At 71.5% G+C, this 113,762-nt stretch carries 99 protein-coding genes, 1 rRNA gene and 1 pseudogene (1 of these 101 running past the window's edge); 39 read left to right on the top strand and 62 right to left on the bottom strand.

The features are described from left to right. Positions 1–806: the 3' end of a serine/threonine-protein kinase gene (locus ACIBI4_RS10750; protein ID WP_399203345.1), read on the top strand. It extends 892 nt beyond the left edge of the window; the window shows 806 of its 1,698 coding nt (coding positions 893–1,698); the start codon falls outside the window, past its left edge; it ends in the stop codon at positions 804–806. Here the strand turns inward: ACIBI4_RS10750 and ACIBI4_RS10745 are convergent. Beyond that, positions 790–1,596, bottom strand: a complete 807-nt coding sequence (locus tag ACIBI4_RS10745) for an SGNH/GDSL hydrolase family protein (RefSeq protein WP_399203344.1) — start codon at positions 1,594–1,596, stop codon at positions 790–792. The two genes, ACIBI4_RS10750 and ACIBI4_RS10745, sit on opposite strands and share 17 nt — an antisense overlap. Before the next feature lie 201 nt (positions 1,597–1,797). Here ACIBI4_RS10745 and ACIBI4_RS10740 point away from each other — a divergent pair, with 201 nt between their 5' ends. From ACIBI4_RS10740 to ACIBI4_RS10715, 6 genes are all read left to right on the top strand, one after another. Then, positions 1,798–2,238 carry a hypothetical protein gene (locus tag ACIBI4_RS10740; RefSeq protein ID WP_399203343.1) on the top strand — a complete coding sequence of 147 codons (441 nt, stop codon included), beginning with the start codon at positions 1,798–1,800 and terminating at the stop codon, positions 2,236–2,238. Positions 2,239–2,245: 7 nt separating this feature from the next. Further along, positions 2,246–3,379, top strand: coding sequence for a GNAT family N-acetyltransferase (locus ACIBI4_RS10735; RefSeq protein ID WP_399203342.1), 1,134 nt, complete (start codon positions 2,246–2,248; stop codon positions 3,377–3,379). 377 nt (positions 3,380–3,756) lie between these two features. Beyond that, a complete protein-coding gene (locus ACIBI4_RS10730; RefSeq protein ID WP_399203340.1) occupies positions 3,757–4,641 on the top strand; it encodes a glycosyltransferase family 2 protein in 885 nt (294 codons plus the stop codon). Beyond that, positions 4,638–5,660 (top strand): glycosyltransferase family 2 protein, encoded by a 1,023-nt coding sequence (locus tag ACIBI4_RS10725; protein ID WP_399203338.1) that lies wholly within the window; start codon positions 4,638–4,640, stop codon positions 5,658–5,660. The genes ACIBI4_RS10730 and ACIBI4_RS10725 overlap by 4 nt, the downstream gene beginning before the upstream one ends. Then, on the top strand, positions 5,657–6,457 hold the full coding sequence (locus tag ACIBI4_RS10720; protein ID WP_399203337.1) for a polysaccharide deacetylase family protein: 801 nt from the start codon (positions 5,657–5,659) through the stop codon (positions 6,455–6,457). Before ACIBI4_RS10725 ends, ACIBI4_RS10720 begins: the two co-directional genes overlap by 4 nt. Further along, positions 6,450–11,117 carry a polysaccharide biosynthesis C-terminal domain-containing protein gene (locus ACIBI4_RS10715; RefSeq protein WP_399203336.1) on the top strand — a complete coding sequence of 1,556 codons (4,668 nt, stop codon included), beginning with the start codon at positions 6,450–6,452 and terminating at the stop codon, positions 11,115–11,117. The genes ACIBI4_RS10720 and ACIBI4_RS10715 overlap by 8 nt, the downstream gene beginning before the upstream one ends. Positions 11,118–11,160: 43 nt before the next feature. On the opposite strand, the gene ACIBI4_RS10710 is transcribed toward ACIBI4_RS10715, so the two are convergent. Next, positions 11,161–12,567 (bottom strand): xylan 1,4-beta-xylosidase, encoded by a 1,407-nt coding sequence (locus ACIBI4_RS10710; RefSeq protein ID WP_399203335.1) that lies wholly within the window; start codon positions 12,565–12,567, stop codon positions 11,161–11,163. A gap of 143 nt (positions 12,568–12,710) precedes the next feature. On the opposite strand from ACIBI4_RS10710, the gene ACIBI4_RS10705 reads away from it, so the two are divergent. Further along, entirely contained in the window at positions 12,711–13,823 is a 1,113-nt protein-coding gene (locus ACIBI4_RS10705) for a DUF5925 domain-containing protein (protein ID WP_399203334.1), read from the top strand. Positions 13,824–13,872: 49 nt separating this feature from the next. On the opposite strand, the gene ACIBI4_RS10700 is transcribed toward ACIBI4_RS10705, so the two are convergent. Continuing rightward, entirely contained in the window at positions 13,873–14,244 is a 372-nt protein-coding gene (locus tag ACIBI4_RS10700) for a GntR family transcriptional regulator (protein WP_399203333.1), read from the bottom strand. Positions 14,245–14,429: 185 nt separating this feature from the next. Here ACIBI4_RS10700 and ACIBI4_RS10695 point away from each other — a divergent pair, with 185 nt between their 5' ends. After that, a complete protein-coding gene (locus tag ACIBI4_RS10695) occupies positions 14,430–15,350 on the top strand; it encodes a GNAT family N-acetyltransferase (RefSeq protein WP_399203332.1) in 921 nt (306 codons plus the stop codon). 76 nt (positions 15,351–15,426) lie between these two features. Further along, positions 15,427–15,897 carry a DUF402 domain-containing protein gene (locus ACIBI4_RS10690; RefSeq protein WP_399203770.1) on the top strand — a complete coding sequence of 157 codons (471 nt, stop codon included), beginning with the start codon at positions 15,427–15,429 and terminating at the stop codon, positions 15,895–15,897. Here ACIBI4_RS10690 and ACIBI4_RS10685 read toward each other — a convergent pair. Further along, on the bottom strand, positions 15,894–17,408 hold the full coding sequence (locus tag ACIBI4_RS10685; RefSeq protein ID WP_399203331.1) for a trifunctional class I SAM-dependent methyltransferase/NUDIX hydrolase/VOC family protein: 1,515 nt from the start codon (positions 17,406–17,408) through the stop codon (positions 15,894–15,896). The two genes, ACIBI4_RS10690 and ACIBI4_RS10685, sit on opposite strands and share 4 nt — an antisense overlap. Positions 17,409–17,685: 277 nt before the next feature. Between ACIBI4_RS10685 and ACIBI4_RS10680 the strand changes: the two genes are divergently transcribed. Beyond that, positions 17,686–17,829: a hypothetical protein gene (locus ACIBI4_RS10680; protein WP_399203330.1), complete on the top strand. Its 144-nt coding sequence runs from the start codon at positions 17,686–17,688 to the stop codon at positions 17,827–17,829. A gap of 66 nt (positions 17,830–17,895) precedes the next feature. Here the strand turns inward: ACIBI4_RS10680 and ACIBI4_RS10675 are convergent, their stop codons facing one another. From ACIBI4_RS10675 to ACIBI4_RS10665, 3 genes are read right to left on the bottom strand one after another with little or no spacing between them, the layout of a single operon-like run. Next, a complete protein-coding gene (locus ACIBI4_RS10675) occupies positions 17,896–19,407 on the bottom strand; it encodes a tripartite tricarboxylate transporter permease (protein ID WP_399203329.1) in 1,512 nt (503 codons plus the stop codon). A gap of 1 nt (position 19,408) precedes the next feature. Beyond that, the gene (locus ACIBI4_RS10670) at positions 19,409–19,942 is read right to left on the bottom strand and encodes a tripartite tricarboxylate transporter TctB family protein (protein ID WP_399203328.1); all 534 of its coding nucleotides are present in this window, start codon (positions 19,940–19,942) and stop codon (positions 19,409–19,411) included. Beyond that, on the bottom strand, positions 19,939–20,919 hold the full coding sequence (locus ACIBI4_RS10665) for a Bug family tripartite tricarboxylate transporter substrate binding protein (RefSeq protein WP_399203327.1): 981 nt from the start codon (positions 20,917–20,919) through the stop codon (positions 19,939–19,941). The genes ACIBI4_RS10670 and ACIBI4_RS10665 overlap by 4 nt, the downstream gene beginning before the upstream one ends. A gap of 135 nt (positions 20,920–21,054) precedes the next feature. Between ACIBI4_RS10665 and ACIBI4_RS10660 the strand changes: the two genes are divergently transcribed. The 3 genes from ACIBI4_RS10660 to ACIBI4_RS10650 all read left to right on the top strand — a co-directional run bounded on the left by ACIBI4_RS10660 (position 21,055) and on the right by ACIBI4_RS10650 (position 24,010). After that, positions 21,055–21,759 carry a response regulator gene (locus ACIBI4_RS10660; protein WP_399203326.1) on the top strand — a complete coding sequence of 235 codons (705 nt, stop codon included), beginning with the start codon at positions 21,055–21,057 and terminating at the stop codon, positions 21,757–21,759. 124 nt (positions 21,760–21,883) lie between these two features. Continuing rightward, positions 21,884–22,705, top strand: a complete 822-nt coding sequence (locus tag ACIBI4_RS10655) for an NAD(P)H-binding protein (protein WP_399203325.1) — start codon at positions 21,884–21,886, stop codon at positions 22,703–22,705. Between the two features lie 318 nt (positions 22,706–23,023). Beyond that, a complete protein-coding gene (locus tag ACIBI4_RS10650; RefSeq protein WP_399203324.1) occupies positions 23,024–24,010 on the top strand; it encodes a lytic polysaccharide monooxygenase in 987 nt (328 codons plus the stop codon). Between the two features lie 141 nt (positions 24,011–24,151). On the opposite strand, the gene ACIBI4_RS10645 is transcribed toward ACIBI4_RS10650, so the two are convergent. Next, a complete protein-coding gene (locus tag ACIBI4_RS10645; RefSeq protein ID WP_399203322.1) occupies positions 24,152–24,637 on the bottom strand; it encodes a hypothetical protein in 486 nt (161 codons plus the stop codon). Between the two features lie 188 nt (positions 24,638–24,825). Here ACIBI4_RS10645 and ACIBI4_RS10640 point away from each other — a divergent pair, with 188 nt between their 5' ends. Next, positions 24,826–25,257 carry an SRPBCC family protein gene (locus tag ACIBI4_RS10640; RefSeq protein ID WP_399203321.1) on the top strand — a complete coding sequence of 144 codons (432 nt, stop codon included), beginning with the start codon at positions 24,826–24,828 and terminating at the stop codon, positions 25,255–25,257. A gap of 23 nt (positions 25,258–25,280) precedes the next feature. On the opposite strand, the gene ACIBI4_RS10635 is transcribed toward ACIBI4_RS10640, so the two are convergent. The 3 genes from ACIBI4_RS10635 to ACIBI4_RS10625 form a co-directional block, all read right to left on the bottom strand. Beyond that, entirely contained in the window at positions 25,281–28,376 is a 3,096-nt protein-coding gene (locus ACIBI4_RS10635; protein WP_399203320.1) for an error-prone DNA polymerase, read from the bottom strand. 302 nt (positions 28,377–28,678) lie between these two features. Beyond that, entirely contained in the window at positions 28,679–30,232 is a 1,554-nt protein-coding gene (locus ACIBI4_RS10630) for a DNA polymerase Y family protein (RefSeq protein ID WP_399203319.1), read from the bottom strand. Then, complete coding sequence (locus ACIBI4_RS10625; protein ID WP_399203318.1) at positions 30,229–30,930, bottom strand: hypothetical protein; 702 nt, start codon at positions 30,928–30,930, stop codon at positions 30,229–30,231. The genes ACIBI4_RS10630 and ACIBI4_RS10625 overlap by 4 nt, the downstream gene beginning before the upstream one ends. A 356-nt stretch (positions 30,931–31,286) precedes the next feature. Between ACIBI4_RS10625 and ACIBI4_RS10620 the strand changes: the two genes are divergently transcribed. Together ACIBI4_RS10620 and ACIBI4_RS10615 are read left to right on the top strand one after the other, a co-directional pair. After that, on the top strand, positions 31,287–32,426 hold the full coding sequence (locus tag ACIBI4_RS10620) for a DUF3533 domain-containing protein (RefSeq protein WP_399203317.1): 1,140 nt from the start codon (positions 31,287–31,289) through the stop codon (positions 32,424–32,426). Continuing rightward, positions 32,423–33,085, top strand: coding sequence for an acetate uptake transporter (locus ACIBI4_RS10615; RefSeq protein ID WP_399203316.1), 663 nt, complete (start codon positions 32,423–32,425; stop codon positions 33,083–33,085). Before ACIBI4_RS10620 ends, ACIBI4_RS10615 begins: the two co-directional genes overlap by 4 nt. A gap of 51 nt (positions 33,086–33,136) precedes the next feature. Here the strand turns inward: ACIBI4_RS10615 and adhE are convergent, their stop codons facing one another. The 6 genes from adhE to ACIBI4_RS10585 form a co-directional block, all read right to left on the bottom strand. Further along, on the bottom strand, positions 33,137–35,752 hold the full coding sequence (gene adhE / locus ACIBI4_RS10610) for a bifunctional acetaldehyde-CoA/alcohol dehydrogenase (RefSeq protein ID WP_399203315.1): 2,616 nt from the start codon (positions 35,750–35,752) through the stop codon (positions 33,137–33,139). Positions 35,753–36,032: 280 nt separating this feature from the next. Further along, positions 36,033–37,115: a S1 family peptidase gene (locus ACIBI4_RS10605; protein WP_399203769.1), complete on the bottom strand. Its 1,083-nt coding sequence runs from the start codon at positions 37,113–37,115 to the stop codon at positions 36,033–36,035. A 323-nt stretch (positions 37,116–37,438) separates the two neighbouring features. Next, positions 37,439–38,332, bottom strand: a complete 894-nt coding sequence (locus tag ACIBI4_RS10600; RefSeq protein ID WP_399203314.1) for a slipin family protein — start codon at positions 38,330–38,332, stop codon at positions 37,439–37,441. A 187-nt stretch (positions 38,333–38,519) separates the two neighbouring features. Continuing rightward, complete coding sequence (locus ACIBI4_RS10595) at positions 38,520–39,425, bottom strand: S1 family peptidase (protein ID WP_399203313.1); 906 nt, start codon at positions 39,423–39,425, stop codon at positions 38,520–38,522. A 254-nt stretch (positions 39,426–39,679) separates the two neighbouring features. Beyond that, entirely contained in the window at positions 39,680–40,465 is a 786-nt protein-coding gene (locus ACIBI4_RS10590; RefSeq protein ID WP_399203312.1) for a DUF1684 domain-containing protein, read from the bottom strand. A 152-nt stretch (positions 40,466–40,617) separates the two neighbouring features. Continuing rightward, positions 40,618–41,877, bottom strand: coding sequence for a DUF5685 family protein (locus tag ACIBI4_RS10585; RefSeq protein ID WP_399203311.1), 1,260 nt, complete (start codon positions 41,875–41,877; stop codon positions 40,618–40,620). A 289-nt stretch (positions 41,878–42,166) separates the two neighbouring features. Here ACIBI4_RS10585 and ACIBI4_RS10580 point away from each other — a divergent pair, with 289 nt between their 5' ends. Continuing rightward, complete coding sequence (locus tag ACIBI4_RS10580) at positions 42,167–42,628, top strand: cell division protein SepF (RefSeq protein ID WP_399203310.1); 462 nt, start codon at positions 42,167–42,169, stop codon at positions 42,626–42,628. A gap of 56 nt (positions 42,629–42,684) precedes the next feature. Here ACIBI4_RS10580 and ACIBI4_RS10575 read toward each other — a convergent pair whose 3' ends face one another. Both ACIBI4_RS10575 and ACIBI4_RS10570 read right to left on the bottom strand, forming a co-directional pair. Further along, positions 42,685–43,872 carry an acyl-CoA dehydrogenase family protein gene (locus ACIBI4_RS10575; protein ID WP_399203309.1) on the bottom strand — a complete coding sequence of 396 codons (1,188 nt, stop codon included), beginning with the start codon at positions 43,870–43,872 and terminating at the stop codon, positions 42,685–42,687. 82 nt (positions 43,873–43,954) lie between these two features. Beyond that, on the bottom strand, positions 43,955–45,622 hold the full coding sequence (locus ACIBI4_RS10570) for an MFS transporter (protein ID WP_399203308.1): 1,668 nt from the start codon (positions 45,620–45,622) through the stop codon (positions 43,955–43,957). A gap of 227 nt (positions 45,623–45,849) precedes the next feature. Here ACIBI4_RS10570 and ACIBI4_RS10565 point away from each other — a divergent pair, with 227 nt between their 5' ends. Further along, entirely contained in the window at positions 45,850–47,004 is a 1,155-nt protein-coding gene (locus ACIBI4_RS10565) for a glycosyltransferase family 39 protein (RefSeq protein WP_399203307.1), read from the top strand. Positions 47,005–47,221: 217 nt separating this feature from the next. Then, entirely contained in the window at positions 47,222–48,226 is a 1,005-nt protein-coding gene (locus tag ACIBI4_RS10560; protein WP_399203305.1) for a phosphatase PAP2 family protein, read from the top strand. Positions 48,227–48,265: 39 nt separating this feature from the next. On the opposite strand, the gene ACIBI4_RS10555 is transcribed toward ACIBI4_RS10560, so the two are convergent. After that, positions 48,266–48,481 carry an I78 family peptidase inhibitor gene (locus ACIBI4_RS10555; RefSeq protein ID WP_399203304.1) on the bottom strand — a complete coding sequence of 72 codons (216 nt, stop codon included), beginning with the start codon at positions 48,479–48,481 and terminating at the stop codon, positions 48,266–48,268. Positions 48,482–48,906: 425 nt separating this feature from the next. On the opposite strand from ACIBI4_RS10555, the pseudogene ctaD reads away from it, so the two are divergent. Next, a pseudogene (gene ctaD / locus ACIBI4_RS10550) lies at positions 48,907–50,551 on the top strand (cytochrome c oxidase subunit I); the annotation flags it as partial. Here ctaD and ACIBI4_RS10545 read toward each other — a convergent pair. Next, positions 50,480–51,574 (bottom strand): helix-turn-helix transcriptional regulator, encoded by a 1,095-nt coding sequence (locus ACIBI4_RS10545; RefSeq protein WP_399203303.1) that lies wholly within the window; start codon positions 51,572–51,574, stop codon positions 50,480–50,482. The pseudogene ctaD and the gene ACIBI4_RS10545 sit on opposite strands and share 72 nt — an antisense overlap. Before the next feature lie 85 nt (positions 51,575–51,659). Here ACIBI4_RS10545 and ACIBI4_RS10540 point away from each other — a divergent pair, with 85 nt between their 5' ends. Further along, positions 51,660–52,835 (top strand): epoxide hydrolase family protein, encoded by a 1,176-nt coding sequence (locus tag ACIBI4_RS10540; protein WP_399203302.1) that lies wholly within the window; start codon positions 51,660–51,662, stop codon positions 52,833–52,835. 21 nt (positions 52,836–52,856) lie between these two features. Here the strand turns inward: ACIBI4_RS10540 and ACIBI4_RS10535 are convergent, their stop codons facing one another. Both ACIBI4_RS10535 and ACIBI4_RS10530 read right to left on the bottom strand, forming a co-directional pair. Then, positions 52,857–53,759, bottom strand: a complete 903-nt coding sequence (locus ACIBI4_RS10535) for a hypothetical protein (protein WP_399203301.1) — start codon at positions 53,757–53,759, stop codon at positions 52,857–52,859. Beyond that, a complete protein-coding gene (locus ACIBI4_RS10530) occupies positions 53,756–55,054 on the bottom strand; it encodes a glycosyltransferase family 4 protein (RefSeq protein ID WP_399203300.1) in 1,299 nt (432 codons plus the stop codon). Before ACIBI4_RS10530 ends, ACIBI4_RS10535 begins: the two co-directional genes overlap by 4 nt. A 234-nt stretch (positions 55,055–55,288) precedes the next feature. Between ACIBI4_RS10530 and ACIBI4_RS10525 the strand changes: the two genes are divergently transcribed. Beyond that, positions 55,289–56,272, top strand: coding sequence for an FkbM family methyltransferase (locus tag ACIBI4_RS10525; protein ID WP_399203299.1), 984 nt, complete (start codon positions 55,289–55,291; stop codon positions 56,270–56,272). A 66-nt stretch (positions 56,273–56,338) separates the two neighbouring features. Here the strand turns inward: ACIBI4_RS10525 and ACIBI4_RS10520 are convergent, their stop codons facing one another. Then, the gene (locus tag ACIBI4_RS10520; protein ID WP_399203298.1) at positions 56,339–57,616 is read right to left on the bottom strand and encodes an ABC transporter substrate-binding protein; all 1,278 of its coding nucleotides are present in this window, start codon (positions 57,614–57,616) and stop codon (positions 56,339–56,341) included. Between the two features lie 25 nt (positions 57,617–57,641). Continuing rightward, positions 57,642–58,205 (bottom strand): hypothetical protein, encoded by a 564-nt coding sequence (locus tag ACIBI4_RS10515; RefSeq protein ID WP_399203297.1) that lies wholly within the window; start codon positions 58,203–58,205, stop codon positions 57,642–57,644. A 200-nt stretch (positions 58,206–58,405) separates the two neighbouring features. Here ACIBI4_RS10515 and ACIBI4_RS10510 point away from each other — a divergent pair, with 200 nt between their 5' ends. The 3 genes from ACIBI4_RS10510 to ACIBI4_RS10500 all read left to right on the top strand — a co-directional run bounded on the left by ACIBI4_RS10510 (position 58,406) and on the right by ACIBI4_RS10500 (position 62,611). Beyond that, positions 58,406–58,885, top strand: a complete 480-nt coding sequence (locus ACIBI4_RS10510; RefSeq protein ID WP_399203296.1) for a hypothetical protein — start codon at positions 58,406–58,408, stop codon at positions 58,883–58,885. Positions 58,886–58,887: 2 nt separating this feature from the next. Further along, positions 58,888–61,749, top strand: a complete 2,862-nt coding sequence (locus ACIBI4_RS10505; RefSeq protein ID WP_399203295.1) for an ATP-binding cassette domain-containing protein — start codon at positions 58,888–58,890, stop codon at positions 61,747–61,749. Between the two features lie 187 nt (positions 61,750–61,936). Then, entirely contained in the window at positions 61,937–62,611 is a 675-nt protein-coding gene (locus ACIBI4_RS10500; RefSeq protein ID WP_399203294.1) for an ATP-binding cassette domain-containing protein, read from the top strand. On the opposite strand, the gene ACIBI4_RS10495 is transcribed toward ACIBI4_RS10500, so the two are convergent. Together ACIBI4_RS10495 and ACIBI4_RS10490 are read right to left on the bottom strand one after the other, a co-directional pair. Beyond that, positions 62,608–63,219, bottom strand: a complete 612-nt coding sequence (locus ACIBI4_RS10495) for a transglycosylase family protein (RefSeq protein WP_399203293.1) — start codon at positions 63,217–63,219, stop codon at positions 62,608–62,610. The two genes, ACIBI4_RS10500 and ACIBI4_RS10495, sit on opposite strands and share 4 nt — an antisense overlap. Positions 63,220–63,326: 107 nt before the next feature. Continuing rightward, complete coding sequence (locus ACIBI4_RS10490) at positions 63,327–63,932, bottom strand: transglycosylase family protein (protein ID WP_399203292.1); 606 nt, start codon at positions 63,930–63,932, stop codon at positions 63,327–63,329. A 573-nt stretch (positions 63,933–64,505) separates the two neighbouring features. On the opposite strand from ACIBI4_RS10490, the gene ACIBI4_RS10485 reads away from it, so the two are divergent. Beyond that, the gene (locus ACIBI4_RS10485; protein ID WP_399203291.1) at positions 64,506–65,276 is read left to right on the top strand and encodes a hypothetical protein; all 771 of its coding nucleotides are present in this window, start codon (positions 64,506–64,508) and stop codon (positions 65,274–65,276) included. Positions 65,277–65,410: 134 nt separating this feature from the next. Then, positions 65,411–65,677, top strand: coding sequence for a hypothetical protein (locus ACIBI4_RS10480; RefSeq protein WP_399203290.1), 267 nt, complete (start codon positions 65,411–65,413; stop codon positions 65,675–65,677). A gap of 78 nt (positions 65,678–65,755) precedes the next feature. On the opposite strand, the gene der is transcribed toward ACIBI4_RS10480, so the two are convergent. From der to ACIBI4_RS10450, 6 genes are all read right to left on the bottom strand, one after another. After that, entirely contained in the window at positions 65,756–67,234 is a 1,479-nt protein-coding gene (gene der / locus ACIBI4_RS10475; RefSeq protein ID WP_399203768.1) for a ribosome biogenesis GTPase Der, read from the bottom strand. Positions 67,235–67,343: 109 nt separating this feature from the next. Then, on the bottom strand, positions 67,344–67,994 hold the full coding sequence (locus tag ACIBI4_RS10470; protein ID WP_399203289.1) for a lysophospholipid acyltransferase family protein: 651 nt from the start codon (positions 67,992–67,994) through the stop codon (positions 67,344–67,346). Beyond that, complete coding sequence (gene cmk, locus ACIBI4_RS10465; protein ID WP_399203288.1) at positions 67,991–68,674, bottom strand: (d)CMP kinase; 684 nt, start codon at positions 68,672–68,674, stop codon at positions 67,991–67,993. The genes ACIBI4_RS10470 and cmk overlap by 4 nt, the downstream gene beginning before the upstream one ends. Before the next feature lie 129 nt (positions 68,675–68,803). Then, the gene (locus ACIBI4_RS10460; RefSeq protein ID WP_399203287.1) at positions 68,804–69,889 is read right to left on the bottom strand and encodes a prephenate dehydrogenase; all 1,086 of its coding nucleotides are present in this window, start codon (positions 69,887–69,889) and stop codon (positions 68,804–68,806) included. Continuing rightward, positions 69,886–70,248, bottom strand: coding sequence for a chorismate mutase (gene aroH / locus ACIBI4_RS10455; protein ID WP_399203286.1), 363 nt, complete (start codon positions 70,246–70,248; stop codon positions 69,886–69,888). The genes ACIBI4_RS10460 and aroH overlap by 4 nt, the downstream gene beginning before the upstream one ends. A gap of 149 nt (positions 70,249–70,397) precedes the next feature. Next, a complete protein-coding gene (locus ACIBI4_RS10450) occupies positions 70,398–70,844 on the bottom strand; it encodes a YidB family protein (RefSeq protein WP_399203285.1) in 447 nt (148 codons plus the stop codon). A gap of 216 nt (positions 70,845–71,060) precedes the next feature. Here ACIBI4_RS10450 and ACIBI4_RS10445 point away from each other — a divergent pair, with 216 nt between their 5' ends. The 3 genes from ACIBI4_RS10445 to ACIBI4_RS10435 are packed head-to-tail and all read left to right on the top strand — an operon-like array spanning position 71,061 to position 72,791. Continuing rightward, positions 71,061–71,720 (top strand): hypothetical protein, encoded by a 660-nt coding sequence (locus ACIBI4_RS10445; protein ID WP_399203283.1) that lies wholly within the window; start codon positions 71,061–71,063, stop codon positions 71,718–71,720. 19 nt (positions 71,721–71,739) lie between these two features. Further along, on the top strand, positions 71,740–72,327 hold the full coding sequence (locus ACIBI4_RS10440) for a DUF6529 family protein (RefSeq protein ID WP_399203282.1): 588 nt from the start codon (positions 71,740–71,742) through the stop codon (positions 72,325–72,327). Beyond that, a complete protein-coding gene (locus tag ACIBI4_RS10435; RefSeq protein ID WP_399203281.1) occupies positions 72,324–72,791 on the top strand; it encodes a Rieske (2Fe-2S) protein in 468 nt (155 codons plus the stop codon). Before ACIBI4_RS10440 ends, ACIBI4_RS10435 begins: the two co-directional genes overlap by 4 nt. Here ACIBI4_RS10435 and ACIBI4_RS10430 read toward each other — a convergent pair. Next, positions 72,784–73,077: a hypothetical protein gene (locus ACIBI4_RS10430; RefSeq protein WP_399203280.1), complete on the bottom strand. Its 294-nt coding sequence runs from the start codon at positions 73,075–73,077 to the stop codon at positions 72,784–72,786. The two genes, ACIBI4_RS10435 and ACIBI4_RS10430, sit on opposite strands and share 8 nt — an antisense overlap. Positions 73,078–73,095: 18 nt before the next feature. Between ACIBI4_RS10430 and ACIBI4_RS10425 the strand changes: the two genes are divergently transcribed. Beyond that, positions 73,096–73,779, top strand: coding sequence for a DNA polymerase beta superfamily protein (locus tag ACIBI4_RS10425; protein WP_399203279.1), 684 nt, complete (start codon positions 73,096–73,098; stop codon positions 73,777–73,779). A gap of 1 nt (position 73,780) precedes the next feature. Here the strand turns inward: ACIBI4_RS10425 and ACIBI4_RS10420 are convergent, their stop codons facing one another. The 14 genes from ACIBI4_RS10420 to ACIBI4_RS10355 all read right to left on the bottom strand — a co-directional run bounded on the left by ACIBI4_RS10420 (position 73,781) and on the right by ACIBI4_RS10355 (position 89,122). After that, positions 73,781–74,572: a DNA polymerase beta superfamily protein gene (locus ACIBI4_RS10420; RefSeq protein WP_399203767.1), complete on the bottom strand. Its 792-nt coding sequence runs from the start codon at positions 74,570–74,572 to the stop codon at positions 73,781–73,783. Between the two features lie 4 nt (positions 74,573–74,576). Next, positions 74,577–75,590, bottom strand: coding sequence for an ADP-ribosylglycohydrolase family protein (locus ACIBI4_RS10415; protein ID WP_399203278.1), 1,014 nt, complete (start codon positions 75,588–75,590; stop codon positions 74,577–74,579). Continuing rightward, a complete protein-coding gene (locus tag ACIBI4_RS10410; RefSeq protein WP_399203277.1) occupies positions 75,587–76,348 on the bottom strand; it encodes an NUDIX hydrolase in 762 nt (253 codons plus the stop codon). The genes ACIBI4_RS10415 and ACIBI4_RS10410 overlap by 4 nt, the downstream gene beginning before the upstream one ends. Next, positions 76,345–77,412, bottom strand: coding sequence for an AAA family ATPase (locus tag ACIBI4_RS10405; protein ID WP_399203276.1), 1,068 nt, complete (start codon positions 77,410–77,412; stop codon positions 76,345–76,347). The genes ACIBI4_RS10410 and ACIBI4_RS10405 overlap by 4 nt, the downstream gene beginning before the upstream one ends. Further along, complete coding sequence (gene pnuC / locus ACIBI4_RS10400; protein ID WP_399203275.1) at positions 77,409–78,056, bottom strand: nicotinamide riboside transporter PnuC; 648 nt, start codon at positions 78,054–78,056, stop codon at positions 77,409–77,411. Before pnuC ends, ACIBI4_RS10405 begins: the two co-directional genes overlap by 4 nt. 105 nt (positions 78,057–78,161) lie before the next feature. Then, entirely contained in the window at positions 78,162–79,310 is a 1,149-nt protein-coding gene (locus tag ACIBI4_RS10395) for a pseudouridine synthase (RefSeq protein WP_399203274.1), read from the bottom strand. After that, the gene (gene scpB, locus ACIBI4_RS10390; protein ID WP_399203766.1) at positions 79,307–79,873 is read right to left on the bottom strand and encodes an SMC-Scp complex subunit ScpB; all 567 of its coding nucleotides are present in this window, start codon (positions 79,871–79,873) and stop codon (positions 79,307–79,309) included. Before scpB ends, ACIBI4_RS10395 begins: the two co-directional genes overlap by 4 nt. 77 nt (positions 79,874–79,950) lie before the next feature. Then, a complete protein-coding gene (locus ACIBI4_RS10385; RefSeq protein WP_399203273.1) occupies positions 79,951–81,006 on the bottom strand; it encodes a segregation and condensation protein A in 1,056 nt (351 codons plus the stop codon). Between the two features lie 93 nt (positions 81,007–81,099). Then, complete coding sequence (locus tag ACIBI4_RS10380; RefSeq protein ID WP_399203272.1) at positions 81,100–81,669, bottom strand: hypothetical protein; 570 nt, start codon at positions 81,667–81,669, stop codon at positions 81,100–81,102. Next, positions 81,654–82,646, bottom strand: coding sequence for a ParA family protein (locus ACIBI4_RS10375; RefSeq protein WP_399203765.1), 993 nt, complete (start codon positions 82,644–82,646; stop codon positions 81,654–81,656). The genes ACIBI4_RS10380 and ACIBI4_RS10375 overlap by 16 nt, the downstream gene beginning before the upstream one ends. A 570-nt stretch (positions 82,647–83,216) precedes the next feature. Then, positions 83,217–84,332, bottom strand: coding sequence for an alanine dehydrogenase (gene ald / locus ACIBI4_RS10370; protein WP_399203271.1), 1,116 nt, complete (start codon positions 84,330–84,332; stop codon positions 83,217–83,219). Positions 84,333–84,544: 212 nt separating this feature from the next. Beyond that, on the bottom strand, positions 84,545–86,560 hold the full coding sequence (locus tag ACIBI4_RS10365) for a tetratricopeptide repeat protein (RefSeq protein ID WP_399203270.1): 2,016 nt from the start codon (positions 86,558–86,560) through the stop codon (positions 84,545–84,547). A gap of 183 nt (positions 86,561–86,743) precedes the next feature. Then, on the bottom strand, positions 86,744–87,370 hold the full coding sequence (locus ACIBI4_RS10360; RefSeq protein ID WP_399203269.1) for an NUDIX domain-containing protein: 627 nt from the start codon (positions 87,368–87,370) through the stop codon (positions 86,744–86,746). Positions 87,371–87,463: 93 nt separating this feature from the next. Then, positions 87,464–89,122, bottom strand: a complete 1,659-nt coding sequence (locus ACIBI4_RS10355; RefSeq protein WP_399203267.1) for a CTP synthase — start codon at positions 89,120–89,122, stop codon at positions 87,464–87,466. A gap of 462 nt (positions 89,123–89,584) precedes the next feature. Between ACIBI4_RS10355 and ACIBI4_RS10350 the strand changes: the two genes are divergently transcribed. Further along, entirely contained in the window at positions 89,585–91,384 is a 1,800-nt protein-coding gene (locus tag ACIBI4_RS10350) for a glycoside hydrolase family 15 protein (RefSeq protein ID WP_399203266.1), read from the top strand. A gap of 3 nt (positions 91,385–91,387) precedes the next feature. On the opposite strand, the gene ACIBI4_RS10345 is transcribed toward ACIBI4_RS10350, so the two are convergent. Next, the gene (locus ACIBI4_RS10345; protein WP_399203265.1) at positions 91,388–93,001 is read right to left on the bottom strand and encodes a flavin monoamine oxidase family protein; all 1,614 of its coding nucleotides are present in this window, start codon (positions 92,999–93,001) and stop codon (positions 91,388–91,390) included. Positions 93,002–93,020: 19 nt separating this feature from the next. Further along, entirely contained in the window at positions 93,021–94,553 is a 1,533-nt protein-coding gene (locus tag ACIBI4_RS10340; protein ID WP_399203264.1) for an APC family permease, read from the bottom strand. 160 nt (positions 94,554–94,713) lie between these two features. Here ACIBI4_RS10340 and ACIBI4_RS10335 point away from each other — a divergent pair, with 160 nt between their 5' ends. Then, complete coding sequence (locus ACIBI4_RS10335; protein WP_399203263.1) at positions 94,714–96,348, top strand: PucR family transcriptional regulator; 1,635 nt, start codon at positions 94,714–94,716, stop codon at positions 96,346–96,348. Positions 96,349–96,790: 442 nt separating this feature from the next. On the opposite strand, the gene ACIBI4_RS10330 is transcribed toward ACIBI4_RS10335, so the two are convergent. The 5 genes from ACIBI4_RS10330 to ACIBI4_RS10310 all read right to left on the bottom strand — a co-directional run bounded on the left by ACIBI4_RS10330 (position 96,791) and on the right by ACIBI4_RS10310 (position 102,131). Further along, positions 96,791–97,927 (bottom strand): glycosyltransferase family 4 protein, encoded by a 1,137-nt coding sequence (locus ACIBI4_RS10330; RefSeq protein WP_399203262.1) that lies wholly within the window; start codon positions 97,925–97,927, stop codon positions 96,791–96,793. Between the two features lie 237 nt (positions 97,928–98,164). Next, positions 98,165–99,880: a DNA repair protein RecN gene (gene recN, locus ACIBI4_RS10325; protein WP_399203764.1), complete on the bottom strand. Its 1,716-nt coding sequence runs from the start codon at positions 99,878–99,880 to the stop codon at positions 98,165–98,167. Between the two features lie 145 nt (positions 99,881–100,025). Next, positions 100,026–100,964, bottom strand: coding sequence for an NAD kinase (locus ACIBI4_RS10320; protein WP_399203261.1), 939 nt, complete (start codon positions 100,962–100,964; stop codon positions 100,026–100,028). After that, positions 100,961–101,776: a TlyA family RNA methyltransferase gene (locus tag ACIBI4_RS10315; protein ID WP_399203260.1), complete on the bottom strand. Its 816-nt coding sequence runs from the start codon at positions 101,774–101,776 to the stop codon at positions 100,961–100,963. Before ACIBI4_RS10315 ends, ACIBI4_RS10320 begins: the two co-directional genes overlap by 4 nt. Before the next feature lie 7 nt (positions 101,777–101,783). Further along, a complete protein-coding gene (locus ACIBI4_RS10310) occupies positions 101,784–102,131 on the bottom strand; it encodes a hypothetical protein (protein WP_399203259.1) in 348 nt (115 codons plus the stop codon). Between the two features lie 67 nt (positions 102,132–102,198). Between ACIBI4_RS10310 and ACIBI4_RS10305 the strand changes: the two genes are divergently transcribed. After that, entirely contained in the window at positions 102,199–102,546 is a 348-nt protein-coding gene (locus ACIBI4_RS10305) for an SCP2 sterol-binding domain-containing protein (protein WP_399203258.1), read from the top strand. Positions 102,547–102,625: 79 nt separating this feature from the next. Here the strand turns inward: ACIBI4_RS10305 and ACIBI4_RS10300 are convergent, their stop codons facing one another. The 3 genes from ACIBI4_RS10300 to ACIBI4_RS10290 all read right to left on the bottom strand — a co-directional run bounded on the left by ACIBI4_RS10300 (position 102,626) and on the right by ACIBI4_RS10290 (position 105,704). Next, positions 102,626–103,459, bottom strand: a complete 834-nt coding sequence (locus ACIBI4_RS10300; RefSeq protein WP_399203762.1) for an ABC transporter ATP-binding protein — start codon at positions 103,457–103,459, stop codon at positions 102,626–102,628. Positions 103,460–103,554: 95 nt separating this feature from the next. After that, positions 103,555–104,583 carry a FecCD family ABC transporter permease gene (locus tag ACIBI4_RS10295; RefSeq protein WP_399203761.1) on the bottom strand — a complete coding sequence of 343 codons (1,029 nt, stop codon included), beginning with the start codon at positions 104,581–104,583 and terminating at the stop codon, positions 103,555–103,557. 68 nt (positions 104,584–104,651) lie between these two features. Further along, positions 104,652–105,704: a FecCD family ABC transporter permease gene (locus ACIBI4_RS10290; RefSeq protein ID WP_399203759.1), complete on the bottom strand. Its 1,053-nt coding sequence runs from the start codon at positions 105,702–105,704 to the stop codon at positions 104,652–104,654. A gap of 55 nt (positions 105,705–105,759) precedes the next feature. On the opposite strand from ACIBI4_RS10290, the gene ACIBI4_RS10285 reads away from it, so the two are divergent. From ACIBI4_RS10285 to ACIBI4_RS10275, 3 genes are all read left to right on the top strand, one after another. After that, positions 105,760–106,812, top strand: coding sequence for an ABC transporter substrate-binding protein (locus tag ACIBI4_RS10285; RefSeq protein WP_399203257.1), 1,053 nt, complete (start codon positions 105,760–105,762; stop codon positions 106,810–106,812). Then, positions 106,809–107,834: an ABC transporter substrate-binding protein gene (locus ACIBI4_RS10280; protein WP_399203256.1), complete on the top strand. Its 1,026-nt coding sequence runs from the start codon at positions 106,809–106,811 to the stop codon at positions 107,832–107,834. The genes ACIBI4_RS10285 and ACIBI4_RS10280 overlap by 4 nt, the downstream gene beginning before the upstream one ends. 86 nt (positions 107,835–107,920) lie before the next feature. Beyond that, positions 107,921–108,718: a siderophore-interacting protein gene (locus ACIBI4_RS10275; protein ID WP_399203255.1), complete on the top strand. Its 798-nt coding sequence runs from the start codon at positions 107,921–107,923 to the stop codon at positions 108,716–108,718. An 80-nt stretch (positions 108,719–108,798) separates the two neighbouring features. Here the strand turns inward: ACIBI4_RS10275 and ACIBI4_RS10270 are convergent, their stop codons facing one another. Further along, a complete protein-coding gene (locus tag ACIBI4_RS10270) occupies positions 108,799–109,827 on the bottom strand; it encodes an HAD hydrolase-like protein (protein ID WP_399203254.1) in 1,029 nt (342 codons plus the stop codon). Positions 109,828–109,900: 73 nt separating this feature from the next. On the opposite strand from ACIBI4_RS10270, the gene ACIBI4_RS10265 reads away from it, so the two are divergent. Beyond that, positions 109,901–111,175 (top strand): DUF1015 family protein, encoded by a 1,275-nt coding sequence (locus ACIBI4_RS10265; RefSeq protein ID WP_399203253.1) that lies wholly within the window; start codon positions 109,901–109,903, stop codon positions 111,173–111,175. Positions 111,176–111,240: 65 nt separating this feature from the next. Here ACIBI4_RS10265 and ACIBI4_RS10260 read toward each other — a convergent pair whose 3' ends face one another. From ACIBI4_RS10260 to rrf, 3 genes are all read right to left on the bottom strand, one after another. Then, entirely contained in the window at positions 111,241–112,191 is a 951-nt protein-coding gene (locus ACIBI4_RS10260) for a hypothetical protein (RefSeq protein WP_399203252.1), read from the bottom strand. Beyond that, a complete protein-coding gene (locus ACIBI4_RS10255; protein WP_399203251.1) occupies positions 112,128–113,456 on the bottom strand; it encodes a hypothetical protein in 1,329 nt (442 codons plus the stop codon). The genes ACIBI4_RS10260 and ACIBI4_RS10255 overlap by 64 nt, the downstream gene beginning before the upstream one ends. A gap of 211 nt (positions 113,457–113,667) precedes the next feature. Beyond that, a 5S ribosomal RNA gene (rrf, locus tag ACIBI4_RS10250) occupies positions 113,668–113,762 on the bottom strand; the annotation flags it as partial.

The raw sequence follows: 113,762 nt of genomic DNA, 5'->3' as shown, positions 1-113,762 counted from the left end.
CGCCACCGCCGCCGCTGCGCGAGCCCACCACCCCCGCATCCTCCGTGCCGCACGCCGCACCCGCGGCCCCGACCGCGACGACCACGACCACGCAGTCCGGTGACCGCCCGCGCCGCGCGGCCCTCGCCCTGATCGCGGGGATCGCCGTCCTGGCGCTCGCGCTCGGCGGGCTCGCGTACGCGCTCCTGAACCGGGACGACGACAAGAACCCGTCGGGAGGTTCGCAGGGCGGCTCCGGCCAGGGCGGCAGCGGAGGCTCGACCGGCGACGGCCAGAACGCGGGGAGCGACGGCGGCACCGACGGCGGGGACGACTCGGGCGGCAGCGGCGACGACTCCGGTGGCGGCGGTGCGGACGGCGGCACGGACGGCGGGACGACGACCACCCCGCCGCCCGACCACTCGGTCACGGTGACGCTGAAGCGCACCACTGAGGACTACACCGGCCCGTGCCCGCCGGCCGACGCCGACTTCCCCCGGTTCACCGCGACGTTCACGGTCGGCAGCGTTCCCGTGACCGTCGAGTACCGGTGGGTGGCCACGCCGGGCGGCACCACGGATCCCGGCTGGAAGAGCCTCGCGTTCGACGGGGCCAAGACCCAGGAGGTCAACCACGTCGAGGCGGGCTATCCCGCCGAGGGCACGTACGAGGGCAGCCTCAAGGTGGAGGTGCGCAAGCCCGTGACGGCGCAGTCCGGCACCGTCACGTACAAGGTCACCTGCGAGGACGTGCCCCCGACCGATGACGGCGGAGGCACGTACACGCCGAACGCCCGGCAGGAGGCCGGGTTTACGCGGCGGCGCTGAACGTGGGGTAGTAGCCGCCCGACTGGCCGGCGGCCGTCGGGTGGTAGGACTCGCCGATGTTGGTCCACTTCACGCTGTGCAGCCACGAGCTGTCGGAGCAGATCTCGTGGCCGGTGAAGCGGGGCACCACGGAGGCGAAGGTGAAGCCGTGGTCGGCGGCTCGCTTCGCGATGGCGGCGTTCAGATGGTCGGATGCGCCATTGATCGCGGACCGCTCCCGTTCGGTCAGTCCGGCCAGGCAGGAGCCGTTGAGCTTGTAGAAGCGGGGATAGCCGAGCACCACGACATGGGCTGCCGAGGCACGGGACTCGATGGCGCCGTACGCGTTGTCGAGCCGCCCGGGCAGGGTGGTGTCGACATAGGACTTGGCCTGGTTGACGCGGTTGACGCAGGAGCTCTCGGACTGCAGTACGCAGGTGGTCATGACATCGGCGAACCCTGCGTCATTGCCGCCGATGGAGATCGACACGAGTGTCGTCGCCGAACTCAGGTGCCCTAACTGGGAGCTGACGACGTTGGCCGTGGTGGCGCCCGAACATGCGTCGAAGTGGAAGGAAGCGGGTGCGTTGGCGTTGGCCCACAGCCGCGGATAGGCACGGGTGCTGCGCTTGCAGTTGCCGCTCGAACTGTCGTAGCTGCCGGCGCCGACTCCGGAGGAGTACGAGTCGCCGAGCGCCACATAGTTCTCCGCCGCCGCCTGAGCGCCGGCCGCGGAACCCGCGCCGGTGAGCGCAAGTCCCAGAGCGAGGAGGAGTGAAGTGACATAGGCCGTGATACGGGCTGGTCTCAAAGGAACCTCCCTCAGCAGGATCGCTGCCACAACTGTGGTACCAGTCCTCATCTGTGACGGGGAGTGTGCATGCCATGAATTTTCCGCACAGAGGGGTTCACACACAGGCTGGTCACAGCCTCCCGCGCCGTCTTGACGGGCCGCTGCGGGCCGGTCCAGAGTGAAGCCCGGCATCCGGCGCGTCGGGGGGCAAAGTCGCCAATGCAGACGATCAGGAACGACAGCGACAACTCAGTGGACGGCAGAGCGGCCGAAGGGCGCCCGCGCACGGGCGACTTGGGGCTGTTCCTCGGCGGCGCGGCCGCCTCCGTCGTGGCGGTCGGCGCGGTGCTCGCGTTCGGCGATCTCGAGTCGCCCCTGCGCGGGCCGCTCACTCTCCTTCTCCTGCTCGGCGCCCCTGCGGGCGCCATCGCCATCGCCTTGTCGGGGCTGCAACCGTGGGGGCGCGTCGTGGCGTCTCTAGCGGGTGGAGCAGCACTCAACCTCCTTGTGGCACAAGCGATGCTGGCCATGCACATGTGGTCGGTGCGCGGCGGCATGGTCGCGGTGTGCGGACTGTCGCTGGCGATCGGGGCCATGGCCCTGCTGACCCGGCGCCATCCCACACCGGGGCGTGGCAGCACGAAGAGCTCCCAGGAGTAGGGCCGACATGGACATCAGCGTGTACCGCCCCGGCGAGCTGACCGCCGCCGACCGGGCGGCGTGGAGCGCTCTGCAGTCCAAGGCGCACCTGCACGGCCTGCCGGGCCTCGCGAACCCTTTCCTCGCACCGGAGTTCGCGCTCGCGGTGGGCCGGGTGCGGCGCGGGGTGCGGATCGCCGTGGTCCGCGAGGCCGGCGAGCCCGCCGCGTTCTTCCCGTACGAGCGGACGCTCGCGGGCGTCGGCCGGGCCGTCGGGCTCGGGCTCTCCGACTGCCAGGGCATCGTGCACCGGCCCGGGTTCACCTGGCGTGCCGAGGAGTTGCTGAAGGCCTGCTCGCTCGCCGTATTCGAGTACGACCATCTGGTGGAGCGGCAGCCCGCGTTCGAGGCCACGCGGACCGGTGCGTTCGACTCTCCGGTGATGGACATCGACCAGGGGTACGCGGCGTATCTGCGTGAACTGCGGGTCCGCTCCCCCAAGTTCACCAGCCGTACGCTCGCGAAGGACCGCAGGCTCGGGCGCGACCATCCGGAGCTCCGGTACGTGCACGACGAGCGGGATCCGGCGGCGCTGCGCACGCTCAAGGAGTGGAAGTCGGCGCAGTACCGCAGGACGGGCCGCAGCGACCGCTTCGCGAAGCCGTGGATCAACGCGCTGCTCGACCGGCTGTTCCACACCCGTACGGACACGTTCGCCGGCCGGCTCTCCGTGCTCTACGCGGCGGACCGCCCGGTCGCCGCCCACTTCGGGCTCCAGTCGGAGCGGGTGCTCGCGTGCTGGTTCCCGGCGTACGACCCGGACTTCGCGAAGTACTCGCCGGGACTGCTGCTCCATCTGCGGATGGCACAGGCCGCGGCCGCGGAAGGGATCGCGTATCTCGATCTCGGACGCGGCACCAAGGAATACAAGGACTCCCTCAAGACACGGGATCTCACCGTGTCCGAGGGCTGGGTGACACGCCGTCATCCGGTGGCGATCGGACACCGGGCGCGCCGCGCCCCCGTCCGCGCCCTGCGCAACACCGTGCAGAACCGGCCGGAGCTTTTCGCGCCCGCCGACAAATTGCTGAAGACCGCGGGACGGCTGCGATCACGAAAGACGCGGACGTCCGTTTCAGGGACACATACAAGGAACGGATAACTCCGTATGTGTCGGCCGAAGTTCCAGGAAACCGAGGCATTGGTGCCAAAAACGTAAGACCTCGTTCCAGGTCTTGCCATACAGTCCCAAACATCAATACCGTCTTACATCCACCCGCATCGGACCATCACGTATTTCGGACCCAGGGGAGGGCCAGGGGCCGCGATGGATCCCGGTACGGGGCGCGGTAGGGGGGTGCCGTGCTCGGTGATCGCACCACTGCCGAAGCGCGCGCCGCGCGGCAGCACAAGCCAGCTCATCCGGTGTGCCGGGAGTTCATGCCGTCATGCCTTCGGGTGAGAACCCCCCTTTCGAACCGGAAACTCATCCGGACTGCCCGGGGGCGGGCGGTCCACCGGACGAGAGGGACCTGACTCATGAGTTCTTTTCTGCGCCCGGCGGTCCCGGGCAAAGATCCATTAATCACGCCGTCCGAGAACGGCCATTCCGCAAAGGCCGGACGAATACCCGACCAGTACCGTCCGGTCTCCACTCACCTGGCCATAGCGCCACCGGTGAGTGTGGTGATCCCCGCCATGAATGAGGCGGAGAATCTCCCCTACGTCTTCGAGACCCTGCCGGACTGGATCCATGAAGTGGTCCTGGTCGACGGCAATTCCACGGATGACACCGTCGCCGTCGCCAGGAAGCTCTGGCCGGACGTCAAGGTCGTCACGCAGCGCGGCAAGGGCAAGGGGGATGCCCTCATCACCGGCTTCGCGGCCTGCACCGGCGACATCATCGTGATGGTCGACGCGGACGGCTCGGCCGACGGCCACGAGATCCTCTCCTATGTCTCCGCGCTCGTCTCCGGCGCCGACTTCGCCAAGGGCTCCCGCTTCGCCAACGGCGGTGGCACCGACGACATGACGCCGGTCCGCAAGCTCGGCAACTGGGCGCTGTGCGCGGCGGTCAACCGCAAGTTCGGCGCCCGCTACACCGATCTCTGCTACGGCTACAACGCGTTCTGGCGCTACTGCCTCGACAAGATCGACCTCGACTGCACGGGCTTCGAGGTCGAGACCCTGATGAACATCCGGGTCGTCAAGGCGGGTCTGAAGGTCCAGGAGATCCCCAGCCACGAGTACGTCCGCATCCACGGCGCGAGCAATCTGCGGGCCGTGCGCGACGGGTTCCGGGTGCTCAAGGTGATCCTCAAGGAGCGCGCCGACCGCCAGCAGCGGCGCCGGCGCGGGCAGTTCGTCGCCCTGAAGCCGGTGCGCGAGCTCGGCGAGAGGGGCGAGAGGGGCGAGCGGCCTTGAGAGACCCGCGCATCTCCGTGGTGATCTGCGTGTACACCGAGGAGCGCTGGGAGGACATCCTCGCGGCGGTCTCCTCGGTGCGGGCGCAGTCGTGGACCGCGCTGGAGACGCTTCTCGTGGTGGATCACAACGAGGCTCTTCTGGAGCGGCTCACCAAGGAGTTCAAGGACGCCGGCGACCAGGTGCGGGTGCTCGCGAACGCGGGCCCCCGCGGCCTGTCCGCCGGACGCAACACCGGGATCGCCGCCTCGCACGGCGAGGTGATCGCCTTCCTCGACGACGACGCGGTGGCCGAGCGCGACTGGCTGCTGCACTTCGCGCAGGCCTACGACGATCCCGACGTGATGGCGGTCGGCGGCCGCACGATGCCCATCTGGGCGTCGGGCCGCCGCCCCGCGTGGTTCCCGGCCGAGTTCGACTGGGTCGTGGGCTGTACGTACAAGGGACTGCCCGAGGGTCTGGTCCGGGTGCGCAACGTGCTGGGCGGCAATGCCTCGTTCCGGCGCACGGCCTTCGCGGTCGCGGGCGGTTTCGCGACCGGGATCGGGCGTGACGGCGACAAGCGGCCGCTCGGCTGCGAGGAGACGGAGCTCTGCATCCGTCTGTCGCGCGCGATGCCCGAGGCGGTGCTCCTGATCGACGACCGCGCGGTGATCCACCACCGCGTGCCCTCGGTCCGCGAGCGCTTCGGCTACTTCCGTACAAGGACGTACGCGGAGGGCCTGTCCAAGGCGCTCGTGGCCCGAAGTGTCGGCAGCGACAAGGGGCTCGAGTCCGAGCGCCGCTACACCACGCGGGTCCTGCCGGCGGGCGTGGCCCGCGGGCTGCGCGACGCGGCGCTCGGCCGGCGCGGGGGCGCCGGGCGGGCCGGGGCGATCGTGGCCGGAGTGGCCGCGGCTGCCGGTGGGTACGTAATCGGGAGCGTCCGGGCCCGTAGGGGGGGCTTCCGCATTGCCGAGGTGTCCGGCACCGGCCTGCGGGATGGTGAGGACGCCGGGGGCGAGGGGGCCGCGGCATGAGCAGTCAGCCGGTACCGATCCTGATGTACCACGCGGTCGCGCACGCGCCCGCGGCCGCGACGCGCGAGCTGTCGGTGGCACCGGACAGCTTCGCGGAGCAGATGGAAGTCCTGGCCGCGGGCGGGTTCACGCCCGTCACCACGGCGCGGCTCGCCGCGTCGTGGCGGTCGGGGCGCCCGCTGCCGTCCCGGCCCGTCCTCATCACGTTCGACGACGGGTACGAAGGGGTGCACGGGCACGCGTTGCCGGCGCTTGCCCGCCATGACTTCACGGCGACGGTGTTCATCACGACCGGCTGGCTGCGCGGCGCGTACGACACCGGGGGCGCGCTCGACACGATGCTGGACTGGCCGCAGGTCAAGGAGCTCGCGCACGCGGGTCTGGAGATCGGCGGGCACAGCCATACGCATCCGCAGCTCGACCAGCTCTCCGAGGACGCGCTGCGGTTCGAGCTGCTCCGCTGCCGCGAGATCCTCGCCGACGAGACGGGCGGTGCCCCGCACTCGTTCGCCTATCCCTACGGCTACTCGGACGCGGCAGTGCGCCGCCTCGTCCGCGCGACCGGTTACGGCCAGGCCCTCGCGGTCGGCAACCGTCTGGCCCGCCGCCGTCAGGGACCGTACGCGCTGCAGCGGCTCACCGTGCGCCGGACCACCGGCATCGAGGAATTCGCGCGCTGCGTGGAGGGCTCGGGTGTGGCCCGAACCTTCGCGAAGGACCGTGCGTTGACCAAGGGGTACGCCCTCGTCCGAAGAACCCGCAAGCTCCGCCGAAAGGCCGGCCTCACCCGTGTCTGACACGACCACCGCCCAGGCAGCGTCCGAGGTGAACGAAGCCGCCGGACGACGGTCGGCGACTGCCGGACGCAAGCTCAGGCTGCCCTCGGGCGGCGGCAGTCCGCTGTTCCGCAACGCGTATGCGCTGATGCTGAACACCGGCATCTCCGCCGTCCTCGGCCTCGGCTTCTGGCTGGCCGCCGCCCGGTACTACTCGGACGCGGCGGTCGGCCAGGGGTCGGCGGCCATCGCGGCGATGAAGCTGATCGCCGGGCTCGCGGCGCTCACACTCACGGGGGCGCTCGCCCGGTTCATCCCGGTCGCGGGACGCACCACGGGCAAGCTCATCCTCCGTACGTATGCGGGCAGTTCGCTGGCCGTGGCGTTCGCCGCGGGGATCTTCGTCCTGACGCTCGGCCTGTGGGGGCCGTCGTTCGCGTTCCTCGACGGGCCGCTGCCCGGGCTCGGCTTCGTGCTCGCCGTGGTCGCCTGGTCCCTGCTGACGCTGCAGGACGGGGTGCTCACGGGGCTGCGCAACGCGCTGTGGGTGCCGGTGGGCAACACCGTGTTCTCGCTGGTGAAGCTGGTGCTGCTGCTCGCGTTCGCGGCGGCGATCCCGACGGCCGGGGTGTTCGTCTCGTGGGTCGCGGCCATCGCCGTCTCCGTGCTGCCGCTGGGCTGGCTGGTGTTCCGGCGGCTCGTGCCGCGGCATGTGCAGGCCACGAAGGACACCTCCCAGCCGCCGTCGGTACGGGAGATGGGGCGATTCCTCGCCGGGGACTACACCGGCTCACTGTTCTCGTTGGCTGTCGTGTACCTGATCCCCGTGATCGTGGCGGCGCAGGTCAGCTCGGCGGACAACGCGTACTTCTACATCACCGCGACCATCGGCGGCACCGTCAACCTGCTCGCGATCAACATGGGTGCCTCGCTGACGGTCGAGGGCGCCCACGACCCGGGGCGGCTCGCGGCCAACTGCCGTGCCGCACTGAAGCGGATGGCGCGGATCATGCTGCCGGTCTGCGCGGTGCTGTTCTTCGGGGCGCCGTACATCCTCGGCGTCTTCGGTGCGGGGTACGCCGAGACGGCCACACCCTTGTTGCGCTGGTTCGCGGTCGGCGCACTGCTGCGCGTGATCATCGAGACGTATTTCGCGGTGCTGCGCGCACAGAGCCGTACGTCCGGACTCGCTTATCTGCAGGGCGCGTTGTGCGTCCTGGTGCTCGGTCTCACGCTGGTGCTGCTGCCGCGGATGGGGCTGACCGGCGCCGGTGTCGCGGAGGTCTCCAGCCTCACGGTGATCGCCGCGATCTCGGCCGTGAAGCTGTACGGGGTCGTCCGCTCGGCCCCCACCGCGCCCGCGCCGGCGACGGCGCCCGAGCCCGTCGCGGCGCCCAGCAGCGAGACCACCATGACGCTGGGGCCGCTGGTGCGGCGGCCCACGTGGGCGCTGCGCGCGGCACTCGACTCGGAGACGCTGCAGCTCGCGCTGCCCGTGGACATCGACCACTTGGAGCGCCGCCCGGACGTCCGCCCCGGCCCCGGCACCCCGGCGGGCGGTATCCCGGTGGTCGAGTCGCCCCGCGCCCCGCACCAACGCACGCGCCCGCGCCCGGCCGAGGGCCCGGCCTGGGCGGCACATGGCACCACAGCAGCCTCTTCGCCCGGCCCCTCACAGGTCAGGTCGGTGGTACCGGACGCCTCGGGCGACGGTCCGTCATGGTCGGCGAAGAGGACCGACGGGGGGTCGGACGAGGAGCCTTTGCGGCGGCGGGAGGAGGAACGCGTGCAGGGGGAGAAGGAGCGGGTACGGGGGGAGCAGGAGCGCGTACGGGGCGAGGAGAGAGCGTCCGTACGGGGCGAGGTGAGTGACTCCGTACCGGAGGATGTGGCACGCACCGGAGGCGACGAGCCCGGTGACGCCGTTCAGGACGCCGTTCAGGACGCCGTTCAGGACGCCGTTCAGGGCGATGTGCGGGGCGAGGTGCGGGGTGACCCGCAGGGCACGCGAAACTCCGCGGACGCGCCCCGCGACCACACCGAGGACGCTGCGCGCACCGACGACTCCGTACCGGAGGCGCAGGCAGTCGCCGATTCCGTACGGAAGGCGCAGACCACCACCGCCGAGGAGGAGGCACACGAGGCCGACTCCGGTGGGGAGCAGGCCGACGGCACCACCGCCACCGGCCACGAGGCCGACGCCACCGCCACCGCCACCGCCACACACGACGAGGCCGACGTCACCGTCCCGTCCGACGAGACCGACGCCACCGTCCCGGCCCACGACGATGACGCGCCCCCCGGCGACGCCATCGACGACGCCGGACCCTCCGATGCAAACGGCGGCCCGAGCCGCGAGCCGTCCGCGGCGGCCGAGGACGCTCCCGGCGATCACCGGCCCACCTGGGCCCTCCGGCTGAACTCCGCGCTGCCGCCCGCGCCGCCTGCGCCATCCGCGTCCGCGCCATCCGCGCCGTCCGAGGCCTCCGCCGCCGCCTCCGGGCCCTCGCACGAGGCGAGTGAGGAGCCGCAGCAGGCGCCTGTCGTACGGGAGCAGCGGTCCAAGGTGCCGTCGGGGATGGCGAGTTCGCCGCCTCGCGCGCAGGCCTCCACTCCCCCGCAGCGCGGCGCCGTGCCTGAGCAGCCGCGCCGTGCCGTCGCCGAGCCGAAGCACCCGGGGCGGTCGGCCGCGCTCGGGCTGCTGCTCGCCGTCGCCCTCGGCCTGTACTGGATCCCCGTCCTGCGCATGGACGACTCGGATCTCGACGCGATGAACGGGCTCGGCCTGATCTCCGTCCTGCCGCCCGCGACCCTGCTTGGCGCCGCCCTGCTCGTCGTCACCTTCGCCTCGCTGCTGTGGCACGAACGTCCGCACCGGCTGCTCCTGACGCTCGCACTGCTCGGCACGCTCGTGTCGCTGCACGCGCTGCCCGCCGTGATCGAGGCCGAGCCGCGCTTCGCGACGGCCTGGCAGCACCTCGGCTTCATGGAGTACATCGACCGCACCGGCTCCGCGGTGCCCGACCTGGATGCGCGCTGGAGCTGGCCGGGCTTCTTCGCCGTGGCCACGTTCATCGCGGAGGCCTGCGGCGTCAGCGACCTGCGCGAGGTCATCCGCTGGTGGCCGCTCGCACTCCAACTCGCCTACCTCGCCCCGATGTTCCTCCTCGTCCGCTCGATGCGGGCGAGCTGGCGCGCGAAGTGGGCGGGTATCTGGATCTTCGTGCTCAGCGGCTGGGTGGGCCAGGACTACTTCTCGCCGCAGGGCTTCACGTATCTGCTCTACATCGCCTTCGTGGCGGTCCTCCTCGTGTGGTTCCGCGCGCCCGGCATGCTCTGGGCCAAGCGGCGTCCGGGCGAGGCCGAGGTCCTGCCGACCACGCGCGGCCAGCGGGCCACGCTCGTCCTCGTACTGATAGCGCTGTTCGCGGCCACCGTGCCGGCGCACCAGCTCACGCCTTTCGTGATGCTCGGTGTGATGGCGGTCCTGGTCCTGGTCGGCCGCTCCGAGCTGCGTGGACTGCCGATCCTGTTCGGCATCCTGGTCACGGTCTGGGTCGGCTTCCTCGCCGAGCCGTACTGGCAGGGGCACCTGGACGAGCTGTTCGGCGGCGTCGGCGGCGTCGGCGGCAATGTCACCTCCTCCGTCTCCGGCCGGATCGTGGGCGGCAGTTCGACCCACCAGCTGGTCCTGTACTCGCGGGTCGCGCTGGCCGGCCTCGTCATAGGGCTCGCCTGCTGGGGCTGGTGGCGCCGCCGCAACTACCTGTACGCGGAGCGCTCGCTGCTCGTGCTGACCTTCGTGCCGTTCCTCGCGTTCGGCATGCAGTCGTACGGCGGCGAGATGGCGCTGCGTGTCTTCATGTTCGCGCTCCCCGGCGCCGCGCTCCTGGCCGGCCTCGCGCTCTTCCCGCGCACCGGGATCACCGCGCAGGAACGCGACCGCGACCGTGTGACGCTCGCGCCGCTCGCGGCCCTGCTCGCAGGCCTGCTCCTGATCGGCGGCTTCCTCATCGCCCGCTGGGGCAACGAGCCGTTCGAGCGGGTCAGGCCCGGTGAGGTCGCGGCCATGGAGTACGTCTACGACCACTCGGACCCGACCGTACGGCTGCTCTGGCTGACCGACGACGAGGTCAACAACGTGACTCCGGCGGCCCCTTGGGGCAAGCAGGACATGGAGAAGGTCGAGTACCGCCCGACGCTCGCGCCCCTCGACCCGGTCCTCGTGGGCAGCCTGGTCAAGGCACTCAGGGACGCGGGCCCCAACTCGTATCTGATGGTGAACCGCGGCCAGACGATCACGCTCAACCTCGACGGCGGCTATCCGCGCAGCTGGGACAAGCGGCTGATGAACAACCTCGACGACCGGCCCGAGCTGAAACGGGCGTACAGCAACGGGGACGCCACGCTGTACACGCTGCGGCAGCAGCCGGACGACGAGGTGCGGAAGGCCGATCCGGGACCGATCGGACCGCAGGTCACCTGGACCCCGTGGTCGGTGATAGGCGCGCTCGCGGCCATTGCCCTGATCGCCCTGCTCGCGGTGCGCGAGGTGGTCCGGGTCGCGGCGCCGCCGAGCGTACGGCAGCTGCAGTGGCTGCAGTCGACGTACTGGTTCGCCCTGCCGCTGCTCGCGGTGCTGCTCGCCTCACTGGTGCAGCGGTTCCTGACCCTGGCCTAGCGAGGTGGACCGGGCGCGCCTCAGCGGCGCGCCCGGTGCTCCGTCAGCGGCGCGCCCAGTGCACCTCGTACGGGCCGAGCGTGAGCTTCTCGCCGTCGACCGTCACCTTCGTGGTGCGGTCGGCGGTGTTCACCACGAGCAGCGCCTTGTCGTCGGCAAGGACACTCACCGGTGCGCCTTCGGTGGCGGGCGTGATGTCCTCGTACCGCGTACCGGGCGGGAACTCCTTCGCGAACCGCTCGATGAGGTCGAGCATCGGCAACGGCCTGCCGCCGTCGTCGAGTTCGGTGGAGGTCCACAGGCAGCCGGAGCAGCTCTTGCCTCGCTTCTGCGGGTTCCAGTAGAAGGCGGTGCTGGTGCCGCCGCGGGCCATCGCCATCATCCCGGCGGCCTGGACGGCGACGCGGCGTGTCTCGGGCCAGTCGTCGCGGTTGTCGTTGTGGTCGCCGGGCTCGACGTAGTACTCGGCCCACCACAACGGCAGCCCGCCGGAGCGCTCGCGCACCCAGCGGCTGACGTCGGTGAACTTCCGCGTGGCGGCGAACTCGTCGGGGATCAGCTCGTCGTCGGCGGTGTAGCTGGAGCCGTCGACGACCACGAAGTCGGCGCCCGCCTTGTTCTTGTTCCAGTAGTCGAAGGCGTCGAGGACACGCTGGTCGGCGCTGCCCCAGGGGCCCTTCAGCTCGTCGGAGGCGTTCTCGCTCTGGCGCGGGTCGAGGCTGTCCATCACGAGATACGGGCCGCCGACGAGGATGTCCTCGTCGACCTTCTTCAGCTCGCGGTAGACCAGGTTGTAGAGCTTGGTGTAGCCCTCGTAGTCCCAGCGCTCCTCCGCGTCGTTCCAGAAGCCCTTGAACTCGTTCCAGACGATGAAGTGCCGCACGTCCGGGTAGCGCTTGGCGACGGTGGCGGCGAGCTTCGCGAAATCCTTGAAGTGCTCCGGTTCGGGCGGCACTTCGAGCTTGTCCCAGTCGACGTTCTCGACGCCGGGCTCACCGCCTTTCATCCAGTCCGGCGCGCAGCACAGCGTGACGACGGGCGTGGACTTGGTGGCGCGGATGAAGTCCATCCGGGCGTCCATCTCGCCGAACTGGTAGCGGCCCGGCGAGGGTTCGGGATTGTCCGAGCCCCAGCCCATGAGGTGCTGGACCTGCGGCAGCCGCGGCCCCGCCAGGGCCTTGCGGGCCCGCTCGACGGAGGCGTCCACGCCTTCGTCCGCGCTGTGCTCGGTGTGTGTGAAGCCCCAGCCGAGCTCGGCCGCCGGCTCACCGGTGGGGATCGTCGGCGAGCCCCACACCTTGTCGCCGTCCGCGGTCGTGCCGGCGGTCGAGCCGCTGCTGTCCGGCATGGCACTGAGCGTGAGAACCAGCGCCAACGCGGCCAGGCCCACGCCGAGCAGCGCGGTGAACCGCCACCGCCTCGCCCCCGTTTTCCACCCATGACGTCCCATCAACGGGCAAGCGTAATCGGGGCAGTTGACGGAATCACACACTCCGGTGCGACGGGTCTGTAACACACCCGTTCAGACCAGCCTCGCCCGCCCCCATGGGAAATCCCGTGCACCCGGAGCGCCCGTGCCGGATCATGGAGCGCATGTCCGACAACGATCCGCGGCAGTCTCTGCCGATCCGGCTGACCATGGACGACAACGACTCGCCCTCGGATGTCGTGGACGCCCTGTTCCTCGCCCGCTTCGCCACCGGCGAGCAGCCCTACTCGCACGGTGTGTCGATCGACCGCGTCAAGCCCGGCCTCGATCTGGTGCCGTCCGGGGCGAAGGTGCTGCGCGCGGTCCGTGACGACGACCGGACCGCGACCCTCGTCGACGGCGAGGGCTGGACACTGCTCATCTCGCGCTGGACGCGGGGCGCCGACGTGACGGTCATCGCCACCTCGGCGGAGCTCGCGGAGCGGATCGTCAAGCAGGTCACGGACGATGCCGCGGACGAGCCCGAACCGCAGCCGGAGAACGTGACGATGGGCTTCTGGTACGTCTCGCCGCGCCGCGGTCCGTACCGTACGACGCGGCAGATCGCGGCCGGCACCTGGGACGAGGTGCGGCCCAACTACACGGCGCCCGTGGCCGATGCGATGGACCGGCTGATGAAGACGACGCCCGAGGACATCGCGGGCCGGCTGCTGCTCCTGCACGGGCCGCCGGGCACCGGCAAGACCTCGGCGCTGCGCACCCTGGCCCGTTCCTGGCGCGACTGGTGCCAGGTGGACTGTGTGCTCGACCCCGAGCGGCTGTTCACGGACGTCGGCTATCTGATGGACATCGCGATCGGCGAGGAGGACGGCACCGGCAAGGGGCGCTGGCGGCTGCTGCTGCTCGAGGACTGCGACGAACTGATCCGCGGCGAGGCCAAGCACACAGCGGGCCAGGCCCTTTCACGGCTGCTCAACCTGACGGACGGGCTGCTCGGGCAGGGGCGCAACGTCCTCGTCGGCGTCACCACCAACGAGGATCTGGAGCGGCTGCACCCCGCGGTCGTCCGCCCGGGCCGCTGTCTCGCCCGGATCGAGGTGGGCGGCCTGAACCGCCAGGAGTCCCTGGACTGGCTGGGCCCCGACTTCCCCGACGCGGCCTCGTCGGTGGGCCGCGACGGCGCGACCCTCGCCGAGCTGTACGCGCTGCGACGCGGCGTGTCCCCGACGTCGGTACCGGATCCCCGGGACGGGGCGGATGCGGGGCTGTATCTCTAGGGGTGCCGCTTCGGCATCTCCTGGGCAGCCGCTCCGGGCGCACCGCTCCCTAGGAGTACGCCGCCCGCACCGCATCCTCGACCGCCGCCAGCGCGGCCGCCCGGTCGAGACCGAGCCGCTTGGCCTGGGCGGCATACGCGGCGGCCGCATCCGCGGCCTTCTGCTCGGCCGCCCCACCCGCCGCCGCGACGAACGTCCCGTTGCGCCCACGCGTCTCGATCACGCCGTCGGCCTCAAGCGCCTTGTACGCCTTGGCGACCGTGTTGGCCGCGAGCGAGAGCGTCTCGGCGAGACCGCGCACGGTCGGCAGCTTGTAGCCCACCGGCAGCACACCCGAGCGCGCCTGCTCGGAGATCTGGGCGCGCACCTGCTCGTACGGCGCCTCGGCTGCGCCCTGGTCGATACGGAGCTTCAAAGTCACGCGCCCGATTGTGACAGCCCCCGGCGCGCACGGTCCGTACGCCCGCCCGTACCCGGGTGCCGCCCGCCCCGTGTCCCCGTCCTCCGCGGCCGTGTACCGCACGTATACCTACGGCGAAGTCCCGTATACCTACCGCACGTAAATGGGGAGGCGGCCCTCCGGCTCGGCACGTAACGTCCGTACTCATGACCGTCATCGTCCGCGCCTTCCGCCCCGAGGACGCCCCTGCCGCCACCGAAGTGGTGCGGGCCGCCCTGCCGTTCATGGTGACCACACCCGAGGCCATGCTGTGGCACAGCGCCCATGCGGCACCGGCGAGCCACTACCGGCTGTTCGTCGCGGAGCGCGGCGGTGAGATCGTGGCGCGCGGCGAGGCCGGTATCGCGCACGACAGCACCACGCCCGGTCAGGGCTTCGCGAATGTCTACGTCCATCCGGAGCACCGGCGGCGCGGGGTGGGCACGGTGGTGCTGCGGACGGCGGAGGAGCATGTCGCGGACGCCGGGGCCGACACGGTCCATTCATGGGTGCTCGAAGGAGAGGCGAACCGTTCCTTCGCGGAGCGCCGCGGCTATCGCTCCAGCCGTTCGGCGCACTTCCTGCGCCTGGACCTGGCCGACGGCACACTGCCGCCGCAGGCTCCCGTGCCCGACGGGGTCGAGCTCGTGCCGGTGTCCCGGTGGGCGGACGATCCGCGGCCGCTGTTCGCTCTCGACGCGGAGTGCACGGCCGACGAGCCGGGTGATATCGACGCGGTGCTCGACGACTACGACGAGTGGCTGGACTCGACCTGGCGCGATCCGCTGCTCGACCACGACCTGAGCGTGGTGGCCGTGGCCGACGGTGTGCCGGCCGCCTTCACCGCGGCGCGCACGGACGGCGCCACGCGCTACGGCTCGGGGATGACGGGCACGGCGCGCGCCCACCGCGGCCGCGGCCTGGCGAAGCTGGCCAAGAACCGCTCACTGCACCTGGCCCGCGCGGCCGGCTACACCGAGGCGTTCACGGGCAACGACGCGGACAACGGTCCGATGCTGGCGATCAACAAGTGGTTCGGCTACGAGGTATGTGCGACGGAGGTACGCCATGTCCGTGACCTCGGATGATCCGGCGGGAAGCGATATGCCCATGGGCGGTGCGCCCGTAAGTGGTGCGCCCGTAAGCGGTGCGCCCGCCGACGACATGCTGAAGGTGCATCTGCGCAAGGCGGGCCGCACCAAGATCCGCTATCCCGCGCTGCTGCTCGCGGACGACGGCACGCAGGTGACGGTCCGCGCGCCCTGGGCGGCCGACGGCGTACGGGACTTCGGCTTCGTACGCTTCGAGCCGGGCGATGTCTTCACCGAGCACTTCTGGCGCAACCGCTGGTACGCGGTGAAGGAAGTCCGTACCGCACAGGGCGCGTTGAAGGGCTGGTACTGCGACATCACCCGGCCCGCGGTCCTCGATGACGGTGAGCTTGTCGTCGAGGACCTGGACCTGGACCTGTGGGTCTCGGCGGACGGGGCGACCGTGCTGCGGCTCGACGAGGACGAGTTCGCCGCGAGCGGTCTCGCCGAGCACGACCCGCGGGCCGCCGAGGAGGCCCTCCGCGCGCTCGACGAGCTCGAAGTGGTCGCCCAGCTCACGGGGTTGGCGACGCTGCTCGACTAGGAGGCGCCCCCGTCCGGCCCGGGCACGACCAGCTCGACCTCATGGCCGAGCGTGTCCTGGAGATACGCGGCGCAGTGCTGCCGTCCGCCCGCGTACGGATGGTCCTCGGCGTACATCAGGGACCAGCCGTGCGCCGAGGCGCCCGCCACCAGGGCGTCGAGCGCTGCCCGGTCGCGTACGTGGAACGCGAGGTGGTTGAGGCCCGGGGCGGTGCGTTCGTGGCGGTCGCCCGTCAGGTCACCGGACTGTTCGAGCACCACATAGGTGCTGCCGAGGCGCCAGCTGCGGCCCGACTTCCAGCTGCGGTACGGGAGATGGCCGAGCTCGCCGAGCAGCCAGCCCCAGGAGCGCTCGGCCTCGGCGAGGTCCGCCGTCCACAGCTCGATGTGATGGATCTGTCCGGCTTCCGTGGGCGGCAGCGCCTCGGAGCGGTCGCGGTCCGCCGAGTGCTCGACCGGGTCCCCGTCCTCCTGCCAGTGCAGCACGAAGCGCTCGCCCGTCCGGTACGCCTCGATGCCCGCCCGGTTGTAGGCCACCATCCCGTCCGGCAGGGCGGACAGCGGGAACCACCGGAGGGCGTCGCACTTGTCCGGCTCGCGGTTGACCGGGGTGGCCCCGGTCGTCGTCTCGAAGAACCAGCCGGTGCGGGTCCTGCCGCCCGGGCCGCGGTGCTGCATCACCGCGGCCACCCGTACGTCGGCCGGGGCGAGCTCCAGGCCCACCTCCTCGTGGGCCTCGCGCAGGACGGCCGCCCGGACGTCCTCGCCCTCCTCGACGTGACCGGAGGGCAGATTCCACAGCCCGTCCGCGTATCCCGTGTCCGCGCGCCGCGCGAGCAGCACCTCGGCGCCGCGGCGGACGATGAGGTGGACGTCGACGATCTCCCGGTGGCGCGGCGGGGTGTGCCGGGCCACCACCGCGTACCGCAGGTCGTCGACCGTCTTGCCCCACAGGCGGGCGTCCGCCGACAGGTCCTCGGCCGCCACCCTGAGCGCGAGCGGCGCGAGCGCCTCGGTGATCCGCTCGACGGGCAGGCCCGCCCCGCCCCAGACCCCTTCGACGAGCACGAGGCGCCCGCCGGGCCGCAGCAGCGAGCTCCAGTGCCGCAGCACCGCCTCGGGATCGGGGAAGGTCCACAGCACATGCCGGGCGAGGACGACGTCGAACCGCCGCTCCCCCACGGGAGGTTGGGCCGCATCCCCGACAAGGACCTCCGCCGCCCCGCCGAGCTTCGCCCGCGCCAGCTCGGCCATGGGTGCGGACAGATCCACCCCGGTCACCCGGTGCCCCTGCTCCGCCGCGAGCAGCGACAGACTTCCCGTACCGCAGCCGAGATCGAGCACATCGGACGGCCTGCGCGGCAGCCAGGCCGCCAGGCGGGACGCCCAGGCGGCGCGGACCGCGGGGTCGCGCAGCCCGTGGTCCGCCTCCTCGTCGAAGGAGGCGGCGGCCGCGTCCCAGTCGACGCCGTGGCCCCACCCGGCGACTGTTTCCCGCTGTGTTTCGCTCATACGGCGATCGTCGCAGCCGCCACTGACAATCGAGCCGGACCGCTCCCGCGGCCCCAACCCCCGCACGCTGCAAGGACATCGCTCCCCGCGGGCGCCGTCCCACATCGTGATACGGAAGCGTCAACCCGGGACGTGTAAGGGAAGAACCCAGGCAGGGAGCGTGACACGGACCACAGACAAACCGGGCGGCGATGAGTAAGGCTCCTCGCCCGGGTCGTAACCGAGTGAACCAACGACGCACGGCAGACCGCACCCGGGCGACTCGAGGAGGCCACCCATGCGCCGCCAGACGATCCGCAAGCCCATCACCAAGCCCGCGCTCCGCCGCGAGCGGGAGCGCTTCGAGGAAGACCGCCGCAGGGTGGGTCCGCGCCCGGAAGTGCGCGAGGACATCCACAAGACCTGGTGGCCGGAGACCTAGGGATGCGGACGGGGTGCGAGCGCCATCCGGCCCCCGCACCCCGTCTCGTACCGAAGAGTCACTGCCTCACTGCGAGGCGTCACCTTCCGCTGTGCTCCGGCGCCGCAGCACCAGCTTCTTCAGGAGCGGCCAGGCGAGCAGCAGCAGGATGACGACGTACACCGTGACCGAGAACGGTGTGTTCACCAGGCCGCTGACGCTGCCGTCGCTGATCTGCAGCGCGCGCCGCAGCTGCTGTTCGGCGGCCGGGCCGAGGATCACACCGATGACGGCCGGCAGGATCGGCAGGCCGTAGCGGCGCATACCGAAGCCGAGCAGGCCGATGATCAGCAGGATCACCAGGTCGATGGCCTCACCGGCCACCGCGTACGCGCCGACGCCCGCGAAGAACAGGATCCCCGCGTACAGGTACGGGCGCGGGATGCGCAGCAGCTTGGCCCACAGGGGCGCGAGCGGCAGGTTCAGGCAGAGCAGCAGGACCATGCCGACGAACAGCGAGGCGATCAGGCCCCACACCAGCTCCGGCTCGCGGTCGAACAGGAGCGGGCCCGGCTGGATGCCGTACTGCTGGAACGCGGCGAGCATCACGGCCGCGACGGCGGTCGTGGGCAGGCCCAGGGTGAGCATCGAGACGAGCGTGCCCGCGGCGGAGGCGGAGGCGGCGGACTCGGGGCCCGCGACGCCCTCGATGGCGCCCTTGCCGAACTCGTTCTTGTGCTTGGACAGGCGCTTCTCGGTGACGTACGACAGGAACGTCGGGATCTCCGCGCCGCCCGCCGGGATCGCGCCGAACGGGAAGCCGATCACCGGGCCGCGCAGCCAGGACTTCCAGGACCGCTTCACGTCCGCCTTGCCGAGCCAGGGCCGCCCGACCGGGATGGCCTCACCACTGGTGCGGCGCAGATGGGCCGCGACCCACAGGGCCTCGCCGATCGCGAAAAGGCCGACTGCGACGATCACCACGTCCACGCCGTCGGCGAGCTGGAGCGAGCCGAAGGTGAGGCGCTGCTGGCCGGTCATCTGGTCGAGGCCGACCAGGCCGATGGTGAGACCGATGAGCAGCGAGGCGAGGCCGCGGATGCGGGAGGAGCCGAGCACGGAGGTCACCGCGATGAACGCGAGGACCATGATGGCGAAGTAGTCCGGGGCGCCGATGTCCACGGCGAGGTCGGCGATCTTCGGGGCGAGCGCGACGAGCAGGATCGTGCCGACCATGCCGCCCGCGAAGTGCCCGATCGCGGCGGCCGCGAGCGCCTGCGCGCCGCGTCCCGCCTTGGCCATCGGGTTGCCCTCGATGGCGGCCACCACGGCGGCTGATTCGCCTGGGGTGTTGAGCAGGATCGAGGTGGTCGAACCGCCGAACATGGCCCCGTAGTAGATGCCCGCGAACATGATGAACGCGCCGGTCGGGTCGAGTCCGTACGTGACGGGGAGCAGCAGCGCCACCGCCATCGCGGGGCCGATGCCGGGCAGCACGCCGATCGCGGTGCCGAGCAGCACGCCTATGGCGGCCCAGAGCAGGTTGATGGGCGTCAGGGCCGTACCGAAGCCGTCCATCAGGGAGTTGAGAGCGTTCATGTCACAGCGCTCCGATCAGCGGGCCGCCGGGCAGCGGGACCCCGAGCAGGTTGTTGAAGACGGCATACGTGACGACGGAGAGCACGGCCGCGATGAGCGGGTCGCGGTCGGTCCGCCGCGAGCCGAGCGCGAACGCGGCGCCCCAGAAGAGCAGCGCACCCGCGATGGGGAAGCCGAGCGGGCCGATGAGCACCGCGAAGGCGAGGAAGACGCCTGCGAGCAGCAGTACCGTGCGCCCGTCGGCGGGTTCGGACAGATCGATGTCCTCGCCGCCCTCGGCCTCGCCGCGGCCGCCGCGCAGCACGTCGACGGCGAGCAGGACGGCGATGACCAGGAGTCCGATGCCGACGACGATCGGCACGGTCTTCGGGCCGATCGGCCCGCGCTGCTCGATCTCGACCTGCATCGTCAGCGCGTCGCTGAGGACGAGGACGCCGAGCGCCAGCAGGAGCACGGACACGCCGAGTTCGGAGTGCTCGCGCAGCCAGGACTTGCGGGGCGCCTCGGCCTCGGGGGGTTCGACGGTGGCGGTCACAGCCCCAGCTCCTTCAGTACGGACACCACGCGCTTGTCCTCCGCGTCGAGGAAGTCGCCGAACTCGTCGCCCGCGAGGAAGGCGTCGGTCCAGCCGTTGGTCTTCAGCGACTTCTTCCACTCGGGCGAGTCATGGAGCTGCTCGAAGAAGTCGACGAGTTTGCCGCGCTCGTCCTCGTCGAGGCCGGGCGGGGCGACGATGCCGCGCCAGTTGGTGAAGTTGACCTCGTAGCCGGACTCCATGAGCGTCGGGCCGTCCAGGCCGGGGACGCGCTCCGGTCCGGTGACGGCGAGCAGCCGCAGCTCGCCGGACTTGATCTGGTCCAGGTACTCGCCGACGCCGGAGACGCCGAAGGCGACCTTGTTGCCGAGGATCGAGGCGAGCAGCTCGCCGCCGCCGTCGAACGGGATGTAGTTGACGTCCTTGGGCTCGATGCCCGCGGCCCGCGCCATCAGCATCGGCGCGAGGTGGTCGGGCCCGCCGGGCGCCGAACCGCCGCCGACCGGCAGCTTGCCCGGGTCCTTCTTCCAGGCCGTGACGAGATCGTCGATCGTCTTGTACGGGGAGTCCTTGGCGACCACCACGACGTCCTGCTCCTCGGTGAGCCGGGCGATGGGGGTGGTGTCGGCGAGGGTCTTCGGCGAGTGGTTGGAGCGCGCGGCGCCGACGACGCCGAGGCCCATGGACATCGCGAGCTTGCCGTTGCCCTTGTCCTCGGCGATCCGGGCCAGGCCCACGGTGCCGCCGGCGCCGGGCATGTTGAACACCTCGATGCCGTGCGAGAGGCCGGCGTCCTCCGCGTCCTTGGCGGCGGTGCGGGCGGTGACGTCGTAGCCGCCACCGGGGGTGTTGGGGACCATGAAGCGCAGCCGGGGGATCTTGGATCCGTCGTCGGTGTCGCCGGCCGAGAGCAGCGGCGGGACCCCGAGGACGAGGAGCGCGGCCCCGAGCAGGGCGAGGGGAGTGCGCAGACGCACGCGTGCCACCACCTGTCGGTTGGGTTGGGGAGTTGTGTGAGGTGGCCCACATGTTGCCCGGGCGTTAACAACCTGTCTCTCTTCCGCAAGCAACGGACGTTGTGGTCGTTGTGGCCACGCGCTTAACCTGCGCCGATGAGTGCGCAGACCCCCGCTACGACGGTCCTTGTGGTCGACGACGACTTCATGGTGGCCAAATTGCACAGCCGCTGTGTCACCGCCATGGAGGGATTCACCGTGGCGGGTGTCGCGCACAGCGGCGCGGAGGCCCTGCGCGTGGCGGAGCGCGTGCGCCCCGATCTCGTACTGCTCGATGTGTACCTGCCGGACATGGACGGCATTTCGGTGCTGCGGGAGCTGCGCGCCGCGGAGGAGAGGGACCCCGCCCGTACGCCGGTCGACGCGCTCTTCATCACGGCCGCACGCGATGCGGAGGTCATCCGCTCGGCGCTGCGCGCCGGGGCGCTGCACTATCTGATCAAGCCGTTCAACCAGGCGGCGCTGCAGGAGCAGTTGCGTCATGTCGCGGCCCTGCGCACCCGCCTCGACACGCTCTCCGAGGCGCGCCAGGAGGACGTCGACCAGATCTTCGGCACTCGCCCGCCGGGCTCCCGCGAACTCCCCAAGGGCCTCGCGCCCCACACCGCGGAGCTGGTCGAACGCGTCCTGCGCACCCACCCCGAGGGCCTCTCGGCCACGGAGTGCGCCCAGGCCGGCGCCCTGTCGCGGGTCAGCACCCGGCGCTACCTGGAGTACTTCGCGGATACGGGCCGGGCCGAAGTGACCCTCAAGTACGGGGGGACGGGGCGGCCCGAGCGGCGTTACCGGTGGGTCGGCTGAACCCTTCCCGAAGTCTGCCGAAGCCCTCCTTCATTGAGGACCGTAGCTGACCTGAAGGCTTCCTACGGTGGTCTTGTCAGCAGGTCCGGAAACGACCTCGAAGCCCTCTTTGAAGGAGCCCGCCATGACCATCCTCGTCACCGGAGCCAGCGGCAGCGTCGGCCGGCAGATCGTGGAGCAGCTTCTCGCCCGCGGCGAGAAGGTGCGTGCGCTCAGCCGCACCCCGGAGCGGGCCGGCTTCCCCGAGGGCGTCGAGGCGGTGCGCGGCGATCTGACGGATCCGGAGAGTCTGGTGTCCGCGTTCGACGGCGTCGAGGCGGTCCATCTGATCACGTTCGGCGGTGAGTTGTTCGCCCCGCTGGAGACCGGGCCGCAGATCCTCGAACTCGCCCGGAAGGCCGGGGTGAAGCGGATCACCGTGCTGCACGGCGGTGGCGCGAGCCCGCTGGAGGACGTCGTACGGTCCGGCCCGATCGACTGGACCGTCATCATGCCGGTGGAGTTCATGTCCAACGCACGGGAGTGGGCGGACTCCATCCGCGCCGACGGCACGGTCAGCGAGCCCTTCACCGGGCGGCTCAGTGCGATGGTGCACGAGGCCGACATCGGCGCGGTGGCCGCGCAGGCGCTGCGCTCGCCGGGTCACGCCGGCCAGGAGTACGTCATCACCGGGCCCGAGGTGCTCTCGCTGCAGGACAAGGTGGACGCGATCGCGGCGGCGCGCGGCAGCGCGGTGCGGCTCGTCGAGCTGAGCGAGGAGCAGGCGCGCGAGCAGTGGCGGGCGAACGGGCTGCCGGCCGAGACCATCGACTTCCTTGTCATGGTCTACCGCGACACCCCGGTCGAGGGCCGCACGGTCACGGACGTGGTCGCGCGGGTCACGGGCCGCCCCGCCCGTACGTTCGCGCAGTGGGCGCGCGAGCACGCCGCGGAGTTCACCGCCTGACCCCGGCCCCCCGGCCCGTGCTGCTTCACAGGGGCCTCACGCGCCCCGCACGTAACGGACATCCGAGGCGCGCGCTTAACCGCCTCTGAGCCGTTCCTTAAAGCGACCATAAGGATCACCGCAGGGGGGCCTCAGCAGGCGAAATCGTGGATCCCAGGGGCTAACTTCATGTCCGCCGAAGGGGGTTGTCCCGCTCGGCGCATGAGGTAGGGGGCGGGTTCGGACCGTCGGTACCGCGAGATTCGGGGGGCCGTACCGACGGACCGTACCCGCCCCGTATCCCCCACACCCCACGTACCCGCTCAAGGAGTTCCGCCCATGTCTGCTCGCCGCAAGGTCGCCTACGCCGCAGCCGCCACCGCCGCCCCGCTCGCGCTCACGGCGCTGGCGATATCCCCGGCGTCCGCGCACGGTTCGATGACGGACCCGGTGAGCCGTGTCGCCGCCTGCTACGCCGAGGGTCCGGAGTCGCCCGACTCCGCGGCGTGCAAGGCCGCCGTGGCCGCGTCCGGGGCGCAGGCCTTCTACGACTGGAACGGTGTCAACATCGCCAACGCCGCCGGGAAGTCGAAGGAGATCATCCCCGACGGCAAGCTGTGCAGCGCCGGCAACGACAAGTACAAGGGCCTCGACCTGGCGCGCGGCGACTGGCCGTCCTCGAAGCTCTCCGCGGGCAGCCACACCTTCCGCTACAAGGGCACGGCCCCGCACAAGGGCTCGTTCGACCTGTACATCACCAAGGAGGGGTACGACCCCTCGAAGCCGCTGAAGTGGTCGGACCTGGAGGCCAAGCCGTTCGCGTCGGCCACCGACCCGAAGATGGAGAACGGCGACTACGTCTTCTCCGGTGACATCCCGGAGCGCTCCGGCCGCCACCTGATCTACTCGATCTGGCAGCGCTCGGACTCCCCGGAGGCCTTCTACACCTGCTCCGACGTGGTCTTCGGTGCGGACAACGGCTCGGCGGGCGGCGGTTCGTCCGCCACCGACAAGGCCGACGAGCCGGCCGCGCCGAGCGAGGAGCAGATCGCCGACGGCCAGGACGAGTCGACGGTCGAGCACAACGGCCACGGCGACCAGGACGCGGAGACGGGCGCGGAGTCCGCCGCCCCGCAGGAGAACGCGCCCGAGGCGGCCGGTGCCGCCGAGGAGCCCGTGGCCGCGGACGAGAACCTCGCCGAGACGGGCGGTGACTCGACGACCCCGTACATCGCGATGGGCGGCGCCGCGGTGCTCGCCATGGGTTCGGCGCTGCTCTTCGCCACGGTCCGCCGCCGCGTCTCGACGGGCCGCCACAGCCGCTGACGCCGGCACCCCTGAACCACCCCCCACACCGGCGACCCAGACTCCTGGGGCCACGGGACATGGGCCCTCGGACGCCGGCCCCACCGCCACCGCTCCTCCCCCACCTCAGGGAGTGGTGGCGGTGGGGTGTCCGGGGTGTTCTCAGGCGCACTCCGGCCGGGGGATGACGGTGACGTCGTCCCCCAGCGGGGAGCCGCCCAGTCCCAGGCCCGACCAGTAGACGCCCACCGAGGCCATCGGCCGGCCCTCCGCCCCGGTGACGAAGAACTCTGACACGTACGAACTGCCGCCCGCCGTACGCCCCTTGAGCAGGAGCACCCGTCCGCCGTCCGTCGACGCATGCCCCGTGACCGTCGCCGGGACGTCGGCGCTGCGCACCACCCGCGGCATGCCGCCCGGCCTCAGACACTCCTGGGCCGCGGTCTCCCATGTGTCCTCGCACGGCCCCTGCTGATACGCGACCACGCAGAACTTCGCGGCACTGTCCGCCGACACCGCCCGCTCCACGGTCTGCCGCAGGACGGCAACGGCCTGCTCATGGCTCACCGGGACCGGCTCGGACGGCTGCCGCACCGCGGCGCCGCCCGCCCCGCTCGTACAGCCGCTCACCGCAAACAGTGTGGCCACCGCCACCACCCGCACCCCACGCGCCATGCCCCCACGCATCATGCGCCTGCCCCCATCCCCGCCGCACGGACCAGAAGTCCAGCGATGATGCTCCCCGTGCGAACCCTTCACACGCCCTTCGTCCATCCGTTGAGCAACATCTGAGGTCGCACCCCTGGGCGAAGCACCACAGCGCCTACGATCCCGGCGTGCCCGAATTCCGTATCGCCCACCGCACCCCGCTGACCGTTTCCGAGGCCTGGCGGCGGGTGACGGACTGGGAGGCGCATGCCGCGCTGATCCCGTTCACCCGCACGACGATCCTCACGGACGGCCCCAACCGCGCGGGCACCCGCTTCGTGGCCCGCACCGGCCTGGGCCGTCTCGGCTTCGACGACCCGATGGAGATCAGCGTCTGGCAACCGCCGTCCCCCGCTGCCCGCTGCCGCCTCACGAAGACGGGCACGGCCCTGACGGGCTGGGCCGAGATCGAGGTCCGTCCGGCGGTACGCGGCACGGGTTCGTACGTCATCTGGCGCGAGGACCTGCGCGTCACCCGCCTCCCCCGTTTCCTGGACGGGGCGACGGCCCGGGCCGGGCACGTGGTGTTCGGGTACGCGCTGCGGCGCATGCTGAGGTGAGCGGGAAGCCGCGGTCACGAGCCCTACCGGAAGTCCCGCCCCCGCGTGGGCGTCGTCACGACGAGCGGCGCCAGGCTGCGGGCCACCAAGTTGACCGCCCCGTCGGCCCGTTCGATGCGTCCGCGGATCAGCAGCCCCGCGTTGTCGACGGCGAGCTTCATGTGCGCGTCCCACACCGGTGGCGGCACGATCACGTTGGTCATGCCGGTCTCGTCCTCGATGTTGAGGAAGCAGGTGCCCTTCGCGGTGGGCGGGCGCTGGCGGTGGGTGACGAGGCCGCCGATCGTGATGTGGGTGTCGTCCGGCAGCTTGCGCACCTCGGCCGCTGTCACCACACCGCAGGCCTCCAGATGGGCGCGCAGATGCTGCACGGGGTGGCTGTCGGGGCTGGCCCCCGTGGCCCACAGGTCGGCGAAGGTCTGCTCCACCACGGTCATGGCGGGCAGTTCGGGCGCCTCGGGCGGTGCCGTCGTGCCCGGCAGATAGCCCTCGTCCGCGCCCGCCAGCGCCCCCGCCGCCCACAGCGCCTCGCGCCGGTCCACACCGAACGCGACGAGCCCGCCGGCGGTCGCGAGGTTCTCCAGGACCTTCGCCGGCAGGCGGGTGCGCCGGGCGAAGTCCTCCAGGTCGCGGTACGGGCGCCCGGCGACGACCGCCTCGGCCGCCGCGTCCGGCATCCCCCGCACCCCGCTCAGACCGAGCCGGATCGCCCAGCCGCCCTTGGAGCCCTCGTCGGCCTCGAGACCCGCGTGCAGCCGCGAGCGGGTCACGTCCACACCGCGCACCCGGACGCCGCGGCGGCGGGCGTCGCCGATGAGGGTGAGCGGTGCGTAGAAGCCCATGGGCTGGTTGGCCAGGACACCCGCGATGAACGCCGCCGGGTGGTACAGCTTCAGCCAGGCCGAGGCGTACACGATGTGCGCGAGCGACTGGGAGTGCGACTCGGGGAAGCCGTAGCCCGAGAACGCCTGGATCATCGTGTACAGCTCCTCGGCGGCCTGCTCCGGGATGTCGCGCTCGGCCATCCCGGCCAGCAGTTTCCGCCGCAGTTCCGCGACCCGCTCGGGGGCGTGCTTGGCGGCGAGCGCCTTGCGCAGGGTGTCCGCCTCGCCGGGTCCGAAGCCGGCGCAGTCCATCGCGAGGAGCATCATCTGCTCCTGGTAGAGCGGGACTCCGAGGGTGCGCTTCAGTGCCCGTTCGGCGAGCGGATGCGGGTACGTGACCGCTTCCTTCCCGGCCCGGCGCCGCAGATACGGGTGTACGGACCCGCCCTGGATCGGACCGGGCCGGATCAGGGACACGGCGACCACGAGGTCCTGGAAGGTACGGGGCCGCAGCCGCGGCAGCGTCGACATCTGGGCGCGCGACTCGACCTGGAAGAGCCCCACGGTGTCCGCGCGCGCGATCATCTCGAACACCGCCGGGTCGTCGGCCGGTATGGACGCCAAGTCGTAGACGCTGCCCTCGTGTTCGGCGATCAGGTCGCAGGCGGTGTGCAGGGCGGAGAGCATGCCGAGACCGAGCAGGTCGATCTTGACGAGGCCCGCTTCGTCCACGTCCTCCTTGTCGCCCTGCAGCACGCTGCGGTCCTCGGCGGTGGCCCACTCGACGGGCATCACCTCGCCGATCGGCCGGCGGGTGAGCACCATGCCGCCGGAGTGGACGCCGAGATGGCGGGGCAGCCCGGCGAGTTCGGCGGCCAGTTCGAGGGCGTCGGCGGGGACGCCGGAGTCCTCGCCCGGGGGTTCGTGGTGCTGGATGTGCCGGGTCATCTCGTCGATCCGGCCGATCGGATAGCCGAGCACCCGGGCCGCGTCACGGACGGCGAGCCGGGGGCGGTACGTGATGATGTTGGCGACCTGCGCGGCGTGGCTGCGGCCCCAGCGCTCGTACACGTACTGGATGACCTCCTCGCGCCGCGCGTTCTCGAAGTCGATGTCGATGTCGGGGGTCTCGGCCCGCTCCAGGGACAGGAAGCGCTCGAAGAGCAGCTGGTGCTTGATGGGGTCGACGGCGGTGATGCCGAGGACGTAGCAGACGACGGAGTTGGCGGCGGAGCCCCGGCCCTGGCACCAGATGCCCTGGTCGTCGGACCAGCGGACGATGTCCCACACGATGAGGAAGTAGCCGGCCATGTCGAGCCGGTCGATGGTCCAGAGTTCCTTCTCCAGCTGGAGCCAGGCCGTGTCCGCGGCGGCGCGCGGCCCGTAGCGGCGCTCGGCGGCCGAGGTCGCCAGCTCGCGCAGATACGACATCTCGGTGTGACCGGGCGGCACGGGGAAGCCGGGCAGTTCGGGCTTGAGCTCCGAGAGGTCGATGGTGCATGCGTGGCCGAGCCGCACGGTGGCGTCGAACACCCCGGGGTAGCGGGCCAGGCGCCGGGCCATGTCGTCGGGGGCGCGCAGGTGCGCGGTGGGGGCCGCGGGCAGATGGCCCGCCGCGTGGTCCAGGTCCTCGCGGCGGCGCAGCGCGGCGAGCGCCTGGGCGAGGCGGGCGTCGCGCGGGCGGGCGTAGTGGACGGCGTTCGAGGCGACGACCGGCAGGCCGAGCCGCCGGGCGGCGGTGTACAGGGCGTCGTTGTGCATGGAGTCGGTGGGCAGGGCGTGGTCGATCAGCTCGGCGTGCAGATGGTCGGGGCCGAGCAGGCCGATGAGGGTGCCGAGCCGGTCGGCGTCCGTCTCGGGGCAGCCGGTGAGCACCGCGAGATGCCCGTCCCGTACGGCCTCGGCGAGCCGCGCCGGGTCGTGCACGGGCTGCTGTTTCGCGCCGGCGAGCTGGGCGGCGCTGATGAGCGCGGACAGCTGCGAGAAGCCTTCCAGGTCCCGCGCCAGTACCAGCACTTGGCCGTACGGTTCCGGCAGCCCAAGCTCCGCCCCGTGGACGGTTCCGAGCCCGTGCCGCTTGGCGGCGGAGGCCAGCCGCCGGGCGGCGTACAGCCCGTCCCGGTCGGTCACGGCCAGGGTCCGTACCCCGAGCCGCGCCGCTTCCTCGGCCATCACCTCCGGGTCGGAGGCCCCTTGCAGGAACGAGAACGAGGAGTGCGCATGCAACTCGGCCCACTCCACGGGTTCGGGCACAACGGCAGGACCCCGGGTGGGCAGCCGCAGGACCTTACCCATGGCTCACCTCCCGCCGGAGGACACGCCTGCGGAGCGCGTGGAGGGCCGGCATGCAGGCGCCCGCTTCCACGGGACACCGGAACCCGCACCGGGTGCGGGCCACCTCTCGCGCCGCGCCCGCACGCCGAGCGCCCATGACCGCACCCGCCCGGACCGGGCGTACCTCCGCGCCCCGGACCGGGCATACCTCCGCGCCCACCCGGACGCGCCGCCCCACGGAGCCCCGCACCCGCCCGGGCCCGGGAAACCTCCGCCCCCACCCACCCTGCAACCCGCCCCGGCGCACCCCCGCCCGTGCGAGTTCAGCCATAGTGCGCCTCCGCCCACCACTGGCTCTGTTCGAGGACGAGAAGCCAGGCCGGGCCCGGTTCCGTGACGACCTGCATGCGGATCAGGCGGCGGGCGCGGTCCGTGTTCCACCACTGCTCCAGAGCCGGCCAGGGGCCTGCCCAGCCCTGGACCGCCGCGGGCCGCCGGCCCTTGACCAGCAGCCGGGCCGGCGGTGCGGAGAGGACGAGCCGGGCCGAGACCGCCACCGAATCGCCCTGTGCGTCGAGGAGTTGAGCCCGCTCCGGACGGTCCGGCACCCACGCGGGGTAGGGCGCGGGCAGCCGGCCCGGCCAGGGTCCGTCGGGGAGCCGGCTCTCGGGCGGTACGTCGCCGAAGGCCACCCGTATCGCCCGCTCGGCGGGCCCGCGGCCGCCCCCGGACTCGACCCGGGTCACGGCGTCGTGCCCGAGCATCGCCTGCAGCCTGGCCGCGGCGGCCTCCATCTCGGCGGTCGCCGACCGGCCGCCGAACAGCAGTTGCTGCCGCCCGGTCGCCGCGCTCAGGCCTTCCGGGCGCAGCGCGAGCCGGACGATCCCGGCGGCCTCACCGCCGTCGTCGGTGAGCGCCCCCGTCTCCTGCCACGCGGTGAGCTGCCAGCGCACCCGCTCGGCGACGGCGAGCTCGGACAGCTTGCCCTCGTGCCGCCACAGACGGGTCAGCCGCTTTCCCTGACCGCCGCTGCCGGCGAGTTCGACCGCGACCTCCATCCGCGCGCACACCGCGCCGGCCGCGGCGAGCCGTTCGTGCAGCCGTCGCGCGAGCTCCTTCGCCGCGAACGCGACGGGTTCGAGGAGCGTCCCGGCCGGTTCGAAGCCGTGCGCGACGGTGAGGTCCTGCCCGGGTGCCCGGGTACTCGGACCGCGCGCCTCCAGACCGCGGGCGGTACGGTGCGCGGCCGCACCGTCGGCGCCGAAGCGGGCGGTCACCTTGGTGCCGGGCAGCGCCGCGAAGGCGCCGAGGGTCGCCAGCCCCATCCGCGAGAGCAGCACCGCGAGCTCCGGCCGGCCGAGCACGCCCACGGGATACGGGGCGAGGAACCGCGGCGTACCCCCGGCGGGCACGATCCGGCCCTGCCGGGCGGCGAGCGCGGCGGCGAAGACGGTGTCCGCGACACCGACCCGCGCCGCGAACCCGACCGCGGCGACCGCCTCGGTGATCCGGTCGGCGAGCGCCTGCTCACCGCCGAAGTAGCGGGCGGGCCCGCGCGCGGGCAGCACGAGCAGCCCGGGCCGCACGACCTCCCAGCGCGGGGCCACATGCTGTTCCAGGTACTGCAGGACCGGTTCGAAGCAGCGGGCCTCGCCTGCCACGTCCCGTTCGGACAGCCGCAGCCCGGGCGCCCGGCCGGTCGCCTGCCGCAGCCGCATCCCGCGCCGCACCCCGAGGGCGCGGGCGGCGGCGGAGCAGGCGACGACCTTCCCGCCGGCGACGACGGCGGTCGCGCGTGCCCCCTCGGGGTTGCTGCCGTCGGCGACGATGGGCCAGTCGGGCAACCACACACAGACGACGCGTTCGATGGCACTCATCCGACGACGTGCAGACCGCCGCGGCGCACCTCACCGGCGGGCGCGGCGGGGGGCTCACCGGCCGGGGTGTCCACGGCACGAGGGGTTTCAGGGGTGCCCTCGAGAGGGCTTTCGAGGGGGTTCTCGACGGAGTGGTCGTCGGGGCGATCGATGGGGCAGGCCCGCCCGTCGGGCCCGGGAAGCCACAGCCGGACGCTGCGCGGCGCCCCGCCCGCCGCCCCTCGCCCGGTGGCCGAGACCTGGACGCGCCGGGCCCGCAGCAGCCCGTGCCCGGCGCCGACGCCCTCCCAGCGCGACGCGGTCACCGCCATCCGCAGCCCGGCGCCCTCCCAGGCCCCGGTGGTCAGGAGCACCGCTCCGCTGCGGCGCAGCACGGCGGCAAGGCGCCGGCCCTGCCGGCCGGGTGCCGGTCCGAGCGGGCCGAGCAGCAGCACGGGCACGGCCTCGGCGAGCGTCGCCACGACCTCGGGCCAGCGCCTGCCGGGCCGGTCCACCCACAGTCCGGTGCCGACGTCCAGGCCCATCGACTCGGCGGCGAGCACCCCGAGCTGGGGCAGCCCGACGACCGCCCACGCGCCCGCCTCGGTGGCGGCCGGTGCGGCCAGGGCGAGCAGCAGTGGCAGATCCGGCCCCACGCTCACGGCGGAGCCGGGCTGGAGACGGCCTCCGGGCAGCAGGGACTCCAGCTCGGAAGCCACCGGGAATCCGGTGCCGATTCGTGCATCGTCCCTGCTGAGGACCGGTACTGCTGACGCCATACCTTGAGGATCGAACAACCGTGCGAATATCGCAAGGCGACGCACCGCCGTCTCCGCACACCCCACCCGTCCCGGTGACCCGCCCGAGCCCCAACTCCCGTTCCCTGCAAGGAGATCGGCCCTCCCGTACGCCCTGGGTGAATTTCCTCACCGGATCCGAGGAAGATCCGCGGCGGACACGGCCCGGCCGCGCACCGGATTCGAACAGTGCCCGTCCCCCGGAGCCCGGCCCGCCTCGTCACCCGATCGGCCCCGCCACCTCTGCGCCCCACCCCACCGGGCCTGAGCGTGGGGACATGACCCCACGTGGAGGACTCGACCGCGATCCGAGCACCGGATTCCTGCATGAGCTGAAGGACGCGGTGAGTCTGCGGACCGCCCTGCTCGTCCTGGGCGTGCTCGCCGTGCAGCTCGCCTTCATCGCCTCGTACATCGGCGCGTTCCACCAGCCGAAACCGCATGAGATCCCGATCGCCGTAGCGGTGGCCGCGCCCGCCGCCGAGGCCGCCGCGGACCCGGCGCAGGCGGCCGCGGCGAAGAAGCGGATGGAGGCGGCCACCGACCAGGCCGTCGAGCGCCTGAAGCAGCTACCGGGCAAGCCGCTGAAGCCGAGCGCCAGCAGCTCCGAGGCGAACGCGGTCGCCCGGATCAAGGACCGCGGCGTGGACGGCGCGCTGATCATCAGCCCGACGGGCACCGAGGACCGGCTTCTGGTGGCCGGCGGTGCGGGCGCCTCGCTCTCGCAGGCGCTCGAAGAGGTCATGGTCAAGGTCGAGGGCGCGCAGAAGCGGACCCTCAAGGTCGTCGACGTGGTACCCGAGGCCGCCGGCGACGCCCGCGGTCTGTCCTCGTTCTACCTCGTCGTCGGCTGGTGCGTGGGCGGCTACCTCTGCGCCTCGGCGCTCGCCATCAGCGCGGGCGCCAAGCCCGCGAACCCGGCGCGCGCGGTGATCCGGCTGGCCACGATGGCCGTGTACGCGGTGGTGGCGGGGCTGCTCGGCGCGGTGATCGCCGGGCCGATCCTCGACGCGCTGCCGGGCAGTGTCATGGCGTTCTGGGGTCTGGGGTCCCTGCTGGTCTTCGCGGTCGGCGCGATCACACTCTCGTTCCAGGGCCTGGCCGGGATCGTCGGCATCGGGCTCGCGATCCTGCTGGTCGTGGTGCTCGGCAACCCGAGTGCCGGCGGCGCCTACCCGTATCCGCTGCTGCCCGGCTTCTGGCAGCACATCGGGCCCGTCCTGCCGCCCGGCGCGGGCACCTTCGCGGCGCGCTCCATCGCGTACTTCAAGGGCAACGGCGCCGGCGGAGCGTTCCTGACCCTGGCCGCGTGGGCGGTGGGCGCGGCGGCGGTGACGCTGGTCATGGCCTTCGTACGGCAGGACAAGAAGGAGCTGGAGAAGGAGCGTGGGACGGCCGCCGAGGAGGCGTCCGCATGAACCTCCTGAACCGCTCGGGCCCGCTCGCCCAGGCCCTCTCCGTCAAGCGGATGGAGCCGTCCGCGCAGGCCCAGCTCGGGCCGCTCGGCCTCACCGGCTTCATCGTCGTGACGGTCATCGCGACCGGGATCGACGCGGGGGTCTTCCCGGAGAAGCTCTCGCACTCCGTGCTGCCGATGGTGGGTTTCTTCATCGGCGGTCTCGCGCAGCTGCTGGCCGGGCTCTTCCAGGCGCACCGCGGTGACACCTGGCACGCCACGGTCTTCGGTTCGTTCGGGCTCTTCTGGATGGCGAAGGGCCTGATGCTCCAGTGGGTGACGCCGACCCTCGATCCGTCGCTGCGCGGCGACACGATGGGCCTGTTCACGCTGCCGTGGGTGTTCGTGGTCTTCGTGCTCTGGCTGGGCGCGTGCCGCATCCACATCGCCCTGCTCTTCACGTTCACCTGCGTCCTGCTCGCCTTCATCGGCATGACGGTGGTCGGCTTCACGGGCAGCGTCGGCTGGAACCGCGTCACGGGCTGGTCGGGCCTGCTGGCCGCGGCGGGCGCGCTGTACCTCCTCGCGGGCCAGATCCTGGCATCGACGTGGGGGCGCAACGTCCTGCCGATGGGGCGGTTCATCGCGCCGCGGCTGGAGGAGGAGCATCCCGAGGAGTGAGCGGAGGGGCCCTCCGGTACGTACGCACCGGAGGGCCCCTCTGCGTCAGCCTCAGGCGCGCGGCGAACCGTCACCCGTTCCGTAGTACGCCTGCCGCATCAGCCGCTGCATGTCGTCGATCATCGGCATCCGCGGGTTGGCGGGTGCGCACTGGTCGGCGTAGGCGTTCATGGCCTGCTGCGGCAGGGCCGCGATGAAGGCGCTCTCATCGACACCCTCCTCCTGGAACGAGGCCGGGATACCGCACCGCGAGCGCAGCTCCTCGACGGCGGCGGCGTAGGACTCCACACCTTCGGCGGGCGTCGAGGCCTTCAGGCCCAGCATCTTCGCGATCTCCTGCAGCCGCTCCGGCGCCCGGTAGACCTCGGCCTTCGGCCACGGCGTTGCCTTGTGCGTCACGGTGCCGTTGTGGCGGATGACGTGCGGCAGGAGCAGCGCGTTGGTGCGGCCGTGCGGGACGTGGAAGGTGTTGCCCAGGGTGTGGGCCATCGCGTGCACCAAGCCGAGGAAGGCGTTGGCGAAGGCCATGCCCGCCACCGTGGACGCGTTGTGCATCTTCTCGCGCGCCTCGGGGGCCTTGGCGCCGAGCTTCACGCAGTCCTCGAGGTTCTCGAAGATCAGCTTGATGGCCTGGAGGCAGAGGCCGTCGGTGTAGTCGTTCGAGTAGGCGGAGATGTACGCCTCGGTGGCGTGCGTCAGGGCGTCGAAGCCGGAGTCGGCGGTGACGGAGGCCGGCAGGCCCATCGGCAGGTTCGGGTCGACGATCGCGACGTTCGGGGTGAGCGCGTAGTCGGCCAGCGGGTACTTCTGGGCGGCCTTCGGGTCGGAGATGACCGCGAACGGGGTGACCTCGGAGCCGGTGCCCGACGTGGTCGGGATGGCGACCATCTTCGCCTTCTCGCCCAGTTGCGGGAACTTGAAGGCCCGCTTGCGCACGTCGAAGAACTTCTCCTTCGTGTCGGCGAAGGCGATCTCCGGGTGCTCGTACATCAGCCACATGATCTTCGCGGCGTCCATCGGCGAGCCGCCGCCGAGACCGATGATGGTGTCCGGCTCGAAGTCCCGCATCATCGCGGCGCCGGCCTGCACGGTGTCCAGCTCCGGGTTGGGCTCGACGTTGTCGATGACCTGGACCGAGACACCGCCGGCCCGGGACTGCAGGATGTCGACCGCCTTCTGCACGAAGCCGAGCGCGACCATGGTCTTGTCGGTGACGATCGAGACCTTCTTGATGCCGTCCATCTCGGCGAGGTAGCGGATGGAGTTGCGCTCGAAGTAGATCTTCGGCGGGACCTTGAACCACTGCATGTTGGTGTTGCGCCGTCCGATCCGCTTGATGTTGACGAGGTTGACCGCGGTCACGTTGTTGGAGACCGAGTTGTGGCCGTACGAGCCGCAGCCGAGCGTCAGCGAGGGCAGGAAGGCGTTGTAGACGTCGCCGATGCCGCCGAACGTGGAGGGCGAGTTGGCGATGACGCGGATCGCCTTGACGCGCTTGCCGAACTCCTCGACCAGCTCCTCGTCCTCGGCGTGGATCGCGGCGGAGTGGCCGAGGCCGTGGAACTCGACCATCCGCGCGGCCAGTTCGACACCGAGCTCGGTGGAGCCTGCCTTCAGGGCGGCCAGGACCGGCGAGAGCTTCTCGCGGGCCAGCGGCTCGCTGTCGCCGACCTCGTGGCACTCGGCGAGCAGGATCGAGGCGGACTCGGGCACGGTGAAGCCGGCCTGCTCGGCGATCCACTGCGGGGACTTGCCGACGACGTTCGGGTTCAGCTTGGCGCCGGCGCAGTTCTCGCCGTAGGCGCTGGTGCCGAAGATGAAGTTCTCCAGCTGGGTCTTCTCGGCGGCCGACACCACGTACGCACCAAGGCGCTTGAACTCCTCGATGCCCGCGTCGTAGATCTCGGCGTCGAGGATGACGGCCTGCTCGGAGGCGCAGATCATGCCGTTGTCGAAGGCCTTCGAGAGCACGATGTCGTGGACGGCGCGCTGCAGCTTGGCGCTCTTGTGGACGTACGCGGGGACGTTGCCCGCGCCGACGCCGAGGGCCGGCTTGCCGCAGGAGTAGGCGGCCTTGACCATCGCGTTGCCGCCGGTGGCGAGGATGGTGGAGACACCTTCGTGGTTCATGAGGAGGCCGGTGGCCTCCATCGAGGGCTCCTCGACCCACTGCACGCAGTTCTCCGGGGCACCGGCCTCGATCGCGGCGTCGCGCACGATCCGGGCGGCCTCGGCGGAGCAGTGCTGCGCGGAGGGGTGGAAGGCGAAGATGATCGGGTTACGGGTCTTCAGGGCGATCAGGGCCTTGAAGATCGTGGTCGAGGTCGGGTTGGTCACGGGGGTCATGGCGCAGATGACGCCGACCGGCTCCGCGATCTCGGTGATGCCGTTCAGCTCGTCGCGGGAGATGACCCCGGCGGTCTTGAGGCCGCGCATCGAGTTGACGACGTGCTCGCACGCGAAGAGGTTCTTGACGGCCTTGTCCTCGAAGATGCCGCGGCCGGTCTCCTCCACGGCCAGCCGGGCCAGTTCGCCGTGCTGGGCGAGGGCCGCGAGGGAGGCCTTCTTGACGATGTGGTCGACCTGCTCCTGGTCATAGGTCTCGAAGAGATCGAGCGACTTGAGCGCCCCCTGGACCAGCCCGTCCACCATTTCGTTCGCCTGCATGGCAGGTACTCCTTCATTGCGGCTGCGACCGTTCTCGCTGACTTCTCAATTCGACACCCGCAGGCGGTCACGGGAGGGCCGATAAAGGCCTGAACAGCCGGGTCGAAGGTCCCTTCAAGATCAAAGTCGACCCATGGGAACCTGATCCGACCTGCGGCTTCCCTTTGGGACCAAAGCCCCTTGCGTGCTTGTGAAAACTTTCACAAGAATTTCGAGAAAAAGACCCCGCTCCCCTCGAAAGGGAAGCGGGGCCGTCAAATGAGCCTTTTACTACGAGCCGTCAGCCGATCTCGGCGCCGAACACCTGCAGCGCCTCGGTCACCGGCTGGAAGAAGGTCTCGCCGCCCGAGCTGCAGTTGCCGCTGCCGCCGGAGGTGAGGCCCACGGCCTGGTCTCCCGCGAAGAGCGAACCGCCGCTGTCGCCGGGCTCGGCGCAGACGGTGGTCTGGATCAGACCGTTCACGATGTCGCCGTTGCCGTAGTTCACGGTGGCGTCCAGGGCCACGACCTCACCGTCGTGCACCTGCGTGGTGGAGCCGGAACGCTGCACCTGCATGCCGACGGTCGCCTCGGCCGCGGCCGTGATGGCCTGGCTGCTGCCGTTGTAGAGGTTGACCTCGCTCGGGTGCTCGACCCCGTCCGCGTACTTCACCAGGGCGAAGTCGTTGTCGGGGAAGGAGGACTCGACCATCTCGCCGAGCTCGCCGCCGTCCGCGTCCTGCCAGGTGGAGCCCGCCTCACCGCAGTGGCCCGCGGTGATGAAGTGCGGGGCACCGTCCTTGACGACGTTGAAGCCGAGCGAGCAGCGGCCGCCGCCGCTCAGGATCGCGTCGCCGCCGGCGATGAACTTCTTGAACTCGCCCTTGCTGCGCTGCAGTTCGGCCTTGCCGCCGAGGCCCTCGACGACCTTGCTCAGCTGGTCCCACTCGGCACCCGAGACCGTGCGGTCCGCGGTGACGACCACCTTGTTGGTGGTGGGGTCCGTGGCCCAGGACGTGCCCGGGATGGTGGCCTTGTCGGTCAGCGTCGTACGGGCGCTCTTCAGCTCGGCCAGCGAGTTCTCCACGACTCTGGCCTTGCCGCCGGCCTCCGTCACGACGTCGGCCGCGGCCTTGTCAAGAACGTTGACGACGAGAGTCTTCGCATCGGCGTCGTAGTACGTGCCCGCGGCGTCCGTGCCGAGGTCCTCGCCGAGGGTGGAGGCGAGCTTTCCGGCCGCCGTCGCCGAAAGGGTCTTGAGCTCAGGGGTGGGGGCCTCCTGGCTCGCGTTCGCAGTCTGGAACGTCAATCCCGCGGCCACCAGCGCGGCAACGCCCGCGCCGGCCACTGCGGCCCGCCGCTTGGGTATGCGTCGGTGCTTCAACTTCACGACCTCCTGTGGGGGGTCGGTCCCGGTGCGTGGGGGTCACCGGGACCGGAAGGCGTACGGGTCAGGACCCGGCCGAAGAGAAAAAGCCGTGTCCATGCCCATGTTGTGGCGCCCACTATTCCGATACCGACTGGTAGCACACAAGGTCGACTTCAGGACGAGCGCACGACAACAGGCGTGCGCCCCCGGCGCGTTGGTGACCGCGGGTCACCCCAGGCCGCTCTTCGCTGCAAACACCGCGTGCGAGCAAGCTGTCAGCAGCCTGTGAGGACTAGTCCTGTCTTGAAATCGCCCCTCGGGAGGCGTGAATCAGTCCGCTACTCCGATGACTTGCCCTGGTCCCCGCCCTGATCGCGGCCCTGATCGCGGCCCTGATCGCGACCCTCGTCGAGCGCCGCCTGCTGCGCCCGTCCCGTGCCGCCGTCCTGAACCGGTGCCTGACCGGGCAGGTTCTGCTGCGCGCGCTCCAGGAACCTGAGCAGCTCGACCGGGAACGGAAGGACCAGGGTCGAGTTCTTCTCGGCCGCCACGGCCACCACGGTCTGGAGCAGCCGCAGTTGGAGCGCGGCCGGTTCCTCGGCCATCTCGTGCGCGGCCTCGGCCAGCTTCTTGGAGGCCTGCAGCTCCGCGTCCGCGTTGATGACCCGCGCCCGCCGCTCACGGTCCGCCTCGGCCTGGCGCGCCATGGACCGCTTCATCGTCTCCGGCAGCGATACGTCCTTGATCTCGACCCGGTCGATCTGCACGCCCCAGCCGATGGCCGGGCTGTCGATCATCAGCTCCAGGCCCTGGTTGAGCTTCTCGCGGTTGGAGAGCAGATCGTCGAGATCGCTCTTGCCGATGATGGACCGCAGCGAGGTCTGCGCCATCTGCGAGACGGCGAAGCGGTAGTCCTCGACCTGGACGACGGCGTCCGCAGCGTCGACCACCTTGAAGTAGACGACGGCGTCCACACGCACCGTCACGTTGTCCCGTGTGATGCCCTCCTGGGCCGGCACGGGCATCGTCACGATCTGCAGATTGACCTTCCGCATCCGGTCCACGAACGGCACGATCATCGTGAACCCGGGACCCCGCACGTTCTCCCTGAGACGGCCGAGGCGGAACACCACACCCCGCTCGTACTGTTTGACGACCCGAGCGGCCGCCATCGCGTACACCGCACCGGCGGAAGCCACCGCCGCGCCCGCCGCCACCAACTCCTCGACCATTGCGGCCCCCCAGGGTCCGAAAGGGACGTGTCTCGGGACACTTCCGACGGTAACTCCCGTGATGGGCGATGGGGAGGGGCAGGCGATGAGCAGCACGGGACGGACACGGAACGGACATGGGCGGGCCCCCGCCCGGGATCCGGACGGGGGCCGCCTGCTGCCGGCTGCAGTCGTGTCGCGCGGGTGCCTAGTAGACGCTGACGCCGTAGGCGCTCAGGGCCTCGGTGACCGGCTGGAAGAAGGTCGTACCGCCGGTGGAGCAGTTGCCGGAGCCGCCGGAGGTCAGACCGACCGCGCGGGTACCGGAGTAGAGCGGGCCGCCGGAGTCGCCGGGCTCGGCGCACACGTTGGTGCGGATCATGCCGTAGACGATGTCGCCGCCGCCGTAGTTCACCGTGGCGTTGAGGCCGGTGACGGAGCCGCGGTGGGTGCCGGTGGTGGAGCCGCGGCGGGTCACGGACATGCCGACCGTGGCGTTCGCCGCGCTGGTGATGTCCTGGCCGCCGACGGTGCCCGGGTGCGAGATCGAGGTGTTGGAGTACCGCACGATGCCGTAGTCGTTGCCCGGGAAGCTGGAGCCCGCGGTCGGGCCGATCAGCGTGGAGCGGCTGGAGTTGGTGTACCAGTTGCCCGCGCCCTCGGTGCAGTGACCGGCGGTCAGGAAGTAGTAGGTGGAGCCGCTGCGGACGTTGAAGCCGGCCGAGCAGCGCCAGCTGGACGCGTAGATGGCGTCACCGCCGGAGAGCAGCTTGCTGAACTTGCCAGGGGTGCGCTCGATCTTCAGGGCGCCGGCCTGGGCTCCGGCGGCGCTCCTGATCTCCCTGATCTCCGCCTGCGAGACGGTGGAGTCGACCGTCACGACCAGGCGGTTGGTCTTGGAGTCGATGTTCCATGCGGTACCGCCGACGTCCGCCTTGAGCATCGCGTTGCTCGCCTTGCCGAGCTCCGCGGCGCTGAAGGCCGCTGCCTGGTCCGCGCTGGCGCTGGCGCTGGGCACGGCGAGCGCCGCCGCTGCCACCAGACCGGTGCCGACCGCGATCAGCCTCGTACGTCTCGCTATACCGCTGCGGGGGGTGGTGCGCTTGTTCCTCACTTGTCGTTCCTCCCGAGGGGAATCGGGGGCCCGTGTTGTGGGGTCGGGCCCGTGAGGCGCAGCCAGGAAACCGTCCGTATGCCGAGATTCCGGATACGTTGTGCCCCTGACAAGCGCTGTTCGGGAGTATTCGGCCCGTGAGTTGGCGGCACAAGGGCGCCTTTCGGCCGTCTGCCCCGGCCCGCACTTCTGCCCCGGTGGCGTCTTCCGTACGAAAGGACACCACCGGGGTCGTCTGTGTCAGGTCGGACGGACTACCGGGCGGAGAGGTTCCGTTCGCCCGCCTCGACCGCCACCGCGAGGGTGTTGCCGGGCGGCGGGAACGGGCAGATGAAGTGGTCCGCGAAGGCGCAGGGCGGCAGCGTCACGCGGTTGAAGTCGACGGCCACGCTCCCGTCGGACCCGGGCGGCGGGGTCCGCAGGAACCGGAAGCGGTGGCTGCCACGGCCGCTCGACGCGTCGGCGAACACGGCCCACAGCGACCCGTCGCTCTCGACGCTGACCTGGAGGGTGTGCTCGGCCCCTTCGACATGGAAGGCCAGTTCACCGCCGAGACCGAGCCCGCGCTCGCGCCCGTCGGCGTTCTCGACCTGGACGGTGTTCTTGCTCTCATACGGGGTGAACCGTCCAGGGAGCGTCCAGCCGGCCGCGTACGGCGTGACCTCGATCCCCTGGAACGCGCGCCGCGCGGGCGAGTCCGGGTCGAAGTCCCGTACCGCCCACAGCCCTTCGCGGACCATCACCATGAGCCGCCGCCCGCCGAGCGCAACGCGTGTGGCGGCCGGACCGGTGTCGGCACCGAGCCGCACCTCGCCGCTGAACGGCTGCCCGTCGAGCGTCAGACCGTCCTGGGCCGTGGCCCGCAGCAGTACGGCGTCCCCGTCCTCGGTCCACCGCCCGGCAATGGCCGGAAGTTGCCCTTCCGGATAGTCCCCGAGCCAGTGCGTACCGGTGAGGGAGAGCGGTCCGGTGGGCGCCGAGACGGTCTCGACACGCTGCTCGTGCCAGCGCTTCCAGGCGTCGGCGGGGTCGGTGCTCATGGGCGGCCTTTCGTACGGGGCGGGCTCGTGCGGCACGAGACCAGAGCGCAAGATCACCTCACGCTATTCCCGCGCTGCCGCGCCCGCGCACCCACTCGGCGGGGCGTTCACCCTCGGCAGGGCGTTCACCCTCGGCACTTCGGACGTACGGCTCAGCAGCCGTCGCACGGGCAGCAGCAGTCGCATCCGCCGTTGCAGCCGCAGTCGCAGTTCTGGCAGCAGCCTTCGCGCTTCTTGCGCGACCACGGGCCCTCGTACGACTCGGCGCAGCACATCTTGCAGGTGCAGCAGACGACGAAGAACATCCCGCACCCGGCCCAGAACCCGCGCCGTCCCTTCGGCTGCTCCGGCGAGGGCATCCCGCCGAACCCACCGGAACCGCCGCCGAATCCACCGGGACCGCCGGGCCCGCCCGCTCCCCCGCCGTACGGATTCCCCGCTCCCCCGCCGTACGGATTCCCCGCACCGCCGTCGTACGGGTTCTGGCCGCCGAACCCCGACGGCGGCGGACCGAAGCCCTGCGGGCCGCCCGCGCCGGGGTGCTGGTGCGAGCAGGTCGTCGAGCCGAAGGTCCGGTCCACCGAGCGCCGCAGCTCGTGCGCGAGCAGCACATGCGCGAGCTTCTTCTCCGTGAACTGCACATCGCCGAGCGCCAGTCGGATCCCGTGCAGCGCGTCGTCCGCGAGCCGCCGCGCCTCGTGCAGGGACGTGCCGGTCGCCGTCAGCGGGTTCCACGCGCCGGACTCGGCGTCGGCCGCCTGGTCCTCCACCGCGTCGAGGAGATGCGCGAGCCGTCCGAAGAGCCGGCCCGCCTCGGCGAGCGCCACGGCGTTCTCCGGGCGCCCGGAGAGCTGCGCGGTGTGCGCGAAGGCCGCGGCGGTCGCCGTCTCGGTGGGCTCGGTGACGGTGAGCAGTGAAGTGCCGGGCCCGGCGAGGGCCTCGATCCCCGTCTGCCGGTCCACGGCGTCGACCAGGACGGCGGTGTCGAAGCCGACCGCGGAGCCCGCCCGCGCCCCGGCCCGGTCCCAGCCCTTCGCCACCCGCCGCGCGGCGGCCGCGACGGGCTTGCGCGCGAGCATCCCGTCGCCGTCGGCCATGTGATCACGGACCTTGGCGGACGCGAGCACGAGCGAGACGGCGGCGGCCAGGCGCGCGCCCTCGCCCTGCGCCACGGACGCGGTGCGCATCCCGCGCAGCGGGCAAGGCCCCGCCGTACGCCGCCAGTCGGTGCTGCGCTCGGCCTGAGCCTCCGTCAGAACCGAGATCAGCAGGCCGTCATAGTTGGTGACGATCCGTGAGAACTGGCCGTGGTCCTTGCGCAACGCGAGACAGAGCCCGCAAAGATGGGCCATCCACTGAGACTTGAGCCCTTCGCCCAGGTGATGGCTGCACGGTCGCACGATTCCGAACACGTCGACTCTCCCCCGCGAGGTCGCTTTGGACAGGCGGCCGCATCGTATCCGCCACGAGATCTCCATGACACGCCGGTATCACCCGTACGCCACAACAAATACTATTTCACTCACTGTCAGCAGCCGTGCCCGTCAGGACCCTTGAGTCATGGGGGGTACGTTCTGCACCAGTACCGTCACGAAACCCCGGCGCGGCGAAAAACAGCTGGGTCAACGCGGATGCCGCTGAGCATCATGGACGACCATAGGGGACGTGCGGGGTTCAGAACCGCTGTGAGAGGAGGCGTCCATGGGATCGGTACGTAAGGCAAGCGCCTGGCTTGGCCTCGTCGACGACAACGATGACGAGCGTTACTACGGCGGCTACGAGGACGACGGCGACGCGGTCGACGCGGTCGAGGAGTCCCGTACGGACAACTCCTGGGTCACCGACCCGCGAGTCCGTGTCGCGTCGCAGACGGCAGGGGACCAGGGCCGGCGGATCGGCACCATCACGCCGGACAGCTTCCGCGACGCCCGCGGCATCGGTGAGCTGTTCCGCGACGGGGTCCCGGTCATCGTGAACCTCACGGCGATGGACCCTTCCGACGCCAAGCGCGTGGTGGACTTCGCGGCCGGTCTGACCTTCGGTCTGCGCGGCTCCATCGAGCGTGTGGCGGGCCGGGTGTTCCTGCTGACCCCGGCCAACACCCAGATCGTCAACGGGGAGCCGGCCGCGCGGCCGGCCGACGGTTTCTTCAACCAGAGCTGACGTGCGGCCCGCTCGGTGAGCGGGCCGCCGTCCGCAGCTTCACCGGAACGCAGGTCTCACCGGAAGGCGTCGAGCCCGGTGAGCGCCTTGCCGAGCACCAGCTGGTGCATCTCGACGGTGCCTTCGTAGGTGAGCACCGATTCGAGGTTCGTCGCATGACGCATCACGGGGTACTCCAGCGAAATCCCGTTCGCACCGAGGATGGTGCGTGAGGTCCGGCAGATCTCGATGGCCTCGCGCACATTGTTGAGCTTGCCGAAGCTGACCTGCTCGGGCCGCAGCCGCCCGGCGTCCATCCGGCGGCCCAGATGGTGCGCGAGCAGAATCCCCTTGTGCAGCTCGACGGCCATGTCCGCGAGCTTGGCCTGGGTGAGCTGGAAGCCGCCGATGGGCCGGCCGAACTGCTCACGGGACTTGGCGTAGTCGACCGCCGCCTCGAAGCTGGCGCGGGCCGCGCCCATCGCACCCCAGACGATTCCGTACCGCGCGTGGCTGAGACAGCTCAGCGGTCCGCGAAGGCCGGTGACCTCGGGCAGTACGGCGTCGGCGGGCAGCCGCACCTCGTCCATCACCAGCTCGCTGGTGATGGACGCGCGCAGCGACCACTTGTGCTTGATCTCGGGGGCGGAGAACCCGGGGCTGTCCGTCGGGACGACGAAGCCGCGGATGCCGTAGTCGGTCTGCGCCCAGACGACCGCGACCTTCGCCACCGAGCCGTTGGTGATCCACATCTTGCGCCCGGTGAGCACCCAGTCGGTGCCGTCCTTCTTGGCGTACGTGCGCATGCCCGCCGGGTCGGAGCCGTGGTCGGGCTCGGTCAGGCCGAAGCAGCCGATGGCCTCGCCGGCCGCCATCTTCGGCAGCCACTCCTGCTTCTGCTCCTCGGAGCCGAACTTCCAGATCGCGTACATCGCGAGCGAGCCCTGCACGGAGACGAGGGAGCGGATGCCGGAGTCGGCGGCTTCCAGCTCCAGGCAGGCCAGCCCGTACTGCACGGCGCTCGCGCCCGCGCAGCCGTAGCCGGTGAGCGACATGCCGAGGGCGCCGATGCCGCCGAGTTCACGGGCGAGTTCGTGCACACCGGGCAGTTCGCCGCGCTCGTACCAGTCGGCGATGTGCGGCAGGACACGGTCGGCGGCCCAGGACCGGACGGTGTCGCGGATGGCGAGGTCCTCGGGTTCGAGCAGGTCGTCGAGACCGAGGGGGTCGCGGGGATCGAAGGGAGGAGCTGAGGGTGCGGACATGACCGGCCTCCGATACGGGCACGGAAAACTAGCAGTGGTAACCGGGAGGCTACCAACTCAGCCCGCCGCAGACGCCCCCACCTCAGCCGCGGGACTCGATCGCAGCCGGTTCGCGGGAAGGGGCGGGCGCGGGAGCGGGGGCCGCGTCGCGCGCGGGTGCCGGTGACGGGATCGCGCCCATCACGTCCTCGGTCCCGCACGCCATGACCCGCGGCAGCCGCAGCGCGGCCAGTGCCCCGAGCAGCAGCAGCCCCGCGCTCACCAGGAGCGTGACGTGCAGTCCGTTCACGAACGAGTCGCGGGCCGCCGAGCGCAGTACGTCGCCGACGCCGCCGCCCAGCGAGTCCGCCACCTCGTACGCCTCGCCGAGCGAGTGCGAGGCCGCGGCGCGCGCGGACTCGGGGACGCCCGACGCGGTGTCGAGCCCGGGAGCGTAGGCCGCGTTCATGACGCTGCCGAGGAGCGCTATGCCCATGCCGCCGCCGAGCTGGTACGAGGTCTCGCCGATCGCCGCCGCACCGCCGGCCTGGCCGGGCGGCGCCTCGGAGAGCATCGACTCGTACGAACCGAACAGCGTGGTCTGCAGACCGAAGCCGAGCAGCACGAACCCGGCCAGCATCAGCGGCGGGTTGTCGTCATGGCCCAGGAACGTGAGGACGAGGACCGCGGCCGCGGTGAGACAGAAGCCCGAGACGACCATGGCCCGCGGCCCGACCTTCGGCAGCACCCGCGAGCCGACCAGACCGCCGGCCATCGCGGCGAGCGTCAGCGGGACCATCCGCAGACCGGTCTCCAGCGGGGAGAGGCCGAGGACGAGCTGCAGGTACTGGGCGGCGATCAGCATCAGGCCGACGAGCGCGAGCATCGCGAGCACGATGCAGCTCACCGACGTGCCGAACGCGGGCCGGGCGAACATCGACAGATCGACGAGCGGGTGCCTGCGCCGCCGCTGGCGCCGTACGAAGAGGACGAGCAGCACCGCGCCGACGACCAGCGGCACCAGCGTCATCGCACTGACCACGCCTTCGCCGCCGCCCGCGCGCTTCACACCCATGACCACGCCGAACAGACCGCCGGCGGCCATCAGCGCGCCGACCACGTCCCACGGGCCCTCGCGGTCACCGGTCGACTCGGGCAGCAGCCAGCGTCCGGCGAAGAGGCTCGCGAACATCAGCGGGATGTTGATCAGGAAGACCGCGCCCCACCAGAAGTGCTCCAGGAGGAAGCCGCCGAGGAGCGGTCCGGCCGCGGCGCCGACCGCGGCGACGGCGGTCCAGACACCGATGGCGACGGCCCGTTCGCGCCGGTCGGGGAAGACCTGGCGGACGATCGAGAGAGTCGCGGGCATGATCATCGCGCCGCCGACGCCGAGCAGCGCCCGGGCGGCGATGAGCAGATGAGGGGTGTCGGCGAGGGCCGCCATCGCGGAGGCGACGCCGAAGAGCCCGTATCCGATGAGCAGGACCTTGCGGCGGCCGACGCGGTCGCCGAGGGTGCCGAAGAGGATCAGGAGGGCCGCGCACACCAGCGGGTAGGCGTCCACGATCCACAGGAGCTGGATGCCGCCGGGCTTGAGGTCCTCGGTGACGGCCGGGACCGCGACATGGAGCACGGTCGAGTCGATCGCGACGATCGCCAGGGACACACACAGGACGATCAGGACGACCCAGCGATTGGCCCCGCCCTCGGGACACAGGCGGCGGTAGGCGGCCGAGGGCCGCCGCGCGGCAGCCGTGGTCGTCCCGCTCATCCGTGTACCTCCAGTGGGGCCTCGAACGCTGCCGTCGGGTGGGGCCGGACCGGCGCGCCGTACGAGTGAGCCGTCAGATTACGCGAGTTCACCGCAGGTGCGCGTGGTCCATCTCTCACGCGCACGCGAGGTGCTTGTGGGATACACCACCCTTCTTCGCCCTATACACGCACACAGGGCACACCACGGTTCGGGCCTCGCGACGGCCGCCGCCCATAATCGAGCCCGTGACCGATCTGGATCTCCGACCTGCCCAGGGCAGCGGCCGCCTCGCAGGAGCGCTGCGCCATGCCGCACCCGCACTGCTCGTCCACGCCGGTGTGCGTGCGCTCGGTCTCGCGGTGCTCGCGCTGTGGTGCCTGGGCACGGGCAAGAACCCGCACACCTTGCTCACCGCGCGCTGGGACTCGCTCTGGTACACCCGCGTCGCCGAGCACGGCTACGGCTGGCAGACCACGCTGCCCGACGGCACGGTCCACTCGAACCTGGCGTTCTTCCCGCTGCTGCCCTGGCTGGAGCGGGGCCTCGCGGCGATCAGCCCGCTGTCGTACGCGGACGCGGGGATGGTGGTCGCCTGGCTCGCCTCGCTCGCCGCGGCCTGGGGGATCTTCCTGATCGCCGACCGGCTGTACGGCCGGCGGGCCGGGGTCTGCGCGGTGGCGCTGTGGGCGGTGCTGCCTGTCGGGATCGTGGCGTCGATGGCGTACAGCGAGGCGCTGTTCACGGCGCTCGCCGCCTGGTCGCTGTACGCGGTGCTGCGCGAACGCTGGGTGACGGCCGGGCTCCTCGCTGCGCTCGCGGGTCTGACCCGGCCGGTCGGGATGGCGGTCGTCGCGGCACTGTGGGTCGCGGCGGTGCTCTTCGTCGTGCGGGAGAGGCGGGCGCCCTGGCGCCTGGTCCTGGGCACGGTGCTCGCGCCGCTCGGGGCGGCCGGGTACGTGCTGTGGGTCGGGCAGAAGACCGGCGGCGGGCTCTTCGGCTATCTCGACGTGCAGAAGCAGTGGGGCAACGGCTTCGACTTCGGTTACGCGTTCGCGCGCTTCGTCGCCGACAAGTTCACCTCGTTCCCCTCAGCGCTCGCCGGGCTCGGCCTCATCGTCGGGGTCGTCCTGGTGATCTGGCTGTACGTGACCGGCGTACGGCAGAAGCAGCCGGTGCCGCTCCTGGTCTACACGGGAATCGTGGTGGCACTCGCGCTCTGCGCCTCGGGCTACTTCGGCTCGAAGCCGCGCCTGCTGCTCCCGGCGTTCCCGCTGCTGCTGCCCCTCGCCGTCGCGCTGGCCCGGCTGCGAACGTCCAGGTCGGCGGCGGTTGTGACGGTCGTGGGCGTGGCATCCGCGGTGTACGGGGCGCTGTGGCTGAACGGCTCGGGCCCGCCGTGATCGGCGGGGAAAATCGGCGCCGATTGCAGGTGAACGAATTTGGGACGCGCGATAAAACAACCGCGGAACCGGCCCATGAATTACCGGCGTATGGTCATCTGCTTTTGGACGGGCGACGGGAATAAATGTCCGTCTGAGATCAATCCCACATCACATCGTCATCACGAAGTCGCCCTTTTGACCTAAGCCCTACCTCACCCGCTGTAACGTCGATTGGGTGCGTACCGAACAAAACCTCACCCGTCTGGACCGGCTCTTCGCCCGTCTGGACCGTGAGCCTGAGCGGCCGCAGAACCTTGACGTTCCGCGGATGAGCCCGCACCGGATCGTGCTTCTCGGCTCGACCCTGGTGTTCTACGGGCTCATCATCGTGGCCGTCATCAACACGTCCTGGCTCGTCCGGCTCGACTGGCAGCTCATGTTCTTCCGGCCCTACCAGCAGTGGCCGGAGCTGCACGCGTTCATCGACTACTACGTGGTGCTCGGCCAGCGCGGCCCCACCGCCGTGATGGTCCTGGCCTGGCTCGGCTGGCGCTCGTGGCGGCAGCACACGCTGCGGCCGCTGCTCGTGCTCGGTACCGCACTGCTGCTGCTCAACGTCACGGTCGGCGCCGCCAAGATCGGTATGGGCCGGCTCGGTCCGCACTACGCCACGGCCATCGGTTCCAACGAGATGTGGCACTTCGGCAACGGCGATATATTCCCCTCCGGCCACACCGCGAACGCCGTCGTGACCTGGGGCATCCTCGCGTATCTGGCCTCCAGCCAGCGCACCCGCCGCTATCTGTCCGCGGTCTCCGCGATCGTGGCGCTCGGCGTCGGCCTCAGCACCGTCTACCTGGGCACGCACTGGCTCAGCGACGTCATGCTCGGCTGGGCCGCGGGCCTGCTCATCCTGCTCGCGCTGCCCTGGTTCGAGCCGCTGGTCGCCCGGGCCGAGGCCTGGATCTTCGCGCTGCGCGACCGGATCCGCGAGCGCCGCGCCGCCGCGGGCACCACCGTCCCGGTGGGCGTCCCCGCGCTGTTCCCGCAGCGCACCCCGGCCGACGACGAGGTCCCGGCGCACGAGCCGATCGCCGCTACCGTCCACCCCGCCCGGGCGCACCGTACGCACGCGGTGCGCTCCGAGCGGACGCCTCTGACGCCGGCCGGCAGCCGCCGGCCGGCGCATCCGGACCGGGTCACCCGCTCCACGTCGGCCAGTCCGGTCACGGGCGCCTGAGGACCTGCCGGCAGCTGCGAGGTCACGCGGGAAGCCGGCTCAGCCCTTCCAGCAGCGCGTCACCGCGCCGTCCGTGACCTCGAGGTTCAGCCGTCCCTCGCGGTACTCCATGGTGATGATCGCGCCCGGCGGAAGCGTTCTGACCGTGTTCCAGCCGTGCTCGCGAGCCCGCCGCTCCGCGTTCTGCGCGTCGAGGCCGACATAGCTGTCGAGGCTCTCCTGGGGTTCTGCTCCGGGTGTGGGTATCGGTGCCATACGGCCCACCGTAGGCGGCTCCCGGCGGCTCCGTACAGGAACGGACCGGCCCGGCGGACGCCACCGCGCGTCACCTGTCCCCCGGCGGTCACGCTTGTGTCACAGGTTCACGACAGCGGTTTATACGCTCCCACTTCACACGAACGAGCGGTTCGGAATTATTTCGGCGGTCTCCCGGTGCCGTCCGAGTGCTGCCACATAAAGGCCCTCCGCTTCGCGGTGAATTCCCCTCCGCCCGACGGCCCGTGATAGTCCCGTAATCACGATCCCCTTGCCGCGCCGATGACTTGACGGCGCAAGGGGGAATTCATCGTTCCCCCACGGAATCCCCTCTTCCTTGCGCAGGCCCTCTGTCGGAGACGGCCCGGCGCGAGCATCATGGCGAGTGCTCCAGGACCCGGACGTGACGACGCGAGGGGGCAGGGATGGGGACGGACACCGTGCGGGAGCTCGCCGACGCGGCTCCGGTGCGCCGGCCGGGACGGATCGCCGTCGACTGGCTGACGACCACCGACCACAAGAAGATCGGGCATCTCTACCTGATCACGTCGTTCGGCTTCTTCCTCGTCGCCGGACTGATGGCGCTCATGATGCGGGCCGAACTCGCCCGGCCCGGGCTGCAGCTGATGAGCAACAACGAGTTCAACCAGGCGTTCACGATGCACGGCACGATCATGCTGCTGCTCTTCGCGACGCCGACCTTCGCGGGCTTCGCCAACGAGATCATGCCGCTGCAGATCGGCGCCCCCGACGTGGCGTTCCCCCGGCTCAACATGCTCTCGTACTGGCTGTTCCTCTTCGGCGGCCTCATCGTGCTCGGCTCGCTGCTCGTGCCCTCGGGCCCGGCGAACTTCGGCTGGTTCGCCTACGCGCCGCTCAACAGCCTGGAGCGCTCCCCCGGTATCGGCGCCGACCTGTGGATCATGGGGCTTGCGCTCTCCGGGTTCGGCACGATCCTCGGCGCGGTGAACTTCCTGACCACGATCATCGGGATGCGGGCGCCCGGCATGACGATGTTCCGTATGCCGGTCTTCACATGGAACGTGCTGTTCACGTCGATCCTCATCCTGATCGCGTTCCCGGTGCTCGCGGCCGCGCTGCTCGTCCTGAAGGCCGACCGGCGCTTCGGGTCGATGGTGTTCGAGGCGGAATCAGGAGGCGCGCTGCTGTGGCAGCACCTGTTCTGGTTCTTCGGGCATCCGGAGGTCTACATCATCGCGCTGCCGTTCTTCGGCATCATCAGCGAGATCATCCCGGTGTTCAGCCGGAAGCCGATCTTCGGGTACGTGATGCTGGTCGGCGCCACCATGGCGATCACGGGTCTGTCGGTCGTCGTGTGGGCGCACCACATGTTCGCGACGGGCGCTGTGCTGCTGCCCTTCTTCTCGTTCATGTCGTTCCTGATCGCGGTGCCCACGGGCGTGAAGTTCTTCAACTGGACGGGGACCATGCTCAAGGGGTCCCTCAGCTTCGAGACGCCGATGCTGTGGGCGATCGGCTTCCTGGTGTCGTTCCTGTTCGGTGGTCTGACGGGGGTGATCCTGGCGTCGCCGCCGATGGACTTCCATGTCACCGACTCGTACTTCGTCGTCGCGCACTTCCACTACGTCGTCTTCGGGACGGTGGTCTTCGCGACGTTCGGCGGCTTCTACTTCTGGTGGCCGAAGTTCACCGGGAAGCTGCTCGACGAACGGCTCGGGAAGATCCAGTTCTGGACGCTCTTCGTCGGCTTCCACACCACGTTCCTCGTCCAGCACTGGCTGGGCGCGGAGGGGATGCCACGGCGGTACGCGGACTATCTGGCCGCCGACGGGTTCACGGCGCTCAACACGATCTCGACGATCGGGGCGTTCCTGCTCGGTCTGTCGACCCTGCCGTTCGTCTACAACGTCTGGAAGACCGCGAAGTACGGCAGGAGGGTCACCATGGACGACCCCTGGGGGTACGGGCGTTCGCTGGAGTGGGCGACCTCGTGTCCGCCCCCGCGGCACAACTTCGTCACGCTGCCCCGGGTCCGCTCGGAGTCCCCGGCGTTCGATCTGCACCATCCGGAGTTCGCGGCGCAGCGGAAGGTGCTTGAGCCTGCTCCTCCCTCTCCGGACTCTGATCCGCCCGCTCCGGACTCTGATCCGCCCGCTCCAGAGCCCGGGTCAGAAGGTCGCGGTTCCGTCTGATGTGGTCGGTCAGCTCGGCGGGGGCGAGGACATCGAAGTCGTAGCCCAGGAGCATCACATGGATGACCATCACGTCGAGGCTCGCGGCCCCGGTGCGCAGCACGCAGGTGGTGTCCGACTCGGCTTCGAGGACGCCCGTGGACGGGGAGATCTGCTGCTGTGCCTCCTGGAGCGGTGTGTGCAGCCGGATCGTCGCCGTGGCCTCGTACGCCCGGTTCGAGACGCCCTGCGAGACATACGCGGCGAGGTCGTCGGCGGGCGGGGTGCGGGCCTCGAAGCGCGGGCCGTGCGGGGGCTTGGGCGTGATGCGGTCGGCGCGGAACGTGCGCCAGTCCGCGCGGTCGACGTCCCAGGCCACCAGGTACCAGCGGCGTTCGGTGCAGACGAGGCGGTGCGGTTCGACGGTGCGGCGGGTCGTGGAGCCGCCGTGGTCGCGGTACTCGAAGCGCAGTCGCTCGCTGTCGCGGCAGACGCCCGCGAGTTCGGTGAGCACCGCCGGGTCCACGGCCGAGGGCCGGCCCGCGCGCAGCATCGGCACCGTGAACGCGTTGAGCGTGCTGACCCGGCGGCGCAGCCGTCCGGGCAGCACCTGCTCCAGCTTGGCGAGGGCACGCACGGAGGTCTCGCCGATGCCCTCGATGCCCTGGCCCGCCGCCGTGCGCAGCCCCACCGCGACGGCCACCGCCTCCTCGTCGTCGAGCAGCAGCGGCGGCATCTCGGCGCCGACGCCCAGCTGGTAGCCGCCGCCCGTACCGGGTGAGGCGTTGACGGGGTAGCCGAGTTCGCGCAGCCGGTCGATGTCCCGGCGGACGGTGCGCGGGGTGACACCGAGGCGGTCGGCCAGGTCCGCGCCCGACCACTCCCGGTGGGCCTGCAGCAGGGAGAGCAGCTTCAGCAGTCGGGCGGAGGTCTCCAGCATGGGGCCGAGTCTGCCATCAGATCCGGGACGGAATACGACCGGTTGCGGACTGCGGTTGTCCGCGACCGCCGCTACGTTGAGGGGCATGGCAGAGACCACTGCACCCTCCGCGATTGTTCCCTTCCGGATCGACGTACCGCAGGCGCAGCTCGACGATCTGCGCACCCGCCTCGACCTGACCCGCTGGCCCGACGAACTGCCCGGCGCCGGCTGGGACTACGGCACGTCGCTGCCGTATCTGAAGACGCTCGCCGAGTACTGGCGCACCGGCTACGACTGGCGCAAGCACGAGGCGCGGATCAACGAGATCCCGCAGTTCCGCACCGAGATCGACGGTGCACAGGTCCACTTCCTGCACGTCCGCTCGCCCGAGCCGGACGCGATGCCGCTGATCCTCACGCACGGCTGGCCCGGCTCGGTCGTCGAGTTCCTGGAACTCATCGGCCCGTTGAGCGATCCGCGTGCCCACGGCGGCGACCCGGCGGACGCCTTCCATGTGGTGGTCCCCGCGATCCCCGGCTTCGGCTTCTCCGGACCCACGCGCGACCAGGGCTGGAACGCGAGCCGGGTCGCGCGCGCCTGGCACACGCTCATGGGCCGTCTGGGATACGAGCGGTACGGCGCCCAGGGCGGCGACCTCGGCGCGATCATCACGCCGACGCTCGCGCGGCTCGAGCCCGAGGCGCTGATCGGGATCCATCTGAACGCCGCCTCGGTGGGGTTCATCCCGCTCGGGCCCGTCTCGGACGAATTCAAGGCGCAGCTGAGCGAGAAGGACCTGGCGCGGCTCGACAAGATCGCATGGTTCACGAACGAGGGCTTCGGCTACAACAAGCTGCAGTCGACGCGGCCGCAGACCCTCGCGTACAGCCTGAGCGACTCGCCGGTGGGGCAGCTAGCCTGGATCGCCGAGAAGTTCAAGGAGTGGACGCACCCCTCGGCCGAGCTGCCGGAGGACGCGGTCGGCCGGGACACGCTCCTGACCAACGTGATGTTCTACTGGCTGACCGGCACGGGCGGCTCCTCGGCGCGGATGTACTACGAGAACACCCACCACCTCGACTGGTTCCCGGCCACGCCTGGCACGGTGCCCACCGGGGTCGCCAACTTCCATGAGGATCCGGCGATCCGCCGGTGGGCCGAGGATCTCAACAACATCACGCACTGGAACGAGTACGAGCAGGGCGGGCACTTCGCCGCCCTGGAGGCGCCGCAGCAGCTCCTGGATGATGTGCGGGAGTTCTTCCGTACGCTGCGCTGACGCCCGCGCCGGTGCGCCTCTTCACTCCGCGTCGGAGGCGGCGGCCACCTTGACCGCGAGGTCGTTGTCCGTGGTGTAGTACGGCCCGGCGTCCACCGGGCCGTACGCGCCGTCGATCCGGCGCGCGGGATAGCGGAAGACCTGCTTCTTGTCCGCGACGTCGTCGAGCAGCCGCGCGATCCTGACCCGCGGCCCTTCCGTCCCGGCCGGGCGCAGCCACAGGTCCCAGGTGCCGGGACGCAGTTCCTTGTACGTGAGCGTGGCACTGAACTCCGTACCGTCCGCGGTGACTTCGGCGCTCAGCGGGCCCGTCTCCCCCGCCCTGTGGACCAGCTCCACATCGGCCCCGGCGCCCACCGCGGCGCCGAACAGCCGCCCCCGTACCGTCAGCTGCTCCGCGCCGATGCTCAGCTCGCCGGCCTCCGCGTGCGGGGCGCGCTGCCAGGCGCGGACGGCGAGGTTGTCGAACTTCGTGGCGTACGGGATCCGTACCGCGAGCGTGCCCGCGCCGGGTCCCGGGTCGCGGTCGAGCAGCGCCCGCAGATCGTTGACGCCGGGCAGCAGGCGGGTCGTCCCGGCGCCGCCGAGCTGCAGATACGCGTTCCAGCGGCCCTCGGGCAACGCCATCGTGGCGGGCAGGGCCGCGCGCATCCGGCCGGTGTCCGTGCCGGTCAGCGGCAACCGCACCTCGTCGTCCGGGCCGCTGCCGCCGCGCCGCGTCAGGAGCAGGACGGCCTGCGCTCCCGCCACGTCCTCGGGGGCCTCCAGCTCGAAGGTGATCCCGCCTGCGGCATCGGCCACGCAGTGGGCGCGCGGGCCGTCGGCCTGTCCGGAGTCGGCTTCGGTCCTGGGCAGCTCGGCCTCCTTGGCAGAGGTGGTGGCCGTCGCGAGGCCGGCGTCGGGGGTCAGGGCCGGGGCGTTCATACGGTCTGCGCCTTCCGTGCCACGGCCTTCAGACCGTTCTTGCGGGCGTAACCCACGCCCTCTTTCACCACTCCCGCAACATTGCGTGCCGCGTACGCCTTGCCGACGAGGGCGCCGCGGGTGCGGTGCGCTCCCGTCCTCAGACCGGTGCGGCCCTCGACCAGCTCGGTCAGGAGCTGCTCGTAGCGCTCGCCGATCGTGGCCGGGTCGTAGCGGCGGGAGCGCTCCAGGGCGTGCCGGCCCATCGCGGTGCGCTTGGCGTCGTCGTTGATCAGGTCGAGCAGCGCGTCGGCGATGGCCTCGACGTTGCCGTTGGGCACCAGCTGGCCGTCCACGCCGGAGGTGATGATCTCGCCGGGGCCGTGCGGGCAGTCGGTGGCGACCACGGGCAGGCCGGAGCGCATCGCCTCGACGATGGTCATGCCGAAGGGTTCGAAGCTGGAGGTGACGGCGGCGATCGAGCCCTTGGGCCACTCCGGCTCCAGCGGGCTGGCCGGACCCATCAGGAAGACGTTGTTGTAGAGGCCGAGCTCGCCGATGAGCTCGCGCAGTGCGGCCTTCTCGACGCCGCTGCCGTAGATCCGCAGCCGCCAGTCGGGGCGCTGTTCGACAACGATGGCGAAAGCCCGTATCAGCAGGTCGAAGCGTTTCATCCCGGTGAGCCGCCCGGCGGCCACGACCCACTTGCCCTCGCCGTCCGCGGGCTCGACGGCCGGCTCGGGCACCGAGTTCGGCACCGCCTCGACGCGGACGCCGGGCAGCCACAGCCGGTCGCGGTAGTCGCGGGCGTCCGTCTCGGTGACCGTGACCAGCGCGTCGAGCCGCGGGTAGACGGAGCGCAGTTCACGGCGCAGCCGGACCGGGTGCGTCTTGAACGTCAGGTGCTCCTGGCCGACCAGCACCGGGCCGCGCCGCGTCTGGCGGGCGATGTGGGTGTTGAGGCCGGGCCGGGTGCCGATGACCACATCCGCCTCGGTGGTGGCGAGGTAGTCGCCGATGCGCCGGTCCGTCAGCCGGCTGTAGCGGTCGTACTTGCCGTCGTGGCGCGCGAAATAGCGCGACGGCAGTTGGTGCTCGGGATCATCTCCCTCATAGGTCGCCTCCTGGGTGCGCAGGTCGACGAGGTGCCGCAACGGAACGTTCCCGTCCGGCGCGAGCACCGGACGGTCGCGGTTGCGGAACACCGACACCACTTCGACCTCATGCTGCTGAGCGAGCTGCTCGGCCAGGTTGAAGGTGGTGCGGATCGTCCCCCCGATCCCGTACGCACTGTTGATCAGGAATGAGATGCGCATGCTTCCCCAAGCTTCACGTTTCCCCCACGGCCACCCCCTGTTGGCCGCCTGACACCGAGTTCGACGGCCGGGTGTACGAAAGGGTTGGGCTCTTTGATCAGCTTGTTCCACAACCGTTGGACAATTGTGATTGCGAAAAGGGAACGGGTCCGGTGTTCCCCTCGTCCGCGCCTGAGGAGGATCTCTTGCGTCAAGCCCCTCCTCGTACGTCAACTCGTCTGCCAGGGTGGGCCCATGACGACCCTTTTCAGACGACTGCTCGCCACGCTTCCGCGGTTCGGTGTTCATGTGCTCGATCTGGAGCCGGGAGCCGCCGTGATCTCGCGGCGCGGTGCACGACGGCGGATACCCATGGGCCCCGGGGCCGATCTGCTGGTGCGTGACTCCGGTAAGTGGAAGCAGGCCAAGTTCGGCGCCACCGGAGCTCATCTGCTCCTGCAGACCGGCCAGGCCGTGGACGACGAGCGGGAGTTCCAGCTCGCCGCCGCCCAGTACCTGTGTCACCACCATGTGGCCGGAATCCTCGAGAAGTACGGCGTGAACTGCGTCTTCGACGTGGGCGCCAACGCCGGCCAGTACGCGAAGCGGCTGCGCCGCTCCGGCTACAAGGGGCGGATCATCTCCTTCGAGCCGGTCTCGCTCACCTTCGAGCGGCTGCAGGAAGCCGCCAAGGACGACCCCGAGTGGCTCGTCCACCACTGCGCCCTCGGCAGCGAGGCGGGCACCAGCACGATCCACATCGACTGGAACACGATGAACTCGCTGCTGCCGCCCAGCGACTACGGCCGCGGCCGCTACAAGCGGTTCAAGAAGGGCCGTACCGAGGAGATCACCATCCGCCGCCTCGACGAGGTGATGGACGAGGCGCTCGACGGCATCGCCGACCCGCGCCCGTATCTGAAGATGGATACGCAGGGGTTCGACCTGCAGGTCTTCGAGGGCGGCGGCGAGCGGATCGACGACTTCGTGGGACTGCAGTCGGAGGTCGCGCCGCTGCGGCTGTACGAGGGCAGCCCGGCGATGGCCGAATCCATCGCCGCGTACGAGGGCCGGGGTTTCGGCATCACCGGGATGTATCCGGTGACGCGGGAGCCGGCGACCGGGCGGGTGGTCGAGTTCGACTGCGTGATGGTGCGGCCCGAGTCGGCGCCGCCGGAGGCCGAGGCCGAGGCGGAAGCACAGCAGAAGGCGCCCGAGCCCGCGCCGCAGAACGCCTGACGTCGCGGACGCTCATGGGCGCACGCCCGCACGGCACGCACCGGGGGCGGCGCACGGAACCGCCGGTCACTGCTCGTAAGGAAGCTGCGGCACCTCGAAGCAGTTGGCGTTCATGTCGCCGCCCTCGGTCAGCCAGCCCTTCCCGTCCTGCCAGCGCGCCACCGACAGACACGTGCGCCGGGTCCCGGGCGGCTCCGGGCGCTGCTCGAAGACGACCGGGATCAGCAGTCCGCCCGCGTCGTAGGGCTCGTCGCGCTGCATGTACGCGTCCACGCACTCCCGCGTGATCCCGTCCGGTGCGCAGGAGCGGGCCGCGTCCGTGAACCACATCGCGGCGGCCCAGCCTTCGAGCTGCCACTGCGAGAGCCGGCCGGCGCCCTTCATCGCGTCCCGGAACTCCTTCGCCTGCGGATCCTGGAAGTTGCGGCTCGCCCCGGTCACCCACAGCGCGTTGCGGCAGCGCGGGGCGTCCCTGTAGTCCTCCTCGACCGCCGAGTTCCAGTTCTGCGCGTTGGTGACCTTCGCGGTGACCTCGATGCCGACCTGGTCCATCGCCTTGCACAGCTGCGCGTTGCCGTGCGTGTCGATCGCGTCGAAGACGAGATCCGCGCCCTGCTGCTTGAGGTCGGCCGCCACGGCACGGAAGTTCGGCAGCGCGAGGTCGACCTGCTCGGTGACGACCTTGTAACCCTCGGCCTTCAGACCGCGCGTGATCAGTTGCGCGTACCCGGCCGACGCCGCCTGGTTGTACGAGACGACGGCGGCGGTGCGGGCGCCGTGCTCGCGCTTGAAGTAGCGGTAGATCTCGGTGCCGCCGTACTGCTTGCCGTCCCAGCCGGCCTTGCCGCCCTCGCGCGGCGCGAGCGAGCCGTAGATCGAGTAGAGATGCGGATACGTGTCGTAGGCGGGCCCGATCGGCTGGCCGCCGATGTCCGGCACGCCCGCCTCGGAGACCCGGGGCGCGCCGTCGTAGTCGAGGACCGTGGTGGCGACCAGGGCGACGACCTTCTGTTCGTCGACCAGCTTGTGCACGCACTCGTTGTTGCCGACGCCGCTGCCGCCGTCGTCGCAGGTGTGCACCTCGACCTTGCGGCCGCCGATCCCGCCGTCCGCGTTCAGCCGCTCGAAGTACGCCCGAGCGCCGTCGCGCGGCCCGGTGAAGGCCTCGCCGCCCACCGGGCTCGTCTCGCTCGTGATGATCCCGACGCGCAGCGGCGAGGTGTCGGACGGTCCCACCGGTCCCGTGGGGCGGCCGGTGAAGTCGCTCTCGGGCAGGCGGCTGCCGCAACCGGCGGCGAGCAGGGTGAGCAGCGCCGCCGACGCCGCCCACACCCTCGTCCTCATCCTGCCTCGTCCCGATGCCGTTCTCTCAACAGCCGGGCAGCGGCGAGGTGTTGCCGCTCATCGCCAGGAGACCGCAGAGCGTCTTGACCGACACCTTCCAGGTGCCGTCCTGCTCGACGACGGTGCCCGCGCTGCCCGGCAGGACGGTGGCGCCGTTGAGCGCCAGGTCGTAGGTGACCTTGGCGTCCTTCGGCGAGGTGAAGTCGACCTTCGTGACCTTCGCCGAGACCTGGCCGCCGCGCTCGTCACCGCTGAAGGCCTGCAGGACGGGCCGCATCTTGGCGCCGTTCTCCAGGACCTTCTCCTTCTCGGCCATCGACACCTTGGGGTCGAAGAACTTCTGGAAGTTGGTCTTGATCTCCGTCTCGGCGGCCGCCGGGTCCGCCGGCTCGCCTCCGCCGCCGCCCTCGTCCTCGGAGGGCGAGGCGCTCGTGGGGTCGGCGGGCGCGCTGCTCGTCCTGTCCTTGGGCGGAGTGGGCGGCGGATCGTCGCTGCCGCCTCCGCCGTCGTCGCCGCAGGCCGTCGCGGCCGGGCCGATGACCAGGACGGCAGCCGCGACGAGCGCGGCCAGTCGCGTCCTTGATCGCATGTGAGGGCTGCTCCCGAGGACCATCTGGCTCACCACCGGGTGTCGGACCGGGCAGTGCCCGGTGCTTTCAGGGTCAGCTTCAAGAAGGCATAGTGCAAGCGATCGGCCGACAAGAACAGACAGCCGACTGACTAGACGAACAGCCGACGGCCTGGTTGGCCGGCGCACCCACACGTGACGCGGATCCCCAGGGGGCCCGGATGCGGACTGCTCGACTGCGTACAGTGCACCCCCTCCTGTGGGCGGGCCTCGGCGCCGCGGCGCTCGGCGCGGTGCTGTGTGTCCTGGGCTGGTACGGGGTGTCGGGCGAGCGTTTCGCCGAACGCCAGGTGCCGTATCTGGCCTCCTGCACGCTGCCCGGTGCGGCGCTGATCGTGGCGGGCGCGGTGCTCGTGGCGCAGGCCCGCAGTGTCGCGGCCGCGGACCGGATGGACGAGCTGTACGCCCTTCTCGTACGGGAGGAGGAGCCGCAGCCGACGGCGGCGGCGCCGGTCGCGGTCAGCGGCGAGCTGCTCCTTGTGCCCGGCGGGACGCTGTACCACCGGGCCGACTGCCCGCTGGTGGCGGGCAAGCCCGAGGCGGTACCGGCCGACGCGCACGCGCTCGCGGACGGGGAACTGGGGCCGTGCCCGATCTGTGAACCGGCCGCGGATCCGGGTGCGGCGGGCCGGGAGTCCTGAGCGTGGACTCGCTGACCTGGGATCTCACCCTGGCCGGACTGGCCGTCGGCAGCGCGGCGGCGCTGACCGGGATCGGGCTGATCGTCACGTACCGCGCGACCGGCGTGCTCAACCTCGCCCATGGCGCGGTCGCGATGGTGTGCGCGTATCTGCTGCGGCAGTTCACGGTCGAGTGGGGCTGGCCGCTGTGGCTGGGGGCCACGGTCACGCTGGTCGTGGTGGCGCCGGGCATCGGGCTGCTGCTCGAACGGGCGGTGTTCCGGCCGCTCGCGGTGCTCGGGAGCGATCCGGTGCAGACGCTTGTCGCCTCGATCGGGGTGTTCGTGCTCCTGATCGGCGGGGCGGCGCTGGTCTGGGGGCAGGGCGCGCGCTCGGACGCGCCGCAGGTGCTCGGCGACGAGCCCTGGGGGCAGCTCGCGATCGTGCTCGCGCTGGCGGCCGGGGTGTGGGCGGTGACGCGCTGGACGCGGTTCGGCGGTGAGCTGCGGGCCGTCGTCGACAACCGCCCGCTCGCGGTGCTCCGTGGGATCGACGCGGACCGGGTGGCGTCGGTGGGCTGGGCCTTCGGCTCGTTCACGGCGGGTCTGACCGGAGTTCTGCTCGCCTCGCTCGTACGCCTTGATCCTTACGGTCTGCCGCTTCTGGTCATGGAGGTGATCGCGGTCGCGGTGGGCGCCGGGATGCACAGTCTGCCGATCGCGGTGGCGGTGGCCCTCGGGATCGGGGTCGTCCAGGCCCAGTTGACGCGGCTGCACCCCTCGGGCTGGGGCGAGCCGCTGCTCCAGGCGGTCGGCGCGAACCTCTTCGTGGTCGCGCTGCTCGTCTCCGCGCTCGTCCTACCGGGGATCGGCGGACGCGACGCGCTGCCGCGTACGGCCACCGCGCGGATCCGCACGCCGGTGGGCGTGTGGGTGGTGGCAGGCGTCCTCTTCCTGCTGCCGCTCGGCTTCGCGGGCTCCGACCTCCATACGGCGATCCAGGTCCCGGCACTCGCCGTGGTGCTCCTTTCGCTGGTGGTCGTCACGGGGCGCGGCGGGCAGATCTCGCTCGGGCAGGCGGCGTACGCGGGCCTCGGCGCGCTGTTCACCGCGCTGCTCGCCACGGGCCGCTTCCCCGGCCTGCCGGAGCTGCCGACGCTGGTGGCACTCCTCGTCTCCGTGCTCCTGGTGGCACCGCTCGGGCTGCTCACCGGCTGGCCGGCGATCAGCCGGCACGGCCTCGCGCTGGCGCTTGCGACGCTCGCGGTGGGCGTCGGCGTCAGCCGCTTCGTCTTCGACCAGCCGTACGCCACGTCTGGTCTGGGCATCGGCCGGCCCCCGGGCTTCACCGACGACCGCGCGTACTACCTCCTCGAACTCGCCCTCCTGTCCGCCGCCTTGCTCTGCGTCCTGCTCCTGCGCCGCGGCCGCGCCGGACGCGCGCTGGCGGCCCTGCGCGATCACCAGGCGGGGGCGTCGGCCTCGGGCGTGCCCGTACCACTGCTCAAAGTGGGCGCGTTCGTCGCGGGCGCGGCGCTCGCGGCGCTCGGCGGCGGCATGCTCGCGATGGGCCTGCGCGCCTTCGACCCCTCCGCCTTCGACCCGGTCCGCGGCCTGCTGTGGTTCGCGGCGGTCGTCGTCCTGGGCGGCGACTCCCTCGTCGGCGCCCTGGGCGCCGCGGCCCTTCTGGTCGGCCTGGACGCAGGCACGCGCGGCGGCATCGCCGCAGCCCTCGTCGGCCTCCTCGCCATCCTCATCGGCCGCTTCCCCGGGGGGCCTTACGAGGCGGTACGGGCGGCGGCGGAACGGTTCAAGGGGACGCGGCGGGAGGTGCGGCTCAGTGCGCGGGGGGAAGCGGTGCGGGCGCGGGTGGTGCGGGGGCGAAGGGGATCGGGGGTGGTGGCCGGGTCGTCGCAGGGTGGAGTGGGTCCGGTGCGGGGTGGGGCTGGCGGGTCGCCAGGTGGGGCGGGCGCGCCGTCCGGCCCGTCAAGAACGTCAAGCCTGTCAAGCACGTCACCCAGCGCGGCAGACCCGAGCCGAGACGAGGCGGGCTCCTCGTCGAGCGAGCCGTCGCCGAGCGCGGAGGGTGTGGCCCGTGCGGTGAGGTCCGCCGGTCGGGCGGGAGGCGCCAACACGACCCCTCCACCCTCTCGTTCCCGCCCCCGAACCGCCTCCCGTCCCCCATCCCCCACCCCACTCACCGCCCGGGAACTCGTCGTCGCGTACGACGACTTCACCGTGCTCGACGGGGTGTCCCTGGAAGTTCCGGCCGGGCGGATCACCGCTGTGGTGGGGCCGAACGGGGCCGGGAAGAGCACGCTGTTCCACTGTCTTGCCGGGACGGTGCGGCCCGACGCGGGGCGGGTCACGTTCGCGGGGCGGGAGCTCACGCGTGCCCCCGCGCACATCCGCACCCGCCTCGGGATCGCCCGTACCTTCCAGCAGCTGGCCGTCTTCCCGTCCCTGACCGTCGAGGAGAACCTCCGCGTCGGCGCCGAACAGGGCCGCGTCCGCGACTCCGCCGCCGTCGGCCACACGCTGCGGCTGCTCGGCCTGGAAGCCCTGCGCGACCACCCGGCCACCGACCTGCCCACCGGCACCCTGCGCCGCGTCGAACTGGGCCGCGCGCTGGCCGGATCCCCGCACGTCCTGCTCCTCGACGAACCCGCGGCCGGGCTCGACACGGACGAGGTCGACGCGCTCGCCCGCGTCCTGCGCGCTCTCGCCGCCGAGGGCACGGCGCTCCTCATCGTCGAACACGACCTGGACCTGGTCTCCCACCTGGCCGACACCGTCCACGTCCTGACGTCGGGCCGCATCGTCACGTCGGGCCCACCGGGCCGGGTCCTGGACGCGATGTCCCGTACGGATGGGGGCGCCACATGAGGCTCTGCGCCACCCCCGCGCGCCGGCACCCTCGCGCCATCGGCGGGCGGCACCGGCACACCCGGCCCGCCGCGCCGGGCCCTCGACGCGATGACCCGTACGAAGGGAGGCGCCACATGAGGCTCTGCGCCACCCCCGCGCGCCGGCATCCACGGCACACCCGCCCCCGAGTTCACGGCGGCACCCCATGAGCGCCGAGATCGAGCTGCGGCGCGCCCGGGTGCGGTACGGGCCGCTCGAAGCGCTGCACGGAGTGGATCTGGCGGCCGGGTACCCGGGGATCACCGTGCTGCTCGGTCGCAACGGCTCCGGGCGGACGACCGCCCTGCGGGCCCTGGCCGGGTCGCTCCGGCCCGCCGAGGGGCAGGTGCTGTGGCGAGGGCGGGACGTGACGCGGATGCGGGCGCACGAGCGGGCGGCGGAGGGAATGCGCTTCGTGCCCGACCGTCAGGCCGTCTTCGGCGCTCTGACGGTCCGCGAGAACCTCGAACTGGCCCGAGCCGCAAGCGACTTCGGCCCGGCCTTCGACGCCTACCCCGAGCTCCGCCCGCTCCTGACCCGCCGCGCGGCGACCCTCTCGGGCGGCGAGCAGCGCATGCTGGCCCTCGCCGCCGCGCTGCTCTCCCGCCCGCGCGTCCTTCTCCTCGACGAGCCGACGCAGGGCATGTCCCCCGAGGTCACGACCCGTACATACGACCTCCTCGGCACACTCGACGCCACCGTGATCACCGCCGAACAACGCCTGCCCCCACCCTTGCGCACCCCGGGCCCCCGCCCCGTCCTCGTCCACGAACTGCGCCGCGGCGCAGTGGTGTCCAGCGGAGAGGCCACGGAGCGGACGGGACCCGGTCCGCAGAGTTAGGGCCTGTCCGCCTTGCCGGCCTTCGCCTCCTCGGGGATCAGCAGCATCGTGCCGGTGTTCAGACGGTCCGGGTGATTGCCGATCATCTCGCGGTTGGCCTCGTACAGCGCCTGCCAGCCGCCCTTGAGCTTGAAGCGGCGGGCGATCGAGGAGAGCGTCTCGCCCTTGCGCACCGTGTGCATCCGGCCCGCGAGCTTGTAGCGCGCGGAGCACACCGGCCACGCGCCCCAGCCCTGCCGCCGCAGCACTTCCTCGGCGACCTTGATCTGCTCCTCGCGGGTGGCCAGATCGGCGCGCGGCGCGTACTTGAGGCCGCCGTGCTCCTCCCAGGTCGGCTGCCAGAACTGCAGACCGCCGTAGTAGCCGTTGCCGGTGTTGATGCGCCAGTTACCGCTGCTCTCGCACTCGGCGAGGCAGTTCCACGGCCACTCCTTGGCGGCGCAGTCGTACGGCACGTCGAAGAAGTACGACTGCGGGCCGCCCGGCGACGATCCGGCCGCCGGTGGCGCGGGGTCGGTGCGTGGTGCGGGCTGGGCGAGCGCGGTGGTCGGCAGGAGCGGGAGCAGGAGGGCCAGCAGGCTCAGGGTCCACAGTCGGGTCTTCGGCATGCGTCACGCTAAGCAGCGCCGGGCCGCGCGCACGGACCGCCGCGCCCCGGTACGGATCGGCCCCACCCGGTCGGAGGACCGGGCGGGGCGGACCGGTGCGCCGTGCGTCAGGTCAGGTCGAGCCGCTGCCCGGGCAGGATCAGATCGGGATCGCCGCCGATCACCGCCTCGTTGGCCGCGTAGACCTTCTTCCAGGTGGTGCCGTGCGCGGCGGCGATGGCGCCGAGCGTGTCGCCGCGCCGGACGGTGTAATCGCCGCGCGCCCCACCACGCGTGGTGTGGGGCTTCGCGCGCTCGGCCGCCTTGGGCGCGGCCTTCTTCGGCGCGGACTTCGCGGGCGCGCCCACAGCCGGTGCGCTCCCGTTCGCCCCGGCGCGCGCCGAGCAGGTGGGCCAGGCGCCCCAGCCCTGCGCCTTCTGCACCTTGGTGGCGACGGCGATCTGCTGCGCCTTGCTCGCCTTGTCGGCGGTGGGCGCGTAGGCCCCGCCGCCGTAGGCGCGCCAGGTCGAGGCGGCGAACTGCAGTCCGCCGTAGTAGCCGTTGCCGGTGTTGATGTGCCAGTTCCCGCCGCTCTCGCACCGGGCGATACGGTCCCAGACGCCGCTGTCGGCGGCCGAGGCCTGACCGGTCGCGGCGAGCAGGCCCAGCGGGGCGGCCAGCGCGGCCCCGGCGAGCACGGCCGTCGTACGACGGCGCCCGGTACGTGCGGACATGGTGTACGTGGCGGACACAGAGTTCCCTCTCGCAGGACCCGGGCTCCCCCGGACGCCACGGCGCCGGCGTATCCGACGCCGGTGAGCCGTCGCGTCCCGTCCGCCGGAAGGTGGTGCGGTGAGTCGGCTTGGTGCGGCCGGCGGACGTACCCGGGCGGTGCTCGATGCACACGGCGGTGGAATCTAGGGACCTGCTCGCCCCGGTTTCAACCGGATCCTTGTCATTCCAGGCCAGTTGGCCCTTACCCGCAGTAGCGGCGATTTCAGGCCACCCACTAGAAGCTGCGATTTCACGATTTGTCGACCATGCGACATGGCGATCTGTGACTCACCTCACCGCCACAACTTCCGTGCACTCAGCAGCGGTTGACGTGGAGTGAAGCATTCCGCCGCCGCCCTCACCGTCTGCTGAGGATGGTGCGATTCCGTTCGCTCGGTCGCGTGACTTGCGCCACGGTTCACCCGTTGTGCTCTTCATGAGCCTTCGGGCTTTTCGGGGGGTCCGGAGCAGCCGGTCCCCCTTGCCGGGATCATCCCGGTCCACCGCGACGCACTCACTTCCGAGGAGCCCCCGTGCAGCGCATGCTCGACGTCAGCGACGACGTACGCGCCGAGATCGGCGACGAGGAGGCCGACCGCCTGCTCTCCGGCGACAACTCCCCGGGCAGCTACGACTGCACGTCCTGCCGCACCCCGGGCGACAGCCTCCAGGAGCGCACCAGCACCGTGCTGTTCGTCGGCGAGGAGACCGCAGTGCTGGCCTTCGCCCACGCCGGCTGTCTGCCCTCCCAGGTCGTGCAGGTCCCCGAGGAGCAGCTCCAGGGCGCCGTGCAGTCCATCACCGGCGCCGAGCCGCCCGCCGCGGAGGAGCCCGAGCAGGCCGTGCTCGGCGTGACCAGCGGCCTGGTGCTCCTCGGGGGCGAGCTGCACCCCGCGCTCGTCGTCGAACCCACCGGCCCGATCGCCCGCCCTGGCGCCACGGGCGGCGGTGACGACTTCCTGCCGCTCCTGATCGAGCAGGGCTTCATGCCGGTGAGTCAGGTCAAGGAAGTGCCGTCCACGCTGGGCGGCTGGTCCGTGCTGCTCGCCATGGGCCAGCTGCACGCGCTGCTGCAGCCCGGCGAGACCGGCGGCCAGGTGGCGTGGTGGCAGGCGCACCAGCCGCTGCATGTGACGGACGGCTGGCGGGCGGCCGCCAACAAGACGAACACGGTCCTGGTGTTCGCGGCCCCCGTCGGCACCATCGGCCGGCAGCCCCGCGAGGACCTGCTGCGCGACGCCCTCGACAAGGCCGCGGCGAACGGTCAGCTGGTGACCGCATCCATGCCGCTGGCCGGGACGTGACGACGGCTGGTCCGGGCCCGCTGCCCGCTGCGTCGGGCATGAGGTCGATGCAGCCTGTCCCGCATCCCAACCCGCGTGGGGTCGTTGGCACGTACGTGCAGCCTTACGACCACTCCCGCCAGCCCATCCCCGGTATGCGTCCCTCCGGGGAGACACCTCCGAGCCGCTCGGCCACCCCGATCTACGACGAGCTCTACGCGGAGTGGCGCAGGTCGTTCAAGGCACTTCCGGGGGACCGGGTCGGCGAGGAGGACCTGGGCTTCACGGCCTTCGGCACGATGCCGCCGGGCCCGGCCCGGCACCCGCGCCATGAGCCACCCCCGCCGACCTGGCAGCACCTGCCGCAGCGGCCGACCGGGTTCCCGGCGGCACTGCCTCCGGGGCCGCGCAAGGAGCGGTGAGCAGCACCCGTACGCATGACGAGGGCCCACCGGGCAGACGCCTGGTGGGCCCTCGTCGTACGTGGGGTGTGCGCCCCGCTACTTCTTCTTGCTGCGCTTCTCGCGCACGCGGACCGAGATATGGATCGGCGTGCCCTCGAAGCCGAACTCCTCGCGCAGCCGGCGCTCGATGAAGCGGCGGTAGCCCGCCTCGATGAAGCCGGAGGCGAAGAGCACGAACCGCGGGGGCTTCGTGCCCGCCTGCGTACCGAAGAGGATGCGCGGCTGCTTGCCGCCGCGGACCGGGTGCGGGTGGGCGGCCACCAGCTCGCCGAGGAAGGAGTTCAGGCGGCCGGTCGGCACGCGGGTCTCCCAGCCCGCGAGGGCCGTCTCGATCGCCGGGACCAGCTTCTCCATGTGGCGGCCGGTGCGCGCCGAGACGTTCACGCGCGGCGCCCAGGCGACCTGCCCGAGCTCCGTCTCGATCTCGCGCTCCAGGTAGTAGCGGCGCTCCTCGTCGAGGGTGTCCCACTTGTTGTAGGCCATGACGATGGCGCGGCCCGCCTCGACCGCCATCGTGACGATGCGCTGGTCCTGGACGCTGATCGAGTCGGCGGCGTCGATCAGGATGACCGCGACCTCCGCCTTCTCGACCGCGGCGGCGGTACGCAGCGAGGCGTAGTAGTCGGCGCCGGACTGCAGGTGGACCTTCTTGCGGATACCGGCCGTGTCGATGAACTTCCAGGTGACGCCGCCGAGGTTGATCAGCTCGTCGACCGGGTCGCGGGTCGTGCCGGCCAGCTCGTTGACGACGACGCGGTCCTCCTTCGCGACCTTGTTCAGGAGCGAGGACTTGCCGACGTTCGGACGGCCGATCAGGGCGATACGGCGCGGGCCGCCGACTGCGGTGCCGAAGGACACCGGCGGCGCGTCGGGCAGGGCGTCGACGACGGCGTCGAGCATGTCGCCCGTGCCGCGGCCGTGCAGGGAGGAGACCGGGTGCGGCTCGCCGATGCCGAGGGACCACAGGGAGTACGCGTCGGCCTCGCCGCTCTGGCCGTCGACCTTGTTGGCGCACAGCACGACCGGCTTCTTGGCCTTGCGGAGCAGCTTGACGACGGCCTCGTCCGTGTCGGTGACACCGACCGTGGAGTCCACCACGAAGACCACGGCGTCGGCGGCCTCGATGGCGTACTCGGCCTGGGCCGCGACGGAGGCGTCGATACCGAAGACGTCCTGCTCCCAGCCGCCGGTGTCGACGACCTTGAAGCGGCGGCCGGCCCACTCGGCCTCGTAGGTGACGCGGTCGCGCGTGACGCCGGGCTTGTCCTCGACGACGGCCTCGCGGCGGCCGATGATGCGGTTCACCAGGGTCGACTTGCCGACGTTGGGGCGGCCGACGACGGCGACCACGGGCAGCGGGCCGTGGCCCGCCTCCTCGATCGCGCCCTCGACGTCCTCGATGTCGAAGCCCTCTTCCGCGGCGAGCTCCATGAACTCCGCGTACTCCGCGTCGCCGAGCGCGCCATGGTCGTGCTCGTGCTCGGGGGCGCCCTCGGCGGGGATCTGGTCGTTCATGAAGTCCGTACCTCTGTCATCAGTCATCGATGGACCGCACAGGCGCGCGGGCCACTACTCACCGCGTCTGCGCCCGTAGCCGGGCGGAACGTGGTGCTTCAAGTCTTACTCAGCGCCCGGTGAGGCGCCTGGCGTTTTCCAGGTGGGAGGTCAGCCGCTCCTGGATGCGCAAGGTGGCCTCGTCGAGGGCCTTGCGCGTGCGTCGTCCGCTGCCGTCGCCCGCCTCGAACGGGTCGCCGAAGACCACGTCGATACGGCTCCTGAGCGGCGGCAGCCCCTTTATCAACCGTCCAGGGCGGTCGGTGCTTCCCAGGACCGCCACCGGGACGATGGGCGCACCGCTGCGGACCGCGAAGTACGCGAGCCCGGCGCGCAGCGACGCGAAGTCGCCGTCGCCCCGGGTGCCCTCCGGGAAGATGCCCAGGACGCCGCCCTCGCTGAGGACGTCGACGGCCCGGGTGATCGCCGTGCGGTCGGCCGTGGCGCGGTCCACCTTGAGCTGGCCGATCCCGGTGAGGAACGAGCCGAGCGGGCCGATGAACGCTTCCTTCTTGATCAGGAAGTGCGTGCCCCGCGGGGCCGTGCCCATCACCATCGGGCCGTCTATGTTGTGCGAGTGGTTCACCGCGAGGATCACGGGGCCGCTCGCGGGCACCTTCCAGGAGCCGAGGACGCGCGGCTTCCACAGGCCGTACATCAGCCCGACGCCGATGCGGCGGCCGACCTCCGCGCCCCGCTCGGACGGCAGGGTCTCGGTCACTTCGCGGCCCGCTTCTCCTCGACCAGGGTCACGACGCACTCGATGACCTGCTGGAGCGTGAGGTCGCTGGTGTCGACCTCGACGGCGTCGTCCGCCTTGGCGAGCGGGGAGGTCTTGCGGCCGGAGTCGGCCGCGTCCCGCTTGAGCAGGGCCTCGCGGGTGGCGTTGACGTCCGCGCCCTTGAGCTCACCGCTGCGGCGGGCCGCGCGGGCCTCGGGCGAGGCGGTCAGGAAGATCTTGAGGTCGGCGTCCGGCAGGACCGTGGTGCCGATGTCGCGGCCCTCGACGACGATGCCGCGCTCGGCGCCCTCGGCGATGGAGCGCTGCAGGGCGGTGATCCGGGCGCGCACCTCGGGCACCGCGCTGACGGCGCTGACCTTGGAGGTCACTTCCTGCGTACGGATCGGGGCGGCCACGTCCGTGCCGTCGACCGTGATGGTCGGGGCGGCCGGGTCGGTGCCCGAGACGATCTCCGGCTTCTCCGCGGCGGCGGCGATGGCGGCCGGGTCGGTGATGTCGATGCCGTTGTGCACCATCCACCAGGTGATCGCGCGGTACTGGGCGCCGGTGTCCAGGTAGCTGAGGCCGAGCTGGGCGGCGACGGCCTTGGAGGTGCTCGACTTGCCCGTGCCGGAGGGTCCGTCGATGGCAACGATCACTGCGGTGGCGGAGGAGTCCACGGGCTGGAGCGCCTTTCGTAGGGCGGGGTGTCGGAGGGGCCGGCGAAATCGCCGACCCCCAAGGTTACTGGCTCCCGCGGACACACTGTCCCCTGGCGTCCGCCGACGCCTGCGCGCAGCCGTGCGGCCCTACTGCCGCAGCGCCCACCCACGGTCCCGGAGGGCCGCTGCCAGGGACGGTGCGACCTTCGGGTCGACCAGGAGCTGGACCACGCCCGCCTGCTGGCCCGTGGCGTGTTCGATACGGACGTCCTCGATGTTCACGCCCGCCATGCCCGCGTCCGCGAAGATCCGGGCCAGCTGGCCCGGCTGGTCGGAGATGAGGACCGCGACCGTCTCGTACGCCGTCGGTGCCGAGCCGTGCTTGCCGGGCACCCGCACCTGGCCGGCGTTGCCCCGGCGCAGGACGGACTCGATCCCGGCCGCGCCCCCGCGCCGCTTGTCCTCGTCGGAGGACTGCAGTGCCCGCAGCGCGCCGACCGTCTCGTCGAGGTCGGCCGCGACCGACGCGAGCAGGTCGGCGACCGGGCCCGGGTTCGCGGACAGGATGTCGATCCACATCCGCGGATCGGACGCCGCGATCCGCGTGACGTCGCGGATGCCCTGGCCACAGAGGCGTACGGCGGTTTCCTCGGCGTTCTCCAGACGTGCCGCGACCATGCTCGACACCAGGTGCGGCATGTGCGAGACGAGCGCCACGGCGCGGTCGTGCGCGCCCGCGTCCATGACGACGGGGACGGCGCGGCACAGCGCGACGAGTTCCAGGGCGAGGTTCAGGACCTCGGTGTCGGTGTCCCGGGTCGGCGTGAGCACCCACGGCCGGCCCTCGAAGAGGTCCGCGGTCGCCGCGAGCGGCCCCGAGCGCTCCTTGCCGGACATCGGGTGCGTCCCGATGTACGGGGTCAGGTCGAGCCCCATCTCCTCCAGCTCCCGCCGGGGCCCGGCCTTCACGCTGGCGACGTCCAGGTACGCGCGGGCCGCCCCGCGCCGCATCGCGTCGGCGAGCGTCGTGGCCACATGCGCCGGGGGTACGGCGACGATCGCGAGGTCCACCGGACCGGCGGGTGGCTCGTCGGTGCCCGCGCCGAGCGCCGCCGCCGTACGGGCCTGCTCGGGGTCGTGGTCGGCGAGGTACACGGTGACACCGCGGCTCTCCAGGGCGAGCGCGGCGGAGGTGCCGATCAGGCCGGTGCCGATGACGAGTGCGGTTCTCACTGGGCGATGTCCTTGCGCAGAGCGGCGGCGGCACCGAGGTACACATGGGCGATCTCGGAGCGCGGCTTGTCGGATTCGATGTGCGCGAGGACCCGTACGACCCTCGGCATGGCGCCGGCGATGTCCAGTTCCTGGGCGCAGATGAGCGGGACGTCGGTGATGCCGAGGTGGCGGGCGGCGGCCGCCGGGAAGTCGCTGTGCAGATCGGGTGTCGCGGTGAACCAGACGCTGATGAGGTCGTCCGCGGTCAGCCCGTTGCGGGCGAGCACCTCGGTCAGCAGCGCACCGACCTGCTCGTCCATGTGCCCGGCCTCGTCCCGTTCGAGTTGGACCGCGCCGCGGACCGCTCGTACCGCCACCGTTGCTGCTCCCTGCCGTTCGTCCGTGTCTGCTTCCGGCCCGCTCGCCGGACCTGTTCGCGTGCTCCGAACAGCCTAGTCAGCACGGACGCGCACAGCGCGCGGCGCCCGTCTGACGAGACGGGCGCCGCGTGCGGGGAACCGGCCGCTCAGAGGTTCTGCTGCTTCAGCATCTCTTCGAGCGAGGTCGGCACCTGACCCTGCGGGGTCAGCTTGTCGACGGCCTGCGGCAGCTGGGCCGCGATCTCGTTGGCCGCCTGCTCCTCGGAGATGCCGTTCTTCTCGGCGACCTGGTGCAGTGCGTCCGTCGGAAGCGCCTCCTGCACCTGGGCGCCGGTGACGGGCTGGTTGTCGCCCTTGCCGACCCAGGAGTCCGTCTGTTCGGTCAGACCGGCCTTGTTGAGGCCTTCGAGCAGCCCTGAGAGCGGGTTGTTGCCACCGCCCTGTCCACCGCCGCCTCCGCCGGAGCCGCCCAGGAACGACTGCAGAAGCTGGGTGAGGATGTTGCCGCCTCCGCCGGAGCCGCCCTGACCGCCGCCGCCCAGAAGGCTGCCGAGAAGGCTGCCGAGATCCGGTCCGCCGCTGTTACCCGCCATGGTCCCGCCTTTCGAGAATGTGCCGGGGCCCGGCGGGCGTACCGCACCGAGCCCCCCACCTAGCGTTGACAGTCCAAATGTCACCCGATCCCCGCACTCCTGCCACTTGGCGCAAACCGGACCCTCCGCCCCTCTGGACGCCGTGGGTGCGGGTCCGCTTGCATGGGTGGGCCCGGCTTTTCGCGCCGTGGCAGCCCGCGCCTCGGGGGAGGCTCCATGAAGCGCTCCGGACCCCTCTTCACGCTGCTGGCCGGGCTGGCGCTCGCGCTGGTGCTGCTTGCGGTCAACGCGATGACGGGGACGGTGACCGCCCCGGCCGGCGGCAAGGTCACGCCGACGCCCTCCGCCTCGCCTTCGCCTTCGCCCTCGAAGAGCGCCCCGCCGACCAGCGCCGCCCCCAGCGAGTCACCGAGCCGGGCGCCGGACGCCGACTACGCGGGCCGTACGGACGACGACTCGTCGGCGATCGCCGTGACCGTCCGGGACGGGAAGGCCATCGCGTACTTCTGCGACGGGCGCGACCGCGAGTCCTGGCTGAAGGGCCCCGTCGACGGCGACGGCTCGATGGCGCTCACCGGCAAGGGCGGCGCACGCCTCGATGCCGCCGTCAGAGGCGACAAGCTGACAGGCGAGGCGATCGTCGACAAAAAGACCTATGCCTTCACCGCCGACCGGGCGAAGAAGCCCTCGGGGCTCTACCGCGCCACGCAGACGGTCCGCGGCGCACGGCTCGACGGTGGCTGGATCGTGCTGCCGGGCGGTGAGCAGGTCGGCATCCTCACGCGCGACGGCGTGCGCGAACCCGCGCCGGAGATCGATCCGGACTCCGGTTCCGTGACCGGCGAGGATCTCACGGCACGGCCGGTGACCCCGTGAGAGGCAGGAGGCCCTCGTCATGAGCGTCGACCCGAACGCTGTCACCCAGGACTTCCCCTCCCCCGCGCACGCCCGCCCGCACCCGGCCCGCTTCCTGCTGCCGTTCCTGGTGGCCGGTGCGGTGGCGGTCGGGCTCGGGGTCTACGGACGGGTGCACGATCCGGCCGGCACGTCCTTCAACCTCGCGGGCTTCAGCAGCACGGGGGCGGTCAAGTCGTGGCTGGGGACCGGGGCGTTCGCCTTCGCGGTCCTGCAGTTCGTCACCGCCCTCGCGATGTACGGACGGCTGCCGGGCATCACGTCGAAGCCCTGGATGCCGGGGCTGCACCGCTGGTCGGGGCGGGTCGCGTTCCTTCTCGCGGTGCCCGTGGCGGTCCACTGCCTCTACGCGCTCGGCTACCAGACCTATGACACCCGCGTGCTGTGGCACTCGCTCCTCGGCTGCTTCTTCTTCGGCGCGTTCACGGCCAAGATGCTTCTGCTGCGCCACGACCGCCTCCCCGGCTGGCTCCTGCCCGTGGTGGGCGGTGCGGTGTTCGCGGGGCTCGCTGTGGTGTGGGTGACCTCGGCGCTGTGGTTCTTCCGGACGTTCGGGGTGACGACATGACGACAAGGAGAGGAGTCCTCGTTGCGGGTGGGCTCGCGCTCCCCGTCCTCGCGGGCTGCCAGAAGTACGGCGAGGAGCAGCCGGAGCCCGCGCCGCCGGCCGCGACGGACGAACCGAAGCCGGCCGGCTCACCGTCGAGCGGCGGCGGCAACGGCGAGGAAGACCCTGGCGACGACGCACCGGAGTTGGCGAAGACCTCGGACATCGAGGTGGGCGGCGGCAAGGTCTTCGAGGCCCAGAAGGTCGTCGTGACCCAGCCCACGGAGGGCGACTTCAAGGCCTTCTCGGCGGTCTGCACCCACTCGGGCTGCACGGTCGCCTCCGTGGCGGACGGCACGATCAACTGCCCCTGCCACGGCTCCAAGTACCGCATCGACGACGCCTCGGTGGCGGGCGGCCCGGCGCCGCGCGCTCTCGATGCCCGGCGGATCACCGTGTCCGGGGACTCGATCCGGCTCACCTGAACCAGGCCCGCTCCCCCTCGATATGCAGCAGGAAGTCCGTCACCGGGCCCGCGGGCGCGAGGAACGTCAGCTCCTCGGCGATCGACGCGTACACGGCGTCGAAGCGGTCGTAGTCCTCGGCCTCCAGGACCGCGAGGACGGCCTCGAACCAGGGCCGCACCTCCTCGAACTCCGGCTCCGCCGTGAAGCGGCCGTACCTCCAGGGAAAGTCCGCCTCGTCCACGACGATGCTGCCCAGCAGTACGTCCCCGCGCATCAGCCGCCACACGGCGTGGCCCTCGCCCATCCCGTACCCTCCGTCCTCATGCGCCCCGAAGACCTGGTCCGCGACCACACCGTCTACTCCTGTGTGATGGGCTCGCGTGCCTTCGGGCTCGCCACCGACTCCAGTGACACCGACCGGCGCGGGGTGTTCCTCGCGCCCACCCCGCTCTACTGGCGCTTCGAGAAGCCCCCGACCCATGTCGAGGGTCCCTTGGACGAACAGTTCTCCTGGGAACTGGAACGCTTCTGCGAGCTGGCCCTGCGCGCCAACCCCAACATCCTGGAGTGCCTCCACTCGCCGCTGGTCGAACGGATCGACGCGACAGGACGCGAACTCCTCTCGCTGCGTGGCGCGTTCCTCTCCCGACAGGCGTACGACACGTTCACACGCTACGCGCTCGGCCAGCGCAAGAAGCTGGACGCGGACGTCCGCACCCACGGTGCCCCGCGCTGGAAGCACGCGATGCATCTGCTCCGCCTCCTCCTGTCCTGCCGCGATCTGCTCCGCACGGGCGAGCTCACCATCGACGTGGGCGAGGCCCGGGAGGACCTGCTCGCGGTGAAGCGCGGCGAGGTTCCCTGGCCGGAGGTGGAGCGCCGGATGGCGGCCCTGGCACAGGAGACGGAAGCGGTCGCCGCCAAGTCCCCTCTGCCCGCGGCACCGGACACCGCGGCCGTCGAGGACTTCCTGTTCCGCGCGCGCCGCAGGTCGGCCGGCCTCTGACTCAACGCCGGGTACGGACCCGTACGACGAACTCGTGCAGCGCGTCGTACGCCGAGGCAGCGGGCTCGGGCGGCAGGGCCGAAGCCTCCTGGGCGGCGTCGAGCACGGCGTGCAGCCCCGCCAGGTCCGCGAGCACCCGCGCCTCGTCCACGTCCGCCGCGCCGTGCTCGGCCGAGGCCTTGGCCTCGATCAGGTCCGGCAGATACGCCGGGCCGTCCACGAGACCGGCGAGCGTGGGCAGATGGGCGATGAGGTCGCCGGTGCGCATGAGGTGGATGCCGGTGAGCAGCACCCGGAACGCGTAGAGCAGGGGCTTGAGCTCGCCGGTCTTCTCGTACAGGCGTGTCTGCGTCGTCGCGAAGCCGCGGTAGTGGTGCGCGTGGTTGCTCGTGACGACGGCGGGCGCGAGCGCGGCCAGTTCGGCGTGCGCGTCCGACGTGTGCACCACCAGCGGTGACAGGAGCTGCTCCAGGACGTAGCCGTTGCGGCGCAGCATCAGGCGGACGAACTTGCGCAGGTCGTGCGTGACGAGATCCATTTCGATCCCGTCCCGGTCCCACATCCGGGTCCGCGTCTCCTCGGGCTCCCGCAGACCCACGAGCGCCTCGACGGACAGCAGATGGACGCCGCGCAGGTCCACGTCGGAGTCCTGGGACGGGAATCCGTACAGATGGGCCCCGGAGACGGTCGCGAAGAGCAGCGGATCGGGCTGCTCGACGATCACCGGAGCGAGGTCCACCGCGGGCACCCCGGCGGCGGCGAGGTCGCCCAGGGGCACCCCGGCCCCGGTCATCGGCTCACGCATCCCACAGCGCCCCGAGGGAGACCAGCTCGCTGCGGTACTCGATCCGCTCCGCCCACGCGTCGGGCCAGCGCCCGGCCCCGAGGTGCGCCCCCGCGAACGCCCCCGCCAGACAGGCGATCGAGTCCGAGTCGCCGGACGACACCGCACCGCGCCGCACCGCCGTCACCGGGTCCGACGGGAACAGCAGGAAGCACAGCAGACCTGCCGCCAGGGCCTCCTCGGCGATCCAGCCCTCGCCGACGGCCAGGCAGGGGTCCGTCTCCTCGTTCGCGGAGTGCACCGCCTCGGCGAGGCGCGTGAGCATGTCGAGGCACTCGTCCCAGCCGCGGGAGATGAAGTGCTCGGCCGTCGGGTCCTGCGCGTACGTCCACAGGTCGCCGAGCCAGCGCTCGTGGTACGTGGTGCGCTGCTCCAGGGCGTACGAGCGCAGCAGCCCGATGAGGGCCGTCGGGTCCGCGCCCTGCGCGAGGAGGTACACGGCCCGCGCGGTGAGGTCGGACGCGGCGAGCGCCGTCGGGTGCCCGTGCGTCAGCGCGGACTGCAACTGTGCGGCACCCGCCCGCTGTTCCTCGCTGAGCCCGGGCACGAGCCCGACCGGCGCCACCCGCATGTTGGCCCCGCAGCCCTTGGAGCCGATCTGGCTGGCCTCCTGCCAGGGCCGGTCGCTGTTGAGGAGCCGGCAGGCGACCATGCAGGTCCGCCCGGGTGCCCGGTTGTTCTCGGGCGACTGATACCACTCCACGAACTCGGGCCGTACCGCGTTCTCCATGCGCTTCGGTCCGAGCAGCCCCCGGTCCATCGCGGACCGCAGCCCCCGCCCCAGCGCCAGCGTCATCTGCGTGTCGTCGGTGACGATCGCGGGCTCCGGCAGCGCGAGCGAGCGCCACGGCCCGTAGTCCGCGAGGATCCGCGGCACTTCCTTGAACTCCGTGGGGAATCCGAGCGCGTCCCCGAGCGCGAGCCCGATCAGCGACCCGGTGGCCGCCTGCTTCACTGCGTGGTTCACGGTGTACGTCCTTCCGAAGGCAGGGTACGTGCGGGTGCGGGCCGCAGCAGGGGTGGATGAAGGGCGGTCGCGTCCCCCGCCCGGTAGAGCGCGGCGGGCTTCCCGCGCCCGCCGGTCAGCCGTGCCGCGCCGGGCACCGCCTCGACGAAGCCGGGCGTCGCGAGGACCTTGCGCCGGAAGTTGGGGCGGTCGAGCGCGGTGCCCCAGACGGTCTCGTAGACCTGCTGCAGCTCGCCGAGCGTGAACTCGGGCGGGCAGAAGGAGGTCGCGAGGCAGCTGTACTCCAGTTTGGCGCCGATGCGGTCGTGGGCGTCGGCGAGGATCCGGTCGTGGTCGAAGGCCAGCCCGTCGGAGCCCTCGGACGTGCCGTACGGCCGCCACACGGCCCGCGCCGCGTCGCCGCCGCCGCGCGGCTCCGGCAGATCGGGCCCGAGCGCGGCGAAGGCTACGGACACGACGCGCATCCGCGGGTCGCGGTCGGGTTCGCTGTAGGTCCGCAGCTGCTCCAGGTGCAGGCCCGACACGTCGAACAGGCCGGTCTCCTCGGCGAGTTCGCGCCGCGCCGCAGACTCGGCGGACTCGCGCGGCAGCACGAACCCGCCCGGCAGCGCCCAGCGCCCGGCGTACGGCTCCTGGCCGCGCTCGACGAGCAGCACCTGGAGCCCGTCGTCGCGCACGGTGAACACCGCCAGATCGACGGCGACGGCGAACGGCGTGAAGGCCTGGGGGTCGTACCCCTCTGGTACGCGTGGGGTCATCGCTCCTCCGGCAGGGGGTCGGTGAAGGGCACGCCGGCGCCGAGGAGTGCGTCCACGGCGGCCACGGCGTCGGCGAGCCGCTTGTCGTGTGCCCCGGTCAGGACGCGGAAGTCCCGTCCGGTGCGGACCAGTTCGGCGTGGAAGCGTCCGGTCATCCACGGGCGCAGCTCCTCGCCCTCCCGCAGCCCGTCGTCCTCGAAGACCACGCCCTCGTGGTCGGTGAGCAGCCACAGGTGCTGCGCCGCGGGCTCGGGCACGGCGGGGTACGGGCGCCCGTCCATGTAGCGCTCGTGCCAGACCGTCGTGGCGAAGGCGTCGGTGTCGCAGAACAGCACGGGCGAGCCGGTGCGCGCGGCCGCGTCCTCGCGCCGCCGCTGCTCGCGCGCGATCACCGGGAACTCCTCGGAGGAGAAGGTGACGTCGGCCCAGTCCGCGCCCGGCCGCCGCGCGCGCAGCGCGGCCAGCTTCCGCTCGCTGTACTCGCGCCCGTACTCGTCCACGCACCGCGTCGAGGCCCACACGCCGCCGCGCGCCCGGTAGTGCGCGGTGAGTGCCCGCGCCATCGTGGTCGTCCCGGTGGACTCGGCGCCGAGGACGACGACACGGCGTACGAGCGCGGCCCGTACGGGCGCGGCGAGGAACTCCCAGGTGCCGACGGGGTCCTCGCGCACGGCCGTCCCCGACACCGGAAAGGCCGAGCGCGCCGGGTCCACGGCCACGTGCCGCGCCCCGAACCGCCGCGCCAGCTCGTCCCCGTACGCCTCGGACGTGAAGACGGTGTCGACCGGCTCGGGCACCGCTCCGCGGAAGACCGCCATGTGCGCGGCCCACACGTCGGGGTCGTTCAGATCCATCGGAACGTCGTCGACGGCTCCGATCACCGTGACGTCCGGATGCACCTCCCGCATCCACGCCACCCGCTCGTCGAGCGGCACGGATTCCACCGAGGCCGCACACACGAGCACGGTGAGCCGCTCACACCGCGCCACCGCCTCCCGTACGAGGTGGTGGTGGCCGGCGTGCGGCGGATAGAACTTGCCGAGGACGAGGCCGTGCCCGCTCACGCGAGGACCGCCTTCGCGCGCGGGCTCGGCTCACGGCTCCAGTTGCGCAGCCCGAGCACGCACAGGGCCATGAAGCCCACGTACAGGAGCGAGGTCAGATACAGCTCCTTGTACGCGTAGAGCGGGATGTAGATCACGTCCGCCGCGATCCACAGCCACCACGATTCGAGCCGCTTGCGGCACTGGCCGTACGTGGCGGTGAGCGAGAGCGCCGTGGTCAGCGCGTCCCAGAACGGGACCGTGGAGTCGGTCGCCCGGTCGAGCAGCAGCGTGATCGCGAGCGTGCCCACCACCCCTGCCGCGCCCAGCCAGATCCACTCGGTACGCGTCGTGCGCCGTACCGGAAGGGACTCCGACGAGCCGGGACCACCCCCGTGGGCCCAGGTCCACCAGCCGTACGCGGCAAGGGTGATGAAGACGAGCTGCAGTCCGGCGTCCGCGTAGAGGCCGGCCTGCGTGAACAGGAGGATGAAGAACAGGTTGTTGGCGATGCCGATCGGCCAGTTGGCGATGTGCTGCCGCGCGACCAGCCAGACACACAGCGCCCCGCTGCCGAAACCGAGCACCTCGGTCCAGCTGACCGGGGTGTCGAGCAGCGTGAACAACGGCTGCTGCAACGGATCCAGCACGTCTTGGAGACTCATTCCCGCCCCTCCCCTTTAATAGTCGAGTTGACTATAAACACAATCCGGGTCCGGGCACAAGAAAAAACGGCCGGCCCCGAAGGACCGGCCGCGTTTCCACGGTGCTTACAGCTCGACCTCGCGCATCAGCATGCCCACCTCGGTGTTGCTGAGCCGCCGCAGCCAGCCCGACTTCTGGTCGCCCAGACCGATCGGACCGAAGTGCGTACGCACCAGCTTCTCGACCGGGAAGCCCGCCTCGGCCAGCATCCGGCGCACGATGTGCTTGCGGCCCTCATGGAGGGTCACCTCGACCAGGTAGTTCTTGCCGGTCTGCTGCACGACGCGGAAGTGGTCGGCGCGCGCGTAGCCGTCCTCCAGCTGGATGCCGTCCTTGAGGATCTTGCCGATCTCACGCGGCAGCGGGCCCGTGATGGCCGCCAGGTACGTCTTCTTCACGCCGTACCGCGGGTGCGTGAGGCGGTGCGCCAGCTCGCCGTGGTTGGTGAGCAGGATGATGCCCTCGGTCTCGGTGTCCAGCCGGCCCACGTGGAACAGCCGCGTCTCGCGGTTGGTCACGTAGTCGCCGAGGCACTGGCGCCCGTCCGGGTCCTCCATGGTGGAGACGACGCCGGCCGGCTTGTTGAGCGCGAAGAACTGGTACGACTGCGTGGCCACGGTCAGCCCGTCGACCTTGATCTCGTCCTTCTCGGGCTGCACCCGCAGGCCCTGCTCCAGGACGATCTCGCCGTTGACCTCGACCCGGGCCTGCTCGATGAGCTCCTCGCAGGCGCGGCGCGACCCGTAACCGGCGCGCGCGAGCACCTTCTGGAGGCGCTCGCCCTCCTGCTCGGCGCCGGGGAAGGTCTTCGGGAGCTTCACGTCCTTCTTGCCCGCGTACCGCTCCCGGTTGCGCTCCTCCTGCCGGGTCTCGTACTCGCGGGAGGTCGCGGGCGCCGTACGGCGTGCGCCGCGGGCTCCGCTGCCCTGCGAGGTGCGGGGACCGCCCTTGGCGCCACCGCGCGCGGAGTCGCCGCGGCCCCTCCTGGGTGCGCCGCCGCCGTCCGCGGGGTCGACGTCATAGCGCCGCTCCTCGGGGCGCGGCTTGCGCGGACGGCCCGCGCCGCCGCCCTGTCCGCCCTGCCGGTCGTCGCGGCTGTTTCCGGCCCCGCGGTAGTTGCCGCGGCCGCCGCTGTTCCCACTGCTACGGCCACCGCTGTTGCCACCACGGCTCCCGCCGTTGTTTCCGCTGTTCCTGCCGTTGCTACGCATCAAAGTTCCGTCTTGTCGTCATCGTCGGTATCCGGTGCATCCGGATCGAACGACGGGACCCCTTCCAATGTGTCGGCCTCGATCGCCTCCGCCTCGGGCAGGAAGGGCGCGAGCTCCGGGAGCTCGTCCAGGCCGCGCAGGCCCATCCGCTCCAGGAAGTAGTTCGTCGTCCTGTACAGGATCGCACCTGTTTCGGGTTCCGCGCCCGCCTCCTCGACCAGACCCCGCTGCAGCAGGGTCCGCATCACGCCGTCGCAGTTCACGCCGCGGACCGCGGAAACCCGGGAGCGGCTGACCGGCTGGCGGTACGCGACCACGGCGAGCGTCTCCAGGGCCGCCTGGGTGAGCCGGGCCTGCTGCCCGTCCAGGACGAAGCGCTCCACGGCCGCCGCGTACTCGGGCCGGCTGTAGAACCGCCAGCCGCCCGCGATCAGCCGCAGCTCGAAGCCGCGGCCCTGCACGGTGTACTCGTCGGCCAGCTCCCGCAGCGCGTCGGCGATCTTCCGCCGCGGCCGGTCCATGATCTTGGCGAGATGCTCCTCGGTGACGGGTTCGTCGACGACCATGAGCACCGCCTCCAGCGCGGGCCTGAGGTCGAGGCCGGCGACGTCCAGGAGCCCGGCGGGGCTCTGCTCTGCGGTACTCACACCTTCTCCTTGGTGTCGTCCGGCACCTCGGGCGCCCGGTCGAACTCGTCCGTGACCAGCGACTCGGCCCCGTCCTCCCCGGTCCAGCGCACCATCAGCTCGCCGAGGGCCTCGTCCTGGTCGAGGGCGACCGCCTTCTCTCGGTACAGCTCCAGGAGGGACAGGAAGCGGGCCACGACGGTCAGGGTGTCGTCGGTGTCGCCGATCAGCTCGCTGAAGCTGGCCCGCCCCACCTCCTTCAGCCGCGCCACCACGATCCCGGCCTGCTCCTGCACGGAGACGAGCGGGGCGTGGATGTGCTCGACGTACACCTGCGGCTTGGGCTTGGGCTGCATCGCCTTGACCGCGAGCTTCGCGAAGCCCTCCGCGCCGATGCTGATGACGACCTCGGGGAGCAGGTCGGCGTGGTGCGGTTCGAGACCGACGGTACGGGGGTGGCGGCGGGACTCGTCGTCGAGCCGCCCACTGAAGATCTCCGCGATCTGTTTGTACGCGCGGTACTGGAGCAGCCGCGCGAACAGCAGGTCGCGCGCTTCGAGCAGCGCCAGGTCGCCCTCGTCCTCCACCTCGGCGGAGGGCAGCAGCCTGGCCGCCTTCAGATCGAGCAGCGTCGCGGCGACGACCAGGAACTCGGTCGTCTGATCCAGGTCCCAGTCACTGCCGAGGCCCCGGATGTACGTCATGAACTCATCGGTGACCTTCGACAGCGCGACCTCGGTGACGTCGAGCTTGTGCTTGGCGATGAGCTGCAGCAGGAGGTCGAAGGGCCCCTCGAAGTTCGCGAGCCGCACCTTGAACTTGCCGTCGTCGGCGGGGGGTTCGGTGGGATCGAGGTCGGGCTCGGGCTCCGGCTCGGCGACCGCGACGGCAGCCGGTTCGACGTCCACGGCCGGCTCGGGCGGGACCACGACGGGCTCGTCCGGCTCGACCGGCTCGGCCTCCACCACGTCCTCACCGGCGCCGTCACCGACACCCACCCCAGGCCCCGCCCCCGGACCACGCCCGAGCATGCGGCGGGAACGGCGGGAGGGAGCGGTCGGGTCGTCGGTCATCGTGGTCCAAGGGCGGCGGCAGACAGGAACGGGCGGAGCAGTCCGCAGGCTACCGCCCCGCGGTACGGCGCCCTCGAACGCCGTACCGGAAACTCACCGGCCCCGGAGCCGCCGTACCAGAATGCTGGCGTCGCCGCGGGACTCCAGATCGGCGAGCACCACGGCCACCGCCTCGCGCACGATCCGTCCGCGGTCCACCGCGAGGCCGTGCTCGCCGCGCAGGACGAGCCGCGCGTGTTCGAGGTCCATCAGTTCCTCGGCGGAGACGTACACGGTGATCTTCTCGTCGTGCCGCTCACGCCCACTGGGCCGCCGCGTGGCGCGCCCTCGCTTGCGGGCGGAACCGGACGAGGAAGCAGCCGCCCCCGCACCGGACTTGGCACCGCCCGAACCCCCGGAACCTTCGCCCCGCTGCGCGGAGGCAGGCTCCTCGTCCTCGGAGCGCGTCCGCGAGGCCGCCCCCGACTCGGCCTCCGCGGGCGCGTGTTCGGCCTCGTCGGAGCCGCTGCCGGACGCCGCGGCCGCCGCGTCGCTCTCACCGGCGGGCGCGGGCACCCGCGGCTCGCCGTTCGCCTGCTTGCGCGGAGACGACGACTGCAGCGCCATGCCCCCGGTCGTACGGAACAGTTCGTCGGCCCCGGGCAGACTCACTCGGCGTGACACCGGGCGAGCACCTCCCTGGCGAGCTGACGGTAGGCGGCCGCACCAACGGAGTTGGAGGCGTACGTGGTGATCGGCTCGCCGGCGACCGTGGTCTCCGGGAAACGGACCGTACGCCCGATGACCGTGTGGTAGACGTGATCGTCGAAGGCCTCGACGACGCGCGCGAGCACCTCACGGCTGTGCACCGTGCGCGAGTCGTACATCGTCGCGAGGATGCCGTCCAGCTCCAGGTCGGGGTTGAGACGTTCCTGCACCTTCTCGATCGTCTCGGTGAGCAGCGCGACACCGCGCAGCGCGAAGAACTCGCACTCGAGCGGCACGATCACCTTGTGCGCGGCAGTAAGCGCGTTCACGGTCAGGAGACCGAGGGACGGCTGACAGTCGATCACGATGTAGTCGTAGTCCTGCATCAGCGGCTTGAGCGCACGCTGCAGCGTGGACTCGCGCGCGACCTCGCTCACCAGCTGCACCTCGGCAGCCGACAGGTCGATGTTGCTGGGCAGCAGGTCCATGTTGGGGACCGCGGTCTTCAGGAGCACCTCGTCGGCCGCCATGCCCCGCTCCATGAGCAGGTTGTAGACGGTGAGGTCGAGCTCCATCGGGTTGACACCGAGACCGACCGAGAGGGCACCCTGCGGGTCGAAGTCGACGAGCAGCACGCGGCGGCCGTACTCGGCGAGCGCCGCGCCCAGGTTGATGGTCGACGTGGTCTTGCCGACGCCGCCCTTCTGGTTGCACATCGCGATGATCTTCGCGGGCCCGTGGTCCGTCAGCGGACCAGGGATCGGGAAGTACGGCAGCGGCCGCCCGGTCGGGCCGATGCGCTCCCGACGCTGGCGGGCAGCGTCCGGGGCCAGCGTGGCCGCGTATTCGGGATCGGGCTCGTACTCGGCGTCGGGGTCGTAGAAGTGGCCCTCGGGCAGTTCGTCGATATCGGCGAACTGCGTCGGGGTCTCACCACTCCGGTCGCCGGCCATGGCGTTCACTTGATGGCCATCCATGCTCTGGTGGGCGTGCAGCGTCTGCGTGGGGGCGATGCGCTGTGTGTTCTGTCGCTCGGCGAAGGTTCGTACGGCTACTGAGCCGACTGCCCCGACAGGACCGACAGCTTCGGACCCCGGGGGGACCGATCCCTGCGCAGGCATTCCTGGTTGGCCACCCCCGGGAGTAAATGTCGACTCATTCACAAGTCGTCTTACCTCCTTGGGTGACCAGGAACATTTATCGATAGGTCAGCGTGACAGCATGCCGACGGTTGGCGACTCTATGGCGTGTCACCGGTCCGCAGCAACACAATCCGCCGGACCCGGCCCGATGTGTCGGCAAAGGAACAGCCGCCTGTCAAGGGTGGACCGAGCCTGTACAGCGACCACTCGACTGGTTTCACGGGTGTGCGAAACGGTTGAACCGTTACGTTCGACGCGAGTTGACCGTCCCTCGCAAACGTGACGGGATACACAGACGGCCGGACCTTGGTACACAAGATCCGGCCGTCTGCGTCAGGTTGACGCGGCGGGTTGACCGATCGCCCCGGGAGGGCGCTCAGTTCAGCCGAGCAGGGTGCTCAGCTCGACGTGCTCCATGCCGTGCGCTTCGGCGACGGGGCCGTAAACGACCTGGCCGTCATGGGTGTTGAGGCCCAGCGCGAGCGCGGGGTCACGGCGCAGCGCCTCCACCCAGCCACGGTTGGCGAGTTCGACGATGTACGGCAGCGTCGCGTTGGTCAGCGCGTACGTCGAGGTGTTCGGCACCGCGCCCGGCATGTTGGCCACGCAGTAGAAGACCGAGTTGTGCACCTTGAAGGTCGGCTCGGCGTGGGTGGTCGGGTGCGAGTCCTCGAAGCAGCCGCCCTGGTCGATCGCAATGTCGACAAGAACACTTCCGGGCTTCATCCGGGAGACGAGCTCGTTGGTGACGAGCTTCGGCGCCTTGGCGCCGGGGATCAGGACGGCACCGACCACGAGGTCGGCGTCGAGGACGGCCTTCTCGAGCTCGTACGCGTTGGACATGATCGCGCGCACCTTGGTGCCGAAGATCTTGTCGGCCTCGCGCAGCTTGTTGACGTCCTTGTCGAGCAGCGTCACGTGGAAGCCGAGCCCGACGGCGATCTGCGTGGCGTTCCAGCCGGAGACACCGGCGCCGATGACGACGGCCTTGCCCGGGTGGGTGCCGGGCACACCGCCCGGCAGGACACCGCGGCCGCCGGCCGGGGCCATCAGGTGGTAGGCGCCGACCTGCGGGGCGAGACGGCCCGCGACCTCGGACATCGGGGCGAGCAGCGGCAGCGCGCGGCCCGCGGTCTCGACGGTCTCGTACGCGATGGCGGTGGTGCCGGACTCGATGAGCGCGTCCGTGCACTCCTTGGAGGCGGCGAGGTGCAGGTACGTGAAGAGCGTCTGGTCCTTGCGGAGGCGGTGGTACTCCTCCGCGATCGGCTCCTTGACCTTCAGGAGCAGGTCGGCGGTGGCCCAGACCTCGTCGGCGGTCGGCAGGATCGTCGCGCCCGCGGCGGTGTACTCCTCGTTCGAGATCGAGGAGCCGACACCGGCGTCGCGCTCGATGAAGACCTGGTGGCCGTGGCGCACGAGCTCGTGCACGCCGGCAGGGGTGATCGCCACCCGGAACTCGTTGTTCTTGACCTCGCGGGGGATGCCGACCTTCATCGTCGATCACGGTCCTTGGCTCAGGGAAATTCACGGGCATTGATGTACGAACCCGTACGCAGAGAGCGCACCGGGCAATGGCCGCGGAAGGTGGCGGCGGAGCCAGTCTAATGAAGGATGACGCGCTGTCTAGCCTTTGAAAGCTTCAATCTGATCTGGATGCACTACGGATTTCGTAGGCCATCGGCTCCGGCTGCCCACAGACCGCCGGACTATTGCGTTCCGTGGAGCTCTTCTCCCAGCATGCGCTCGGCGGCGGCCCGGTGCAGTCCGGCGGCCGTGGTGTCCCCGAGCCGGTCCAGGGTGTCCGCGAGGCGCAGCTGGAGCGCGGCCTGCAGCCGGACGTCCTCGGCCTTGCGGGCCCACTCCACGGCCTCCTGGCAGGTGCGCAGCGACTCCTCGGGCCGCCCCGCGTACTCCTGCACCCGTGCCATCTCGCTGAGCGCCCGCGCGTACGACGGCACATCGGCCTCCTTGCGGTACCCGGTGGCCGCCGAGCGCCAGCTGCGCAGTGCCTCGCCGTACTGGCCCGCATACGTGTGCACGGTCCCGAGCCGCCCGTACAGCCGCGCCGCCTCGGCCCGCTCGCCGCGCGCGAGCCGCTGCGCGAGCGCGCGCCCGAACCAGTCGGCGGCCCGGTGCCAGTCCCCCAGCTCCTGGTGGGCCCCGCCGATGGACTCCATGGCGCGCCCGGAGGCGTACGGGTCCGAGGCGGCCCGTGCGGTGTCCAGGGCGGCCCGGTAGCGGGCGAGGGCCTCCTCGGTCCGGCCGGTCTGCGCGTCGAGGTCCGCGAGGTTCAGGAGGGCGGCGGCCTTCTCGCGCGGCAGGTCGCGCCGCTCCGCCACGTCCAGGACCAGACCGTGGATTCCGTACAGCTCGGGAGCCGCCGCCTCGGTGCCGTGGTGGGCGACCAGGGCGCGGGTGAGCGCGGCCATCAACCGGCGCGCGAGCGTGTCGAGTTCACCGTCGGCGACCGCGAGGCGCGCCGAGGCGAGCAGCGCGGGCCGCCGCTGCCGCAGCCACGCGGCGGCGGCCTCGGGGTGCGGAAAGCGCAGGGCGCGGGGCAGTCCGGCGAGCTTTTTCCTGGCGGGAGACCCGTCCGGCTCGGTGACGGCGCGGCAGGACTGCAGCAGCCGTACGGTCCGCTCCAGCATCCTGGCCCGTGCGAGCTGCACCTCGGCGGGCCGGTCGTGCGCCTCGGTGAGGGCCTTGAGCAGCGGGTGCAGGGCGCCGGGCACCTCGTACTGCTCACCGCTCGCCCGCCGCAGCAGACCGAGCGCGGCGAAGTCGTCAAGGGTCGTACGGGCCGCCGACACCGAGCAGCCGGCCAGCGCGGACGCGGTGTGCGCGTCGGCGAGGCCCGCGGGGGCCAGGGCGAGAAGTCGCAGTATCCGGGCAGCCGGGGAGGGCAGCGACTCGTACAGGAAGCGGAAGACGCGGGCCAGGGAGTCCTTGGTGCCGGTCTCGTCCTCCGGCACGTTGCGCAGCGCCTTGCCCAGCTCGGCGACGGACGCCTTGGGCCGCGCGGCGAGCCAGCCGCCCGCGAGCACGAGGGCCGCGGGCTGGTGGGCGCAGAGCTCGGCGAGGGACTCGGCCGCCCGCGGATCGACGGTGATGCGTACGGACCCCGTGCAGCTGCTGAGCAGTTCCAGCGCGGACTTGGTGTCGAGGCCGCCGAGGGTGCACGGCCGTACGTCGGAGATCCCGGTGAGCGGCCCCGCGGAGGTGGCGACGACAAGGCAGTCGGGCGCGTCCGGGAGGAGCGGCTCGACCTGCTCGGCGTCGACCGCGCCGTCCAGGATCAGCAGCACCCGGCGTACCGAGAGCGCGGTCCGCAGCGCCTCGGCCAGCTCGTCCTCGCCCGCGCCGGGGGTGGTCGGGAAGTCCAGGGCGTCGAGCAGTTCACGCGCGGTGCGCTCGGTCGGCACCCGGCTGCCGTCGGGCTCGGCGAGCTGGGCCCGCAGCGTGCCGTCGGGGTAGCGGCCGGCGAGCTGTCCGGCGAGTTCGTCGGCGAGGGCGGTGCGGCCCGAGCCGGGGCGGCCCGCGATGAGCAGAACGCGGGCACGCGGTGGTCTGCGGCCGGCGAGGGTGTCGAGCCCGGTGCGCTCGATGTCGGCGCGCAGCTCCTTCAACTCCCGCTGCCGGCCGACGAATTCACGCGGCGCGCGTCCGAGGCCGTCCTCGGTCCGCGTCGATGCCGAGTGGGTGTCCACCGCCTGATCCGTCACGGGTCATGCTCCCGTCCAGCCGCACCGCCACGGCCGCGGCTGCGGCCGGGGAAGAGACGGGGACACCGGGGTGCTCCCCGGCGTTTTCCGTCGTCGTCGAGCGTAGTTCACGCATCGTGACGAAAGCCGGGGAGCGCGGCGGACAGATCCCTCGATCGGATCAGCCGATGGTCACACCGATGCTCAGACCTCGAAGGGCCGGGCCGGCCACGGGGCTTCGGCGGGACGCAGCGCGTCGAGCCCGTCGCCCTGCTGTGCGGCGACCAGCGAAAGGACACCGGTCACCAGGCAGTTGTTCTGCAGTTCGCCCGCGAACACGCCCCTCACGACCTCGTCGACCGGCACGCGCCGCAGCTCCATGTCGGCCTCTTCCTCGGCCACTTCGAAGCGCTTGCCTTCCGCCTCGGAGAGATCGCGTGCGAGGAACACGCGTACGGCTTCGTCGCTGCCGCCGGGCGTCGGGTACAGGTCGACGAGCACCCGCCAGTCCTCCGCCTTGACGTGCGCCTCCTCGTACAGCTCGCGCTGCGCGGCGTGCAGCGGGTTCTCGCCGGGGACGTCGAGGAGCCCGGCGGGGATCTCCCACAGCTTCTGCCGTACGGGGTGACGGTACTGGCGGATCACCAGGACCCGGCCGAGATCGTCGAGCGCGAGCACCGCGACCGAGCCCGGGTGCACCTGGTAGTCACGGCGTGCGACGGTCCCGTCGGGCATCACCACGTCGTCGGTGCGCACGCTTGTCTTCTTGCCGGCGAAGGGCGTCGCGCTGGCCGTGGTCTCCCACGCTTCGGCGGTGTCCTTGATCGTCATGGCGTACGTCCTCCCACGTGCCCAGAAACGCAGAAACCGGGGTACGCGCCTCGCGTTGAGGCCCGTACCCCGGCAACCGTATCGTCTGCGGTTTTACTTGCCGGACTTACCCGTCTTGCGCTCCACGGCGGCCTTCACCAGGCCCGCGAACAGCGGGTGCGGACGCGTGGGACGCGAGCGCAGCTCCGGGTGGGCCTGGGTGGCGACCAGGTAGGGGTGGATCTCGCGCGGGTACTCGACGTACTCGACGAGCTTGTTGTCCGGGGACGTGCCGGAGAACTGGATGCCGGCCTTCTTCTCGAGGTCCGCGCGGTAGGCGTTGTTGACCTCGTAGCGGTGGCGGTGGCGCTCCTCGACGTACTCCTTGCCGTCGTACGTCTCGCGCACGATGGAGCCCTCGGCGAGCTTCGCCGGGTACATGCCGAGCCGCATGGTGCCGCCCATGTCGCCCTCACCGGCGACGATGTCGAGCTGCTCGGCCATCGTGGAGATGACCGGGTGCGCGGTGGCGGAGTCGAACTCGGTGGAGTTGGCGTCCGGGATGTCGGCCAGGTTGCGAGCGGCCTCGATCACGATGCACTGCAGGCCGAGGCAGAGGCCGAGCAGCGGGATCTTGTTCTCGCGGGCGTACGTGATGGCGCCGACCTTGCCGTTGACTCCGCGGTCGCCGAAGCCGCCGGGGATGCAGATCGCGTCGACGTCGCCGAGCTGCTTGGCGGCGCCGGCCGGGGTCTTGCAGTCGTCGGAGGTGACCCACTTGACCTTGACCCGGGCCTTGTTGGCGAAGCCGCCGGCGCGCAGCGCCTCGGTGACCGAGAGGTAGGCGTCGGGCAGGTCGATGTACTTGCCGACCAGGGCGATGGTGATCTCGTGGTTCGGGTTGTGCACCCGGTCGAGGAGGTCGTCCCACTGGGTCCAGTTCACGTCGCGGAACGGGAGGTCCAGCTTGCGGACGACGTACGCGTCCAGGCCCTCGGTGTGCAGCACCTTCGGGATGTCGTAGATCGACTTGGCGTCGATGGCGGCGACCACGGCGGCCTCGTCGACATCGCACATCAGCGAGATCTTGCGCTTGATGGACGAGGGCACCTCGCGGTCGGCTCGCAGCACGATCGCATCCGGCTGGATACCGATGTTGCGCAGCGCGGCGACGCTGTGCTGGGTCGGCTTGGTCTTGAGCTCGCCGGAAGGGCCGATGTAGGGCAGCAGCGAGATGTGCACGACGAAGACGTTGTCGCGGCCGACCTCGTGGCGGACCTGGCGGACGGTCTCCAGGAACGGCAGCGACTCGATGTCGCCGACCGTGCCGCCGACCTCCGTGATGACGACGTCGACGTCGTCCGTGGCCATGCGGCGGATGCGGTGCTTGATCTCGTTGGTGATGTGCGGGATGACCTGCACGGTGTCACCGAGGTACTCGCCGCGGCGCTCCTTGGCGATGACCGTCGAGTAGACCTGGCCGGTGGTGACGTTGGCCGAGCCGTCGAGGTCGACGTCGAGGAAGCGCTCGTAGTGGCCGATGTCCAGGTCGGTCTCGGCGCCGTCGTTGGTGACGAACACCTCGCCGTGCTGGAACGGGTTCATCGTGCCCGGGTCGACGTTCAGGTACGGGTCGAGCTTCTGCATCGTGACCCGAAGACCCCGGGCCTTCAGGAGCGCACCCAGGCTGGAGGCCGTGAGGCCCTTGCCGAGGGAGGAGGCGACACCCCCGGTGACGAAGATGTGCTTGGTCGTCGTGGCTTTGGGCGGCATGGCCAAGAGGGGGCTCCCGTGGTCGCGAAGTGGTCTGCGTACCGGCTGCTCCCTGGTCTCTCCGTCAGATGAAGGAGGGGAGGGGCCGTCGCTGCGGTCGGGGGTTTTTCGCCCACCGGTCCACGGGCTACCAGGGTATCAGCGACACGGGGAGCCTGCTTCCGGCCACCCGGGGGGCCGTTGCGGACGGGCACATTCCGTGGCCGACGGTTGACGCGACGTATACGAAATTGTGGACGTGAATGAATCTTGGATGCCACCTCACCCGATCAGCCGTAGCGCTTTGCCCACAGGCCCGGACAGATCAATAGGGTGCGCGTATCCTGCTCGGAATACGCTGCGAGCCGGCCGGCAGAGGCACCATCCCGCCCGCTCCGGACCCAAGTGCTCGTCAACGACCCTTGACTGCAACGCAAGCGCCCCGGGAGGGGCGGAAGTGGCCGTTCGACTGGGAGATTGCACGTGGCCGGGCGCATCGAGGATTACGCACTCATCGGGGACATGCAGACGGCGGCGCTGGTCTGCAGAGACGGCTCGCTGGACTGGCTCTGTCTGCCCCGCTTCGACTCCCACGCGGTGTTCGCGGGCCTGCTCGGCACCGAGGACCACGGGTTCTGGCGGCTCGGCCCGGCCCATGGCGAGGATCCGCCGCCGGCCGCGGACCGGCGCCGCTACCGCGGCGACTCGCTGATCCTGGAGTCCGAGTGGGACACCCCGCGCGGCACGGTACGGGTCACCGACTTCATGCCGCCGCGCGACGGTGCGCCGCAGCTGATCCGGATCGTCGAGGGCGTCAGCGGCCGGGTGCCGATGCGCTCCGCGCTGCGGATGCGGTTCTCGTACGGGCGGATCGTGCCCTGGGTGCACAAGGTCGACGGGCGGACGGTGGCCGTCGCGGGCCCCGACTCCGTATGGCTGGACACCCAGGCGGAGACCTTCGGCAAGAACCTGACCACGTACTCGGACTTCACCGTCGGCCCCGGTGACCGCATCGCGTTCACGCTCAGCTGGCAGCCCTCGCACAAGGAGCCGCCGCCGCTGCCCGAGCCCGAGGCCGCCCTGGAGGCGACCGACGAGTTCTGGCGCGAGTGGGTCGAGCACTGCACGTACCACGGGCCCTACCGCGAGGCCGTGGTCCGCTCGCTGATCACACTCAAGGCCCTGACGTACGCGCCGACCGGCGGGATCGTGGCCGCGCCCACCACCTCGCTGCCCGAGGACATCGGCGGCAGCCGCAACTGGGACTACCGCTTCACCTGGCTGCGCGACGCGGCCATCACGCTCTCCTCGCTCCTGCGCACCGGCTACCGCGAGGAGGCCCGCGCCTGGCGCGAGTGGCTGCTGCGCGCGGTGGCGGGCGACCCGGAGAACCTGCAGATCATGTACGGGATCGCCGGTGAGCGCGAGCTCGGCGAGAGCGAGCTGGAGTGGCTGCCGGGCTACGAGAACTCCACGCCCGTACGAGTCGGCAACGGCGCGGCGCACCAGCTGCAGCTCGACGTGTACGGCGAGGTCACCGAGGCGCTGCACCTCGCGCACATGACAGGGCTCGCGCGCAACGACTACGCCTCGCTGCTCCAGCTCAAGCTGATCCGCTACCTGGAGACCCACTGGGACCAGCCCGACGAGGGCATCTGGGAGGTGCGCGGCCCGCGGCGGCACTTCGTGCACTCCAAGGTGATGGCCTGGGTGGCGGTCGACCGCACCATCAAGCTGATCGAGTCCGGGGACGCCGACGGTCCGCTGGACAAGTGGCGCGACCTGCGCGACGACATCCACCGTGACGTCTGCGAGAAGGGTTACGACCCGGAGCGCAACACCTTCACGCAGTCGTACGGCTCCAAGGAGCTCGACGCGTCCCTGCTGCTCATCCCCCAGGTGGGCTTCCTGCCGCCGGACGACAAGCGCGTGGTCGGCACGATCGAGGCGATCCAGCGCGAGCTGTCCACGGAGGACGGCTTCGTGCTGCGCTACCCGACCTCCGGGGACGACGCGGGCGTGGACGGCCTGGAGGGTGACGAGGGCGCGTTCCTCGCGTGCTCGTTCTGGCTCGCCGACGACCTCGCGATGATCGGCCGGGTCGACGAGGCCCGCGAGCTCTTCGAGAAGCTGCTCTCCCTGCGGAACGACCTGGGGCTGCTCGCCGAGGAGTGGGATCCGCGGCTGCAGCGCCAGGTGGGGAACTTTCCGCAGGCGTTCAGCCATGTCCCGCTGATCGACACGGCGTTGCGGCTGACGGCTTCGGGGGCGTACGGCGGATAGCGCCTACTTGCCGATCACCTCCCTGGCGGCGCGCTCCCCCTCGGTCGCGCCGCCCTCCATGAAGCCCTGGAAGTCGTAGCTGCAGTGCTCGCCTGCGAAGTGGAGGTTGCCCTGCGGGGTGCCTTCGTAGCCGGCGTAGCGGTGGAGGTAGCCCACCGGCCAGTACGAGTAGGCGCCTTGGGCGAGGGGATTGCGGTGCCAGGCCGAGAGCTGGGCCCTGCCGTTCCATGCGGCCGAGGTGCCCGGAAAGAACGCGTCGATGCCGGCGAGGCGCTCCGCCGCCAGGTTCCGCACGTACCGATCCGATGCGGTGGCGAACGGAGCGGCCGGGGTCAGCGCCTTGGCGAGGCTGCCGCTGCCGTACTGGATGAGGATGCCACCCGTGCCCGGCTGGATCTTGGTGGTGTCCCAGGTCTGCTGGACGTCGGTGTCGGTGAAGCAGTCGCCCGCCGAGGTCCCTGGCCAGGGACCTGTGCCGCGCCAGGGGCGGCTGGTGAACTGCAGGTTGAGCTTGGTGCAGTGGCCCATGCGGGCGTCCCGCAGGAGGTTCGTCATCCGGCTGTCGAGCCCGGCCTTCGCGAGGTCGAGCTGCTGCAGGACGGGCAGCGGGACGCACAGGACCGTGTGGTCGGCGGTGACCGTGCGGGTGGCGCCCGCCTCGCTGAAGGTGAGCGTCTGGGTGCCGTCCGCGTTGGCCCGTACGGCGTTCAGGGACCAGCCGTGGCGCAGGGTGCCGTCGGGCAGGAACTCCGCGATGGCGCGCGGGAGTTGATCGTTGCCGCCGGTGATGTGGTAGCGCTCGTTGGACAGGCCCCAGATGTTGAAGTTGCCGGGATTGGGCTGGTAGCCCATCAGCAGGACGAGGGCCAGCGAGGACTGGTCCTGTGTGTCCGCTCCGTACTCGACGTTGTAGGCCACGTCGAAGAAGCGGCCGAGCGGGGAGTCGTGGCCGCCGGGGACACGGGAGTCGATCCATTCATGGATCGACATGTTGTCCAGGGCGGTGCCCGTCGGGGTGGTCTGGTTCCAGAAGACCTCGCCCGCGTCCATGAGGTCGCGGTGCAGGGCCTGGTAGACGGCGTTGAAGTCCTGTTCCGCCTGTTCGCGCGGGTAGTACTCGCCCTGGAACCACAGGACTTCCTCGGCTCCGTTGGGGCCGCCGCCGAGGAAGTCCTCCGTGGGCAGGTCGAACCGGCGGCACAGTTCGAGGATCTTCTTGTGGCTGGTGTCGATCAGCTCGCCGCCGATCTCCGAGGTCTGGCCGTACGCCCAGTGCTCGCGCTGGGTCCACATCCGGCCGCCGACCCGCGCGGGGTCCGCCTCGTAGAGCGTGCAGGGCAGGCCGGCGTCGTGCAGGGTGAGGGCGGCCGTGAGGCCGGCGATGCCGGCACCGACCACGGCGATGCGGGGTGCCGCGCCCTTGCCGGACGCGGGGGCCGCCGCCGCGGGCGCGGCCTGGGCGGCGACGGCCGTGCCGAGGCCCAGGGCGGCCGCCCGCTTGAGCAGGGTGCGGCGCGAGGAGCCGCGGACCTCGGCCGGATCGAGGCCGAGCCGGTCGGCCGCGGCGCGCTCGGCGGCCATGCGGTGCAGGGCGTGCATCAGGTGCGTACGAGCCATGGGAACGCTCCTCGGATCGTCAGACGCCGGCGGGAGTGGTGGGGGTGTCCTCGCGTTCGGCCGCGTCCTCCAGGACGATCCGGCCGATGATCTCGTAGCGCTCGGGCCGCTTGGCCTTGAGATGGAGGCCGAGTCCGAGGCCGCCGAAGAAGACAGCTCCCACCACCCAGGGGATGGCCTTGAAGAAGACGGAGTCGGCAGCGAGGCCGGCCGCGGTCTCCATGTTGATCACGAGCAGCACGACCACGGCGATCATGCCGATGCCGCCGAGCAGCGGGGCGACGAGGGTCCTGAACCAGTGCCGGTCCTCGGGGTGGTTCCTGCGGAAGTAGCCGATCACGGCGAACGAGCAGAGCGTCTGCACGATGAGGATCGCCATCGTGCCAAGGATCGCGAGCAGCGTGTACAGGTGGATGTACGGGTCCTGTCCGGTGAGCCAGAAGGCGGCCACGAGCGCGACGGCGATGGCGCTCTGGACGTACGAGGCGATGTACGGGGAGGCGTGCTTGGGGTGCGTACGGCCGAGGGCGGGGTGCAGGAAGCCTTCGCGGCCGATGGCGTACAGGTAGCGCGAGGCGCACTGGTGGAAGGCCATGCCGCAGGCGAACGAGCCGGTGATCAGGAGCCACTGGAAGGTGTCGACGGCCCAGGCCCCGATGTAGGTGTTCGCCGGGTCGAAGAACAGGTCCAGGGGGTTGGCCGACGAGGAGGTCTTGACCGAGCCGGACAGGCCGTTACCGGCGATGGTCATCCACGAGACGTAGATGTAGAAGAGGCCGACGCCGACCACCGAGATCAGGGTGGCGCGCGGGATGACCTTCTTCGGGTTCCTGGACTCCTCGCCGTACATGGCGGTCGATTCGAAGCCGACCCAGGACCAGAAGGCGAAGAAGAGTCCGAGCCCGGCGGAGGCGCCCGTGAAGGCGTTCTTCGGGTTGATCGGCTCGACCGGGATGCCGTCGGGGCCGCCGCCGTTGAGCAGCACGGCCGTGGCGACCACGAACAGGACGGCTATCTCGGCGACCAGCATCACGCCGAGCGCCTTGGCGGTGAGGTTGATGTCGAAGTACGCGAGGACACCGGTCACGGCGAGCATCGCCGCCGCGTACAGGATCCAGGGCCCGTCCCAGCCCAGCTGGTCGGCGACGGTGGTCTTGGTGAAGTACGCGAAGACGCCGACGATCGAGGCCTCGAACACCACGTACGCGAGGACGGCGAGCATGCCGGAGGCCATGCCCGCGATGCGTCCCAGACCGTGCGAGATGAAGCCGTAGAAGGCGCCCGCGGCGGTGATGCGGCGGGCCATGGCCACGTAGCCCACCGAGAACACCGTCAGGACGAGCGTGGCGAACAGATAGCCGGCGGGGGCGCCGGTGCCGTTGCCGAAGCCGACGGCGATGGGCAGGTTGCCGGTCATCGCCGTGATGGGTGCGGCGGTGGCGACGGCCATGAAGACGACACCCATGAGGCCGACGGAGTTCGCCTTGAGCCGGTGCACCTCGGGACGTGGCGCGGGCCCTGGCGCATCGGTACGCGGAGAGGTTTCTGTCATGACCGCGCAGCATGGCCCCGGGTGACGCAGGCCACAACCGACATCACGTCATGCAATCGGCGTGCGGGGACGACGAGTTGTCGCCTTTCAGCGCGGTGGAACCCCCGCTGTGACCGGCCGGTGATGTTCCGGAAACGCGGCCGCAGGTAGCGTCCGGAAGATGAACATGCACGGGCCCGCCGACGGCGGCGGGATCACGGTCCAGCGGGCGCTCGAACTGCCCGGGCTGCGCAGCGGTCTGCCCGAGGTCGTCGTCGGGGCGGACCGGCTGCAGCGGACCGTCCGCTGGGTGCACGCGGGCGAGGTGCCCAATATCGCCTCGCTGCTCAAGGGCGGCGAGCTGCTCCTGACCACAGGGCTCGGGCTCGGTACGCGTCCGGCCGAGCAGCGGGCCTTCGTACGGAAGCTGGCGGAGCGGCAGATCGCGGCCCTCGTCGTCGAACTCGGGCCGCGCTTCGCCCGGTTGCCCACGGCGCTCGTGGAGGCCGCGCGCTCGGCCGGGCTCCCCCTCGTCCAGCTGCACCGCGAAGTGCCGTTCGTGACCGTCACCGAGGAAGTGCACACCGAGATCGTCAACGGGCACTACACGCTCCTCAAGGAGGCCGAGGAGGTGCACCGCCGCTGCACGCAGGCGCTGCTCGGCGGGGGCGGGGTGCCGCAGGTCCTGGCGATCCTCGCGGAGTTCGCGGCCAACCCGGTGTTCCTGGAGACCGCCGACGGACAGCTCCTGTACGCGGCCGGACCGTCCTCCGCCGCGGGCGTCGACCCGCTGCAGGTGTGGGAGGGGCTGCGGGGGCGCTCGCGCGAGAGCGGGCCGCCCGCGAACGCGGTGCTCGTCGACGTGCCCGGCGGCGGCTCCGTCCGCGCGCGGATCGCGCTGCTCGCCGTCGGGGCGCCGCTGCTGCCCGTGCACCGGATCGCGGCCGAGCGCGCCGCGGGGATCCTCGCCGTCGTGCTGATGCAGGCGCGCCAGGAGGAGGAGCTGGCGGCGCGCGGGCGCGGCGACTTCCTGACCGATCTCGCCGAGGGCCGGATCGCCGCGCAGGACGCGCCGGGGCAGGCGCGCGTGCTCGGCTTCAAGCCGGGCGACGGTCCACTGCTCCCGGTCGTGATGCGGCTGCCCGAGGACACGGTGGCCTTCGCACCGGGCGGTGGCTGGGCGGTGCTGGCGCGGGCCGTGTCGGAGGAGCTGGCGTCCGTGGGCGTACCGGTCCTGGTCGGCGTACGGCCGGTGGAGGGCCGGGTACCGCTGCTCGTCGGGCTGCGGGGCGAGTCCGAACGGACGGCCGTGGCGGACCGCGTCGCCGCCGCGCTGCGGTCCGGGGTCGAGCGGGCGGGGCTGCGTCCGGCGGGCCGTGCGCCGGTGGTCGTGGTCGGGGTCGCGGGCGGCTGGGTGGCGGCCTCGGCGGGCCTGCGGCACGCGGCCGAGACGGCGACCGCGGCGCAGGGCCTGTCCGACCGGCCCTGGTACGACGCGCGTCGCCTCGACACCGAGCTGCTCCTGTGGCGGCTGCGCGACCATCCCGATCTGGCCGCGTTCGTGGACCGCGCGATCGGCCCGCTGATCGAACACGACGCACGCGCCAAGCCCCCGCTGCTTCCGACCCTGTCCACGTACCTCACCCACGCGGGCCGCAAGGCCGAAACGGCACGCGAGCTGCATCTGAACCGCCAGACGCTGTACAACCGCCTGGCCCGGATCGCGGAACTGCTGGGCACGGACCTGGACGACCCGCAGACGGTCCTCGCCCTGAGCCTGGCGTTGCGGGCTCGGCGGTTGGTGGGTGGGGGGTAGGCCGGGGCTCGGTGCGGGGCCGGGGTTGGTCGGGTCGACGTGGGCCGAGTTCGTCGGCCGACCGGGGCAGAGGTTCGTCGGCCGACCTGGACCAGGGTTCGTCGCTCGACCTAGGCCGAGGTTCGTCGGCCGACCTGGGCCGAGGGCGGCGCGGTGGCCGGTCGACGTGCGCCGGACGCGGCGCGGCGGCCCGTCGAAGGACGCCCACAGGACCGGTGCCAGTCGGTGGGCGTGAGCCTGAGGCGGGCAGGACGGGTGCCCGGCAAGAGGCGGCCGGACACTGTGCCCGGTCCGGGAGCGTGGCCCCTGTGCCCGGTCCGGGAGCGTGGCCTCGGCGCCCGGTCCGCGAGCGCGACCCCGCACCCGGTCTGCGAGCGCGACCCTGCGCCCGTCCAGGAGCGTGCCCCCTGCGCCTGCCCGGCGAGCGCAAGCCCGCCCCGCCTCAACGAAGCGGCTGCGTCAGTTCGTCGTAGACGCTGAGGACCTGTGCCACCGTCTCGTCCTCCGTCGGCCAGCTTGCCGCCTGGGCGAGGCCCTGGGTGCGTAGCCATGCGCGGCGGCCGGGGTCGGTGAGCAGGAGTTCGACGGCCGAGGCGAGTGCGCGCGCGTCGCCGTACGGGACCAGCTCGGCCGCGTCGCCGACCAGTTCGGGCACTCCCCCGACGGACGTCGCGACCAGCGGCACCCCGGCATGCAGGGCCTCGTGCGCGAGCACCGAGCGGGACTCCCAGCGGCTCGGCAGCACGGCGACATCGGCGGCGGTGAGCAGCTCGGGCACGTCGTCGCGGCGGCCCACGAGGCGGACCGGGAGCCCCTCGTCGTCGATCCGCCGCTGCAGCGCGCCGCGTTCGGGCCCCTCGCCCGCGACCACCAGGAGCGGTACGGGGTCGAGGCCGCGCCAGGTCCGTGCGGCGTCCAGGAGCGTACGGTAGCCGCGGTGCGGTTCGAGGGAGCCGACGGCGAGCAGCAACGGCCGGTCCACGGCGCCGAGTTCGGCGCGCGCCTTGTGCCCGAGCCGGTCCGGGTCGTCGTGCCCGGGCGCGGCGGGACGGCGGGGCGCGGGGAACGCGATCGGCGCGAGCCGCGCGTCACGCGCGCCCCGGCTGCGGGCGCGGTCCACCAGCTCGGAGGACGTGCCGAGCACCACGGACGCGGCCTTCGCCGCACGCCGCTCGATCAGCCGCAGCAGCCGGTCCCGCGAGCCCTCCGCGTGCGCCCGCGTGTGCCAGGTGACGACCAGTGGCGAGCGCCGTCCGGGGCGCGCGAGGGAGGCCCGTACCGCCGCGTGCAGCCCGTGGGCGTGCACCAGGTCGGCCTCCTCGCACACGGCGCGCAGCGCGGCCACCGAGACCGGGTCGACGCGCCGCGGCACGGGCACGAACCGCGCGCCGGCCGCGGTGAATCCGTACAGCGCGTCGAGCCGCTCGGGCGCGCACACCGTGACCTTCACCCCGCGTGCGACAAGACCGCCGGTGAGCGAGCGGACGTGCACCGAGCTGCCGGCGCTGCCGCCACCGAGCACTTGCACGGTGCGCAGCGGCGTCCTGTCCTGCGACGGCTGGCTGCTCGGGTGGCTCACTCTGCTGGTGCTCCTGAATCGGCGTGGACGGCCCGGCAGTTGGGGCCGGCAGGCGCGGTCCTCACCGACGCGTGCCCTGGGTGCTCCGCCAAGGATGCCAGTCCGTACGCACGTTCCGGCACCGCCGAACGGTACGACCTGTGCCGTCGGCGGCAAGGAGAATACCCGGACCACCCACATGGGTGAGCCGTCCGCGCCCGGACAGCGCCCGACCGCGCCCGGCCGCGTGCCGGACGGTCAGCCCTCGCGGGCCGCCGCCAGAAGCTCCTCCGCGTGGGCGCGAGCCGTCTGGGAGTCCTCCTGCCCCGCGAGCATCCGGGACAACTCCCGTACACGGTCCTCGCCTTCGAGGACCTTCACGCCCGAGCGCGTCACCGAGCCGTCGTTGGTCTTCTCGACCAGGAGCTGGCGGTCGGCGAAGGCCGCGACCTGCGGAAGGTGCGTGACGACCACGACCTGCGCGGACCGGGCCAGGCGCGCCAGGCGCCGGCCGACCTCGACCGCCGCCTTGCCGCCGACACCGGCGTCGACCTCGTCGAAGAGATAGGTCGGCACGGGGTCGGAGCCCGCGAAGACGACCTCGACCGCGAGCATCACACGGGACAGCTCACCGCCGGACGCGCCCTTCGCGATCGGCCGCGGCGGCGCGCCGGGGTGCGGGGCGAGCAGCAGCTCGACCTCGTCGACTCCGGACGAGGTGTAGGCGACGGTGCGGCCGCCGACCTCGATGCCGTCCGGGTCCTCGGTCTGCCCGATGGCGATCGTGACCCGCGCGTGCGGCATCGCGAGCGAGGCCAGCTCGGCGGTGACAGCCGCTGCGAAGCGCTCGGCGGCCTCGCCGCGCGCGTCGGTCAACGCCTGGGCGAGACCGGACAGTTCACCCCGGAGCGCGTCGCGCTCGGCCGTCAGCTCGCCGATCCGCTCGTCATCGCCGTCGAGCTCGCCGAGCCGTCCGGCGCTCGCCTCGGCCCAGGCGAGGACGCCGTCGATGGTGTCGCCGTACTTGCGGGTCAGCTGGGTGAGCGCGGCACGCCGCTCCTCGACCGCGGCCAGCCGCAGCGGATCGGCGTCGAGGTCGTCGGCGTACCCGGCGAGCTCGCCCGCCACGTCGGCGAGCAGGATCCCGATCTCACCGAGCCGCTCGGCGAGCCCGGACAGGGCCGCGTCATGCGCCCGCACGGCGTCGAGGGCGCGCTGCGCGCCGCCGACCAGCATCCCCGCGTCGACGCCCTCGGGGTCCTCGGGGTTGCCGGCGAGCGCGCCGTGCGCGGCGGTCGCCGCGGAGGCCAGCGCCTCGGCGTGCCCGAGCCGCTCCGCCTCGGCGGCCAGCTCCACGTCCTCCCCGGCGCGCGGTTCGACGGCGGCGATCTCCTCCAGACCGAAGCGCAGCAGATCGGCCTCCTGCGCGCGCTCGCGGGCGCGCGTGGTGATCTCGTCGAGCTCACCGCTGACGGCGCGGAAGCGCTTGTACGCGGCCACGTACTTGGCGAGCGGAACGGCGACGGCGTCCCCGGCGTACCGGTCCAGGGCCTGCCGCTGCCGAGCCGGCTTGAGCAGCCCCTGCTGATCGGTCTGGCCGTGCACGGCGACCAGGTCCTCGGCCAGTTCGCCGAGCAGCCCGACGGGCACGCTGCGGCCGCCGAGATGGGCCCGTGAGCGGCCCTCGGCGGAGACGGTGCGGCTGATCAGCAGCGCCCCGTCGTCGAGCTCGGCCCCGGCCTCCTCGGCCCGCACGGCCGCCGTGGCGTCGCCGGGCACCCTGATCCGCCCCTCGACGACGGCGTTCTTGGCGCCGATCCGTACGAGGGCGGCATCGGCGCGACCGCCGAGCAGCAGGCCCAGGCTGGTGACGACCATGGTCTTGCCCGCGCCGGTCTCACCGGTGACCGCGGTGAAGCCGGGCGACAGCTCGACCACCGCGTCGTCGATGACTCCTAGCGACCGTATCCGCATCTCCTCCAACACGGACACGACCTTACGAGGTCCGGGCCGCGCTGTGCGACGGGCCCTGCCAGGGTGCCCCGATCGGGCGGGTGACACACAGGGTGAAGTCCGGCGGTATCACCCACCGCGCGCCCCTGCCCGCACCCGTCCGGGACTACTGCGGCGCCCCGCGCCACCCCGACACCGGCAGCGCGAACTTCGCCACCAGGCGGTCCGTGAACGACGCGTGGTGGAGCCGGGCCAGACGCACCGGCACCGCGCCCCTGCGGACCTCGACGCGGGCGCCCTCGGGCAGCTCCAGGGTGCGGCGGCCGTCGCACCACAGCACCCCGTGCGGCGTGTCCGGCTGCACCTCGACGGCGAGCACCGATGACGGCGAGGTCACCAGCGGCTTGGCGAACAGGGCGTGGGCGCTGATCGGCACCATGAGCAGCGCCTCGACCTCCGGCCACACCACGGGCCCGCCCGCCGAGAAGGCATACGCGGTCGACCCGGTGGGCGTCGCGCACACGATCCCGTCGCAGCCGAAGCCGCTCACCGGCCGTCCGTCGATCTCCAGGACGACCTCGAGCATCCGCTCGGGTGACACCTTCTGCACGGCCGCCTCGTTCAGCGCCCAGTCCGTGTGCACCACGTTGCCGTTGCTGCGGACGCGGACGTCGAGCGTCATGCGCTCCTCGACCTCGTACTCCCGGGTCACCACCCGGTCCACGACCTTGTCCAGGTCGTCCCGCTCGGCCTCGGCGAGGAAGCCGACCCGGCCGAGGTTCACCCCGAGCATCGGGACACCCGAGGCGCGCGCGAACTCGGCGCCGCGCAGCAGCGTCCCGTCGCCGCCGAGCACGATCAGGAGTTCACAGCCGTCGAGCGCCTCCGGAGTCGCCTCCGGGATCAGCTCGACGGACGGCGGCAGCGGCAGATCGGCCGCCTCGTGCGCGAGCACGCGTACGCCGAGACCGCAGCGCAGCAGCCCCTGGACGACGAGTTCGGCACTGCGGATGGCGGCGGGGCGGCCGGTGTGCGCGAGAAGGAAGACCGTACGGTCCGGGTCTTCAGGGCACTGCGCCGCACCCTTGTCCGTCTGACTCGTCAACTGGGTCCCTCCGCCACCGCTCGGTCGACATCGGCCGGGTCCAGTGCGGGCGCACCGGCCTTGAGCCACAGAAAGTACTCGACGTTCCCCGACGGGCCGGGCAGTGGGCTGGCCGTCACGCCCTGGACGCCGTACCCGAGTTGATGCGCCTGGCCCGCCACGGTCCGTACGGCCTCGGCCCGCAGTTCGGGACTGCGCACCACCCCGCCGCTGCCGAGCCGCTCCTTGCCGACCTCGAACTGCGGTTTGACCATCAGGACCAGATCGGCGCCGGGCGCCGCGACGCGCACGAGCGCGGGCAGCACGAGCCCCAGCGGGATGAACGAGAGATCACCCACGACCAGGTCGACGGGCTCGCCGTCGATCAGCTCGACGGTCAACTCCCGTACGTTCGTACGGTCCTTGACGGTGACCCGCTCGTCGCTCTGCAGCGACCAGGCGAGCTGCCCGTACCCGACGTCCACCGCCATCACGTGGGCCGCGCCCGCGCGCAGCAGCACGTCCGTGAAGCCGCCGGTGGACGCGCCGGCGTCCAGCGCGCGCCGGCCCTCGACGACGAGGCCCTGCGGTACGAACGCCTCGAAGGCGCCCGCGAGTTTGTGCCCGCCGCGCGAGACGTAGTCGGGGTCGCTGTCGTCGGCGGCGACCACGATGGCCGCGGCGGTCTCCACCTGGGTGGCGGACTTGGTCGCGACAATGCGGCCGACGGTGACGCGGCCCGCGGCGATCAACTGGCCGGCGTGCTCGCGCGAGCGGGCCAGCTTGCGGCGGACGAGTTCGGCGTCGAGGCGGCGGCGTGCCACTCCTGCCACGTTCGGTTCAGCTCCTGTGGTCGTACGGTCGTGCTGCCGCGGGGGCGGGCCGCGGCCCCTGTCCGGGGGCGGGCGGTCCGGGCGGCGGTCCCTGCCGGGCGTCGAGCGCCGTGAGGGTGTCGCGCAGCCCCGCGTGCACATCCTCGTACACCTCGACGTGCCCGTCCGTGGCGAGGTGGTCCACATCGCCGAGCCGCTCCAGGCGCACGTCCACCTCGGGGTGGCCGGTGGCGGTGATCTGCACGCCGAGCGGGCGGGGCTCGTCGGGGTCGGGTGCCTGTGCCGCGGGGGCCTCGGGCACCTGGTCGTCGTCCGAGGGGACCTCGTGCGCGGGCCCCGGCATCGGGTAGCTCATGCCCCTGACGCTACCGCGAAGCGCGGGCGGGAGTCCGGCGGCCACCGCTGGGGTACCGTCGATCACGATGGCGACGATCGAAGAGTGCCGCGGCGCGCTCGGCAGACTCAGCGACAACCTGGCCTCGGCGGAGGGTGACGTCCGCAGCGCGGCCGCGCTCGACCGCTCCCTGAGCTGCCACATCAAGGACCTGGACGTCACGTTCACCGGCCGCCTCGAGGACGGCCGGATCGAGGTGCGTGACACCCACGACGGAGCGCCGCGCGAGAAGGCGCAGATCCGTCTTGCGATGACAGGCGACGACCTGGTCGCGATGGTCGACGGCGAGCTCAACTTCGCGAAGGCCTGGGCCTCGGGGCGCGTGAAGCTGGAAGCGTCGTTCCGCGACCTGCTCCAGCTCCGCAAGCTTCTTTAGCGATACGGCGACACGGCGGGCGCCCCCGCGACACAGCCGGCGCCCCGCGACTCGGCCGGCGTTACGGCGGCACCCGCCGTCACCGTACGGAATCAGCCACCTCTGGAACCGCGTCCGCCTTGCGCACGCGCTTCCCTCGGGCCGCCGGTACCACGAGCGGTGTGCCCGTCTCGGGATCGTCGATGATCTGGCAGCGCATCCCGAAGACCTGCTCGACGAGCTCGGCGGTGACGATCTCGGAGGGTGCGCCCTCGGCGACCACGTGCCCGTCGCGCATCGCGATGAGGTGGGTGGCGTAGCGGGCCGCGTGGTTGAGGTCGTGCAGGACGGCGACCAGGGTGCGGCCCTGCTCCTCGTGGAGGTCGGCGCACAGGTCGAGGACGTCGATCTGATGCTGGATGTCGAGGAACGTCGTCGGTTCGTCGAGCAGCAGGAGCGGCGTCTGCTGGGCGAGCGCCATCGCGATCCAGACACGCTGGCGCTGGCCGCCGGAGAGTTCGTCGACATAGCGATCAGCCAGTTCGGCGACACCGGTCGAGGCCATCGACTCCTGGACGACCCGCTCGTCCTCGGCCGACCACTGCCGCAGCAGGCCCTGGTGCGGGTAGCGGCCGCGGCCGACGAGGTCGGCGACCGTGATGCCGTCGGGCGCGATCGAGGACTGCGGAAGCAGACCGAGGGTGCGCGCGACCTTCTTGGCGGGCAGGGAGTGGATGGTCTGCCCGTCGAGCAGGACCCGGCCCTCGGACGGCTTGAGCATCCGCGAAAGGGCGCGCAGCAAGGTCGACTTGCCGCAGGCGTTGGGGCCGACGATCACCGTGAAGGAGTGGTCGGGGATCTCGACGGACAGCCGCTCGGCGATGACGCGCTGGTCGTAGCCGAGGGTGACGTTCTCCGCGGACAGGCGGTTCAAGGGAGCACCCTCCAGGTTCTCAGGGGTCTTGGCGGCGACGGCCGTCGTGCGCTTCGAGGTCTTCGCGGCGGCGTTCGCCACGTTCTTAGAGAGCCTCAAATCCGCCCCGCCTTCCGCTCGGACGCGAGCAGCCACAGCAGATAGCCGCCGCCGAGCACACCGGTCACGACACCGACGGGCAGCTGGTCGGCGCCGAAGACGCGCTGGGCGCCGAGGTCGGCCGCGATCAGGAGTGTGGCGCCCATGACCATCGACGGCACGAGATTGGGCCCGGGCGAGCGGGTGAGGCGGCGTGCGAGCTGCGGTGCCGTGAGCGAGACGAACGCGACCGGTCCCGCCGCCGCGGTGGCCGCGGCGGTGAGGAGCACGGCCGCGGTCATCAGGACGAGGCGGGTGCGCTCCACCCGTACTCCCAGGGCGTACGCGACGTCGTCGCCCATTTCGAGCATGCGCAGCGGACGGGCGTACGCGAAGACGAGCGGCATGAGGATCAGGCAGAACCAGAACAGCGGCCCGACCTGCTCCCAGCCTCGCCCGTTGAGCGAGCCGGTGATCCAGACGACCGCGCGGGCCGCGTCCACGATCTGTGCCTTGGTGATGAGGTAGCCGTTGAACGCGGTGAGCACGGCGGCGGCGCCGATGCCGACGAGCACCAGGCGGTAGCCGTGGATGCCGCCCTTCCAGGCGAGCAGGTAGATCAGCGCGCCGGTGACCAGGCCGCCGGCCAGCGAGCCGAGCGCCACGGCCTCGGCGCTGCCCTTGAACAGCACGATCACGGTGAGCGCGCCGACTGTGGAGCCCTGCCCGAAGCCGATGATGTCGGGGCTGCCGAGCGGGTTGCGCGTCACGGACTGGAAGAGCGCGCCGGACAGCCCGAGCGCCGCTCCGACCAGGAGCCCGACGACCACGCGGGGCAACCGCAGGTCGTTGACGATGAACTCGTGGGCGGGAGTGCCGTTCCCGAGCAGCGTGCTGATCACGTCGGCCGCGGGGATCTGGAAGTCGCCGGTGCCGATGAGCACCACGCTCGCCGCGAGCGCGACGACGAGCAGCGCCGAGACGGTCAGCAGCGGGCGCGGTTCGAGGCGGACGGACAGACCGCCGGCCGTACGGACGGCCCGGATCGGGGCGCCGCCCTTCGCCTTGGCGCGGGCCTTCGAGGGACTCGGGGCCTGCGCCGATTCCGGTGCCTTCACAGCTGCGCCATCCTCCGGCGTCGTACGAGAAAGATGAAGAGCGGTCCGCCGATGAGCGCCGTCACGATGCCCACCTGCAGCTCGGCCGGTCGCGTGACCACCCGCCCGATGACGTCCGCACCGAGCAGCAGCACGGGCGACAGGATCGTGGCGTACGGCAGGATCCAGCGCTGGTCGGGCCCGGTGAAGCTGCGCACGATGTGCGGCACCATCAGGCCGACGAAGACGATGGGCCCGCAGGCCGCGGTGGCCGCGCCGCACAGCAGCGTCACGGCCAGCATGGCGACGGCCCTGGTGCGGCCCACGTGGGCACCGAGGGCGCGGGCTGTGTCGTCGCCCATGCCCATCGCGTTGAGCGGGCGGGCGACGCCGAGTGCGAGGACGATGCCGACACCGATGAACGGAAGCACCTGGCCGACGGTGGACATCGAGGCGGAGGCCAGCGAACCGACCGTCCAGAAGCGCATCTTGTCGAGTGCCGCGGTGTCCATGATCTGTACGGCGTTGATGTAGCCGTAGAGCGCGGCCGTCGCCGCCGTGCCGGCGAGCGCGAGCCGGACCGGTGTGGCGGCCCGGACGCCGCCGAGGACGTAGACGAGGACCATGACGGCGGCGGCGCCGGCGAAGGCGAACCACACGTAGCCGGTCAGCGAGGTGACCCCGAAGAAACTGATCGCCGAGACGACGGCGGCGGAGGCTCCGGCGTTGATGCCGAGCAGCCCGGGGTCGGCGAGCGGGTTGCGCGTGAGGGCCTGCATCACGGCGCCCGCAAGGCCGAGGGCCGCTCCGGCGAGGAGGCCGAGCAGGGTGCGCGGCAGGCGGAGCTCGCGGATGACGACGTCGTTGTCGGTGCCCGTGTTGCCGAACAGGCCGTGCCAGACGTCGCCGACGGGTATCTGCTTGGCCCCGATCGCGATGCTCGCCACGACGAGGAGCAGCAGGACGCCGAGGGACACGAGCAGACCGACGGCGCGTGTCACCTGACGCCGGGCCGGCACCGTCTCGGCTGGTGGCGGCTCTGTCTGCGGCTGAGGGGGACTGTCGACCAACACCCGGTTAGGTTAGCCTACCCTCGCACTTTCCTTCGACGAGAGAGCACGACGAATGTTGCCGCGCCCTGCTGACGTTTTCGCCGCCCGCCGGCCCTCCCGGATATCCCGCCGCGGCCTGTTCGCCGCCGGCGGCGCCCTCGGCCTGGGCGCGGCCCTGGCCGCGTGCGGGGACGCGCAGAAGCCCGGGGCCACCGCGAAGAAGGACGCCTGGTCGTTCGAGGACGACCGCGGTACGACGGTGAAGGCGGACGGCACCCCCAAGAACGTGGTCGCCTACATAGGCGCCGCCTCCGCGCTGTACGACTTCGGCGTCGAGTGCGTGGGCGTCTTCGGCCCGACGAAGCTGCCGGACGGCAAGCCGGACGTCCAGGCGGGCCGGGTCGACATCGACAAGGTCGAGATCATCGGCAATGCGTGGGGCGAGTTCAGCCTCGAGAAGTACGCGGCCCTGCAGCCCGACCTCCTCGTCACCACGATGAACGAGTCGCCGACGCTCTGGTACGTGCCCGAGGACTCGGCGAAGAAGATCGAGGCCGTCGCCCCCTCGGTCGGCATCCTCACCGGCAAGACCTCGCTGACCGGTGTCATCGGCCGCTTCGGCGAGCTGGCCGCCTCGCTCGGCGCCGATCTCGAGGCGAAGAAGGTCACCGACGCGAAGGCCCGCTTCGAGGCCGCCGCCGAGTCGCTCCGGCAGGCCGCCAAGGCCGCGAAGTCCCGGCGCCTCAAGGTCATGGCGGTCTCGGCCACCAAGGACCTGCTCTACGTCGGCACCCCCGACGACTTCACCGACCTGCGGTACTACCGCGAACTCGGCGTCGACTTCGTGACGCCGGACGGAGTCGGCGACGCCGGCTTCTTCGCGGAGCTGAGCTGGGAGAACGCCGACAAGTACGCCGCCGACGTGATCCTCGTCGACAAGCGCACCGGCAATCTCCAGCCCGAGGAGCTGGCGAAGACCAAGCCCACCTGGGCGAAGCTCCCCGCAGCGAAGGCCGGCCAGACGGTGGCTTGGTACAACGAGCCGCAGTTCAGCCACGCCGGTATCACCCCCTTGCTCGAATCCCTCGCCACCGCTCTCCAGGACGCAAAGAAGGTCGCACGATGACGGTCAACAAGGGCGGACTCTCCCGCCGCGGTCTGCTCTCCGCCGGAGCCGCCTTCGGCCTGGGCGCGCTGCTCACCGCCTGCGGCGACGACAAGAAGCCCGCCGCGAGCGCGGACAAGGGCAAGGACAAGCCCTGGTCGTTCAAGGACGACCGCGGCAAGACCGCGAAGGTCGGCCACACCCCGAACAAGATCGTGGCCTTCGTCTCCACGGCCGCCGCCCTGCACGACTACGGCATCGAGTGCGTGGGCATCTTCGGCCCGAGCAAGCCCATCGACGGCAAGCCCAACCCGCAGGCCGGCGACCTCGACGTGGCGAAGCTGACGAGCCTCGGTGAGGACTGGGGCCAGTTCAACGTCGAGAAGTACGCGGCGCTCGAACCCGATCTGCTGATCAGCAACATGTTCCCGGCGCCGCTCCTGTGGTTCGTGCCCGAGGAGTCCACCAAGAAGATCGAGGCGCTCGCCCCGACCGTCGGCATCGACGGCGCCCGCCGCACCCTGCTCGACCCGCTCAAGCGCTACACGGAGCTGGCGAAGTCCCTCGGCGCCGATCTGGAGGCGCAGGCCGTCAAGGACGCCAAGGCCCGCTTCGACAAGGCCGAGGCGCGGCTGCGCAAGGCGGCCGAGCAGAAGAAGGGCCTCAAGGTCATGGCGGTCACCGCCGACAAGGACCAGTTCTACGTGGCCGTCCCCGACTCGTACTGCGACCTCAACTACTTCAAGGACCTCGGCGTCGAGCTGATCGAGGGCAAGAAGGTCGACGAGTGGGGCTTCTGGGAGAAGTTCAGCTGGGAGAACACGGACAAGTACCACGCCGATCTGATCCTCCTCGACAACCGCAGCCAGACCCTCCCGGCCGCCGAGCTGGCCAAGAAGCCGACCTGGACGCGCCTGCCCGCCGTCGACGGCGACCAGGTCATCCCGTGGTCGATGGAGGAGCGCTACAGCTACGCCGGGTACGCGCCCGTCCTCGAAGCCCTCGCCGAGGCCATCGAGAAGGCCGAGAAGCTCAAGGCCTGACCGCCGCACGGCTCCCGGCCCGGCCCGCCGCCGGGAGCCAGGGGCCGAACGGCCCGCCCCACCGCGCCCCAGAGGAGATCCCGCCCGTGTCCGACGCCCCGTACCAGTTCTTCGACACCCGAGTCGTCCGCAAGGAACACCTCACCCCGTCGATGATCCGCGTCACCTTCGCCGGCCCCGACCTGGGCCGGATGGCGTCGGCCGGGCGGGACCAGCGCATCAAGCTCTTCCTGCCGCACCCGGGCCAGGACGCCCCGGTCGTCCCGAAGGAGCAGGGCGACAACTGGTACGCCGCGTGGCGGGAACTCGACCCCGCGGTCCGCGGGATCATGCGCACGTACACGACGCGTGCACTCAGCCCGGACGAACTCCTCGTCGACTTCGCCCTGCACGGCACCGCCGCGGCGGCCTCGGGCTGGGCGCAGCGCTCCGCACCGGGCGACCGCATCTCGGTCCTGGCCCCGGTGGACGAGGAGAACGGCGCGTACGACTTCCGCCCGCCCGAGGACAGCGACTGGCTGCTCCTGACCGGCGACGAGTCGGCGCTGCCCGCCATCGCGGGCATCCTCGAATCCCTTCCGGCCGGTCTGCCGGTGCGGGTCTGGATGGAGGTCCGCGACCTGGCCGACCGCCAGGAGCTCACCACGCCGGCGGACGCGGAGATCGAGTGGATCACGTCGGGCACCGTGGACGCGGTCCGCGCCGCCGAGCTGCCGCAGGGCACGCCGTACGCCTGGATCGCCGGCGAATCGGCCACGGTCAAGGCGCTGCGCCGGCACCTCGTCGGTGAGCGAGGCTACGACAGGCGGCGCGTGAAGTTCACCGGCTACTGGCGCCAGGGCGCCACCGAGGACGATCTGCTGACGTCGGGCGAGGACGCCTGACCGACGGAGCACGCCTGGCCGACCGACACGTGAAGAAGGGGTACGCCGTCCATCGGCGTACCCCTTCCGTGCGTGAGCGCTCACAGCCCCAGCCGCGCCAGCGCCTTCCCGGAGTCCAGCTCGCACACCCCGTCGCCCGCCTGCGTCCAGGCCGCCGCGCACAGCGCCCGCAGCCCGTCCAACGGCTCGCCCTCACCGTCGAGTTCGAGGATCTCGCCCGCCCGCGCGGTCCAGCCGCCGCACCGGAAGCCCTCGCCCTCGGCGACGACCTCGGGCTGCCCGGTGAGCATGCCGCGCAGATCGGCATCCACGTAGGTGGGCCGGTGCTGCGGCGGCGCGGCCAGCAGCTGAGCGCCGTCGGTCACCCCCGTGAGGACGAGCAGCGAATCGACCTGCCCGTTGTACGCACCCTCGATATCCGTGTCGAGCCGGTCCCCCACCACCAGCGGGTGCTCCGCGCCCGTGCGCAGAATCGTCTCGCGGTGCATGGGCGGCAGCGGCTTGCCCGCGACCTGCGGTTCGGCGCCCGTCGCGATCCGTACGACCTCGACCGCCGCCCCGTTCCCCGGCGCGATGCCCCGCCCGCTCGGGATGGTCAGATCGGTGTTCGACGCGTACCAGGGCACCCCGCGCGCAATCGCGTAACAGGCCTCCGCGAACCGCCCCCACTGCAACTCGGGCCCGCCGTACCCCTGGACCACGGCCGCCGGGTCGTCCTCCGCCGACTCCACCGGGACGAGCCCGCGCTCGCGCAGGGCGATCCGCAGCCCCTCGCCACCGATGACAAGCACCTTCGCACCGGCCGGATGCTGCTCGGAGATCAGCCGGGCCACGGCCTGCGCCGAGTTGATCACCTCGGATGCCTCGGTCGGCACGCCGAGCTCCGTGATGTGCTCGGCCACGACCTGCGGCGGACGCAGCGCATTGTTGGTGACGTAAGCAAGTTGCATCCCGCCCTCGCGCGCGGTCAGCAGCGACTCGACGGCATACGTGATCGCCGCACCGCCCGCGTACACCACCCCGTCGAGGTCGAGCAGGGCCGTGTCGTACGCCGTGCTCAGCGCACGCTCACTGCCGGCCGGGACTGTCCTGACGGTCTGCTGCTCCATGCGGTGCTCGCTCCTCCATCGGTGCTGATGCCCCAATCATCTCGTACGGCTCCGGCACAACTACGATGCATCAATGAACACCACAGGTCAGAGGGCCGCAGGTCTGAACCTCACCCCGTTCAGAGGCCTGCGATACGACTCCGAACGGGTCGGCAGCCTGGCCGCGGTCACGTCCCCGCCGTACGACGTGGTCGTACGGCCCGACGGACTGCACCACCTGGAGTCGGCGGATCCCCACAACATCGTCCGCCTGATCCTCCCGCAGGCCGCCACGCCCACGGCCCGCCACGAGCAGGCCGCCGACACTCTGCGGCACTGGCTCGCCGAGGGCATCCTCGCCCCCGACACCGAGCCGGCGCTCTACGTCTACGAGCAGCGCAACGGCGACGTCCTGCAGCGCGGCCTGATCGGCGCGCTGGAACTCTCCGAGGCCGCCGACGGTGTCGTACTGCCGCACGAGGACGTGATGCCGCACATCGTCGAGGACCGCGCCGACCTGATGCGTGCCTCGGCCGCCAACTTCGAGCCGCTGCTGCTGAGTTACCGCAGCGAGGGCACACGGATCGGCGCGACCGCCGTGATCGAGCGCGCGGTCGAGCGCACACCGCTGCTCTCCACGACCACCGAGGACGGTTTCAGCCACCGCCTGTGGGCCGTCACTGATCCGGCCGAACTGGCCGAGGTCCACCAGGACTTGAGCCACCGCCAGGCCCTCATCGCCGACGGCCACCACCGCTGGGCCACGTATCTGCGGCTGCGCGCCGAGCACCCGCGGGGCACACCGTGGGACCACGGCCTGGTGCTCCTCGTGGACACGGCCCGCTACCCCTTGCGCGTACGGGCCATCCACCGCCTGCTGCATCAACTGCCGCTCGCCGACGCCCTGTCCGCCGTACAGGACTCCTTCCGCGTCCGGCCGATCGCCGGCCCTCTGTCCCGCGCCATGGAGCATCTGGCCGGGGCGGCCGCCGAGTCCAACGCGTTCCTGCTGACCGGCGACGGTACGTATCACCTGCTCGACCGCCCCGACCCGGCGCTCCTGGCCCGCACGGTCCCCGACGACCGCCCCTGCGCCTGGCAGCGCCTCGACGCGACGGTCCTGCACGCCACGCTCATCGACCACCTCTGGAACGTCCCGGACGACCCCGCCCACATCGCGTACATCCACGACACGGCGGCCACGGTCGCCAAGGCGGAACGCGACGGCGGTACGGCCGTCCTGATGCACCCGGTCCGCGAGGACGTCGTACGGGAGCTGGCGCGCGAAGGCGTCACGATGCCGCGCAAGTCCACGTCGTTCGGCCCGAAACCGGCCTCGGGGCTTGTGCTGCGCAGCATGGCCCACTGACCCGGACACGACGAAGGGGCGGTGACCGTTTCCGGTCACCGCCCCTTCGTCGTGTCTCCTACGCGTCAGCCCTTGTCGGCCGCGGAGCCGGACTCGTCCGCCTCGGTCCCGGCCTCGCCCCCGTCCTCGGGGGCCACGAACAGCGGCTGGTCGAGTGCGGGCTTGGCGGCCACCGCGGCGGCCTCCTCCTCGTACTCCTCGTCATCGGGGTCGTAGTACTCGGCGGCGTCCTCGTGATCGGACTCGTCGAGGCCGTCCTCGTCATCGGACTCGTCGTCGTCGGACTCGTCGCGGCCGTCCTTCGCGTCCGACTCCTCGGTATCCGCCTCGTCCACGGAAGTCACGGTGACGGGGGCCTCGGCCTCGTCGCCTTCCTCGTCCTCGTCGAAGGCGTCGACGAACTCCACGCCGTCCAGCTCGGCGAGACGGTCCGAGGCGTTGGTGCTGTGGTCCTTGTCGGCCTCGACGGCCTTGGCGAACCACTCCCGCGCCTCGGCCTCACGGCCGGCTTCGAGCAGCGCGTCGGCGTAGGCGTACCGCAGACGCGCGGTCCACGGCTGGACGGAGTTCGAGGCGAGCTCGGGGCTCTGCAGCGTCACGATCGCGGCGTCCACCTGCCCCATGTCACGCCGCGCCCCGGCCGCGACCAGGCGCATCTCGACCTGCCCGGCCTTGTCGAGCCGCTGCACCTCGGGCTCACCGGCCATGTCGAGCGCCTTCTCGGGTCGGCCGAGACCACGCTCGCAGTCCGCCATGACGGGCCACAGTTCGGCCGAACCGGTCATACGACGCGCGGCACGGAACTCGGCGAGCGCCTCGGAGTACTTCTCGTTCGCGTACGCGGCGAAGCCGGCGGCCTCGCGGACGGCGGCGACGCGGGACGCGAGGCGCAGCGCGACACGCGAGTACGCGTAGGCCTGCTCGGGGTCCTCGTCGATGAGCTTGGCGACCATCACCAGGTTCTTGGCGACGTCGTCCGCGAGCCCCTTGGGGAGGCTCTGCAGCTCCTGGCGCACATCGGGGTCGACCTCGTAGCCCGTGACGTCCTCGGGGATCGGCAGCCGCCTGATCGGCTCACGGTCACGGTCCCGGTCGTCGCGGCCGCGGTACCCACCACGGTCGTCACGCCCGCGGTAGCCGCCGCGGTCATCGCGGCCGCCGCCCGGGCGTCCGCCCCGGTCATCACGCCGGCCGTAGCCACCGCCGCCTCCGGGGCGCCCACCACGGTCGTCCCGGCCGCGGAAACCGCCACGGTCGTCGTCGCGACGGGGGCCGCGGTCATCGCGACGGTCGTCACGGCGGAAGCCACCACGGTCGTCGTCGCGACGGGGGCCGCGGTCGTCGCGGCGGTCGTCGCGGCCACGGAAGCCGCCACGGTCGTCATCACGCCGGCCGTAGCCGCCGCCACCACCGGGACGGCCGCCCCGGTCATCACGGCGGAAGCCACCACGGTCATCGTCACGGCGCGGGCCGCGGTCATCACGGCGGTCATCACGGCCACGGAAACCGCCACGGTCGTCGTCGCGACGGGGGCCGCGGTCGTCCCTGCGGAAACCGCCACGGTCGTCATCACGGCGAGGGCCGCGGTCGTCCCTGCGGAAACCGCCACGGTCGTCATCACGGCGAGGGCCGCGGTCGTCCCGACGGAAGCCACCACGGTCATCGTCACGGCGAGGACCACGGTCATCGCGACGGTCGTCGCGGCCACGGAAACCGCCACGCTCGTCATCACGCCGGCCGTAGCCACCGCCACCAGGACGGCCGCCCCGGTCATCGCGACGGTCATCTCGGCGGAAGCCACCACGGTCGTCATCACGGCGCGGGCCGCGGTCGTCCCGACGGAAGCCACCACGGTCGTCATCGCGACGGGGGCCGCGGTCGTCCCGACGGAAGCCACCACGGTCGTCATCGCGGCGAGGGCCGCGGTCATCGCGACGGAAACCACCACGGTCATCGTCACGGCGCGGGCCGCGGTCGTCGCGACGGAAACCGCCGCGGTCGTCATCGCGCCGGCCATAGCCACCGCCACCAGGACGGCCACCACCGGGACGGCCACCACGGTCATCCCTGCGGAAGCCACCGCGGTCGTCATCGCGACGGGGGCCACGGTCATCGCGACGGTCGTCACGGCCGCGGAAACCGCCGCGGTCGTCCTCACGACGGGGGCCGCCGCGGTCGTCGCGACGGTCGTCGCGGCCACGGAATCCGCCACGGTCACCGCGGTCGCGGTCATCGCGTCGGCCGAAGCCACCACGGTCGCCGCCGTCCCGGCGGAAGTCACGGCCTCCGCCGTAACCGCCCCGGTCACCGTCCCGACGGCGCGGCTCGCGCTCCGGGCGTTCGTCGGGGGTGTTCGTCGACATCGGGTGACTCCTGTCCTAGGTACCGCAAGTCATTCTCGCGCAACCGCCCATCGGCCGCGCTTCGGCAGAAAAACAAAAGGACCCGTGGTCCCCAGCATGAACGCTGGGACCACGGGTCCTCCAATAATTGTTCGGCGGCGTCCTACTCTCCCACAGGGTCCCCCCTGCAGTACCATCGGCGCTGTGAGGCTTAGCTTCCGGGTTCGGAATGTAACCGGGCGTTT

This window comes from Streptomyces sp. NPDC050418 (assembly GCF_044458745.1).
Lineage (GTDB): Bacteria > Actinomycetota > Actinomycetes > Streptomycetales > Streptomycetaceae > Streptomyces.
The sequence above is the reverse complement of the archived record's forward strand: the minus strand, read 5'-3'. Positions and strand labels throughout refer to the sequence as shown.

What these genes read in the sequence shown, in the direction of transcription:
- ACIBI4_RS10580 (WP_399203310.1), top strand. Translation starts at nt 42,167, where the DNA reads ATGGGATCGGTACGTAAGGCAAGCGCCTGGCTTGGCCTCGTCGACGAC.
- ACIBI4_RS10705 (WP_399203334.1), top strand. Translation starts at nt 12,711, where the DNA reads ATGTCCGACAACGATCCGCGGCAGTCTCTGCCGATCCGGCTGACCATG.
- ald (WP_399203271.1), bottom strand. Translation starts at nt 84,332, where the DNA reads ATGAAGGTCGGCATCCCCCGCGAGGTCAAGAACAACGAGTTCCGGGTG.
- der (WP_399203768.1), bottom strand. Translation starts at nt 67,234, where the DNA reads ATGAACGACCAGATCCCCGCCGAGGGCGCCCCCGAGCACGAGCACGAC.
- ACIBI4_RS10660 (WP_399203326.1), top strand. Translation starts at nt 21,055, where the DNA reads ATGAGTGCGCAGACCCCCGCTACGACGGTCCTTGTGGTCGACGACGAC.
- ACIBI4_RS10510 (WP_399203296.1), top strand. Translation starts at nt 58,406, where the DNA reads ATGCGGACTGCTCGACTGCGTACAGTGCACCCCCTCCTGTGGGCGGGC.
- adhE (WP_399203315.1), bottom strand. Translation starts at nt 35,752, where the DNA reads ATGCAGGCGAACGAAATGGTGGACGGGCTGGTCCAGGGGGCGCTCAAG.
- ACIBI4_RS10575 (WP_399203309.1), bottom strand. Translation starts at nt 43,872, where the DNA reads ATGTCCGCACCCTCAGCTCCTCCCTTCGATCCCCGCGACCCCCTCGGT.
- ACIBI4_RS10500 (WP_399203294.1), top strand. Translation starts at nt 61,937, where the DNA reads ATGAGCGCCGAGATCGAGCTGCGGCGCGCCCGGGTGCGGTACGGGCCG.
- recN (WP_399203764.1), bottom strand. Translation starts at nt 99,880, where the DNA reads ATGCGGATACGGTCGCTAGGAGTCATCGACGACGCGGTGGTCGAGCTG.
- ACIBI4_RS10710 (WP_399203335.1), bottom strand. Translation starts at nt 12,567, where the DNA reads ATGGGACGTCATGGGTGGAAAACGGGGGCGAGGCGGTGGCGGTTCACC.
- ACIBI4_RS10685 (WP_399203331.1), bottom strand. Translation starts at nt 17,408, where the DNA reads ATGAGCGAAACACAGCGGGAAACAGTCGCCGGGTGGGGCCACGGCGTC.
- pnuC (WP_399203275.1), bottom strand. Translation starts at nt 78,056, where the DNA reads ATGAGTCTCCAAGACGTGCTGGATCCGTTGCAGCAGCCGTTGTTCACG.
- ACIBI4_RS10515 (WP_399203297.1), bottom strand. Translation starts at nt 58,205, where the DNA reads ATGCGATCAAGGACGCGACTGGCCGCGCTCGTCGCGGCTGCCGTCCTG.
- ACIBI4_RS10335 (WP_399203263.1), top strand. Translation starts at nt 94,714, where the DNA reads ATGAACATGCACGGGCCCGCCGACGGCGGCGGGATCACGGTCCAGCGG.
- ACIBI4_RS10340 (WP_399203264.1), bottom strand. Translation starts at nt 94,553, where the DNA reads ATGACAGAAACCTCTCCGCGTACCGATGCGCCAGGGCCCGCGCCACGT.
- ACIBI4_RS10525 (WP_399203299.1), top strand. Translation starts at nt 55,289, where the DNA reads ATGACGACCCTTTTCAGACGACTGCTCGCCACGCTTCCGCGGTTCGGT.
- ACIBI4_RS10630 (WP_399203319.1), bottom strand. Translation starts at nt 30,232, where the DNA reads ATGAGTGCCATCGAACGCGTCGTCTGTGTGTGGTTGCCCGACTGGCCC.
- ACIBI4_RS10555 (WP_399203304.1), bottom strand. Translation starts at nt 48,481, where the DNA reads ATGGCACCGATACCCACACCCGGAGCAGAACCCCAGGAGAGCCTCGAC.
- ACIBI4_RS10265 (WP_399203253.1), top strand. Translation starts at nt 109,901, where the DNA reads ATGAACACCACAGGTCAGAGGGCCGCAGGTCTGAACCTCACCCCGTTC.
- ACIBI4_RS10435 (WP_399203281.1), top strand. Translation starts at nt 72,324, where the DNA reads ATGACGACAAGGAGAGGAGTCCTCGTTGCGGGTGGGCTCGCGCTCCCC.
- ACIBI4_RS10735 (WP_399203342.1), top strand. Translation starts at nt 2,246, where the DNA reads ATGGACATCAGCGTGTACCGCCCCGGCGAGCTGACCGCCGCCGACCGG.
- ACIBI4_RS10280 (WP_399203256.1), top strand. Translation starts at nt 106,809, where the DNA reads ATGACGGTCAACAAGGGCGGACTCTCCCGCCGCGGTCTGCTCTCCGCC.
- ACIBI4_RS10430 (WP_399203280.1), bottom strand. Translation starts at nt 73,077, where the DNA reads ATGGGCGAGGGCCACGCCGTGTGGCGGCTGATGCGCGGGGACGTACTG.
- ACIBI4_RS10730 (WP_399203340.1), top strand. Translation starts at nt 3,757, where the DNA reads ATGAGTTCTTTTCTGCGCCCGGCGGTCCCGGGCAAAGATCCATTAATC.
- ACIBI4_RS10655 (WP_399203325.1), top strand. Translation starts at nt 21,884, where the DNA reads ATGACCATCCTCGTCACCGGAGCCAGCGGCAGCGTCGGCCGGCAGATC.
- ACIBI4_RS10540 (WP_399203302.1), top strand. Translation starts at nt 51,660, where the DNA reads ATGGCAGAGACCACTGCACCCTCCGCGATTGTTCCCTTCCGGATCGAC.
- ACIBI4_RS10445 (WP_399203283.1), top strand. Translation starts at nt 71,061, where the DNA reads ATGAAGCGCTCCGGACCCCTCTTCACGCTGCTGGCCGGGCTGGCGCTC.
- ACIBI4_RS10740 (WP_399203343.1), top strand. Translation starts at nt 1,798, where the DNA reads ATGCAGACGATCAGGAACGACAGCGACAACTCAGTGGACGGCAGAGCG.
- ACIBI4_RS10695 (WP_399203332.1), top strand. Translation starts at nt 14,430, where the DNA reads ATGACCGTCATCGTCCGCGCCTTCCGCCCCGAGGACGCCCCTGCCGCC.
- ACIBI4_RS10600 (WP_399203314.1), bottom strand. Translation starts at nt 38,332, where the DNA reads ATGGTCGAGGAGTTGGTGGCGGCGGGCGCGGCGGTGGCTTCCGCCGGT.
- ACIBI4_RS10345 (WP_399203265.1), bottom strand. Translation starts at nt 93,001, where the DNA reads ATGGCTCGTACGCACCTGATGCACGCCCTGCACCGCATGGCCGCCGAG.
- ACIBI4_RS10720 (WP_399203337.1), top strand. Translation starts at nt 5,657, where the DNA reads ATGAGCAGTCAGCCGGTACCGATCCTGATGTACCACGCGGTCGCGCAC.
- scpB (WP_399203766.1), bottom strand. Translation starts at nt 79,873, where the DNA reads ATGGTCGTCGACGAACCCGTCACCGAGGAGCATCTCGCCAAGATCATG.
- ACIBI4_RS10520 (WP_399203298.1), bottom strand. Translation starts at nt 57,616, where the DNA reads ATGAGGACGAGGGTGTGGGCGGCGTCGGCGGCGCTGCTCACCCTGCTC.
- ACIBI4_RS10530 (WP_399203300.1), bottom strand. Translation starts at nt 55,054, where the DNA reads ATGCGCATCTCATTCCTGATCAACAGTGCGTACGGGATCGGGGGGACG.
- ACIBI4_RS10620 (WP_399203317.1), top strand. Translation starts at nt 31,287, where the DNA reads ATGACCCCACGTGGAGGACTCGACCGCGATCCGAGCACCGGATTCCTG.
- ACIBI4_RS10385 (WP_399203273.1), bottom strand. Translation starts at nt 81,006, where the DNA reads ATGACCGACGACCCGACCGCTCCCTCCCGCCGTTCCCGCCGCATGCTC.
- ACIBI4_RS10375 (WP_399203765.1), bottom strand. Translation starts at nt 82,646, where the DNA reads ATGGCCGGCGACCGGAGTGGTGAGACCCCGACGCAGTTCGCCGATATC.
- ACIBI4_RS10590 (WP_399203312.1), bottom strand. Translation starts at nt 40,465, where the DNA reads ATGAGCACCGACCCCGCCGACGCCTGGAAGCGCTGGCACGAGCAGCGT.
- ACIBI4_RS10535 (WP_399203301.1), bottom strand. Translation starts at nt 53,759, where the DNA reads ATGAACGCCCCGGCCCTGACCCCCGACGCCGGCCTCGCGACGGCCACC.
- ACIBI4_RS10355 (WP_399203267.1), bottom strand. Translation starts at nt 89,122, where the DNA reads ATGCCGCCCAAAGCCACGACGACCAAGCACATCTTCGTCACCGGGGGT.
- ACIBI4_RS10450 (WP_399203285.1), bottom strand. Translation starts at nt 70,844, where the DNA reads ATGGCGGGTAACAGCGGCGGACCGGATCTCGGCAGCCTTCTCGGCAGC.
- ACIBI4_RS10285 (WP_399203257.1), top strand. Translation starts at nt 105,760, where the DNA reads ATGTTGCCGCGCCCTGCTGACGTTTTCGCCGCCCGCCGGCCCTCCCGG.
- ACIBI4_RS10495 (WP_399203293.1), bottom strand. Translation starts at nt 63,219, where the DNA reads ATGCCGAAGACCCGACTGTGGACCCTGAGCCTGCTGGCCCTCCTGCTC.
- ACIBI4_RS10680 (WP_399203330.1), top strand. Translation starts at nt 17,686, where the DNA reads ATGCGCCGCCAGACGATCCGCAAGCCCATCACCAAGCCCGCGCTCCGC.
- ACIBI4_RS10570 (WP_399203308.1), bottom strand. Translation starts at nt 45,622, where the DNA reads ATGAGCGGGACGACCACGGCTGCCGCGCGGCGGCCCTCGGCCGCCTAC.
- ACIBI4_RS10675 (WP_399203329.1), bottom strand. Translation starts at nt 19,407, where the DNA reads ATGAACGCTCTCAACTCCCTGATGGACGGCTTCGGTACGGCCCTGACG.
- ACIBI4_RS10410 (WP_399203277.1), bottom strand. Translation starts at nt 76,348, where the DNA reads ATGACCCCACGCGTACCAGAGGGGTACGACCCCCAGGCCTTCACGCCG.
- ACIBI4_RS10360 (WP_399203269.1), bottom strand. Translation starts at nt 87,370, where the DNA reads ATGACGATCAAGGACACCGCCGAAGCGTGGGAGACCACGGCCAGCGCG.
- ACIBI4_RS10615 (WP_399203316.1), top strand. Translation starts at nt 32,423, where the DNA reads ATGAACCTCCTGAACCGCTCGGGCCCGCTCGCCCAGGCCCTCTCCGTC.
- ACIBI4_RS10310 (WP_399203259.1), bottom strand. Translation starts at nt 102,131, where the DNA reads ATGAGCTACCCGATGCCGGGGCCCGCGCACGAGGTCCCCTCGGACGAC.
- ACIBI4_RS10420 (WP_399203767.1), bottom strand. Translation starts at nt 74,572, where the DNA reads ATGACCGGGGCCGGGGTGCCCCTGGGCGACCTCGCCGCCGCCGGGGTG.
- ACIBI4_RS10545 (WP_399203303.1), bottom strand. Translation starts at nt 51,574, where the DNA reads ATGCTGGAGACCTCCGCCCGACTGCTGAAGCTGCTCTCCCTGCTGCAG.
- ACIBI4_RS10690 (WP_399203770.1), top strand. Translation starts at nt 15,427, where the DNA reads ATGCTGAAGGTGCATCTGCGCAAGGCGGGCCGCACCAAGATCCGCTAT.
- ACIBI4_RS10650 (WP_399203324.1), top strand. Translation starts at nt 23,024, where the DNA reads ATGTCTGCTCGCCGCAAGGTCGCCTACGCCGCAGCCGCCACCGCCGCC.
- ACIBI4_RS10480 (WP_399203290.1), top strand. Translation starts at nt 65,411, where the DNA reads ATGCGTCCCTCCGGGGAGACACCTCCGAGCCGCTCGGCCACCCCGATC.
- ACIBI4_RS10440 (WP_399203282.1), top strand. Translation starts at nt 71,740, where the DNA reads ATGAGCGTCGACCCGAACGCTGTCACCCAGGACTTCCCCTCCCCCGCG.
- ACIBI4_RS10490 (WP_399203292.1), bottom strand. Translation starts at nt 63,932, where the DNA reads ATGTCCGCACGTACCGGGCGCCGTCGTACGACGGCCGTGCTCGCCGGG.
- ACIBI4_RS10425 (WP_399203279.1), top strand. Translation starts at nt 73,096, where the DNA reads ATGCGCCCCGAAGACCTGGTCCGCGACCACACCGTCTACTCCTGTGTG.
- ACIBI4_RS10305 (WP_399203258.1), top strand. Translation starts at nt 102,199, where the DNA reads ATGGCGACGATCGAAGAGTGCCGCGGCGCGCTCGGCAGACTCAGCGAC.
- ACIBI4_RS10635 (WP_399203320.1), bottom strand. Translation starts at nt 28,376, where the DNA reads ATGGGTAAGGTCCTGCGGCTGCCCACCCGGGGTCCTGCCGTTGTGCCC.
- ACIBI4_RS10270 (WP_399203254.1), bottom strand. Translation starts at nt 109,827, where the DNA reads ATGGAGCAGCAGACCGTCAGGACAGTCCCGGCCGGCAGTGAGCGTGCG.